This is a genomic window from Janthinobacterium sp. GW822-FHT07H11 (assembly GCF_058798615.1).
Genome location: NZ_CM179507.1, coordinates 57,672 through 172,232 on the forward strand (window position 1 = coordinate 57,672; position 114,561 = coordinate 172,232).

The 114,561-nt window shown below is 62.7% G+C and carries 99 protein-coding genes, 4 tRNA genes and 1 pseudogene (2 of these 104 running past the window's edge); 52 read left to right on the forward strand and 52 right to left on the reverse strand.

Features of this window, described 5'->3' with window-relative positions:
• Nucleotides 1-200 carry the 5' end (the start) of a hypothetical protein gene (locus AC3RCJ_RS00250; protein ID WP_492961285.1) on the reverse strand. It extends 205 nt beyond the left edge of the window, so 200 of the gene's 405 nt are visible here — the first part of the coding sequence; the start codon lies at nt 198-200; its stop codon lies beyond the left edge, outside the window.
• Nucleotides 201-370: 170 nt separating this feature from the next.
• On the opposite strand from AC3RCJ_RS00250, the gene AC3RCJ_RS00255 reads away from it, so the two are divergent.
• Nucleotides 371-1,201: an AraC family transcriptional regulator gene (locus AC3RCJ_RS00255; protein WP_492961287.1), complete on the forward strand. Its 831-nt coding sequence runs from the start codon at nt 371-373 to the stop codon at nt 1,199-1,201.
• Between the two features lie 45 nt (nt 1,202-1,246).
• Here AC3RCJ_RS00255 and folE read toward each other — a convergent pair whose 3' ends face one another.
• Nucleotides 1,247-1,813: a GTP cyclohydrolase I FolE gene (gene folE / locus AC3RCJ_RS00260; RefSeq protein WP_035822985.1), complete on the reverse strand. Its 567-nt coding sequence runs from the start codon at nt 1,811-1,813 to the stop codon at nt 1,247-1,249.
• Between the two features lie 80 nt (nt 1,814-1,893).
• Complete coding sequence (nudC, locus tag AC3RCJ_RS00265; protein ID WP_492961337.1) at nt 1,894-2,724, reverse strand: NAD(+) diphosphatase; 831 nt, start codon at nt 2,722-2,724, stop codon at nt 1,894-1,896.
• Between the two features lie 295 nt (nt 2,725-3,019).
• Here nudC and AC3RCJ_RS00270 point away from each other — a divergent pair, with 295 nt between their 5' ends.
• A complete protein-coding gene (locus tag AC3RCJ_RS00270; protein WP_492961289.1) occupies nt 3,020-5,350 on the forward strand; it encodes a catecholate siderophore receptor Fiu in 2,331 nt (776 codons plus the stop codon).
• 261 nt (nt 5,351-5,611) lie between these two features.
• Here AC3RCJ_RS00270 and AC3RCJ_RS00275 read toward each other — a convergent pair whose 3' ends face one another.
• Entirely contained in the window at nt 5,612-5,800 is a 189-nt protein-coding gene (locus tag AC3RCJ_RS00275) for a hypothetical protein (RefSeq protein ID WP_492961339.1), read from the reverse strand.
• Here AC3RCJ_RS00275 and AC3RCJ_RS00280 point away from each other — a divergent pair.
• From AC3RCJ_RS00280 to AC3RCJ_RS00295, 4 genes are all read left to right on the forward strand, one after another.
• Nucleotides 5,757-7,070, forward strand: a complete 1,314-nt coding sequence (locus AC3RCJ_RS00280; RefSeq protein WP_332862182.1) for a dicarboxylate/amino acid:cation symporter — start codon at nt 5,757-5,759, stop codon at nt 7,068-7,070. The genes AC3RCJ_RS00275 and AC3RCJ_RS00280 overlap by 44 nt on opposite strands.
• Before the next feature lie 108 nt (nt 7,071-7,178).
• Nucleotides 7,179-8,168, forward strand: a complete 990-nt coding sequence (locus tag AC3RCJ_RS00285; RefSeq protein WP_492961291.1) for a porin — start codon at nt 7,179-7,181, stop codon at nt 8,166-8,168.
• Between the two features lie 121 nt (nt 8,169-8,289).
• A complete protein-coding gene (locus tag AC3RCJ_RS00290) occupies nt 8,290-10,197 on the forward strand; it encodes a sensor histidine kinase (protein WP_492961293.1) in 1,908 nt (635 codons plus the stop codon).
• Nucleotides 10,190-11,533: a sigma-54-dependent transcriptional regulator gene (locus AC3RCJ_RS00295; protein ID WP_492961295.1), complete on the forward strand. Its 1,344-nt coding sequence runs from the start codon at nt 10,190-10,192 to the stop codon at nt 11,531-11,533. The genes AC3RCJ_RS00290 and AC3RCJ_RS00295 overlap by 8 nt, the downstream gene beginning before the upstream one ends.
• Here the strand turns inward: AC3RCJ_RS00295 and AC3RCJ_RS00300 are convergent, their stop codons facing one another.
• On the reverse strand, nt 11,534-12,271 hold the full coding sequence (locus AC3RCJ_RS00300) for a metallophosphoesterase family protein (protein ID WP_492961297.1): 738 nt from the start codon (nt 12,269-12,271) through the stop codon (nt 11,534-11,536). It abuts the gene before it with no gap.
• 249 nt (nt 12,272-12,520) lie between these two features.
• On the opposite strand from AC3RCJ_RS00300, the gene AC3RCJ_RS00305 reads away from it, so the two are divergent.
• Nucleotides 12,521-13,363, forward strand: a complete 843-nt coding sequence (locus AC3RCJ_RS00305; RefSeq protein WP_492961299.1) for a hypothetical protein — start codon at nt 12,521-12,523, stop codon at nt 13,361-13,363.
• Here the strand turns inward: AC3RCJ_RS00305 and AC3RCJ_RS00310 are convergent.
• On the reverse strand, nt 13,360-13,881 hold the full coding sequence (locus tag AC3RCJ_RS00310) for a hypothetical protein (protein WP_492961301.1): 522 nt from the start codon (nt 13,879-13,881) through the stop codon (nt 13,360-13,362). The two genes, AC3RCJ_RS00305 and AC3RCJ_RS00310, sit on opposite strands and share 4 nt — an antisense overlap.
• A gap of 252 nt (nt 13,882-14,133) precedes the next feature.
• Between AC3RCJ_RS00310 and AC3RCJ_RS00315 the strand changes: the two genes are divergently transcribed.
• Both AC3RCJ_RS00315 and AC3RCJ_RS00320 read left to right on the forward strand, forming a co-directional pair.
• Nucleotides 14,134-15,039: an ABC transporter ATP-binding protein gene (locus AC3RCJ_RS00315; protein ID WP_492961303.1), complete on the forward strand. Its 906-nt coding sequence runs from the start codon at nt 14,134-14,136 to the stop codon at nt 15,037-15,039.
• Nucleotides 15,040-15,049: 10 nt separating this feature from the next.
• On the forward strand, nt 15,050-18,631 hold the full coding sequence (locus AC3RCJ_RS00320) for a M1 family aminopeptidase (protein ID WP_492961305.1): 3,582 nt from the start codon (nt 15,050-15,052) through the stop codon (nt 18,629-18,631).
• A 73-nt stretch (nt 18,632-18,704) separates the two neighbouring features.
• Here AC3RCJ_RS00320 and AC3RCJ_RS00325 read toward each other — a convergent pair whose 3' ends face one another.
• Entirely contained in the window at nt 18,705-19,484 is a 780-nt protein-coding gene (locus tag AC3RCJ_RS00325; protein ID WP_492961307.1) for an acetoin reductase, read from the reverse strand.
• Between the two features lie 289 nt (nt 19,485-19,773).
• Between AC3RCJ_RS00325 and AC3RCJ_RS00330 the strand changes: the two genes are divergently transcribed.
• A complete protein-coding gene (locus AC3RCJ_RS00330) occupies nt 19,774-20,190 on the forward strand; it encodes a hypothetical protein (protein ID WP_492961309.1) in 417 nt (138 codons plus the stop codon).
• A 137-nt stretch (nt 20,191-20,327) separates the two neighbouring features.
• Here AC3RCJ_RS00330 and AC3RCJ_RS00335 read toward each other — a convergent pair whose 3' ends face one another.
• Entirely contained in the window at nt 20,328-21,800 is a 1,473-nt protein-coding gene (locus tag AC3RCJ_RS00335; RefSeq protein WP_492961310.1) for a hypothetical protein, read from the reverse strand.
• Nucleotides 21,784-22,542, reverse strand: coding sequence for an ABC transporter ATP-binding protein (locus tag AC3RCJ_RS00340; protein WP_492961312.1), 759 nt, complete (start codon nt 22,540-22,542; stop codon nt 21,784-21,786). Before AC3RCJ_RS00340 ends, AC3RCJ_RS00335 begins: the two co-directional genes overlap by 17 nt.
• Before the next feature lie 833 nt (nt 22,543-23,375).
• Between AC3RCJ_RS00340 and AC3RCJ_RS00345 the strand changes: the two genes are divergently transcribed.
• Complete coding sequence (locus AC3RCJ_RS00345; protein ID WP_492961314.1) at nt 23,376-23,591, forward strand: hypothetical protein; 216 nt, start codon at nt 23,376-23,378, stop codon at nt 23,589-23,591.
• 218 nt (nt 23,592-23,809) lie between these two features.
• On the opposite strand, the gene ssb is transcribed toward AC3RCJ_RS00345, so the two are convergent.
• Nucleotides 23,810-24,319, reverse strand: coding sequence for a single-stranded DNA-binding protein (gene ssb / locus AC3RCJ_RS00350; RefSeq protein ID WP_034781209.1), 510 nt, complete (start codon nt 24,317-24,319; stop codon nt 23,810-23,812).
• A gap of 381 nt (nt 24,320-24,700) precedes the next feature.
• Here ssb and uvrA point away from each other — a divergent pair, with 381 nt between their 5' ends.
• The gene (gene uvrA, locus AC3RCJ_RS00355) at nt 24,701-27,550 is read left to right on the forward strand and encodes an excinuclease ABC subunit UvrA (protein WP_492961316.1); all 2,850 of its coding nucleotides are present in this window, start codon (nt 24,701-24,703) and stop codon (nt 27,548-27,550) included.
• 206 nt (nt 27,551-27,756) lie between these two features.
• On the opposite strand, the gene AC3RCJ_RS00360 is transcribed toward uvrA, so the two are convergent.
• Nucleotides 27,757-29,628 (reverse strand): phosphoenolpyruvate carboxykinase (GTP), encoded by a 1,872-nt coding sequence (locus AC3RCJ_RS00360; RefSeq protein WP_492961318.1) that lies wholly within the window; start codon nt 29,626-29,628, stop codon nt 27,757-27,759.
• Between the two features lie 329 nt (nt 29,629-29,957).
• Between AC3RCJ_RS00360 and AC3RCJ_RS00365 the strand changes: the two genes are divergently transcribed.
• Nucleotides 29,958-30,971, forward strand: coding sequence for a D-2-hydroxyacid dehydrogenase family protein (locus AC3RCJ_RS00365; RefSeq protein WP_492961320.1), 1,014 nt, complete (start codon nt 29,958-29,960; stop codon nt 30,969-30,971).
• On the opposite strand, the gene AC3RCJ_RS00370 is transcribed toward AC3RCJ_RS00365, so the two are convergent.
• On the reverse strand, nt 30,959-31,732 hold the full coding sequence (locus tag AC3RCJ_RS00370; protein ID WP_492961322.1) for an L-asparaginase: 774 nt from the start codon (nt 31,730-31,732) through the stop codon (nt 30,959-30,961). The genes AC3RCJ_RS00365 and AC3RCJ_RS00370 overlap by 13 nt on opposite strands.
• A gap of 155 nt (nt 31,733-31,887) precedes the next feature.
• On the opposite strand from AC3RCJ_RS00370, the gene AC3RCJ_RS00375 reads away from it, so the two are divergent.
• The 3 genes from AC3RCJ_RS00375 to AC3RCJ_RS00385 all read left to right on the forward strand — a co-directional run bounded on the left by AC3RCJ_RS00375 (nt 31,888) and on the right by AC3RCJ_RS00385 (nt 36,452).
• Entirely contained in the window at nt 31,888-32,373 is a 486-nt protein-coding gene (locus tag AC3RCJ_RS00375; protein WP_492961324.1) for an asparaginase domain-containing protein, read from the forward strand.
• A gap of 201 nt (nt 32,374-32,574) precedes the next feature.
• Nucleotides 32,575-33,252, forward strand: a complete 678-nt coding sequence (locus AC3RCJ_RS00380; RefSeq protein ID WP_492961326.1) for a PEPxxWA-CTERM sorting domain-containing protein — start codon at nt 32,575-32,577, stop codon at nt 33,250-33,252.
• Nucleotides 33,253-33,743: 491 nt separating this feature from the next.
• Nucleotides 33,744-36,452 (forward strand): TonB-dependent receptor, encoded by a 2,709-nt coding sequence (locus tag AC3RCJ_RS00385; RefSeq protein ID WP_492961328.1) that lies wholly within the window; start codon nt 33,744-33,746, stop codon nt 36,450-36,452.
• A gap of 141 nt (nt 36,453-36,593) precedes the next feature.
• Here AC3RCJ_RS00385 and AC3RCJ_RS00390 read toward each other — a convergent pair whose 3' ends face one another.
• Together AC3RCJ_RS00390 and dinB are read right to left on the reverse strand one after the other, a co-directional pair.
• Complete coding sequence (locus tag AC3RCJ_RS00390; protein WP_076569354.1) at nt 36,594-37,490, reverse strand: recombination-associated protein RdgC; 897 nt, start codon at nt 37,488-37,490, stop codon at nt 36,594-36,596.
• Nucleotides 37,491-37,606: 116 nt separating this feature from the next.
• Entirely contained in the window at nt 37,607-38,788 is a 1,182-nt protein-coding gene (dinB, locus tag AC3RCJ_RS00395; protein ID WP_492961330.1) for a DNA polymerase IV, read from the reverse strand.
• Between the two features lie 142 nt (nt 38,789-38,930).
• Between dinB and AC3RCJ_RS00400 the strand changes: the two genes are divergently transcribed.
• The 8 genes from AC3RCJ_RS00400 to AC3RCJ_RS00435 all read left to right on the forward strand — a co-directional run bounded on the left by AC3RCJ_RS00400 (nt 38,931) and on the right by AC3RCJ_RS00435 (nt 44,124).
• Nucleotides 38,931-41,090, forward strand: a complete 2,160-nt coding sequence (locus tag AC3RCJ_RS00400; protein WP_492961332.1) for a S9 family peptidase — start codon at nt 38,931-38,933, stop codon at nt 41,088-41,090.
• A gap of 99 nt (nt 41,091-41,189) precedes the next feature.
• Nucleotides 41,190-41,265: transfer RNA gene (locus AC3RCJ_RS00405), tRNA-Val, on the forward strand.
• Between the two features lie 54 nt (nt 41,266-41,319).
• Nucleotides 41,320-41,396 (forward strand) — tRNA-Asp (locus AC3RCJ_RS00410).
• Nucleotides 41,397-41,614: 218 nt separating this feature from the next.
• Nucleotides 41,615-41,690 (forward strand) — tRNA-Val (locus tag AC3RCJ_RS00415).
• Nucleotides 41,691-41,743: 53 nt separating this feature from the next.
• Nucleotides 41,744-41,820: transfer RNA gene (locus tag AC3RCJ_RS00420), tRNA-Asp, on the forward strand.
• Nucleotides 41,821-41,926: 106 nt separating this feature from the next.
• Nucleotides 41,927-43,024: a hypothetical protein gene (locus AC3RCJ_RS00425; RefSeq protein ID WP_492962155.1), complete on the forward strand. Its 1,098-nt coding sequence runs from the start codon at nt 41,927-41,929 to the stop codon at nt 43,022-43,024.
• Entirely contained in the window at nt 43,015-43,641 is a 627-nt protein-coding gene (locus AC3RCJ_RS00430; RefSeq protein ID WP_492962153.1) for an ABC transporter ATP-binding protein, read from the forward strand. The genes AC3RCJ_RS00425 and AC3RCJ_RS00430 overlap by 10 nt, the downstream gene beginning before the upstream one ends.
• A gap of 135 nt (nt 43,642-43,776) precedes the next feature.
• Entirely contained in the window at nt 43,777-44,124 is a 348-nt protein-coding gene (locus tag AC3RCJ_RS00435) for a CzcE family metal-binding protein (RefSeq protein ID WP_492962151.1), read from the forward strand.
• Nucleotides 44,125-44,196: 72 nt separating this feature from the next.
• Here the strand turns inward: AC3RCJ_RS00435 and ahpF are convergent, their stop codons facing one another.
• The 15 genes from ahpF to AC3RCJ_RS00510 all read right to left on the reverse strand — a co-directional run bounded on the left by ahpF (nt 44,197) and on the right by AC3RCJ_RS00510 (nt 61,334).
• Nucleotides 44,197-45,792 carry an alkyl hydroperoxide reductase subunit F gene (gene ahpF / locus AC3RCJ_RS00440; RefSeq protein WP_492962149.1) on the reverse strand — a complete coding sequence of 532 codons (1,596 nt, stop codon included), beginning with the start codon at nt 45,790-45,792 and terminating at the stop codon, nt 44,197-44,199.
• Nucleotides 45,793-45,888: 96 nt separating this feature from the next.
• Complete coding sequence (gene ahpC, locus AC3RCJ_RS00445) at nt 45,889-46,452, reverse strand: alkyl hydroperoxide reductase subunit C (protein ID WP_071326099.1); 564 nt, start codon at nt 46,450-46,452, stop codon at nt 45,889-45,891.
• A 187-nt stretch (nt 46,453-46,639) separates the two neighbouring features.
• Nucleotides 46,640-47,038 carry a DUF3597 domain-containing protein gene (locus AC3RCJ_RS00450; RefSeq protein WP_492962147.1) on the reverse strand — a complete coding sequence of 133 codons (399 nt, stop codon included), beginning with the start codon at nt 47,036-47,038 and terminating at the stop codon, nt 46,640-46,642.
• 180 nt (nt 47,039-47,218) lie between these two features.
• A complete protein-coding gene (locus AC3RCJ_RS00455) occupies nt 47,219-49,984 on the reverse strand; it encodes an EAL domain-containing protein (protein WP_492962145.1) in 2,766 nt (921 codons plus the stop codon).
• Nucleotides 49,985-50,196: 212 nt separating this feature from the next.
• Nucleotides 50,197-50,589: a D-ribose pyranase gene (gene rbsD / locus AC3RCJ_RS00460; RefSeq protein ID WP_492962143.1), complete on the reverse strand. Its 393-nt coding sequence runs from the start codon at nt 50,587-50,589 to the stop codon at nt 50,197-50,199.
• A gap of 4 nt (nt 50,590-50,593) precedes the next feature.
• Nucleotides 50,594-51,502, reverse strand: a complete 909-nt coding sequence (gene rbsK / locus AC3RCJ_RS00465) for a ribokinase (protein ID WP_492962141.1) — start codon at nt 51,500-51,502, stop codon at nt 50,594-50,596.
• A complete protein-coding gene (locus AC3RCJ_RS00470) occupies nt 51,499-52,548 on the reverse strand; it encodes a LacI family DNA-binding transcriptional regulator (RefSeq protein ID WP_492962139.1) in 1,050 nt (349 codons plus the stop codon). The genes rbsK and AC3RCJ_RS00470 overlap by 4 nt, the downstream gene beginning before the upstream one ends.
• Nucleotides 52,549-52,557: 9 nt before the next feature.
• On the reverse strand, nt 52,558-53,529 hold the full coding sequence (locus AC3RCJ_RS00475; RefSeq protein ID WP_492962137.1) for an ABC transporter permease: 972 nt from the start codon (nt 53,527-53,529) through the stop codon (nt 52,558-52,560).
• Nucleotides 53,530-53,547: 18 nt separating this feature from the next.
• Nucleotides 53,548-55,101: a sugar ABC transporter ATP-binding protein gene (locus AC3RCJ_RS00480; RefSeq protein WP_492962135.1), complete on the reverse strand. Its 1,554-nt coding sequence runs from the start codon at nt 55,099-55,101 to the stop codon at nt 53,548-53,550.
• A gap of 89 nt (nt 55,102-55,190) precedes the next feature.
• Complete coding sequence (locus AC3RCJ_RS00485; protein WP_492962133.1) at nt 55,191-56,150, reverse strand: sugar ABC transporter substrate-binding protein; 960 nt, start codon at nt 56,148-56,150, stop codon at nt 55,191-55,193.
• A gap of 158 nt (nt 56,151-56,308) precedes the next feature.
• Nucleotides 56,309-57,241: a DMT family transporter gene (locus AC3RCJ_RS00490; RefSeq protein WP_492962131.1), complete on the reverse strand. Its 933-nt coding sequence runs from the start codon at nt 57,239-57,241 to the stop codon at nt 56,309-56,311.
• A gap of 79 nt (nt 57,242-57,320) precedes the next feature.
• On the reverse strand, nt 57,321-58,196 hold the full coding sequence (locus AC3RCJ_RS00495) for an EamA family transporter (protein ID WP_492962129.1): 876 nt from the start codon (nt 58,194-58,196) through the stop codon (nt 57,321-57,323).
• A 133-nt stretch (nt 58,197-58,329) separates the two neighbouring features.
• On the reverse strand, nt 58,330-60,585 hold the full coding sequence (locus AC3RCJ_RS00500) for a YgiQ family radical SAM protein (RefSeq protein ID WP_492962163.1): 2,256 nt from the start codon (nt 60,583-60,585) through the stop codon (nt 58,330-58,332).
• A 248-nt stretch (nt 60,586-60,833) separates the two neighbouring features.
• On the reverse strand, nt 60,834-61,112 hold the full coding sequence (locus tag AC3RCJ_RS00505; protein WP_076569388.1) for a DUF4404 family protein: 279 nt from the start codon (nt 61,110-61,112) through the stop codon (nt 60,834-60,836).
• Nucleotides 61,113-61,124: 12 nt separating this feature from the next.
• A complete protein-coding gene (locus tag AC3RCJ_RS00510; RefSeq protein WP_076569390.1) occupies nt 61,125-61,334 on the reverse strand; it encodes a VF530 family protein in 210 nt (69 codons plus the stop codon).
• Between the two features lie 151 nt (nt 61,335-61,485).
• Here AC3RCJ_RS00510 and AC3RCJ_RS00515 point away from each other — a divergent pair, with 151 nt between their 5' ends.
• The 6 genes from AC3RCJ_RS00515 to AC3RCJ_RS00540 all read left to right on the forward strand — a co-directional run bounded on the left by AC3RCJ_RS00515 (nt 61,486) and on the right by AC3RCJ_RS00540 (nt 66,892).
• Entirely contained in the window at nt 61,486-62,031 is a 546-nt protein-coding gene (locus AC3RCJ_RS00515; protein WP_492962127.1) for a PAAR domain-containing protein, read from the forward strand.
• Nucleotides 62,024-63,292 (forward strand): hypothetical protein, encoded by a 1,269-nt coding sequence (locus AC3RCJ_RS00520; RefSeq protein ID WP_492962125.1) that lies wholly within the window; start codon nt 62,024-62,026, stop codon nt 63,290-63,292. The genes AC3RCJ_RS00515 and AC3RCJ_RS00520 overlap by 8 nt, the downstream gene beginning before the upstream one ends.
• Entirely contained in the window at nt 63,289-64,164 is an 876-nt protein-coding gene (locus AC3RCJ_RS00525; protein WP_492962123.1) for a hypothetical protein, read from the forward strand. Before AC3RCJ_RS00520 ends, AC3RCJ_RS00525 begins: the two co-directional genes overlap by 4 nt.
• Nucleotides 64,165-64,224: 60 nt before the next feature.
• Entirely contained in the window at nt 64,225-64,866 is a 642-nt protein-coding gene (locus tag AC3RCJ_RS00530) for a hypothetical protein (protein ID WP_492962121.1), read from the forward strand.
• Nucleotides 64,867-65,041: 175 nt separating this feature from the next.
• Nucleotides 65,042-65,920: a hypothetical protein gene (locus AC3RCJ_RS00535; RefSeq protein ID WP_492962119.1), complete on the forward strand. Its 879-nt coding sequence runs from the start codon at nt 65,042-65,044 to the stop codon at nt 65,918-65,920.
• 60 nt (nt 65,921-65,980) lie between these two features.
• Entirely contained in the window at nt 65,981-66,892 is a 912-nt protein-coding gene (locus AC3RCJ_RS00540; protein WP_492962117.1) for a hypothetical protein, read from the forward strand.
• 15 nt (nt 66,893-66,907) lie between these two features.
• Here the strand turns inward: AC3RCJ_RS00540 and AC3RCJ_RS00545 are convergent, their stop codons facing one another.
• The gene (locus AC3RCJ_RS00545; protein ID WP_492962115.1) at nt 66,908-69,052 is read right to left on the reverse strand and encodes a M3 family metallopeptidase; all 2,145 of its coding nucleotides are present in this window, start codon (nt 69,050-69,052) and stop codon (nt 66,908-66,910) included.
• 223 nt (nt 69,053-69,275) lie between these two features.
• Entirely contained in the window at nt 69,276-71,405 is a 2,130-nt protein-coding gene (locus AC3RCJ_RS00550; protein ID WP_492962113.1) for a M3 family metallopeptidase, read from the reverse strand.
• 249 nt (nt 71,406-71,654) lie between these two features.
• On the opposite strand from AC3RCJ_RS00550, the gene AC3RCJ_RS00555 reads away from it, so the two are divergent.
• Nucleotides 71,655-72,047, forward strand: a complete 393-nt coding sequence (locus tag AC3RCJ_RS00555; RefSeq protein ID WP_492962111.1) for a DUF6404 family protein — start codon at nt 71,655-71,657, stop codon at nt 72,045-72,047.
• Here AC3RCJ_RS00555 and AC3RCJ_RS00560 read toward each other — a convergent pair.
• Nucleotides 72,044-72,262 (reverse strand): SlyX family protein, encoded by a 219-nt coding sequence (locus tag AC3RCJ_RS00560; protein WP_034753936.1) that lies wholly within the window; start codon nt 72,260-72,262, stop codon nt 72,044-72,046. The two genes, AC3RCJ_RS00555 and AC3RCJ_RS00560, sit on opposite strands and share 4 nt — an antisense overlap.
• Before the next feature lie 160 nt (nt 72,263-72,422).
• Between AC3RCJ_RS00560 and AC3RCJ_RS00565 the strand changes: the two genes are divergently transcribed.
• Together AC3RCJ_RS00565 and AC3RCJ_RS00570 are read left to right on the forward strand one after the other, a co-directional pair.
• On the forward strand, nt 72,423-72,830 hold the full coding sequence (locus AC3RCJ_RS00565) for a type II toxin-antitoxin system RelE/ParE family toxin (RefSeq protein WP_492962109.1): 408 nt from the start codon (nt 72,423-72,425) through the stop codon (nt 72,828-72,830).
• Complete coding sequence (locus AC3RCJ_RS00570) at nt 72,808-73,164, forward strand: addiction module antidote protein (RefSeq protein WP_492962107.1); 357 nt, start codon at nt 72,808-72,810, stop codon at nt 73,162-73,164. Before AC3RCJ_RS00565 ends, AC3RCJ_RS00570 begins: the two co-directional genes overlap by 23 nt.
• Before the next feature lie 7 nt (nt 73,165-73,171).
• Here AC3RCJ_RS00570 and AC3RCJ_RS00575 read toward each other — a convergent pair whose 3' ends face one another.
• Entirely contained in the window at nt 73,172-75,232 is a 2,061-nt protein-coding gene (locus AC3RCJ_RS00575; RefSeq protein ID WP_070219613.1) for a UvrD-helicase domain-containing protein, read from the reverse strand.
• 209 nt (nt 75,233-75,441) lie between these two features.
• Here AC3RCJ_RS00575 and AC3RCJ_RS00580 point away from each other — a divergent pair, with 209 nt between their 5' ends.
• A complete protein-coding gene (locus AC3RCJ_RS00580; RefSeq protein ID WP_492962105.1) occupies nt 75,442-75,927 on the forward strand; it encodes an SRPBCC family protein in 486 nt (161 codons plus the stop codon).
• Nucleotides 75,928-75,930: 3 nt separating this feature from the next.
• On the opposite strand, the pseudogene AC3RCJ_RS00585 reads toward AC3RCJ_RS00580, so the two are convergent.
• The 3 genes and pseudogenes from AC3RCJ_RS00585 to AC3RCJ_RS00595 form a co-directional block, all read right to left on the reverse strand.
• Nucleotides 75,931-76,296, reverse strand: a pseudogene (locus AC3RCJ_RS00585) (FxDxF family PEP-CTERM protein); the annotation flags it as partial.
• A 407-nt stretch (nt 76,297-76,703) separates the two neighbouring features.
• Entirely contained in the window at nt 76,704-77,825 is a 1,122-nt protein-coding gene (locus AC3RCJ_RS00590; protein ID WP_492962103.1) for an HD-GYP domain-containing protein, read from the reverse strand.
• Between the two features lie 167 nt (nt 77,826-77,992).
• Nucleotides 77,993-79,441 carry a dihydrolipoyl dehydrogenase gene (locus AC3RCJ_RS00595; protein ID WP_492962101.1) on the reverse strand — a complete coding sequence of 483 codons (1,449 nt, stop codon included), beginning with the start codon at nt 79,439-79,441 and terminating at the stop codon, nt 77,993-77,995.
• Nucleotides 79,442-79,570: 129 nt separating this feature from the next.
• Between AC3RCJ_RS00595 and AC3RCJ_RS00600 the strand changes: the two genes are divergently transcribed.
• A complete protein-coding gene (locus AC3RCJ_RS00600) occupies nt 79,571-80,461 on the forward strand; it encodes an ArgP/LysG family DNA-binding transcriptional regulator (protein ID WP_492962099.1) in 891 nt (296 codons plus the stop codon).
• On the opposite strand, the gene AC3RCJ_RS00605 is transcribed toward AC3RCJ_RS00600, so the two are convergent.
• Nucleotides 80,458-82,479: a primosomal protein N' gene (locus tag AC3RCJ_RS00605; RefSeq protein WP_492962097.1), complete on the reverse strand. Its 2,022-nt coding sequence runs from the start codon at nt 82,477-82,479 to the stop codon at nt 80,458-80,460. The genes AC3RCJ_RS00600 and AC3RCJ_RS00605 overlap by 4 nt on opposite strands.
• A gap of 388 nt (nt 82,480-82,867) precedes the next feature.
• Between AC3RCJ_RS00605 and AC3RCJ_RS00610 the strand changes: the two genes are divergently transcribed.
• The 12 genes from AC3RCJ_RS00610 (at nt 82,868) to AC3RCJ_RS00665 (ending at nt 92,968) form a co-directional block, all read left to right on the forward strand.
• A complete protein-coding gene (locus AC3RCJ_RS00610) occupies nt 82,868-83,047 on the forward strand; it encodes a Flp family type IVb pilin (protein WP_492962096.1) in 180 nt (59 codons plus the stop codon).
• Nucleotides 83,048-83,176: 129 nt separating this feature from the next.
• Nucleotides 83,177-83,725 carry an A24 family peptidase gene (locus tag AC3RCJ_RS00615; RefSeq protein ID WP_492962094.1) on the forward strand — a complete coding sequence of 183 codons (549 nt, stop codon included), beginning with the start codon at nt 83,177-83,179 and terminating at the stop codon, nt 83,723-83,725.
• Nucleotides 83,722-84,558: a Flp pilus assembly protein CpaB gene (gene cpaB / locus AC3RCJ_RS00620; RefSeq protein ID WP_492962092.1), complete on the forward strand. Its 837-nt coding sequence runs from the start codon at nt 83,722-83,724 to the stop codon at nt 84,556-84,558. Before AC3RCJ_RS00615 ends, cpaB begins: the two co-directional genes overlap by 4 nt.
• 55 nt (nt 84,559-84,613) lie before the next feature.
• Nucleotides 84,614-86,074: a type II and III secretion system protein family protein gene (locus AC3RCJ_RS00625; RefSeq protein ID WP_492962090.1), complete on the forward strand. Its 1,461-nt coding sequence runs from the start codon at nt 84,614-84,616 to the stop codon at nt 86,072-86,074.
• Nucleotides 86,067-86,354 (forward strand): hypothetical protein, encoded by a 288-nt coding sequence (locus AC3RCJ_RS00630; RefSeq protein WP_492962088.1) that lies wholly within the window; start codon nt 86,067-86,069, stop codon nt 86,352-86,354. Before AC3RCJ_RS00625 ends, AC3RCJ_RS00630 begins: the two co-directional genes overlap by 8 nt.
• 12 nt (nt 86,355-86,366) lie before the next feature.
• Entirely contained in the window at nt 86,367-87,524 is a 1,158-nt protein-coding gene (locus AC3RCJ_RS00635; RefSeq protein WP_492962086.1) for a CpaE/TadZ family protein, read from the forward strand.
• A gap of 25 nt (nt 87,525-87,549) precedes the next feature.
• Nucleotides 87,550-88,899 (forward strand): TadA family conjugal transfer-associated ATPase, encoded by a 1,350-nt coding sequence (locus tag AC3RCJ_RS00640; RefSeq protein ID WP_492962084.1) that lies wholly within the window; start codon nt 87,550-87,552, stop codon nt 88,897-88,899.
• Between the two features lies 1 nt (nt 88,900).
• Entirely contained in the window at nt 88,901-89,875 is a 975-nt protein-coding gene (locus tag AC3RCJ_RS00645; RefSeq protein ID WP_492962082.1) for a type II secretion system F family protein, read from the forward strand.
• Nucleotides 89,876-89,897: 22 nt separating this feature from the next.
• The gene (locus AC3RCJ_RS00650; RefSeq protein WP_492962080.1) at nt 89,898-90,842 is read left to right on the forward strand and encodes a type II secretion system F family protein; all 945 of its coding nucleotides are present in this window, start codon (nt 89,898-89,900) and stop codon (nt 90,840-90,842) included.
• Entirely contained in the window at nt 90,832-91,287 is a 456-nt protein-coding gene (locus tag AC3RCJ_RS00655) for a TadE/TadG family type IV pilus assembly protein (RefSeq protein ID WP_492962078.1), read from the forward strand. The genes AC3RCJ_RS00650 and AC3RCJ_RS00655 overlap by 11 nt, the downstream gene beginning before the upstream one ends.
• A 27-nt stretch (nt 91,288-91,314) precedes the next feature.
• Complete coding sequence (locus tag AC3RCJ_RS00660) at nt 91,315-91,719, forward strand: TadE/TadG family type IV pilus assembly protein (protein ID WP_492962076.1); 405 nt, start codon at nt 91,315-91,317, stop codon at nt 91,717-91,719.
• 31 nt (nt 91,720-91,750) lie between these two features.
• Nucleotides 91,751-92,968 carry a pilus assembly protein TadG-related protein gene (locus AC3RCJ_RS00665; protein ID WP_492962074.1) on the forward strand — a complete coding sequence of 406 codons (1,218 nt, stop codon included), beginning with the start codon at nt 91,751-91,753 and terminating at the stop codon, nt 92,966-92,968.
• 3 nt (nt 92,969-92,971) lie between these two features.
• Here the strand turns inward: AC3RCJ_RS00665 and AC3RCJ_RS00670 are convergent, their stop codons facing one another.
• The 3 genes from AC3RCJ_RS00670 to hemE all read right to left on the reverse strand — a co-directional run bounded on the left by AC3RCJ_RS00670 (nt 92,972) and on the right by hemE (nt 97,316).
• Entirely contained in the window at nt 92,972-93,664 is a 693-nt protein-coding gene (locus tag AC3RCJ_RS00670; RefSeq protein ID WP_492962072.1) for a response regulator, read from the reverse strand.
• Nucleotides 93,661-95,331, reverse strand: coding sequence for a sensor histidine kinase (locus tag AC3RCJ_RS00675; protein ID WP_492962070.1), 1,671 nt, complete (start codon nt 95,329-95,331; stop codon nt 93,661-93,663). Before AC3RCJ_RS00675 ends, AC3RCJ_RS00670 begins: the two co-directional genes overlap by 4 nt.
• Nucleotides 95,332-96,230: 899 nt before the next feature.
• Nucleotides 96,231-97,316 carry a uroporphyrinogen decarboxylase gene (hemE, locus tag AC3RCJ_RS00680; RefSeq protein WP_492962068.1) on the reverse strand — a complete coding sequence of 362 codons (1,086 nt, stop codon included), beginning with the start codon at nt 97,314-97,316 and terminating at the stop codon, nt 96,231-96,233.
• 200 nt (nt 97,317-97,516) lie between these two features.
• Here hemE and AC3RCJ_RS00685 point away from each other — a divergent pair, with 200 nt between their 5' ends.
• The 5 genes from AC3RCJ_RS00685 to AC3RCJ_RS00705 all read left to right on the forward strand — a co-directional run bounded on the left by AC3RCJ_RS00685 (nt 97,517) and on the right by AC3RCJ_RS00705 (nt 106,801).
• Nucleotides 97,517-99,466 (forward strand): dipeptidyl-peptidase 5, encoded by a 1,950-nt coding sequence (locus AC3RCJ_RS00685; RefSeq protein ID WP_492962066.1) that lies wholly within the window; start codon nt 97,517-97,519, stop codon nt 99,464-99,466.
• Nucleotides 99,463-103,644 carry a DEAD/DEAH box helicase gene (locus AC3RCJ_RS00690; protein WP_492962064.1) on the forward strand — a complete coding sequence of 1,394 codons (4,182 nt, stop codon included), beginning with the start codon at nt 99,463-99,465 and terminating at the stop codon, nt 103,642-103,644. Before AC3RCJ_RS00685 ends, AC3RCJ_RS00690 begins: the two co-directional genes overlap by 4 nt.
• 69 nt (nt 103,645-103,713) lie before the next feature.
• The gene (locus AC3RCJ_RS00695) at nt 103,714-104,202 is read left to right on the forward strand and encodes a hypothetical protein (RefSeq protein WP_492962062.1); all 489 of its coding nucleotides are present in this window, start codon (nt 103,714-103,716) and stop codon (nt 104,200-104,202) included.
• Nucleotides 104,203-104,367: 165 nt separating this feature from the next.
• On the forward strand, nt 104,368-106,227 hold the full coding sequence (locus AC3RCJ_RS00700; protein WP_492962161.1) for a DUF885 domain-containing protein: 1,860 nt from the start codon (nt 104,368-104,370) through the stop codon (nt 106,225-106,227).
• Between the two features lie 172 nt (nt 106,228-106,399).
• Nucleotides 106,400-106,801 (forward strand): hypothetical protein, encoded by a 402-nt coding sequence (locus tag AC3RCJ_RS00705; RefSeq protein WP_492962060.1) that lies wholly within the window; start codon nt 106,400-106,402, stop codon nt 106,799-106,801.
• Between the two features lie 75 nt (nt 106,802-106,876).
• Here AC3RCJ_RS00705 and tatC read toward each other — a convergent pair whose 3' ends face one another.
• The 12 genes from tatC to AC3RCJ_RS00765 form a co-directional block, all read right to left on the reverse strand.
• On the reverse strand, nt 106,877-107,632 hold the full coding sequence (gene tatC, locus AC3RCJ_RS00710) for a twin-arginine translocase subunit TatC (RefSeq protein WP_492962058.1): 756 nt from the start codon (nt 107,630-107,632) through the stop codon (nt 106,877-106,879).
• Nucleotides 107,629-108,162, reverse strand: coding sequence for a Sec-independent protein translocase protein TatB (gene tatB, locus AC3RCJ_RS00715; protein WP_492962056.1), 534 nt, complete (start codon nt 108,160-108,162; stop codon nt 107,629-107,631). The genes tatC and tatB overlap by 4 nt, the downstream gene beginning before the upstream one ends.
• Before the next feature lie 48 nt (nt 108,163-108,210).
• Nucleotides 108,211-108,447, reverse strand: a complete 237-nt coding sequence (gene tatA, locus AC3RCJ_RS00720; RefSeq protein ID WP_492962055.1) for a Sec-independent protein translocase subunit TatA — start codon at nt 108,445-108,447, stop codon at nt 108,211-108,213.
• A gap of 80 nt (nt 108,448-108,527) precedes the next feature.
• The gene (locus AC3RCJ_RS00725; protein ID WP_492962054.1) at nt 108,528-108,899 is read right to left on the reverse strand and encodes a histidine triad nucleotide-binding protein; all 372 of its coding nucleotides are present in this window, start codon (nt 108,897-108,899) and stop codon (nt 108,528-108,530) included.
• A 16-nt stretch (nt 108,900-108,915) separates the two neighbouring features.
• Nucleotides 108,916-109,287: a phosphoribosyl-ATP diphosphatase gene (locus AC3RCJ_RS00730; protein WP_076569447.1), complete on the reverse strand. Its 372-nt coding sequence runs from the start codon at nt 109,285-109,287 to the stop codon at nt 108,916-108,918.
• A complete protein-coding gene (gene hisI / locus AC3RCJ_RS00735) occupies nt 109,284-109,703 on the reverse strand; it encodes a phosphoribosyl-AMP cyclohydrolase (RefSeq protein ID WP_492962159.1) in 420 nt (139 codons plus the stop codon). The genes AC3RCJ_RS00730 and hisI overlap by 4 nt, the downstream gene beginning before the upstream one ends.
• Nucleotides 109,704-109,737: 34 nt before the next feature.
• Entirely contained in the window at nt 109,738-110,499 is a 762-nt protein-coding gene (gene hisF / locus AC3RCJ_RS00740; protein WP_492962052.1) for an imidazole glycerol phosphate synthase subunit HisF, read from the reverse strand.
• 58 nt (nt 110,500-110,557) lie between these two features.
• Nucleotides 110,558-111,331, reverse strand: a complete 774-nt coding sequence (hisA, locus tag AC3RCJ_RS00745; protein WP_492962050.1) for a 1-(5-phosphoribosyl)-5-[(5-phosphoribosylamino)methylideneamino]imidazole-4-carboxamide isomerase — start codon at nt 111,329-111,331, stop codon at nt 110,558-110,560.
• Nucleotides 111,332-111,386: 55 nt separating this feature from the next.
• On the reverse strand, nt 111,387-112,025 hold the full coding sequence (gene hisH, locus AC3RCJ_RS00750) for an imidazole glycerol phosphate synthase subunit HisH (RefSeq protein WP_492962048.1): 639 nt from the start codon (nt 112,023-112,025) through the stop codon (nt 111,387-111,389).
• A 38-nt stretch (nt 112,026-112,063) separates the two neighbouring features.
• Entirely contained in the window at nt 112,064-112,654 is a 591-nt protein-coding gene (hisB, locus tag AC3RCJ_RS00755) for an imidazoleglycerol-phosphate dehydratase HisB (protein ID WP_492962046.1), read from the reverse strand.
• Nucleotides 112,655-112,673: 19 nt separating this feature from the next.
• A complete protein-coding gene (gene hisC / locus AC3RCJ_RS00760) occupies nt 112,674-113,768 on the reverse strand; it encodes a histidinol-phosphate transaminase (RefSeq protein ID WP_492962044.1) in 1,095 nt (364 codons plus the stop codon).
• A gap of 33 nt (nt 113,769-113,801) precedes the next feature.
• Nucleotides 113,802-114,561, reverse strand: partial view of a DNA-methyltransferase gene (locus AC3RCJ_RS00765; RefSeq protein ID WP_492962157.1) — the 3' portion only. Its footprint extends 227 nt past the window's final position; the window shows 760 of its 987 coding nt (coding positions 228-987); its start codon lies off the right edge, out of view; its stop codon occupies nt 113,802-113,804.

The following is a 114,561-nucleotide window of genomic DNA, read 5'->3' on the forward strand; positions in this document are numbered from 1 at the left end:
TTCATCCAGAGCGCGGCCCGCTTGCGCTCTTCCTGCGGGTGTTCATGCCCGTCCTCGTCAAAGCCTTCCTCGCTGAGGATGACAAATGCCTGCCGGCGCGCCAGCAGGGCATCGAACTGGGCGAACAGGCTATCGGGCTGGACCGGCTCTGCCTCGCGGCGCATCCAGACGAGGGGAAAAGTGGATAAATCAAGGTGCATGGTGTGACTCCTTCAGGGGGTTGCCGTTCCTCCTCACCTTCATCAGAACACTGGCGGCGGCGGTTGCCGTTGAAGCGGGGCTGCGGATAGCCATACGATACCGATGGCGGCATCCGACGTCATTGCATAAAATAGCCACAATATTATTCAATCCAGCCAAGGCGCCGCCCATGTCCCGTCCATTGCTGCCCACCCAGCTGGGCCTGGAGGCCTCTGCCTCCCTCATCGATTTCGACGTCGATGGCGTGCTGCGTCCGCTGCTGGCCGTGGGCCTGGCCAGCGTGCGCGAGGACGAGGAACATGCGCCGCACCGGCACCGCAAGGGCCAGTTGCTGTACGCCACGCGCGGCGTCATACATTGTGAGGTGGAAAGCGGGGTGTGGATCGTGCCGCCCCAGTGCGCCGTGTGGATACCGGGCGGCTTGATGCACGCGGCACGCGGCGCGGGCGAGGCCGAGTGCTATTGCCTGTTTGTCGAGCCGGCCATGGCGCCGGCCTTGCCCGCCGTTTGCTGCACCGTGGCCGTCTCGCCCCTGCTGCGCGAACTGATCGCCAAGGCGGCCGGTTTTCCCACCCTGGCCGCGCTGCATGGCGCGCAGGAACGCCTGGTGGCCACCCTGCTCGATGAATTGGCGGCCGCGCCGGTGGAAGACCTGCATTTGCCGATGCCGCGCGATGCGCGCCTGCGCCGCCTGGCGGCCCTGCTGCTGGCGCAACCGGCCGATAAACGCACCCTGGCCGCCTGGGCCTGCCGCATCGGCATGAGCGAGCGCAGCATGACCCGCCTATCACTGGAAGAAATGGGCATGAGCGTGGGCCGCTGGCGCCGGCAACTGCACGTCATCCTGGCCCTGCAACGGCTGGCGCAAGGCCACAGCGTGAAAGCGGTGGCGCTGGAACTCGGCTATGAAAACACCAGCGGTTTTGTCACCATGTTCCGCAAGGCGACGGGCAAGCCGCCGGCGCGCTACCTGGCGGAACGGGAATCGGGACGCGCATGAAAAAAGGCGGCATATGCCGCCTTCGTCCCGCATCGTCGCCGAAAATCAGACTTCGCGCGCCAGGGCCAAAAATTCCGTGCGCAGCGCCAGGTTCGGCTGCATCTCGCCCAGCATGGCCGAGGTGATGGTTTCTTCGCCCGGCGTGCGGATGCCGCGGCTTTCCATGCACAGGTGGCGGCAGCGCACGACCACGCCCACCGACTTCGGTTCCAGCACTTCCATCAGCGCATTGGCGATCTGCATCGTCATGCGCTCCTGCACTTGCAGGCGCTTGGAAAAGCAATCGACGAGGCGCGTCAGTTTCGACAGGCCGACGATCTTGCCGTTCGGCACGTAACCGATGGTGGCCTTGCCGAAGAACGGCGCCAGGTGGTGTTCGCAATGGCTGTAGACGGGAATGCCGCGCACGACGATCAGCTCGTTGTACTGTTCCGCGCCATCTTCAAAGGCTTTCAGCAAGTCCACCGGGTCCTGACCATAGCCGGAAGTCCAGTGCTTCCAGGCTTTCGCCACGCGCGCCGGCGTTTCCAGCAAGCCAGGACGCTGCGGATCTTCGCCAAAGCTGCTGATCAGCCGGCGCCAGTCGTTTTCGGAGAATTCTTCTTGAGACATGCTAAACCACCCTAAAATTTGCAATTGCCGCCAGTATATAGAAAATGCGGCAGGCTGCCTGAGCAGCCCCTGCTTTCCGGCTACGCCGGCGGACGGTGGGCGCGCACCAGCAGCGCCGAAATCGACACGCTCGAACTCGCTTCCGGCCACGCATCGCCGGGGCCGAACCAGCGCGCCTCGGCAATCTCGTGCTCGTCCAGGCGGATCTCGCCATCGAGATAGTCGGCCGTAAACGCGATCATCAGCGAATGGGGAAACGGCCAGGACTGGCTCATGAAATATTGCAAGTTATGCACGCGCAAACCCACCTCTTCCATCACTTCGCGGTGCACGGCTTCCTCGATCGATTCGCCCGCTTCGAGGAAACCGGCCAGGGGACTGAAGCGCTGCGACGGCGAGTGCTTGTGCATGGCCAGCAGCACTTGCTCGCCCTTGCGGATGAGCACCATCATGGCCGGCGAAATGCGCGGATACGCGAGCATGCCGCAGGCGGCGCACGTAAAACAGCGCTCGCCGCGCTTGCGCTGCATGGGCGTGGCGCACACGCCGCAATGGCGGTGCGTGCGCGCCCACTCCGCCAGCTGCGCGGCGCGGCTGGCCAGGCCCAGGAAGCCATCGTCGACGGCGTTGAACAGCGAACGCATGCCATGATAGGCGAAGCTGGCATCCATCACGCGCTCATCATCGGTCCAGACAGTCTGGCAATAACGGCCCTGCCACAGGCCGACCGGTTGCGCGTGGGCCAGGTCGATGCCCAGCGCGGCCGCCTCCGCTTGCGTAGGCAAGGCCAGCTCTGCCGTGCGCAGCAGCAGGCGCCCGCAGTGAAAGACAAAGGTCAGCGTCCGGGCGGCGTCCGGAGCCGGCTCGGGCGCATCGATCAGGGGGACAAAGGCATCGGGAGTCTGCAGCATGCTTGGCGGAAATTTGTAAAGGTTGCTCATCATACTCCCGCTCCCGATCGCCTGCGCGAATAGCAGCCGGTGGCCAGCAAAGCAAGCATGCATGCGGGATGACGGTGTTTTTTTTGCGGCACGGGGGATTCGTTGCGTAAACGAGACTGATAACGATTCTCATTTACGGATTAGCGCCCAATTATTACAATGTCGCACACGAACCGTATCCATAGCCAGCCACATGCCCGCACGCAGACAGCGTGCCGTAGCGATGCCAGCCAGGACCTCCACCCGACCTTATCGAGAGAGCAAGATGGCAATCAAGAGCCGCAAACACGCCCCATCCCGTTTCAACCAGCACGTCGGCGCCGCCCTGGCCGTGATGCTGCTGCCCGTCGCCGCCCAGGCGGCCGACCCGGCAGGCCAGAGCGCGCCCGCATCGCAGCAAACCCTCAATGAGATCAAGGTCGTCAGTGCCAAGGAAAACGACTTCAAGGCCGAAAAAGCCTCGTCGCCGAAGTACACGGAAGAGCTGGTCAACACGGCGCAAACCATCGTCGTGATCAAGAAGGAATTGATCGAACAGCAAGGCGCGCTGACCCTGACGGATGCGCTGCGCAACACGCCGGGCGTCGGCACCTTCTTCCTCGGCGAGAATGGCAACACGAACACGGGCGACGCCGTCTACATGCGCGGCTTCGACGCCTCGGGCAGCATCTATGTCGATGGCGTGCGCGACGTCGGTTCCATCTCGCGCGACGTCTTCAACATCGAACAGATCGACGTATTGAAGGGCCCGGCGGGCACGGACAGCGGGCGCGGCTCGCCGACCGGGTCGATCAACCTGGTCAGCAAGACGGCGACCATGGAAAACAAGTTCAATTCCCTGCTGACGGCCGGCAGCGGCAAGCAGAAACGCGCCACGGCCGACTGGAACCGCATCCTCGACGCCGATTCCGGCACGGCCTTGCGCCTGAACCTGATGACGCAGGATAGCGGCAATCCGGCGCGCGATGAAGTCAAGAACAAGCGCTGGGCCTTCGCGCCCACCGTCACCTTCGGCATCGGCAAGCCGACGCGCGTCACGGCCAGCTACCTGCACGTGGATCAGGATAACGTGCCCGACGGCTTCGTGCCCACCATCGGCCTGCCAGGCTACAGCACGCCGGACAGCATCACGGCGACCAACAAGGTCATCCGCACCTTCCTGAATGGCGCCGCCAAGGTCGATCCGAAGAATTTCTACGGCTCCACCGCGGACCACGACAAGGTCAAGGCCGACATGGCTACCTTGCGCATCGATCATGATTTCTCGCCCAACGTGCAGATTCAGAACACCACGCGCTACGGCAAGACCAAGCAGGACTACCTGCTGACGGCCTTCATGGGCAGCACCGCCAACCTGAAAACGCCGGTCGCCACCGATCCATCGACCTGGACCCTGGCGCGCTCGCTGCGCACGGTGAAGGACCAGGAAAACACGATCTTGACCAACCAGACCGTCGTCAGCGCGCAATTCGACACGGGCGTGCTGAAGCACTCGGTGGTGACCGGCGCCGAATTCACCAGCGAAAAGCAGACCAACTACAGCTATGTGCCTGCCAGCCTGGGCACCATGCCGGACGCCAATCTCTACCACCCGAACCCGCGCGCGCCCGTCACCGGCTACCAGCCCGTGCGCAGCGGCGCCTACAGCCAAGGCGAAGTCAACACGCAAAGCGCGTATGTCTTCGACACCATCAAGTTCGGCGACAAATGGATCTTCAACGGCGGCGTGCGCTTCGACCATTTCAACACCAGCTATGACGCCGTCACCCTGCAAACGGCCGTCGCCGCGGGCCAAGTGCAAAAGTTGCCGGTTGGAACGCCCATTCCTGTCCACATCACCTTGAACGACACCTTCGCCAATGGCAAGATCTCGGCCCTGTACAAGCCGACGCCGGACAGCAGCGTGTATGCGCTGTGGGCCACATCGAAGGCGCCGCCAGGCACCAACTTCACGCTGAGCACCGGCGCCAGCAGCGCGCAAAACCCGATCTACGATCCGCAGGAAACCACCACCAAGGAAATCGGCACGAAGTGGGATTTCCTGAAACAAAAACTGTCGCTGTCGGCCGCCATCTACCAGACGGACGTGAAAAATGAAGTCGAGCAAGATCCCGTCGACCTGATCTACTATCAGAACGGCAAGAAGCGCGTACGGGGCATCGAGATCGGCATGGTCGGCGAAATCATGCCTAACTGGCTGGTCAGCGCCGGCTACACGCGCATGCATACCAGTGTCGAGGCGGGCAAGGTCGTCACGGCCAGCGGCATCAATAACCTCAGCTACACGCCAAAACAGGCGTTCACGGGCTGGACCTCGTACACCCTGCCCTTCGGCCTGAAAATCGGCGGCGGCGCGCGTTATGTGGGTGACATGCTGCGCGGCACCGATGGCGCTGTCGGCACGCCGGCACGCGTGGATGCCTACTGGGTCTTCGACGCCATGGCAACGTATCCCGTCAACAAGAACCTGGACTTGCAGCTGAACGCCTACAACCTGGCCGACAAAACCTATGTGGCAGCCATCAACAAGTCCGGCTTCCGCTACACGCCCGGCCAGCCCCGTTCGTTCAGCCTGACCGCGAATATCAAGTTCTAAGGTCAAGAAAACACGACCTTGCCGCCACCGCTTGCCGGAGGCCGACAGCAGCCCCTCTGCGCAAGAGGGGCTTTTTTATTGTCCTGATAATCTTGTCTTTTTATCGTCCGCACGGCAAGCCTGGCTTGCGTATGAAAAGTCATACAGCGATCCCCTGCCCCGTCCAATATTTCGCGCACGGGCGCCAAAGTTGCTACATCTTTGCAACAAAAAAGGTTCTTCAAATCAACAACTTAAGAAGTTCCGCACCAAACGCCGATTTCAGGCATATCCTTTGCTATGTACAGGTTTTGCTGCAAATAATCGCTGGCATGCAAGGGCTTGTTTTTGAGAAATATTGACTCCAAGCTTGAGTTGCTCGCTATCAATAATCCGCTCACAGCGGCGTTTCACCGGAGGAGTCAAAATGAAAAAGAAACGGCCATTAACCCTGTACATACTGATTGCCATGATCCTCGGCATTGCCGTAGGTTATGGATGCCATTCCGCTTTCCCCGATGCGGACATGAGCAAGCAAATCGCTGGCAATATTTCCATCGTCACCGACGTCTTCCTGCGCCTGATCAAGATGATCATTGCGCTGCTGGTGTTCTCCACCCTGACGGTCGGCATCGCCCACATGGGCGACGGCAAGACGGCGGGCCGTATCGGCCTGAAAGCCATGTGCTGGTTCGTCGTCGCCTCGCTGGTCTCGCTGGCGCTGGGCATGGTGCTGTCGAACCTGATGCAGCTGGGTACCAACCTGGGCTTGCCATTGCCGGACGTACACGCGTCGACCAATTTGAAAACGGCCGCCTTCACCTTGAAAGATTTCTTCACCCACCTGGTGCCGAAATCGCCGATCGAGGCCATGGCCAACAATGAAATCCTGCAAGTGCTGGTGTTTTCCATCTTCTTCGGCGGCGCGCTGGCCGGCCTGGGCGAATCGGGCAAGACCCTGACGGCCGTCGTCGACCAGCTGGCGCAAGTCATGCTGCGCATCACCGGCACCATCATGAACCTGGCGCCACTGGCCGTGTTTGCCGCCATGGCTTCCGTCATCACCACCCACGGCCTGGGCGTGCTGGTCACGTTTGCCAAGTTCATGGGCGGTTTCTACCTGGGCTTGCTGTGCCTGTGGGCACTGCTGATCGGTGCCGGCTTCGTCGTCATCGGCCCGCGCATCTTCAAGCTCGTCGGCCTGATCCGCGAACCATTCCTGTTGGCATTCTCGACGGCCAGCTCGGAAGCGGCCTATCCAAAACTGCTGACGGCGCTCGACCAGTTCGGCGTGGACCGCAAGATTTCCAGTTTTGTGTTGCCAATGGGCTACTCCTTCAACCTCGACGGCTCGATGATGTACTGCACCTTTGCCGTGCTGTTCATTGCGCAAGCCTACGGCATCGACCTGTCGATCGGCACGCAGATCACCATGCTGCTGTTGCTGATGCTGACCTCGAAAGGCATGGCCGGCGTGCCGCGCGCCTCGCTGGTGGTGATTGCCGCGACCCTGAACCAGTTCAATATCCCGGAAGCGGGCCTGCTGCTGCTGATGGGCGTCGACCAATTCCTCGACATGGGCCGTTCGGCCACCAACGCGGTCGGCAATGCCGTCGCCACGGCCGTCGTCGCCAAGTGGGAAGGTGGCCTGGCCACCGAGGAAGAAGCGGCCGCGGCCAACGCGGCCAACCAGAACACGGAAAGCCATTGGGGCGAAGCGGATCACGCTAGCAAAGCCTGATAGCGCCATGGCCCGCCACAAGCGGGCCATTTATTTGTTGTCCATGTTGAGTAACAAGCAGTCAGGTAGTGCGATCAGTAGTCATTCCAACTTATTAGAGAGATTTTCATGAAAAAAGTCCTGTTTACCCTGCTGACCCTTGGCGCAGCCTCCACCGGCGCCATGGCCCAATCGAGCGTGACCATGTATGGCGTGGCTGACGCCGGCCTGGTGTTCGACAAGGATGCGGCTGGAGACCGCCTGAACCGCGTCGCTTCCGGCGTCGCTTCCGGCTCGCGCATCGGCTTCAAGGGCAAGGAAGACCTGGGTGGTGGCCTGGCCGCCATTTTCGTGCTGGAAAGCGGTTTCAACATCGATACCGGCACCTCGGGCCAGGGCAACCGGCTGTTCGGCCGCCAGTCGTACGTCGGCCTGACCGGCAACGCCGGTGCCGTCACCCTGGGCCGCCAATATACGCCGTACTACCTGGCCCTGCGCGACGTGGCCGATCCGTTCGTCATCGGCCTGGCCGGCACGGCATCGAACATTATGGCGACGAATTACCGCGTCGATAATATGGTGCAATACAGCACGCCGACCTGGAGCAAGCTGTCGGCCGACCTGGCGTACGGCTTCGGCGAAGTGGCCGGCGACAATGCGAAAAACCGCAGCATGGGCGGTGCCGTGCACTACATCGACGGCCCGCTGAACGTGACCCTGACGCACCACCGCATGGAAGATTTGCAGGCGAAGCAAATGCGCAACACCCTGCTGGCCACGCGCTACGACTTTGGCGTCGTGCAAGGCAACTTCGGCTATGCCGACAACCGCGCCTTCAACGACAGCAAGAGCAACGACATCCTGGTCGGCTTCAGCGCCCCGTTCGGCGCCACCAAGCTGGTCGCGTCGTACATCCGCCATAACGACAAGAGCAACGCCAACCGTGACGCCCAGCAGTGGGCCATTGGCGCCTTCTATGCGCTGTCCAAGCGCAGCGACCTGTACACAGGTTACGGCCACATCAGCAACAAGAACGGCGCTCCCTACAAGGTTGGCAATGCCACCGACGATGGCACCGGCACCAGCGGCTTTAACCTGGGCATGCGCCACACGTTCTAAGGACGTCGAGCTGTCCGTGACATAAAAGCGTGAGCCGCCGGATGCATATCCGGCGGCTTTTTCTTTTTACGCAATATTTAAATGCGATACTGTGGGTTCTTGCAAGTTGGCAGCTGATTTTATGAATAGCAGTAGTAAACCCTCCCTTTCCTGGCGCCAGCGCCTGGCGCAACGGTCAGGCCGCGAAACGCTGGCCTGGGGCGTGGTGCTGGCCGCCTGCCTGGCGACCGTCTGGCTCGTGTATTTCTGGACCGAACGCATCGCCATCGGCAAGCTGCAGGCCAGCGGCGCGCAGCGCCTCGAGGTATATGTGAGCAGCCTGGAAAACGCGCTGGAAAAGTATGACTTCCTGCCCAAGACCCTGGAGCTGAACCGCGACGTTATCCGTTTGCTGCAGCACCCGGAAGACCCGGTATTGGTCGATACCGTCAACCATTACCTGGAGCAGATGAACGCCCAGGCGAAATCGTCGACCATTTTCATCAGCAACCTCGACGGCAACACGCGGGCCGCCAGCAACTGGCGGGGACCCGACAGCTTTATTGGCGACAATATCTCGTTCCGCCCCTATGCCCAGGATGCGCTGCGCGGCACGCCGGGCCGCTTCTATGGCGTGGGCACGACGCGGCTGGAGCCCGGCTACTTCTTTGCCCACGGCATCTACCAGAATGGCCACATGCTGGGCCTGGCAACGGTGAAGGTGAACCTGGAGTCCCTCGAAAAACGCTGGGTGCAAGGCGCCGACAAGGTCATGCTGGCCGACGAGCACGGCGTGATCTTCCTCAGTTCCATGGCGGACTGGAAATACAAGACCCTGGCGCCGCTGTCGGCCGAGATCACCGCCCTGCTCAACCGCACGCGCCAGTACTACTCCAAGCAGCTGGAACCCATCCCCTTCGTCTCTGACCGCCAGCTGGGCAATGGCGCGCGCGTGATCAGCGTGCGCGAGCACGAGCATGCCGATACGCCCCCGAAGATCAGCTCCAGCGTGATGACGCAGATCAAGCTCAAGTCGCCGCAAGGCTGGACTTTTATTTACCTGTCCGACCTGGCCCAGGCCAAGGCCAGCGCGCGCGCGGCCGCCGCCTTCTCTTGCGTGCTGATGGGCTTTTTCATGCTGCTGTTTTTCTACCTGCGCCAGCGCCGCGCCGCCGTGGCGCAAAAACTGCGCGCGCGCGAGGATCTGCAGCACGCCTACGACAACCTGGAAGCCATGGTCGAGGAACGCACCTCGGAACTCAATGCCATGACGCAAAGCCTGAGCCAGGAAATCGAGGTGCGCAGCAAGGCCGAGCAGAAACTCCACATCACGCAGAATGAACTGTTCCAGGCCGGCAAGATGGCCGTGCTGGGCCAGATGTCGGCCAGCATCACGCATGAACTGAACCAGCCGCTGACGGCGCTGCGCACCATGTCCGACAATGCCGTCATCCTGCTCGAGCGCGGGCGGCTCGACGATGCGCGGCGCAACCTGGCGAAGATCTCGCAAATTGCCGCCAGGATGGGGACCATTACCGGGCAATTGAAGATTTTTGCGCGCAAGTCGACCACCAGCCTGACCTCCGTCTCGATTCCCACGGCGATCAGCAACGCGCTGTTCCTCGTCGAGCGCCGGCTGCAGGTGGAAAATGTGCGTTTTACTTTGCAATTGCCGCCCGAAGACATTTTCGCCATGTGCGAAAGCAACCGCCTGGAACAGGTACTGGTGAACCTGTACGCCAATGCGCTCGACGCCATGAACGGCAGCGACGTGCGCAGCCTGCGCGTGTCCGTCGAATGCACGCCGGAGCACGTGCTGATCCACGTGGCCGACACCGGCCCCGGCCTGTCGACGGAAGTGTGCGAACACCTGTTCGAACCGTTCTTCACGACCAAGCCGCAGGGCCTGGGGCTGGGCCTGGGCCTGGCCATTTCCGAACAGATCACGCGCCAGTTCGGCGGCGTGCTGCGCGCCGAAAACGCCCCGGGCGGCGGCGCCGTCTTCACCATCGAACTACAGATTGCAACGCAGGAGGAAAAACATGTTTGACGGCTTGAAGGTCTTGCTGGTCGAGGACGACCCCACCGTACGCGAGGGCAGCGAGCAGGCATTGCAGCTGGCCGGCCTGGACGTGCTGGCCTTTCACTCGGCCGAGCTGGCCTATAAACTGCTGGCACCGGACTTTCCCGGCATCATCGTCAGCGACGTGCGCCTGCCCGGCATGAGCGGCCTGGAACTGCTGCAGGCGGTAAAGGAACTCGATCCCAACCTGCCCGTGATCCTCGTCACGGGCCACGGCGACATCACCATGGCCGTGCATGCGATGCGCACGGGCGCCTACGATTTCATCGAAAAACCGTATTCTTCCGACCAGCTGGTCGATGTCATCCTGCGCGCGCTGGAAACGCGCAGACTCATGCTGGAAGTGCACAGCCTGCGCCGCCAGCTCGAGGACGGCGGCGGCATCGAATCTCGCCTGCTGGGAAATTCCGCGGCGATGCGCGACATACGGCGCTTGATACTCGACGTTGCCGACGAACCGGCCGACGTGCTGATTTATGGTGACACGGGCACGGGCAAGGAAATGGTGGCGCGCTGCCTGCATGACTTCAGCCACCGCCGCAAGCACAACTTTGTCGCCGTCAACTGTGGCGCGATTCCCGAAAGCATCTTCGAGAGCGAAGTCTTCGGCCACGAACCGGGCGCATTCACGGGCGCGGCCAAGCGCCAGGTGGGCAAGATCGAGCATGCCGACCACGGCACTTTCTTCCTCGATGAAATCGAAAGCCTGCCCCTGTCGCTGCAAGTCAAGCTGCTGCGCGTGCTGCAGGAGCGCTATATCGAACGGCTGGGCTCCAACGTGGCCACGCCCGTCGACGTGCGCGTCATCGCGGCCGCCAAGCTGGACCTGGAAGAGCTGTCGCAGCAGCAGAAGTTCCGCAGCGACCTGTACTACCGCCTGAACCTGATCGTGCTGCACCTGCCGCCGCTGCGCGAACGGCGCGAAGACATTCCCATCCTGTTCGAGCATTTCGTGCTGGCCGCCGCCGCCCGCTACAACCGCGCCGCACCCATCGTCTCGAGCGCGCAGATGCGCATGCTGATGGCCCATTCCTGGCCCGGCAACGTGCGCGAACTGCGCAATATCGCCGACCGCTTCGTGCTCGGCATCGCCGGCGGCGCCTCGAGCCTGCTGGCGGGTGGCCAGGCCAGCCCCTTGTCGCTGGCGGAGCAGGTGAACGGCTTCGAACGCGCGCTGATCGAACAGGAACTGCGTGCATATGCGGGCAACGTCAGCGAAGTAAGTGCCGTGCTGGGTTTGCCGAAACAGACGCTGTATCACAAGATGCAGAAGTACAACCTGGTGGCCGAAGAGTTCCGCTAGTCAGGCTACCCGGCCCGTGCGCAGCGGCGTAACCCAGTCGGGCCGGCCGTTGGCCAGCGCCAGCCGCGCCGCCTTGTCCCAGTCATACTCCACTTCATGGAACTGCGCCGTCCAGGCGCCGTCCGTGCCCTGCTCGACGAGGGCATAGCGCGCGTGCGGCGTGCCGTTTTCCATCAGGTGCGGATAGCCGTGAGCGTCGTCATAGGCTTGCAAGCCCACGCTGCCCGGATTGACGACCAGTCGGCCATCGGCCAGGCGCACCTGGCGCGGCATGTGCGTGTGGCCGCACAGGATCAGGGCGGCGTCCGTCGTCCCTGCCCGTTCTGCCACTTCCTGCGGCGTGGCGGCGCGGCTGCCTTGCGGCGTGACGCTGTCGAGAAAATACACGAGGTCACTTTGCGGCGTGCCATGCACGAGCAGCACGTCCTTGCGCAAGCGCAAGGTGGCGGGCAGCGCCGCGATCCAGTCCAGTTGCTCGGGTAACAGTTGCGCGCGCGCAAAGGCGTCCGACGCGCCCATGCGGGCCGGATCGCCGAACAGCTGGCGTTCGTGGTTGCCGCGGATGGTGGGCAAGTCCAGCGCCATCAGGCGCGCCGCCGTTTCCCGCGGCTGCAGATGGCCCGAGACGATGTCGCCGAGGTTGACGAGCGCATCCGCGCCGCGCCGCGCGATGTCGGCCAGGACGGCCTCGAGCGCGTCGAGGTTGCCGTGGATGTCGGAAATGGCGGCGATTCTCATGCGGTGTCTCCTCCTCTTGCCCGCCATTCTGCGCGCGTCAGCCGATACAGGCAATGCGCGCACATGGATGGCGTGTTTTCTCCGCTGGCCACTGCTGACATCGGGTAGGACAAGTCCGACGGCAACTTGCGCCGTGCGGCTACGTACGCCAAAAGTAACAATTGCTACCATTTCCTCATTGCATAGCCGCATGACGCAAGCCGCCCCGACGTCGCGGCAGTTTCCATTTTTTTCTTGAGGAGTTACCCCATGTTTGCCATGTCCGTCCCCGCCCGCCTGTCCCCGCCACGGTTGCGCCACCTCGCCTTGCGCAGCGCCATGATGCTGGGCATATTGGGTGTGGCCGCCGCCACGGCGCGGGCCGAGCCGTCGCCGGCGCTGGACCGTGTCAGCGTTTCCGTGGGCGCGTTTTCCGCCGACCCGCGCATCAACATCGGCGCCGATACGCAATTTGGCCGCATCGATGCGCCGGAGTCGAAGCAAAGCCACACCACCATTCCCCGCGTCAAGGCGGACTTGCTGATCGGCGACCGCCATGGCCTGGCATTCGACTACTACCGTTACGACAAATCCTACACGCCTACCCTCAGCGGCGAAACCACCATCAATGGCCAGCCCGTCACGGGCACGGCCACGGCAAATGCCGACCTGCAACTGGACCTGGCCAAGCTGGCCTACAAATGGTGGCTGGGCAGCGGCAATGACACCTTCGGCATCGGCCTGGGCGCCGCCTACTATCACGCCAACCTGGAAGGCACGGCCACCGGCCTCGTCAACGGCGAGACGGCCAGCGCGCGCGATTCATTCAGCGAGCACGCCTTCGCGCCGCTGCTGGAAGTGGGCTGGCGCCACGCCTTCACGCCGGACTTGCGCATGTATGCGGAAGCGTCGGGCATCAAGAAAAATGGCGGCCGCATCAACGGCCACATCTATGGCGGCAATATCGGCGTCGAATGGTTTCCCTTCAAAAATGTCGGCTTTGTCGCGGACTATGGCATCTCGAAGATCAAGCTGCGCCGCGACAGCGAACGCACGGCCGACTTGAACGTGCGCCTGACGGGACCGTCCGCCTATGTGAAAGTGCGCTTTTAAGCGGATGCCGCGGCCGCCGGCTTCAGCAGATACAGCTGGAACTGCGGCAAGTCCGCATCGTCCCACGCCGCGACGCCAGCGAAAGGCAGGCGCGCAAACGCCTGCCGCCAGAAGGCCGTCGCCGCGGCATCGTCGCGGAACATCGCCACCATCCACGTCTGCGCGCTGCCCAGCAGCACCCTGCGCACCACTTCCAGCGCCACGCCCCGGCGCCGGTATTTCTTCAAGATAAAGAAGTCGCTGAACTCCTGCACCGGCACCGTCCCCGCCATGGTCGGTTCCGTGATGTAAAACCCCGCCAGTTCGCCATCGACCTCGATCCAGTGCGCCGTGTGCCCGGCCGCGTGCACATACGTGGCCAGCGAGGCGTCGCACACGTCATAGCGGCCATCGGCCGGCAGCGCCTCGCCACTCCAGCCGGAATTGTCATAGCAATACAACTGGAACAGCCGCGCCAGGGCCGTTTCCTCCCCCGCAACGATGGGGCGCAATGTGATGTTTCCGTCGGCTGCATGCATGGCTGGCTTTCACGCGCGATGGCGTTGTCAAGATTGGCGATCGTATCACGGTCGCTCATACCCGCGTGGCGGCATTTCATGCCGGCCTTTTCGCCGCTGGTCGCAAAAATATTAATTTCCTTCCAATTGGCTATATATTATTGTTTTTAAGTAACATCCGCCACGGCGGTTGCCATACGGCGATCCCCTTGTACAGACCGGCAGACAGGTATCTGCCGGCTTTTCATTCCCAAGCTCAGGAGAGTGCTGCCCATGCTATCGATCAAACAGCTGAACAAGACCTATGCCAATGGCGTCAAGGCCATCAATAACGTCAGCCTGGAGATCCCCAACGGGATGTTCGGCTTGCTGGGGCCGAATGGCGCGGGCAAGTCCTCGCTGATGCGCACGATTGCGACCTTGCAAGACCCCGATAGCGGCAGCATCGATTTTGACGGTCTCGACGTTCTCAGGGACAAGGAAGGCTTGCGCCGCCAGCTCGGCTATCTGCCGCAGGATTTCGGCGTGTACCCGAAAGTCAGCGCGGAAACCCTGCTCAACCACTTTGCCGTCTTGAAAGGCCTGACGGAGAAGGGGCCGCGCAAGGAAGCCGTGGAAGCCTTGCTGCAGCAGACCAATCTATGGGAAGCGCGCAAGCGCAACCTGGGCACGTATTCGGGCGGCATGCGCCAGCGCTTCGGCATCGCCCAGGCGCTGCTGGGCGCACCGCGCCTGGTGATCGTCGACGAACCGACGGCGGGCCTGGACCCGGACGAGCGCAACCGCTTCCTGAACCTGCTGGCGAAGATCGGCGAGCAGGTGGTGGTGATCCTGTCGACCCACATCGTCGACGACGTGACGGACCTGTGCCCGCGCATGGCCATGATCGTCAAGGGCGAGGTGCTGGTGCAGGGCGAACCGCAGGCGGCCATCGACACCCTGCTCGGCAAGGTCTGGCGCCGCAGCGTCAGCATGGACGAGCTGGCGCAGTACCAGCAGTCGCACAATGTGCTGTCGACGCGCCTGGTGGGTGGCAAGCCGCAAATCAATGTGTATGCCGACAGCCAGCCCGACAGCTGCTTCGTGCAGATCGCGCCCGACCTGGAAGACGTGTACTTCCTGCATGTGCGCAACGCCGCCCGCCATGGCGCCGCGGCACCGCTTGCCGTTGCAGCGTAAGGGGCACGCCATGTGGAAGGAGTTCTTCAAGTTTGACGTGGTCTACCAGCTGAAACAGCCGCTGCTGTGGGTATTCGCCATCATCATGGCCCTGATGGCCTTTGGCGCCACCACCAGCGATTCCGTGCAGATCGGCGGCGCCATCGGCAACATCAACCGCAATGCGCCCACCGTGGTGGCGCAGATGCTGGGCATCTTCAGCCTGCTGTCGATGTTTCTCGTCACCGTCTTCATCGCCGGCGCCGTGCTGCGCGACAGCGAATTCGGCATGGCCGACATGCTGTTCGCCACCCCCATGCGCAAGCGCGATTACCTGTTCGGGCGCTTCGCCGCCGGCTTCATCGCCTGCCTGGCGATCTTTGCCTGCATCGCCCTTGGCACCATGCTCGGCCCCATCATGCCGTGGGTCGATGCGCAGCGCGTGGGACCGTTTTCGCTGCACACCTATGCGTGGAGCTTCGCCGTCATGGTGATCCCCAACATGCTCTTCATCGGCGCCCTGCTGATGCTGCTGGCGGCCACCACGCGCTCGATGATGCTCGTGTACGTCGGCGTGCTGGGTTTCTTCCTGCTGTGGGCCATGGCCGGCGTGTTTACGCGCGACATCAACAATGAATGGGTGGCCGTGCTGCTCGACCCCTTCGGCGTGCGCGCGTTTGGCCGCATGACGCGTTATTTCACATCCGTCGAAGCGAATGCCAGCCTGCCGCCATTGTCCGGCTTCCTGCTGGCCAACCGCCTGTTATGGCTGGGCATCACGGCGCTGCTGTTCGCCGCCACCGTCATCCTGTTCAAGCCGCAACGCACGGGCACGGGCAAGCGCCTGTTCGGCAAGAACAAGGTGCAGGCATCCGCCCCCGCCGTCATGGCGCCGCTGCAACTGCCGCGCCGCGTTCCCGCTTTTACGCCGGCAACCGCCTGGCGCCAATGCTGGCAGATCCTGCGCTTCGATGCCGCCAGCGTCTTCAGGAGCGTGCCGTTCATGGTGATGCTGCTGTTCGGCATGATGAACCTGGTCGCCGGCGCCAGCGTGGCCGACAAGATGTTCGGCACGGCCGTGTATCCGGTGACGCACCTGATGCTGCAGCACATCAGCAACAGCTTCAGCTTCCTGCTGATTATCATCGTGACGTTTTATGCGGGCGAACTGATCTTCAAGGAGCGGCAAGTCAAGATCGCCGATGTCAGCGATGCCATGCCCGTGCCGGACTGGGTTCCCCTGCTGGCCAAGTGCACGGCCCTGGTCGGCGTGATCGCCGGCTACCTGCTGGCGGGCGTCCTCACGGCCATCGGTTTCCAGCTGTTCAAGGGAGGCGCGCCGGTGGAACTGGCGCTGTACCTGCAGGGCAGCTTGCTGGGCGCCCTCTTCTTCGTGCTGATGGGCTTGTGCGCGCTCACCCTGCAAGTGCTGTCGAACAATAAATTCATCGGCTACCTGCTGGTGATCGTGCTGATGGTGGCGCAGGGCGTGCTCGGCATGCTGGACTTCGAGCATAGGCTGTACAACTTCGCCAGCATGCCGACCATCCAGTATTCGGACATGAACGGTTATGGCCACTTCCTGACGGGCTGGTCCTGGTATGCGCTGTACTGGAGCCTGTTTACCGTGGCGCTGGTGATGCTGGCGCGCGCTTTCTGGGTACGCGGCCTGTGCGCCGACTGGCGCGCGCGCCTGCGCTTGGCGGGCCAGCGCCTGCAAGGCAGCGCGGGCGCCGCGCTGGCCGTGGTCCTGCTGGGCTGGATGGGCACGGGCGGCTGGATCTTCTACAACACGAATGTGCTGAACCGGTACGAAACCTCGGACGCGGGCATGGACAAGCAGGCGCGATACGAAAAACAGTATCGCCAGTACCAGAACTTGCCACAGTTGAAGATCACCGACATCCAGGCCAATGTGGATATTTATCCTGAGCAAAGGAAGGTGTTGATCAAAGGCCACTATGTGCTGCAAAACAAGACCACGCAAGCGCTCGACACCCTGCGCATCCAGCTCGACCCCGAGCTGGAGACGCACTGGTTGAACTTGCCGGCGCACAAGGTCGAACTGGACGACAAGGAACTCGGCTTCAGCATCCTCAAGCTGGCCCAGCCCCTGGCGCCGGGCGCTACCTTGCCGCTGGACTTCACGGTGGCCGTCACGCATGCGGGCTTTAGCAACAGCGGCAAGCCTGACCAGGTCAACCTGAACGGCAGCTTCTTCAACAACCATGCCTTCTTCCCCCACTTCGGCTATGCGAAGGAGATGGAGTTGCTGGACCGCAATGAGCGCCGCAAGCGGGGCCTGGGCGAACCGCAGCGCATGGCCAAGCGGGAAGACACCGCCGCCTATGGCAACACCGTCTTTGGCGCGGAGGCGGACTGGATCAATTTCGACACCACCGTTTCCACCAGTGGCGGGCAGATCGCCCTGGCGCCCGGCTACCTGCAGAAAAGCTGGGAACACGATGGCCGCCGCTATTACCGCTACAAGATGGACCAGCCGATGATGCCGTTCTTCGCCTACCTGTCGGCCCGCTGGGAAGTGAAGAAGGGCGAATGGCACGGCGTGCCGATCGAGATCTATTTCGACAGGAAGCACGGCTACAACACGGATCGCATGATTACCTCCGTGCAAAAATCGCTCGACTATTACACCACGCAATTCACGCCCTACCAGCACAAGCAGGTGCGCATCCTGGAATTCCCCGCCTACGCCAGCTTTGCCCAGTCGTTCGCCAATACCATTCCGTATTCGGAAGGCATAGGCTTCATCGCCGACCTGCGCGACAAGGAAGACATCGATTACGTGTTTTACGTCACGGCGCATGAAATGGCGCACCAGTGGTGGGGCCACCAGGTGATCGGCGCCAACGTGCAGGGCGCCACCATGCTGATGGAGTCGCTGTCGCAATACTCGGCCCTGATGGTGATGGAAAAAGCGTATGGCCGCGACAAGATGCGCCGCTTCCTGCGCTATGAACTGGACCGCTACCTGAGCGGGCGCGGCGGTGAAGCCATCGAGGAACTGCCGCTGGCGCGCGTGGAAGGACAGCAATACATCCACTACCGCAAGGGCAGCCTGGTGTTCTACCGCCTGCGCGACGAGATCGGCGAGGAAGCGCTGAACCGTGCCCTGAAACGCTATCTGCAGGACAAGGGCTACCAGCAGGCGCCGTTCACCACCACGCTTGAATTGCTGGCGTATATCCGCGCCGAAGCGCCGCAGGACAAGCAGGCCCTGATCACGGACCTGTTCGAGAAGATCGTCTTCTACGACAACCGCGTGACGCAAGCGTCGGCCGTCAAGCGCCCGGATGGCCAGTGGGATGTCAGCATGACATTGCACCTGGCCAAGCTGGAGTCCGACGGCAAGGGCAAGGAAAGCGCGCGCGTCTATGACGAGCCGGTGGAAATCGCCATCTTCGCGCGTGCCCCGGGGGCCAAGGAAAAGGACGAGAAAGTCTTGTTCACGGACAAGCGCGTCCTGTCCGGCAGCGACCCGGTCATCACGATCACGGTGAAGGAAAAACCATTTGAAGTGGGCGTCGATCCCTACAACAAGATGATCGACCGGGTCTCGCGCGACAACCGCAAGGAAGTCAGCTTCAATTAAACCTTGATCCAACGCAAACAGGCCGCGCTATCACCGATGGCGCGGCCTGTTTTTTTTATGCCCGATCAATCCCTCAACGGTACACGAGCCCACCATCGATCAGCGGCGCCTGGCCCGTCATATAGTCCGCGTCCGGCCCCGCCAGGAAAGAGACCAGCCCCGCCACGTCTTCCGGCGTCTCGGCGCGTCCCAGCGCGATGCCATCCACGTATTTTTGATACGTCGCGCCCAGCTCGGCGCCAGTCAGTTCAGCCATGCGCTTGTCGATCTCGACCCACATGTCGGTACCGACGACACCGGGGCAATACGCGTTGACCGTGATGCCATCGGCCGCCAGTTCCTTGGCCGCCGCCTGCGTCAGCGCGCGTACGGCAAACTTGGTGGCCGAATACACGCCCAGCAGGGCGAAGCCGTCATGCCCGGCGATGGAACAGGCATTGATGATCTTGCCCTTCTGCCGGCGCGCCTTGAACATCTTGGCGGCCGCCTGGATGCCCCACAAGGTACCCTGCACATTGATGCGCATGATGCGGTCGACCTCGTCTGGCGTCACCTCGAGCAGCGGCTGCACTTGCGCGATGCCGGCATTGTTGACGATGATGTCGAAGCCATTCAATTCCTTTTCGGCAAATGCCACCGCCGCGCTGACCTGCTCCAGCTGCGACACGTCGGCGATGAAGGTGACGGCGCGGCGGCCCAGCGCGCGCACTTCGGCGGCCGCCGCGTCCAGCTTGTCCTGGTTCAGATCGACCAGCGCGATATCGGCGCCATCCTTGGCCAGGCGCAAGGCGATGGCCTTGCCGATGCCTTGCGCGGCACCCGTGACCAGCGCGACTTTTCCGGAAATACCCATTCTGCGTTCCTTTCAGTACAGGGAGAAGAGCTGCAAAACCGGCGGGGCGCAACGGCGCCCGCGGCCGGTTCCACATCGAAGAGACGCTTCAGCCTACCTGAAAATGCGATTTCGCCGCATCATGAAGCGTGCGCACCCCGCAAAAAGCACGCAGGTCAAGAAAAATCAAGGAAGCCGCCCGGACGAGGCGCCGGCAGCCCGGGCGTACGGGCAAAACGCGGCGACTGGCGTAAGATGCAAGGCATTGCCATCGGCCATATTTGATTCAAGCGTCAGGAGGAAACACCGCATGCCACCTTATCCACTACCCATCCGCGCCAGCCTGCTGCTGGCGGCGCTCGTCTTCACCACGCCCGCCTGGAGTACTGACGCTGTCCACAAAGAAAGCGTGCAACTGGCGGCGGGCAGCACCGCGCGCAGCGTGAAAGGCAAGATCAAGGGCTATGCCACGGCCGAATACACGCTGACGGGCAAGGCCGGCCAGAACCTCAGCGTCAAGCTGAAGAGCAAGCAGCCATCAAATTACTTCAACATCCGCCAGGCAGGCCAGGAAGAAGCGCTGTTCGTCGGCTCGTCTGGCGGCAACAGCTACCAGGCAAGACTGCCGGCCGATGGCGAGTACACGGTGCAGGTCTACCTGATGCGCAACGCGGCGCGCAGGAATGCGGTGGCCAGCTACACGCTCGATATCGGCCTGCGCGATTAGCTGCGGCCAGCGCGTGCGGAAGCAAGGTGGCAGGCGACGGTGTGGCCGCCGCCTGCGCTGTGCCGGAAAATAGTCGGGCATGCGGATGCTGGCAAGTGCCCCCTGTCGGCATGACAGCATGTGACAAGGGTCCTGGATCATCCAAGGATCGCATGGGCGATCACCAGCAGGAGCACCCACACGGCGTTGCTCAGCACTTCCCACAGTGAAGTCACCATTGGCGGGGCCGAAGCGCGGTCCTGCCTGTTTGAGGCCATTGCGCGCGTTCGGTTGAGACGGTTGGCAGAGCCGCATGCGCCGGCCACGGCGATGGCTGTCAATATCCCCAGCGTCGGATCGGCGGTGCCCAGCCACAGCGCTGCAGGCATGCTCAGTAACAACGCCGGTAGCAGGGCCGCCCGGCGCTTGGCAGCACCGATCATGGCTGGCGCCGTCGGCGACGATGCGAGCACATCCCACGCCTGTTCGCCGGACTCAATCAGGCGCGTCAGGGTGCCGGCCAATGCCGCAGTGGCATACACAATGAGGGCGGCAATCACGACGGGGCGAAGGCTGTCGGTGCCGGCCGCCACAAAGACCACGACCAGCCAGGCTGACTTGGCGGCTAGTTGGCTCCACAACATGGGCTGGCGCAAAATAAGCAGCCACTCTTTGCACAACAACAACTTGCCCGTGCTGTGGCCGAAGCGCAGGCTGATCCCGAACCCGAGGCCGGGCCTTCGGCGCGACGCACTGCGTCCCCGCTGCAGGGTGTGCAGGAAGCGGTGCTGGAGCAGCATGGTGGCAACATGTGCCAGCCCGAGCGCGGCAAGACAAAACAGCATCAGGGCGAGCGGGCTGCCCTGCAGCGCTTGCACTGGCAGCCAGAGCGGGCTGGACGCTCCAAGCATGGCGCCGTCCTCCAGCAGCTTGCCTAACGTGGTCTCGATGCCGGCGGGGATAACATCCTGTAATTTGGGCATCAGATACAGTCCCACCACCACGACAGTACCCGGTACCTGCGCAACAATGGCGGTGCGGCGTGGCCCGATCAGTCGGGCGAGCTCGATGGTGATCATCATGCCGCAACTAGCTGCGATAGTGGCCATCGCAAGCAGTGCCGGATACAGTGCCAGCAAGCGTGGCCGCCCAGTCAACAGACCGATATGAATTATCGGGCTCACCAGGAACAGTACCAGCAGCAGCGTGCCCAGGACCACGCCGCCCAGGCGCGCGCGCAGGAGGGTGACGCCAGGCACGGGAGCGCACAGCAGGAGATCAAGGTCATTGCGGGCATACATCACATGTACGCAACGTATCATCGCGGCCGACAGCATCAGGATGAACAGCACGGCAGCGGCTGCACCGTCGAGATGAAGTTGTCCGATACTCTCCGTTGGGCGCCAGTATGGCAGGCTCGGTAGCGCGCTCCATGCAACCACATGCAGTACCAGGTACACCGTTGCCAGCCACCCCAGAATGGCCACAGGCAGCGCACGCCGCTCGGGGGCGCGTTGCAGGGCGCGGCCGACGGCCGTAGCCGAGTCAGCGACAAACAAGCGCAGTTCGTGTCGCATCAGCCAGGGCGCCCCTCCCGGGCGCAGCGAGCATACCTCAGACGGCGGTTTCATGACTGCTCTCCGTCAGGCGCAGGAACACATCTTCTAGCGAGGCATCGTGCTGCTGCGCCTGGGTCCGCAATTGCTCAAGACTGCCCTCGCCGATAAGGCGACCGTGTTGCAGAATGCCGATACGGTCGGCCATGCGCTCCGCCACCTCGAGAATATGCGTGGTCATGACGACGGTGCCGCCGCTCGCGGTATGGCGCTGTAACAGGTCCTTGACCTGGCGCGCGGCGTGGGCATCGAGTCCGGTGAGCGGCTCGTCCAGAACAATCAGCTCGGGTTGGTGAATCAGCGCGCCGGCGAGCGCCAATTTCTGTTTCATGCCGCGGGAATAGCTTTCAGTCAACTCGTGTGCGTGGGGGGCGAGCCCAAGCAGAGCCAATAAACCATCCGCAGCAGCGGCCGCGGGGGCGGCGGGCATATGCCATAGACCAGCCATAAAGACCAGATATTCCAGCGCGGTGAGCTTGCCATACAGCAAAGGTTCATCGGGCAAATAGGCCAGCGGCCGTTTCGCCGCCTCTGGCTGGGCGTGCAAATCGACCCCGAAGATATGCACACTGCCGGCATCGGGCATTAGCAGTCCGGTGGCCATGCGCAGGGTGGTGGTCTTGCCTGCGCCGTTAGCGCCCAGCAGCGCGTAGATTTCCCCGCGCCGCACGTCAAGATCCAGCGCATCCACTACGGGCCGATCAAATCTTTTGCTGAGCCCGCGCAATGCGAGGGCATGGCTACTAAAGGCGGACATATTTTTCTCCAGAAAAGGACGTTCTTATTCGTGCGGGAAGCTTGGGTGCAGCCGTCATCCCGGACTTCGGCAGTTAACGGCATCAGCATCACCCTGTTTGCGGACCATGTTTTTGATAGGGATAGGCATCGTGATGCAGCCTGATGCGTTGACCGCAGGCAAGGCTGCCGCCGTCATGAGCGGGACAAGACATGAGCACTGCGTTCGCCAGGCCGGACGCTGGCGTTCCAGTGATGCCGGCGGCCGCAACATTGCTAGCGACAGTGGCGTAGGCGACAAGCAACAATAGCGCCTGTGCCATGCCCGTGCTGGCAACGCTGATCGCCCGGCCTGATATGGCATGCCATACGCGATTCACCAAGTCGCCGGCGCCATTCCCCGACTAGACTTCAGCGTAAAAAGGGTTTTCCGTGACGGCTGCCATTTTTAAAACTGCTTATTATTACTTTGCGCCTGTCGCGGCATAAAGTACCTGAATGGCTTGCTATCCAATAATGCTTCCAGCCTTCAATGAAAGTCGCGCCGCTTAATCAGCAAGCCGGATGAGCAGTCATAAAAAAGTGAAGTTTTTTGATATTATTTACGCCAACTGTTGATTGTATATTAATGGCATTTCCATACAGTAACAAGTAAGTTTTTTTAATAACGATATGACTTTTTTACCTTGTTCTTTCGATTCAATGCGCGAACTGCAGCCTTGATGCTGCCATCGATAGAATGGCGGTTTTCCGGCCATTGAATTCATGCGCTGTTTTTATCCACATCTACAGTATTGGCGCAGGGATTTTCTATGGAGTGTGCGGCAATACCGGCAAGCAGCCGCGGCGCCTGCAATGCTGTCAGGCCATTGCGCCATCGCAGGTGGAGAATGGAGGGTGAATACCTTTTATCGCGCCGATTATCTTTGTCGTAACCATGCGGCGCTCTTTTCTGTTGTCTGCCAATCGCAGCAGATCAACATCATGTCCCGACTTCGTTTCACGTCACATGGCATGGGGCTGTGCTCGTTCCGCAAGGCAGATACCGTCATCAGCGAACATGGCGAATAAAAACCGACGAGCTCTCATCGCCGGATCGGGAACAGATGCTTTGTCTGCCTTTGAGCGCATCCATTGTTGACGCATGATTACGCAGGAAAATATCAGCTTGTATATATCAGCTTGTATGCATGCTCGGGCAGTTGTCAAAAAATGGGGCAAACAACAAAAAAGCCCTGCTAGATCAATGATCTACAGGGCTTAGTTTACACATTAGCGACTACTCGATCTCAGAACGGAATATCGTCATCCATGTCCGAGAAGTTCGGTGCTGGCTTCGGTGCCGGGCGTGGTGCCGGTGCCGGAGCTGGACGCGGGGCCGGTGCCTGGCGCGGGGCCGGGGCTTCGTAGCCGCCACCGCCACCGTAGCTGTCATCGCCACCGCCGGCGTCGCCGCCCATGCCGGAACGGCCGCCCAGCATTTGCATCTGTTCCGCGATGATGTCGGTGGCATACTTCTCGACGCCGTCCTTGTCCGTGTATTTACGGGTTTGCAGACGGCCTTCGACGTAGACCGACGAACCTTTTTTCAGGTATTGACCGACGATTTCGGCCAGGCGGCCGAAGAACGAAATGCGGTGCCACTCTGTCAATTCTTTTTGCTCGCCCGTGTTGCGGTCCTTCGATTTGTACGAAGTGGCCACGGCGATGTTGGCGATCGCGTCGCCGCTAGGCATGTAGCGGATTTCCGGGTCACGGCCCAGATTGCCGACGATGATGACTTTGTTGACTGATGCCATGAATAACTCCTGATGAACGGCTGCGGGAGCCGGAACTCGCGCGCATGAGATTTTTTACCAAACGAGGATTATAAGCGACCAGGCGGTGCAAAGCATCCGCTTTCTGGCCGACGCCATCTACCGTGCGGCACCCTGTTTTTTTCACGGCAGGTGAAAACAAGAAACTTGAATACTGGTATTATATACAGTGTCTAAACTTCTGCACGCATCTGTATCAAGCTTTGTCAGGGCACGCCCGCCTGGCGGTGCCATCCGCCCTCGGCCGCCACAGGCATGCAGATCCAAACCCGGCTATAGTAACAGGTTGACCCGTCGTGGCTGCCCATCCGCGCTCAGCCGCAATGCGCCGGCCGCACCACTCACTGAAAGCAAGGCAATCACATGGAACAGATCCGCATTCGCGGCGCTCGCACGCATAACCTCAAGAATATCAATCTCGATTTGCCGCGCAATAAGCTGATCGTGATTACCGGCCTGTCCGGCTCCGGCAAGTCCTCGCTGGCCTTCGACACCCTGTACGCGGAAGGCCAGCGCCGCTATGTCGAATCGCTGTCGGCCTACGCGCGCCAGTTCCTGCAACTGATGGAAAAGCCGGACGTCGACCTGATCGAAGGCTTATCGCCGGCCATCTCCATCGAACAGAAGGCAACCTCGCACAACCCGCGCTCGACCGTGGGCACCGTAACGGAAATCCACGACTACCTGCGCCTGCTGTATGCGCGCGTGGGCACGCCCTACTGCCCCGACCACCCGGAAAACGCTCTGGCCGCCCAGTCCGTGTCACAAATGGTCGATGCCGTGCTGGCCATGCCGGAAGACACCAAGCTGATGATACTGGCGCCCGTCGTCGCCAACCGCAAGGGCGAACACGTGGACCTGTTCGAGCAGATGCAGGCGCAGGGCTTCGTGCGCTTTCGCGTGCAGAGTGGCACGCATGCGGCCAAGATCTATGAAGTCGATGACCTCCCGAAATTAAAGAAAACGGAAAAGCACACGATCGACGTCGTCATCGACCGGGTCAAGGTGAACCAGGAGATCAAGCAGCGCCTGGCGGAAAGTTTCGAGACGGCCCTGCGCCTGGCCGACGGCCGCGCCATCGCCTACGAAATGGATACCGCCCAGGAACATGTGTACTCCAACAAGTTCGCCTGCAATGTGTGTGGCTATTCCCTGCAGGAACTGGAACCGCGTCTGTTCTCGTTCAACAACCCCATGGGCGCCTGCCCGGAATGCGACGGCCTCGGACACATTGAATTCTTTGACCCGAAACGCATCGTCGCGTTCCCGAACCTGTCGCTGGCCTCGGGTGCCGTCAAGGGCTGGGACCGCCGCAACCAGTTTTACTTCCAGATGCTGTCGAATTTGGCCGCCTACTACGAGTTCGACCTGGACATGCCGTTCGAACAGCTGGCACTGAATGCCCAGCAAGCCGTGCTGTACGGTTCCGGCAAGCAAGTGATTCCGTTCAGCTATGTCAATGAGCGGGGCCGCACCGTCATCAAGGAACACACGTTCGAAGGCGTGGTCAACAATCTGCAGCGCCGCTACCGCGAGACGGACTCGATGGCCGTCAAGGAAGAACTGGCCAAGTTCATCAATGAAAAATGCTGCCCGTCCTGCGATGGCGCGCGCCTGCGCGTGGAAGCGCGCTTCGTCAAGGTGGGCACCGGCAAGCAGCAGCGCGCCATCTATGAAGTGGCGGGCAAACCGCTGCGCGAGACGCTGGAATTCTTTGAAAAGCTGAAACTGACGGGCGCCAAGAAAGAGATCGCCGACAGGGTCGTCAAGGAAATCATTTCGCGCCTGAAATTCCTCAACAATGTGGGCCTCGACTACCTGTCGCTGGACCGCAGCGCCGACACCCTGTCCGGCGGCGAAGCACAGCGCATCCGGCTGGCGTCGCAAATCGGTTCCGGTTTGACGGGCGTCATGTATGTGCTCGATGAACCGTCGATCGGCTTGCATCAGCGCGATAATGACCGCCTGATCGAAACCTTGAAACACTTGCGCGACATCGGCAACAGCGTGCTGGTGGTCGAGCATGATGAAGACGCGATCCGCACGGCCGACTACATTGTCGACATGGGCATCGGCGCGGGCGTGCACGGTGGCGAAATCATCGCCGAAGGCACCTTGTCCGACATTCTCAAGAACAAGAAATCGCTGACGGCGCAATACCTGAACGGCAAGCTGAAGATCGCCGTGCCGGCCAAGCGCCACGCCAGCAATCCGGAAAAGCAGCTGGTGATTACTGGCGCGACGGGCAACAACCTGAAAAAGGTATCGCTGAGCTTGCCGGTGGGCCTGATGACCTGCGTCACTGGCGTATCCGGCTCGGGCAAATCGTCGCTGGTCAACGATACTTTATATCCTGCCCTGTCGCGCCATCTGTACGGCTCGCAGACGGAACCGGCGCCGCACGAATCGATCAGCGGCCTGGAACATTTCGACAAGGTCATTTCCGTCGATCAGGCGCCGATCGGCCGCACGCCGCGCTCGAATCCCGCCACGTACACGGGCTTGTTTACGCCGATCCGCGACCTGTTCTCCACCGTGCCGACGGCCAAGGAGCGCGGTTACAGCGCGGGCCGCTTCTCGTTCAACGTCAAGGGCGGCCGCTGCGAAGCGTGCCAGGGCGATGGCGTGATCAAGGTCGAGATGCATTTCCTGCCCGACGTCTACGTGCCGTGCGACGTGTGCCACGGCAAGCGCTACAACCGCGAAACGCTGGAAGTGCAATACAAGGGCAAGAACATCACGGAAGTGCTGGGCATGACGGTGGAAGAGGCGCATGTATTCTTCAAGCCCGTGCCCTTGATCGCGCGCAAGCTGCAAACCCTGCTCGACGTGGGCCTCGGCTACATCAAGCTGGGCCAGAGCGCCACCACCTTGTCCGGCGGCGAAGCGCAGCGCGTAAAACTGTCGCTGGAACTGTCCAAGCGCGACACGGGCCGCACCCTGTACATCCTCGATGAACCGACGACGGGCTTGCACTTCCACGACATCGACTTGCTGCTGAAAGTCATGCACCGCCTGCGCGACCAGGGCAACACCCTCGTCATCATCGAGCACAACCTGGACGTCATCAAGACGGCCGACTGGATCGTCGACCTGGGTCCGGAAGGGGGCGCCGGCGGCGGCCAGATCATCGCCACGGGCACGCCGGAAGACGTGGCCATCAACCCTGCCAGCGTGACGGGGAAATACCTGGGGCCGTTGCTCAAGCAGTAACAATAGCAGCGCAATAAAAAACGGCGCGGATTGCTCATGCAATCCGCGCCGTTTCTCTTCTTGCTAGCACCCCAGTCATTGCCGGCGTGTCATTTATCGCACGCCAGTCTTCGCCGGCGTGTTTCTCCCCCACTACAACTCTCGACACCTGACAAGCTACTGCGCGGCGCGCCACGCTGGCCAGGTGCCGCTTTACGCTAACTTATTTACGCACTCAGCCGCGTTTCCAGCGCCGCCTTGTGATCTGCCAATTCTTGCGGCAGATGATACGCGAGTTTTTCAAACAACTCCGTATGCAATTTCAATTCTTCCACCCACGCGGCCTTGTCGATCGAGGTGATGGTGTCGAACTGTGCTTGCGTGAATGGCAAGCCATCCCAGTTCAGGTCGCCATACTGCGGCGTCGTGCCGAACAGGTTTTCCACGCCGCCCGCCTTGCCTTCGATACGCTCCAGCATCCACTTGAGCACGCGCATATTGTCGCCAAAGCCAGGCCAGACGAACTTGCCTGCCTCGTCCGTGCGGAACCAGTTGACGCAATAGATCTTCGGCAGGGCCGCCGGGTTGACCTTGCCCACCTTGACGCCCATGTCCAGCCAGTGCTGGAAGTAATCGCTCATGTTATAGCCGATAAACGGCAACATGGCAAATGGATCGCGGCGCACGACGCCCATCTGGCCCACGGCCGCGGCCGTCGTTTCCGAACCCATGGTGGCAGCCATGTACACGCCCTCGACCCAGTTGCGCGCTTCCGTCACCAGCGGCACGGTGGTGGAGCGGCGGCCACCGAAGATGAAGGCCGAGATCGGCACGCCGGCCGGATCGTCCCAGGCAGCGTCGATCACGGGGTTTTGCGTAGCAGCAACAGTGAAGCGCGCATTCGGATGCGCCGCCTTGGTGCCGGACGCCGGCGTCCAGTCCTTGCCCTGCCAGTCGATCAGGTGGCTTGGTGCCTCTTTCGTCAAACCTTCCCACCAGACATCGCCATCGTCCGTCAGCGCCACGTTGGTGAAGATCGTGTTGTCACGCATCGACGCCATACAGTTGTAATTGGTTTTTTCGTTGGTGCCTGGCGCCACGCCGAAGTAGCCGGCTTCCGGATTGATGGCGTACAAACGGCCATCGGCACCGGGCTTGATCCAGGCGATATCGTCGCCGATGGTGGTCACTTTCCAGCCATTGAAACTTGCCGGCGGGATCAGCATGGCAAAGTTGGTCTTGCCGCAAGCCGAGGGGAACGCCGCCGCCACGTAATGCTTCTTGCCTTCCGGCGATTCCACGCCGAGGATCAGCATGTGTTCGGCCAGCCAGCCCGGATTGCTGTCGGACGCTTGCGCTTCCTGGTAACCCATGTTCGAGGCGATGCGCAGGGCGAAGCATTTCTTGCCCAGCAGGGCGTTGCCGCCGTAGCCAGAACCGAAGGACCAGATTTCGCGCGTTTCCGGGAAATGCACGATGTACTTGGTGCTGTTGCACGGCCATTTCACGTCTTGCTGGCCGGCCGCCAGCGGCGCGCCCACGCTGTGCACGCACGGCACGAACTCGCCATCCGTGCCCAGCACGTCGTACACGGCACGGCCCATGCGGGTCATGATCTTCATGTTGACGGCGACATACGGCGAATCGGACAGTTCCACGCCGATGTGGGCGATCGGCGAACCGAGCGGACCCATCGAGAATGGCACGACATACATGGTACGGCCGCGCATGCAGCCGTCGAACAGGCCGTTCAGGGTGTGGCGCATTTCACCAGGTTCGGTCCAGTTATTCGTCGGGCCGGCCGCTTCTTTCGTTGCCGAGCAGATATACGTGCGGTCTTCGACGCGGGCCACGTCGCTCGGGTCGGAGCAGGCCAGGTAGGAATTCGGGCGCTTTTCGGCGTTGAGTTTTTTCATGGTGCCGCTGGCAACCATCTCGGCACACAGGCGCTCGTACTCTTCCTGCGAGCCATCGCACCAATAGATACGCTCAGGCTTGGTCAGCGCGGCAATATCGGCCACCCAGTTGATCAGTTTCTGTTGTTTAATATAAGCTGGGACGTTGAGTGCGGCGACGCCACCCATGACGGGCTGATTCATATTACCTCCAATACCAATAAAAGAAATTCTGGTCATTCCGGCAAGACAGGCAGCATCGTTGAGAGGTGGCTGCGGCTCACTGCGCGCGGGGTGCTCACGCGGGCAGGGCTCTGAGGGTCATTTACCTGGATCATGCACCCAGGCTGCAAGAACAGTTTGCGCTATAACGATAATCAGGAAGCTTCAAAAGTGCCGGCGATTGTACACCCGCAAAACAGCTATTCTCGCAAAAATGTAGGAGAATAGCTTGACTAATGTAGTAGGCTATTCAGCATTTCCCGTATCCTGTTATTTCCCTACCAAATCCTCACTAAAATCGCTGATCCACCATGAAAATTGCCATACTCGATGATTATCAGGATGCCGTGCGCACCCTCGACTGTTTCAAATTGCTCGATGGCCACGAGGTCAAAGTATTCAGCAACACGGCACGGGGACTGGGCCAGCTGGCCATCCGCCTGGCGCCGTTCGACGCGCTGGTGCTGATCCGCGAACGCAGCAGTTTCAACCGCGCGCTGCTGTCGAAACTGCCGAACCTGAAACTGCTTTCGCAAACGGGCAAGGTCAGCGGACACATCGACGTGGCGGCCGCCACCGAGCTGGGCATCGCCATCGCGGAAGGCATCGGCTCGCCCACGGCGCCGGCCGAACTGACGTGGGCGCTGATCATGGCGGCGCAGCGCAAGATCGTGCCGTACGCGCAACATTTACAGGAAGGGCTGTGGCAGACCTCGTCGCTGGAACCACAGCGCAACACGCTCGGCACGGTATTGAAGGGGCGCACCCTGGCGATCTGGGGCTACGGCAAGATCGGCCAATTGATTGCCGGCTATGGCCGTGCCTTCGGCATGACCATCCTCGTGTGGGGCAGCGAAGCGAGCCGCGCGGCGGCCGTGGCGGCCGGCGATACGGCGGCGGCATCGCGTGCCGCCTTCTTCGAGCAGGCCGACGTCTTGAGCCTGCACCTGCGCCTGTCCGACACGACGCGCGGCCTGGTCACAAGCGAGGACCTGGCGCGCATGAAGCCGACGTCCCTGTTCGTCAACACCAGCCGCGCCGAGCTGGTGGCCGAGGGCGCGCTGGAAGCGGCGCTGCAGCAGGGGCGCCCGGGCGCGGCCGCGCTGGACGTGTTTACGGATGAACCCTTGCCGCCCGGCTCGCCATTGCTGCGGCTGCCGAACGTGCTGGCCACGCCACACCTGGGCTACGTCGAGCGTGACAGCTACGAGCTGTATTTCCGCTATGCCTTGCAAAACATCGTCGACTTTGCGCAGGGTCAATGCACGCGCCTGCTCAATCCGGAAGTGCTGGCGCACGCGCGGCAAGCCCCTCAGGAGCGCTGAAAGCCCTTCAACAAGTCCGGCTCGCCCGTGAGGCGGATGGCGGGCGCGGGCAGCACGTGCGTCCCCCGCCACAGGCCGGCCCAGCCGGGCGGCCAGGCGATTTGCCGGCCGGTGTACGGCGCCACGCCGGCGCGCACGCCGATGACGGGCACGGGCGGCATGTCGGCCAAGGGCGCACCATCGGCGCGCTGCATGTCCAGGCTGTACATATAGTTCGGCAGCAAGGCGTCGCAGACGTGCGCGAACCAGGCCGCGTGGTCCTCGTCGCAGCCCAGCGCCTGCGCCAGTCCCTGCGGGTCGAAACGGGCCAGCGCGTCGATCAGCTCGCCGGTAGAGGCGCCCGGCGTATCGCCCCAGCCCATCACAGGATTGACGTTGTAATCGGCGCCCGAGCCATACCAGCCTTCGCGCCACGGCCGCTGCATCCAGTCGCGCGGCCCCGTGAACAGATGCCAGCGCCAGTGCAGGCCCGACGGTTTCGGCCACGAATACAGATACAGTTTTTGATAGCCGGCCTGGTGCAGCTCGCGCACCATGGCCATCAGGCGCGCATGCGGCATGCGGTCGGGCGGCGCGCGGCGAAACAGGATCGCCTCGCCATCGGCAAACTGCACGTCATCGGTCGACAGATTCAAGTCCAGCGTGCGCGCCTCGCTGCCGAAACGCGCCGCGATCCAGCCCGTCAGCAGATTGACGGCCGTGATCACGCCATAACCACGGTGGCGGTGAAAGATGACGGTGCCGGGAGCGAGCGCTTTCATGCGGAATAAGTCGGGCCGGTGGGCGAACAAAGTAACAAGTGTACTCACAGATGGCCGAATTTTCCAGGTGCGATCCGCACCGGCCCGCCATTCACGCAAAGGACACAATCCACGCTATCATGCGCGTCATTCTCCACTGACATCGTGACCACATCATGACTTTGCGCATACTCGCCACCGGCGGCACTTTCGACAAGCACTACAACGAATTGAACGGGACCCTGGGCTTTTCCGATAGTCATTTGCCGGCGGCGATCGCACGCGCGCGCATGACGGCACCCGTGGCACTGGAGCAATTGCCCCTGCTCGACTCGCTCGACATGCAGGATGCCGACCGCCAGCGCGTGCTGGCCTCGTGCCGCGCGGCCCAGGAAAAAGCCATCGTCATCATCCACGGCACCGACACCATGCGTGAAACGGCGCAGGTGCTGGGCGCGGCGCAATTGCAGCAGACCATCATCCTGACCGGCGCCATGATCCCCTACGAGATCGACAATTCCGACGCCCTGTTCAACCTGGGCTTCGCCTGCGGCGTGGCGCAAACCTTGCCCGCAGGCGTATATGTGGCGATGAATGGCCAGATCTTTGCCTGGGACAATGTACAAAAGAACCGCGCGGCGGGCGTGTTCCAGCCCTTGTAAGAAAATTGCGCTGCGACAACGTCGCAGCGCAACAACAAAATGACAGTGCAATATTTCTACGAGTATAAGGAATACCCCTATTAATTCCCGCACAGAAATATTGCAAGCAAAAAAGCAATATATTTGTTCATAATTGCAATTATTTCTCCTGCTTCAATGCTATATTTGCCTCATCGACTAACCCCTTTTTGGGAATCCATCATGAGCAAGCGCAAATCGGCCACACAACTGTTCCAACTGGGCGCCATCGCCGCCGCGTTTGCGCTGAGCGGCGCCGCGCACGCGACGACCAACCTCACCAATGAATACACGGTAAGCGCATCGGCCACCGCCGCCGGCGCGAATACCTGGACCTTCGATTACAGTGTCCTGAACAATAACCAGGGCATCGGCGGCCAGACCGGCCTGGACGGCTTCACGATTTTCGTCCCTGTCTCGGCCATCCTGGTCGGCTCCACGGCCCCTGCCCCCTTGAACGGCGCGCCTGGCTTCTGGTCGCAAGGCAGCAGCAGCCAGCTCGACCTGGGCGGCAACGGCTCGCAAAACCTGGTCGCGCCAGCGGGCTACGCGGCCTACACCTGGTGGGGCCAATATACGCAAGCCGTGTACACGCCAGGCTCGACCGCGAATTTCAGCATTACCTTGAGCAATGTTGCCGTTGGCGCCAACACCGTTGGCATCAGCACCTACTTCGGCTACGGCGCCGCGACCGCACAATCTGCCAGCAACCAATATGGCAATTACTCTACCTTTACCGGTACTTTCGCTTCACCGGTGGCCGCAGTGCCTGAACCGGAAACATACGCCATGATGCTCGCCGGCCTCGGCCTCGTTGGTTTCATGGCACGCCGCAGAAAAGCAGGCAAGCACACCGCCTGATTTCCACTCTGCAGCACCTCGACAAGCCCGCTTCCAGCGGGCTTTTTTTCGTCCATCGAAAATTCTCCTATGCAACATCATGGAGAAAATTATTATTGGTCAAACATCAAATTGCCAAGATAATAATTATGTGTTGTAAAAAAACGCCATTCATCATTTTTAAAAACGTTGATATTGTAAAATATAAAACTGTATATTTTACATATTATTAAATATTCTTCAGTATGTTCAATTTCTTGCCAAATTCAACACGGCGAAAGTCCTTTTTTCCTTGCTGAGACGACATAATGTTTGCCTCGACAAGCTAAAAGTGCATTTATAACAATATTGCACGAAGTAGTCTTCCATGCCCGCCCGGGCATGTGTCCGCCTACCGTACACGCCATCGCAGGCCATCTATCCGATGGCCATGCCGGTGCTCGCGTACCGCTTGTCGTTATTAAAACTACTACGGAGTAATTGTTACAATGGCATTAAAAGAAAAAATTGGCGTGCGCAGCGTACGCCTGGCCCTGACCGTACTGGCAGGTAGCGTCTTGTTCTCCGGCCAATCCATGGCGGAAGAAGCAATTCAAAAAGTTGAAATTACCGGTTCGAGCATCAAGCGCATCGCCGTCGAAGGCGCACTGCCCGTGCAGCGCCTGACGCAGGAAGCGATCGCCAAAACGGGCGCCACCACGGTTGCCGACCTGGTCCAGGCCCTGCCCGCCATGCAAGGCTTTACCGTCGGCGCCGCCGCGGCAGGCACCAACTCCGGTGGCCGCACCAGCGCCTCGATCCATGACATCGGCGAAGATTACACCCTGGTCCTGCTGAACGGCCGCCGCATCGCGCCACAAGGCTCGGGCACGTCCGTCAACCTGAACGCCATTCCGATGAGCGCGGTTGAACGTGTCGAAGTGCTGACCGACGGCGCCTCGGCCCTGTACGGTTCCGATGCCATTGCCGGCGTGATTAACTTCATTCTCAAGAAGAACCAGCAAGGCGGCTCGCTGGAAGCCACCTACGGCGGTCCGGAAGACAAGGGCGGCAACGCCTGGAATACCAATATCACCTACGGTTTCGGCGACATCGACGAAGACCGTTTCAACGTCCTGCTGTCGTACCGCCATGACGAGCAATCGAACTTGCGCGCTACCGACCGCTCGTTCGCCCGTTCGTCGCGTATTCCAGTGAGCCATAACGGCAAACAATACGTCTACGACAAGACCGCCACGAGTACGGCACCAGCCAACGCCACCGTGTCCGTCAAGGACAAAGCCGACTACCTCTTCAATCCATACCTGGCGAAGAACAAGAATTGTGGCGCCCAGACCAATGCGCCTCTGGCAGCCAACCAGCTCGCTTGCGGCTTCGATGGCGGTTCCACCGTGGAAATCGTGCCGGAATCGAAGCGCGACAGCCTGTTCACCCGCGCCACCTATAAAATCAACGACTCGCTGAACGCGTTTGCCGAAGTCGCCTACTCGCACTATGACCTGACCGCGCGCATCTCGGCCAACCCGGTGCAAATCCCGATTGCCATTGACGGTGCGCAGTACAACAAGTTTGTCCTGCCTTACCTGACGCCGGAGCAAGTCAAGGACATCACGTCCGTGACGGCCAACTACCGCATGAGCGACTGGGGCAACCGCACCACCAACACCGTCACCGAGACCAAGCACTTCGTCATCGGCGTCGAAGGCGAAATTGGCGCGTGGAACATCGATGCAGGCCTGACCTGGTCGCAAAATGCCATCAACGAACATTACATCGGTGGCTATGCGAAAACGGCCGATATGAAGGCCCTGCTGAAGAATCCGGCGTTCAATCCCTTCATGCCTGCCGGCACGCCCTCGCCGGAAATGCAAGCGCTGATCAACAAATCGCAATTCAACGGCTCGATCCGCACCGCATCGACCACCATGCGCGGCATCGATGCGCACGGTTCGCGCGAACTGTTCACCTTGCCAGGCGGCAAAGCCAACATCGGTATTGGCGCCGACTACCGCGAGTACAACTACGGCCAGACGCCGGATGCGGGCGCAAGCACCAGCACCATCTATGGCTTCAACACCTCGCCACGCTACGACCTGAGCCGCTCGACCTACGGCGTCTTCGCCGAGTTGCTGGCACCGATCACCAAGACGGTGGAAGTGAGCCTGGCCGGCCGCTATGATTCCGTGTCGGCGATCGACAATGGCGTGATTAACAAGACCATCGGCAAAGACGCCAACGCCAATACCTACAAGGTCACGGCGCGCTGGCAGCCAGTGCAGCAACTGTTGCTGCGCGGCTCCTACGGCACGGGCTTCAAGGCTCCGGACATGCTGAGCATTGGCCAACCCCTGGTCAACAACGGCTTTACCGGTGCGAACTGGAATTGCCCGTTCCCTGGCGACGCGCTGTGCCGTGCCCCTAACAGCCAATACAATAAAATGGCTGGTGGTAATGAAAACCTGAAGCCGGAAAAATCGAAACAGTTCACCGTCGGTTTCCGTGTCGAACCTAGCTCGGCATTCTCGTTCGGCGCCGACCTGTGGGACGTCAAAATCACTGACGCGGTCTCGGCCGTGAGCGAAGCGCAGGCGTTCAACAATCCAGCCATGTACCGCGACCTGTTCGGCACCTACCTCGAACCGACGACCGGCAAGTCGTACTATGCGTTCAAGTCGCTGTCGATGAACATCGGCCAGACGCATAACCGCGGTATCGACTGGGACATGACGGCACGTAAGAAGTTTGATATCGGTAACTTCACGGCTAACCTGAGCGGCACCCACATGCTCAAGGCCGACTACACCGTGCCAGGTACAAAGAATCAGTGGACCAACAACATGAACTACTACGGCATTTCCGATGCCGTCACGTTCCGTAACCTGATGAAGCTCAACATGAGCCTGGAATCGGGCAAGCTGACCAACACGGTCATCGTCAGCTACCGCAACGGCTACACCGACGCTTCGGCCGAAGTGATGGACCTGGCCACCAGCAAGCTGGAAAAAATCCGCCTGCACGTGCCTTCGTACACGACGGTTGACTTCCAGGGCCGCTACGCGTTCAGCAAGTCGACGACCTTGCGCGCTGGCATCAAAAACCTGTTCGACCGCGCTCCGCCACTGTCGCTGCGCAGCTCGAACGGTCACCAGGTTGGCTACGATCCACGCTACGCCGATCCAATGATGCGTTCGTTCTACTTCACGGCCCAGTACAAGTTCTAAGTTGACCGTGTCAACCTAGGCTGAGCCGACCAAGGGCCTTGCACACGCAAGGCCCTTTTTTTTCGTCCAAAGAACGGCATGCCAGGCGAGGGACGAAAAAAAAGGAGCCGCAGCTCCTTTTTCGTACCGATATAACTGCTTTTACGCAGTCGCCTCGCCGCCCAGCGCTTCGACCACGTCGGCCATCAGCTTGGAGAGCTCGCCCGTCATCAGCATCAGGTCGCCATCGAAACGCTCGTCGTCGTTCTTCGTGCTCGATTCCGTTTCCTTGATCACGTCCAGCGGCTTGACGCTCTTGATGGCCAGGGACTCCGTCAGCACGAACGAGATCTTGTCGTTCCACGTCATGGCCAGGCGCGTGCACTGCTTGCCGGCCGCGATGTGGCGGCGCACGTCGTCCGCTTCCAGCGTGTGGCGCACATAGCGCACGGTGGCCTTGCTCTCGCCCGTGGCGCGCAATTCCGTATCCATGTCGACCGTGAAGCCGGCCGGCGCATCGTCGGCCTGCAGCCATTCCGTCATCACCGCGACCGGCGAGCGCTGCACGCGCAGGCTTTCCAGCGGCAATTTATCCACGGCTTTGAGCAGCAGCTTGATGACTTCGTCGGCCTTCGCCGGGCTGGCCGCATCGATCACCAGCCAGCCATTGACGGGGTCGATCCACGTCCAGACGTTGCTGCGGATGCTGAAGGCGCGCGGCAGCAGCTCGTCGGCCACGCGTTCCTTCAATTCCTTCATGGCCTTCTTGCCGGGGGCAAAGCCTTGCGCTTCTTCCATCTCGGCGGCGCGGGCCTTGGCCACCTGGTTGATGACGGTGGCCGGCAGCAGTTTCTTTTCCGTGCCCAGCAGGATCAGCATCTGCTTGTTGACCACGTGCACCAAACCGCCATTCGGGCGTGGCGTGTCCCAGCCCTGGCGCATCAGATCCATGCTGGTCGCCGGCGTAAATTTGTTCGAGGACAAGGCCTCTTCCAGTTGTTCTGGCGTATAAGCCCATGGTGCGGGCAGGCGGTAAATCTGAAGATTCTTGAACCACATAGTTTTTGTCTTCCGTTTGTTTCAGTAGTGCCAGGGGAACGCCATTCTACACTTTCGACGTGAAAATACCGTCAAAAGCGCGGTCTGGCGCGGTGTTTGTCTTCCAGCGGGCGCCGCTACAGGGCGGGGAACAGCTCGGCCTGGGCCGGCGCCTGCCGCGTCACGAGGGCCGGATCGGACAAGGCCGAGATGCGCACGCCCAGCAGGCGGATTTTCTTGTCGAACGGCACGCGCCGCAGGCAGTCGCGGCTGGCGCGCAGGATGGCGGCGGCGTCCGCCGTGGCGCTGGCCAGGGTGATGTCGCGCGTGACGGTGCTGAAATCCTCGAAGCGCAGCTTGATGCCCACCGTGCGCCCCGCCAGCGACTGTTTATCGAGGTCGCCCGCCACGCGCGTGCACAGGCTTTCCAGCTTTTCCGACAGGATGGCCCGGTCGCGCACCACTTGCAGGTCGCGCTCGAACGTCGTTTCGCGGCTGACGGACTTGGTTTCCCGGCTCGTCTGCACGGGACGCTCGTCGATGCCCAGCGCCGCCTGGCGCAGCCAGCCCGTGTACAGGTCGCCGAACTGCGTGCGCAGCATGGCCATGTCGGCGCGCGCCAGCTCGCCGATGGTGATAATGCCCAAGGCTTCCAGCTTGGCCGTGGCCTTTGGGCCGATGCCATTGATCTTCTTTGCCGGCAAGGGCCACACGCGCGTCTCGACATCCTCGGGCGCCAATATGGTGAGGCCGTCGGGTTTTTCCAGGTCGGAACAGATTTTTGCCAGCAATTTGTTCGGCGCCAGGCCGATCGAGCACGACAGGCCCGTCGCCTCGAACACGGCCGCCTTCAGGCGCGCCGCCATGGCCGGCGCCTGCTCGCCGTATTCGGTCAGGTCGACATAGATTTCATCGATGCCCACGTTCTGGATAATGGGGGCAAGATTGGCCACGGCTTGCTTGAAGCGGGCCGAATACTCGCGGTAAGCCTCGAAATCGGCCGGCAGCAGGATGCTGTCGGGCGCCAGTTTCGCCGCCTTCATGATGCCCATGGCGGAAAACACGCCAAACGCGCGCGCCGCATAGGTCGACGTCGTGACGACGCCGCGTCCCACATAGTCGCGCATGCGCGCAAACTGCCGCGTGCCGTCTTCCTGCAGCACGGGCTGCTGCAGCCGGCCGCCGCCGATCACCACCGGCTCGCCACGCAATTCCGGATATTTCAACAGTTCCACGGAGGCAAAGAAAGCGTCCATGTCCAGGTGGGCTATCCAGCGGCGGGCGGGCGGCTCGAGAAGTGGGCAGGCAGATGTGGTCAAGTACACCTCGCGGCAAGATACTGTAGTTATATACAGTATCGCTGGAAATGCCCGTGGATGCAAGTTGAAACGCACGGGCAACGTAGTTGCTTTTCTCAATGGCAAGATTACAATCCTGACACAACTATTCAAAGGAGTCGCCTTGTCCATCCCCCGTCACGCCTTGCACCGCATTGCCGCCTGCTCATCCATCCTGCCGGCCCTGCTGCTGTCCACGCTGGCGCCATCCGCGCTGGCCGCCGACGCCACCGCCGCCACCGCGCCCGTGGCCGCCAAGACCGCCTGGCAGGAAACGCGCCATGGCACCGTCGTCACGGACGACTACCGCTGGCTGCAAAAGAAGACCGATCCTGCCGTGATCGACTACCTGCATGCGGAAAACGCCTACACGGCCGCCGTCACGGCCCCTATCCAGCCGCTGGCCGACAAGCTGACTGCGGAAATCAAGGGCCGCATGCAGGAAGTGGACCTGTCCGTGCCCGCGCGCCAGGGCAATTTCTACTATTACACGCGCACGGAAGCGGGCAAGCAATATCCTGTCCACTGCCGCCGCCCTGTCGGTGCCGGCGGCGCCTACGATGCGCAGGCGGCCGAGGAAGTCCTGCTTGACCAGAATCAATTGGCCGAAGGCCACAAATTTTTTGCCGTGCGCGCCTTTGCCGTCAGCCCGAACGAGCAGTTGCTGGCCTACACCACCGACACGACGGGTTTCCGCCAGTACGAGCTGCACGTCAAGGATTTGAAGACGGGCAAGCTGCTGGCCGATGCCATGCCGCGCGTCACCTCGCTGGCCTGGGCGGCAGACAACGCCACGCTGATGCTGGCCCAGGAAGACGCCACCACCAAGCGGTCGGACCGTTTGTTCCGCCTGACCCTGGGTAGCGCGCCGCAGCAGGTCTACCACGAGCCGGTGGAACAATTCGCCATCCAGGTGGGCCGCACACGCGACAAGCAGTTCTTTGTGCTGACCTCGGGCAGCACGGACACCAGCGACGTGCTGCTGCTGCCAACGAGCAAGCCGGAAGGCAGTTTCCACAGCGTGCTGCAACGCGAGAAGGGCCACCGCTACAACGTCGAACACCGCGACGGCCAGCTGTATATTCTGACCAACAAGGATGCGAAGAATTTCCGCGTCGTCAGCGCGCCCTTGTCCGCGCCGCAGCCGAAGCACTGGAAGAGCGTCGTGCCGCACAACAAGGATGCCGTGATCCAGTCCATCGATGTGTTCCAGGGCTACCTGGTGGTGATGGAAAAGGCGCGCGCCCTGAACCGCGCGCGCATCTTTGATTTTGCGCACAAGAACTGGAAAACCGTGCAGTTCGACGACCCCGTCTACCTGGCCACGGCGGCCGGCACGCCGGAGTTTTCTGCCACGCAATTTCGCATGTCGTACCAGTCGCCCGTCACGCCGCCCACCGTCATCGACGTCAACATGCAAGATGGCAAGCGCACGGTGCTGAAACAGCAGGAAATCGTCGGCGGCTTTGACGGCAGCCGCTACACGACGCAGCGCCTGTGGGTGAAGGCGCGCGACGGCGTGCAAGTGCCGCTGTGGATCGTCTACAAGAAGGGCGTCAAGCTCGACGGTTCCGCCCCGCTGCTGCTGTATTCGTATGGTTCCTACGGCATCTCGACGGAAGCCAGCTTTGCCATCAGCCGCATCAGCCTGCTGGAGCGCGGCGTCATCTATGCGCAGGCGCATATCCGCGGCGGCACCGACATGGGCGAAGCCTGGCATGAAGACGGCATGCTGATGAAGAAGAAAAACACCTTCAACGACTTCATCGACAGCGCCGACTACCTGGTGCGCGAAAAATGGACGAGCCCGAACCGCCTCATCATCCAGGGCGGCAGCGCGGGCGGCTTGCTGATGGGCGCCGTCGTCAACATGCGCCCCGAGCTGTTCCACGCCGTGCACGCGGCCGTGCCGTTTGTCGACGTGATGAACACCATGATGGACGCCAGCCTGCCGCTGACGACGGGAGAGTACCTGGAATGGGGCGACCCGAACCAGAAGGCGGCCTACGACTACATGCTCAGCTACTCGCCCTACGACAACATCGCGCGCAAGAATTACCCTGCCATGCTGGTGACGACGGGCCTGAACGACAGCCAAGTCATGTACTGGGAGCCGGCGAAGTACGTGGCCAAGCTGCGCGCGTACAAGACGGACAGCAATCCCTTGCTGCTGAAAACGAATATGGGCGCCGGCCACGGCGGCGCGTCGGGCCGCTACAACGCCATCGCCGAAAATGCGTTCAATATGGCGTGGATGCTGTCACAGTGGAATATCACCGAGTAATGTGAAAAAAGCGCTTGCAGAAGGATTTTAGCCGTCCTATAATAGCGCCTCTTCCAGACGTGGTGACAAACGTCGGGATGGTTTTCTGAGACAAGCAACGGGTGCTTAGCTCAGTTGGTAGAGCGGCGCCCTTACAAGGCGTAGGTCGGGAGTTCGAGCCTCTCAGCACCCACCAAATCAGAAAACTGTCCAGTGCTTCATGGATCAGCAACACAGATCATACGAGCTTGGAGTGGTAGTTCAGTTGGTTAGAATACCGGCCTGTCACGTCGGGGGTCGCGGGTTCGAGTCCCGTCCGCTCCGCCAATAAAAGAAAAGCCCTTTGGTTCTCTGAACCGAAGGGCTTTTCCCATTTCAGCAGCAGAAACCACGCCCGCACGCCCTCCTGTGAACATTTTTGCGCTTTTCAGCAAAAAAACTGCTGTTATCCCCCAAGAATAGTTGCACAAGCACCAGAGCGCCCCCTATAATAGTGCCTCTTCCAGACGTGGTGACAAACGTCGGGATAGTTTTCTGGGATATGCGGGTGCTTAGCTCAGTTGGTAGAGCGGCGCCCTTACAAGGCGTAGGTCGGGAGTTCGAGCCTCTCAGCACCCACCAAACAGAAAATTATCCAGTGCTTCATGGATCAGCAACACAGATCATACGAGCTTGGAGTGGTAGTTCAGTTGGTTAGAATACCGGCCTGTCACGTCGGGGGTCGCGGGTTCGAGTCCCGTCCGCTCCGCCAATAAAAGAAAAGCCCTTTGGTTCTCTGAACCGAAGGGCTTTTCCCATTCTGGAACAGCAAATGCACTAGAATCAGCTACCCCGACTCCGCCCCTGCCCGCATGCGCTTGCCCCGTAGCACTCATCCCTATCTTGCCCTGCGGCTGCGCCTGGCCCATCATGCTTTGCTGCAATTTGCCGCCAGCGTGGCCAGTTCCGTGGAAATCTTCTTTTTCCTGGCCGGCCCCGTGCTGCTGGGCCTGCTCAGCGTCATCGCCCTGCCCGGCTTTCTCGCCATGAGCCAGCCCTGGCCCGCCGCGCTGGCCATCGTCGGCACGCAAGCCCTGCTCACTTGCCTGCCCGCCTGGCTGCTGCGCAAGCGGTTGTTGCCGGCGCATACCGCCGCCTGGCTGCGCCAGCTGCCCTTGCCGCTGCGCCTGCGCTGGCAAGCCGATATCGCCGTGGCCGGCCTGCTGATGCTGCCGCTGGGCCTCGCCTATGCCGTTTCCACCACCATCTGGCTGCTGCAGTCGCCGCCGTGGCTGCGCCCCGTTGCCGCGCCCGGCACTGTGGCCACGGTCGGCGCCTGGCTGCTGGCCTGGCTGCTGACGACGCGCATCGTGGCGCGGCGCCTGCGCGCGCCACGCCCCGCACAAAAGGCGCGCCCGCCCACGATGACGGCCTATGTGCCGCGCCAGCCCCGCTGGTCCACCCTGTTCCTGTGGCGCCAGCTGTTCTGGCTGCCGTTCTGGCGCAACGAGAATGTGATCGGCATCCAGCAAAGCGTGCTGCTGGCCACGGCCGGCGCCAGCATGCTGGCCTGGCTGCTGCGCGTGCCCCTCGTGCCCGCACCGCTGTTCGGTCTGCTGGCCAGCGCCAGCCTGGTCATCGTGACGGACCGCAGCGACAAGGCCGTGCGCGAGCAGATCGCCGTGCTGCGCCCCGCGCTGAATGCCTGGCCCCTGGCCAGCGCCACCTTGCTGCGCCTGGCTTGCGCGGCCAGCCTGCTGCCGGCGCTTGCCGTGCTGCTGGGCGCGGGCGCCTTGCTGTATGCCACCGATCCCGCCGCCCTGCAGCAGCGCGTCACCACGGTGTATGCCGTCACGGCCGGCGTGGCCCTGCTGGCCATCGTCGGCCTGCCCCGCCTGACGGCGCGGGGACGAGTCGCCCTGGTCGTCCTGTCCATCCTTGCCTTGAGCGCCATCGGAAGCGAATTATGGAATTGAATGTGTCTTCTCCCGTGCTGCACATCGCGCAGCTCGATTTTCACTTTGCCACGCACAGCGTGTTTCAAGGTTTTAACAAGCAATTCGGTCCCGGCGTCACCTGGCTGCGCGGCGCAAACGGCGCCGGCAAGACGACCCTGCTGAAACTGGCGGGCGGCGCCCTGCTGCCCGCGCGCGGCGCCATCCGCCTGGACGATATCGACAGCGCTCACCTGCCGCTGGCCTACCGCGCGCGCACGTTCTATTGCGGCGGCGATGCCCCCGCCCTGCCCTGGCTGCAGGTGCACGAGTTTCTCGACCTGCACCTGGCCCTGTACCCGGGCAGCGACCGGGCCCTGCTGAACGACGAGCTGGGCGCGTTTGCCCTGCTGCCGACCTTGCAGCAGAGCATCAACGCCCTCTCGCTGGGCCAGCATAAAAAATTGCAACTGGCACTGGCACTGGCCTTGCCCGTGCGCCTGCTGCTGATCGACGAACCGTTCAACGGCCTCGACGCGGCCGCCATGGCGTACTTGCGCACGCGCCTGTCCGAGCCGGCGCGCCTGGCGCGCCAGTGCATCGTGCTGACCAGCCACCTGGCGCCGGACGTGCCGCTGGCGGCCACGGTGGAAATATAGACAGGAAATACAGCTTTGCAGATCGGCCAAGGACAGCTTACGATGCCGTGTTGCAAAAACCGGCGATCCCGGTGCAGCCACGACGACAACATGGCGCGGTTACTCGCCGCGCCAGGCTTATTCTTGGAGATTACTATGTTGAACACCCACCGCAGCGCCCTGGCCATCCTGTGCGCCGCTATCACCACCTGTGCCGCATCGGCCCTCGCCGCCAGTCCCACGGGCACGGCCGCCGACTATGGCAGCGCCGCCCCGCACGGGGCCGCCCAGCGCAGCATCGAACTGCAGCCCGACACGCGCCACATCAACGTCACGCGCGGCGAAACCGTCACCATCGCGCGCGCCGGCCAGCGTTTTACCTGGCACGTGCAAACTTTTAACCATCAAACGACATTCGCCCTGGCCGAGATCGCGCCGAAGGACATGCCCGTCGATGGCGTGCAGGTGTATGTCGCCGCCAACCCGCTGTACGCGGGCAGCTAAGTTTCCTGCGCGCATAAAAAAACCGGAACCGCCTTGCGGCAGTTCCGGTTTTTTCTTGATACGACTCAATAGTTAGGCGGTCAGCGCTTCTTTCGCTGCGGACTCGTCGACCACTTCCTCGTCATCCGAGCGGATCAGGTGGTCAAAGGCGGACAAAGCTGCCTTGGCGCCTTCGCCGGTGGCGATGATGATCTGCTTGTACGGCACCGTGGTGACGTCGCCGGCCGCAAACACGCCGGGGATCGAGGTCTGGCCGCGGGCATCGACTTCGATTTCGCCGTGGCGCGACAGTGCCACTGTCCCCTTGAGCCACTCCGTGTTCGGCACCAGGCCGATTTGCACGAAGACGCCTTCCAGCTCGACCTTGTTCGACGCGCCGCTGATGCGGTCCGTGTAGCTGAGGCCATTGACGATCTTGCCGTCGCCGTGGATCTCGGTGGTTTGCGCCGACGTAATCACGGTCACGTTAGGCAGGCTGTGCAGCTTGCGTTGCAGCACCGCATCGGCGCGCAGTTCCGCGCCAAACTCGATCAGGGTCACGTGTTTGACGAGGCCGGCCAGGTCGATCGCCGCTTCCACGCCCGAGTTGCCGCCGCCGATCACGGCCACGCGCTTGCCCTTGAACAAGGGACCGTCGCAGTGCGGACAGTAGGCGACACCGTGGTTGCGGTATTCCTTCTCGCCCGGCACGTTGATTTCGCGCCAGCGGGCGCCGGTGGCCAGGATGACGGTCTTGGCTTTGAGCACGGCGCCATTCGCCGTTTCAATCTCGATCAGCTTGCCCGGCGTCAACTTGGCGGCGCGCTGCGTGTTCATGATGTCGACGTCGTATTCCTTGACGTGCTGTTCCAGCGCCACGGCGAACTTCGGACCATCGGTTTCCTTGACGGAAATAAAATTCTCGATGGCCAGGGTATCGAGCACCTGGCCGCCGAAACGCTCGGCCAGCACACCCGTGTTGATGCCCTTGCGGGCCGCGTAGATGGCCGCTGCCGCGCCGGCTGGGCCGCCGCCGACGATCAGCACATCAAACACGTCTTTCTTGTTCAACGCTGCCGCCTGGCGGGCGCCGGCGTTGGTGTCGAGCTTGGCGAGGATTTCCTCGACATTCGTGCGTCCCTGGCCGAAGTGCTGGCCATTGAGGAACATCATCGGCACGGCCATGATCTGGCGCTCTTCCACTTCCTTCGGGAACACGCCGCCATCGATGGTGGTGACCTTGATGCGCGGGTTGATCACGGCCATGGCATTCAAGGCCTGCACCACTTCCGGGCAGTTATGGCAGGAGAGCGAAATAAATGTTTCAAACTCGTAATCGCCGTCGAGGTTGCGGATCTGCTCGATCACGGCGTCGTCGAACTTGATGGTGTGGCCGCCCACTTGCAGCAGCGCCAGCACCAGCGACGTGAATTCGTGGCCCAGCGGCACACCGGCGAAACGCACGCCGATGTCGGAGCCGGTACGGTTGATGCTGAACGACGGAACCCGTACGCCAGCGTCCAGGCGCTCGACCAGCGTGATCTTGTCGCTCAACAGGACTATTTCCTGGAGCAATTCCTTCATCTCGCGGGCTTTTGCGCTGTCATCGAGAGAAGCGACCAGCTCAAGCGGATACACCACTTTTTCCAGGTAGGATTTCAGTTGGGTTTTGAGGGTTGCGTCTAACATGCTTTTCTTCCTTTACAAATATTTAGGCGTATGCCGGGCCGGACGCCCGGTCCGGCATCGCGGTAACTACTTGTTTGCTACGTCGTGCATCGAGACTTAGATCTTGCCGACCAGGTCCAGCGATGGGGTCAGCGTGGCTGCGCCTTCCGTCCATTTTGCCGGGCATACTTCGCCTGGGTGGGAAGCCACGTACTGGGCGGCTTTGACTTTGCGCAACAGTTCTGCGGCGTCACGGCCGATGCCGTTGTCATGCACTTCCAGCACTTTGATGAAGCCGTCCGGATTGATGACGAAGGTACCGCGCAGTGCCAGGCCTTCTTCTTCGATCATGACTTCGAAGTTGCGCGACAGGGCGCCGGTCGGGTCGCCGATCAGTGCGTATTGCACTTTCTTGATGGCGTCCGAGGTGTCGTGCCATGCCTTGTGCGCGAAGTGGGTATCGGTCGAGATACCGTACACGTCAACGCCCAGTTTCTGGAATTCTGCGTGGTGATCGGCCAGGTCTTCCAGCTCGGTTGGGCAAACGAAGGTGAAGTCGGCTGGGTAGAACACGAATACCGACCACTTGCCTTTCAGGGACGCTTCCGTCAGGTCGACGAATTTGCCATTGTGGTATGCGGTTGCCTTGAATGGTTTAACTTGGGTATTGATGAGCGACATTTCATTTCCTCTCGTGTGGTGAATCAGTAAGACTCTAGTGTAAGGGGTTTTAACCCATATGCAAAATTGATTGTCACAATAGTTTCAATTGGTTTTAGCTATCGTGACGCCATGGGAACTCCATGATAGGCAGTTCCCACGCGATTGAACAGCGACAACAAGTTATCCCCTTGCTGCCGCCGGGTCTTTAATTTTTCAACTCTTCCGGTACTTTGCCGCCATTTTCCGCCAGCTTGATCATCACCTGGCGGTGCAGCCAGATATTCATGCTGGCCGAATCGTTGGTGTCGCCCGTGAAATGCAGTTCCTGCGCCAGTTCCTTGCGCGAAGCCAGGCTGCTGTCGAGTTGAAGCAGTTTCATCAGGTCGACGATGGACGTGCGCCAATTGAGTTTTTCCGCGTTCTTGCTGGCCAGGTCGACCAGCACCACTTCCACATCGACGACCGGCACGGCTGCGGCCGGTGCAGGCGCTGCCGCAGGGGCGGCGGCGGCCGGTGCTTCGGTGGCGGCGGCCGGCGTGGCGGCCGGGGCGGCGTCGGAGGAATGATGGAAGATCTTGTTGTAGATATTGCTGAAAATGCCCATGAGGTCACCTCGAGTTAGAGTGAATGGAAGAAGAGTTGCCTGCGCGCCCGGTTTACACAAGATGAACCGGTGACAGCTGGAGCCGGGCGCAGGCGCCAGCCCATCGAGTATAAGCCCGCTCAGGCCGGAAGCCCTGTCCCGCAGGCTTGCATCAAGATCTGGTGGCAGGCTACGTCCGTTTCAAGGGTGCAAGGGCCGCTGGGCGCGCAGCAGCGCATCGAACGCTTCGATGGCCAGCGGCGGCGCAAACAGATAGCCCTGCGCCTGGTCGCAGCCGATCTCGCGCAGCAGCGCGCGCTGGGCCGCCGTTTCCACCCCTTCGGCGATCACCCGCATGCCCAGCTTGTGCGCCACGGTGACGATGGCTTCGCACAGGGCCAATTCGCTGGCGCCGGGCGCCAGCTTGCGCACGAAGGCGCCGTCGATCTTCAGGTAATCGATGCCGCACTGCTGCAATTGCGTCAGCGAGGCATGGCCGCTGCCGAAATCGTCGAGGGCGATCTGCAGCCCGCCGTCGCGCAGGTGCTGCAGCCGCTGCGCCACGCCATGGCCGGTGGCCAGCAGCAAGTCTTCGCGGATATCGAGCACGATGGCCGAGGCGGGCACGTCCAGCCCCTGCAGCAGGCGCAGCCAGGTGCCGGGCGCATCGGCCTCGCGCTGCAACTCCAGCGGCGACATATTGATGCATAGCTGCAAGTCCGGCCCGATGGCGTGGCCGGCGGCGCGCCAGCGCAGCAGCTGCGCGGCAGCCGCCTGCAGCACCCAGTCGCCGATCTCCACGATCAGGCCGCTGCTTTCGGCCAGCGCGAGAAAATCGGGCGGCGCCACGAGGCCGCGCTGCGGATGCTGCCAGCGCAGCAAGGCTTCCGCCTTGACGATGCGTCCGCCAGGCAATTCGACGATGGGCTGGTAGAGCAGCCGCAGCTGCTGCTCGCGCAGGGCCGTGCGCAAGTCCGCCCCCAGGCGCATGCGGTTGACGGCCGCCACCTGCAGCGCGGGCGTAAAGTAACTGTAGCGGTTGCGCCCCGCCCCTTTCGACACATACATGGCCTGGTCCGCATGCTTGAGCAAGTCTTCGATATTGGCCGCGTCATCGGGATACAGGGTGATGCCGATCGAGGCCGACACGAACGCCTGCTCCTGGCCCAGCACGAACGGCGCCAGCAAGCCGTCGAGGATTTGCCGCGCGATGCGGTCGACCTGCTGCAAGTCGTCGAGGTCGGACAGGATCACCGTGAATTCGTCGCCGCCCAGGCGCGCCACCGTATCCGTCTCGCGCACGCCCACGCGGATGCGCCGCGCCGCCTCGATCAGCAGGATGTCGCCCTGGTGGTGTCCCAGCGTATCGTTGACTTCCTTGAAATGGTCGAGATCGATGAACAGGATGGCCACGCGGCTCGCGTCGCGGCGGGCCTGGGCCAGCGCCAGGCGCAGCCGCTCGTGGAACATGCGCCGGTTCGGCAATTGCGTCAGTGCATCGAAATTGGCTTGCTGCCAGATCAGCGCTTCCGACTGGCGCTTGTCCGTCACGTCCTCCAGCATGCACAGGTGATGCGGGCCGCCATGGCGCACCGTCTCGATGGCCGTCACCGAGGCGTCGACCCACACCACGCCGCCATCGGGACGCACGATGCGCTTGGCCTGGCGGAAACCGGCGATGCGGTGCGCCAGCAACTGCGCCACCTGTTCCTGTTCGCTGGCCACATCGTCGGGATGGCTGATCTCCATCCAGCTGCTCTGCTTCATGTGCTCCAGGCTGCGCCCGGCGATGGCCAGGTAGCGCGGATTGATGTCGCGGAAGCGGCCGCTCAGGGTATCGATCAGGGCGATGCCCATGGGTGCTTCCTCGAACATGGTGCGAAAGCGCAATTCGCCCTGGCGGATGGTTTCCTCCGTGCGGCGGCGTTCGCGCGACAGGCTGCTGAAGTGAAATGCGGCCCCCACCGCCAGCAGGCTGCCCGCCACGCCCAGCGACAGGTACAGCCAGCCGAGATCCGCGCCCGGCACAGGGTGGTACAGGAAACCCTGGTAGGCGCGGCTGTCCGTGGCATTGCGCGGCAGCACGCCCATGGTGGCATAGGTGTCGGCGATGTGCTGCCAGCGCTGCGGATTCATGTAGCCGAGCTCCACCAGCACGGGCTGCAGCAGCAATTCCATCTGCTGCGCCTCGTACAGCAGGTGATCGTGGTCGTGGCGCTGGCTGTACTTGACGTGGATCAGTTGCGCCATTTCCTCGCGGTGCGCCATCGCGTATTGCCAGCCGCGCAGGCTGGCGGCGCGGAACGCTTTCACGCGCTCGGGATGGCGGCGCAGTTCGTGCTCGCTGGTAAACAGGTTGTCGCCGTAGAAATCGATGCCGGCCGTGCGCGGCGTAAACTGGTAATAGGGAAATCCCGCCCGGTCCAGGTAGTCCGGTTCGTTGGTGGAATACGCGGCAATCGCCTCGACCTTGCCGTCGATCAAGTCCTCGATCCGGTGCGTGGGCGGCAAGCGCCGCAGGCTGGCCCCGTCGACACCCATTTTCCGCAGGAAGAGCGAGACTTCATCGGAAGCGGCCGGCACATCCGCAGGCGAACCGAGCATCACGGCGGCACCGGCCAGCCGGTGCACGTCCGGCGCGCCGCCGTGCTGGCGCATCAACAGCACGCCGGGCGAATGCTGGAACACGACGGCCAGCACCACCAGCGGCTTGCCGGCCATGCGGCTCAGCAAGAGACTGCTGTTGCCCACGCCATACTCGGCCTGTCCCGACAGCACGGCCGCTTCGGCCCGCTTGCCGTCGCCGCCCTCGCGCAGCTGGACGTCCAGGCCCGCGTCGCGGTAATAGCCTTGCTCGATGGCCGCGTAATAGCCGGCAAACTGGAATTGGTGGCTAAAGCTCAGCTGCAGGACGACGCGCTCCAGCGCCCGGGCCGGTGTAACCCAGCAGCATAGCAGCGCCAGCAAGACGCACCCGGCGAGTCCGCGCCTGCCTGTGCGCGGCGGCAAGGGGGCACGAACAGCGCGCAATGCTTGCATCGGCATGGCAGGAAACCATCAGGTAACTGCCGGGCCGGCAGGATACAGCTATTGTAGCCGTCCATTTTGCCAATGGACAATTATTTCACTGAGAGCAATGTCGTTGATGTTTTTGCCAAACAATCGCGTCATTCTTTGCGCTAGAACACGACGCCAGCGACCAAAATGATGTTGGCATACGGACTGCACTCGCCCGTGCGCACGATGGCGCGCGCGCCCTTGCTCAATTGCTTGAACTCCTCGTGCGTCACCTGGCGCGCATCGGGCAAGGCCAGGGCCGCCACCTGGGCCGCCATGGCCGGATTATGCTGCGGCAATTCGCTGGCGAGCACATGGTATTCCACCTGCATTTCGCTGAGCACGGTATTCACGGTATCGATGAAGCCGGGAATGCCGCGCGTCAGGGCCAGGTCGATCAGGGGCACGCCCGGCTGCGACGGCAAGCCCGCGTCGCCGATGACGAGCATGTCGCCATGACCGAGCGAGGCGATCAGTTGCGACAGCGCAATATTGAGCAGCGGAGTCTTTTTCATGATCTCAGAACAGCTCGTGCAAGTGGGGGATCGAGGTTTGCGCACCGGGCTTGGTGACGCTCCAGGCCGCAGCGCGCTGGCCTTGCTGAATCGCTTCCGCCTCGTCCATGCCGGACGCCAGGCCCGCCACAAAACCGCCGATGAAGGTGTCGCCGGCCGCCGTCGTGTCGACCGCTTGCACCGCTTCGGCCGGGAACGTGTAATCGCCGCCATACAGGGCCGCGTGCACGCCCTTGGCGCCGAGGGTGATGATGACGTTGTCGCTGCCCAGCTTTTGCAGCGCAGCCGCCAGCGCCTGGGCATCCGCGCCTTCCGGGCTGACGCCGGCCAGCATGGCCGCTTCGATTTCATTCGGAATCAGGTAGTCGACCAGTTCCAGCACGCCCTCGGGCAGGCTGGCCGCCGGGGCCGGGTTCAGCACCACGGTCTTGCCCAGCGAGCGGGCCAGCTTGATGGCGTGCACGACAGTGGCCATCGGCGTTTCCAGCTGCAGCACGACGATGTCGGCCTGTTCGATCAGCGCTTTCGCAGCGTCGATGTGCGCGGGGCTCAACAGATCGTTGGCGCCGCCGGCAATCACGATGCTGTTCTGGCCATTGTCGTCGACGAGGATGGAAGCGATGCCGGACGCCACGCCCGGCAAGGTCGTGACGTGGCTGTCGATGATGCCGTCGCCCACGAGGGCCGCACGCAGGGTCGCGCCAAACGCGTCGTCGCCCACGCAGCCGACCATGGCCACTTGCTGGGCGCCTGCCACCTTGCCGCTCAGGCGCGCGCAGGCCACGGCCTGGTTGGCGCCCTTGCCGCCAGGAATGGTTCTAAATGCGCCGCCCGTCAGGGTTTCGCCGGGCAGGGGCATGCGCGGCACGCGCAAGACCAGGTCCATATTGATGCTGCCGATAACCACGATCATGATGTCATTCCCATCAGTTCAGTTGCAGGAGAAGTAAAAGGTACAGGCGCGGCGGCCACGCTGGAGCCGCGCACGTGCAGTGCGGGCGCGATGCTGCGCTGCTGGCGCGGCAAGGCGGGGTCGGCGATGCGCGCCAGCAGCACGCGCGCCGTGATGCGGCCCAGTTCGCGCGTATTTTGCGCCACGCTGCTCAAGGGCGGATGCACGAAGCTGGCCAGGTCGATATCGTCGAAGCCGACGACGGCCAGGTCCACGGGCACCTGGACACCCCGTTCGGCGGCCGCGCGCAGGGCGCCAAAGGCCATCAGGTCATTGCAGCAGAACAGGGCGTCGGGACGCTGGCCTGGCGGCAGCGCCAGCAAGTCCAGCGCGGCCGCATAGCCGCCCGCGCTGGTGAAATCGCCATGTACGCACAGGGCGTCGGCCAGGACCACGCCCGCGTCCGCCATGACGGCGCGCACGCCATCGATACGGTCGTTGGAAATGCTCACTTCGCGGGGACCGGCAATGCAGGCGATGCGGCGGCGTCCCTGGCCCAGCAGGTGGCGCGCGGCGAGAAAACCGCCGGCGCGGTTATCGACGGCCACGGCATCGATGGACAGGTCGCAAGGCGCGCGGTCCAGCAGCACGGCCGGCACCTTCATCTTGCGCAGCAATTCGCCATCGCTGTCGGCCAGCGCGGACAAAATCAGACCGTCGCAGCGCTTGGTCAGCAGCACATTCAGGTACTCGCGCTGCTTGACGGGATCGTCATCGGAATTGCACAAAATCACGCTGTAGCCGGCCGCGTAGCAGCTGTCTTCGATGCCGCGCGCCACTTCCGAGAAATACGGATTCGTATTGTTCGGAATGATCAGGCCGATGGTGCCCGTGCTGCGGCTGCGCAGGGAGCGCGCCAGCGCGCTGGGCACGTAATGCAATTGTTCCACGGCCGCCAGCACGGCGCGGCGCGCCTCGTCGCTGACGGGGCGCGTGTTGTTGAGGACGTGGGACACGGTGGTAAACGACACCCCCGCTGCCTGCGCCACTTGTTTGATGGTTGCCATGGGCCAGTATTATGAACGCTCGCCGCGGCGGCGGTAAGTGTCGAGCACGACGGCGGCGACGATCACCAGGCCCGTGACGATGCGTTTCACGGGTTCCGACACGCCCACCTGCGCCAGGCCCGCTTCCAGCACGGAAATGATCAGCACGCCGATAAAGGTGCTGATGACGGAACCGCGTCCGCCCATCAGGCTCGTGCCGCCGATCACGACGGCGGCGATCACCTGCAATTCCATGCCCACGCCGCCGTTCGGGTCGGCCGCTTCCAGGCGCGACACCTGGAACAGCGCGCCCACGCCGGCGAGAAAGCCCATCAGGGCAAACACCAGCACCTTCGACGGTTTTGTATTGATGCCGGACAAACGCACGGCTTCTTCATTCGTGCCGATGCCGATCCAGTGGCGTCCCAGCACCGTGCGCGTGAGCACCAGGTGGCCGATGACGACGATGGCGATGGCAGCGATGAAGGCGGGCGACAGGCCGAAGACGATGGGCGAGCTGATGCCATCGACGGCGCTGCCGATGTATTCCGTGCGCGAGTTCGTCACTTGATAGGCCAGGCCGCGTGCCATTTCCAGCACGCCCAGGGACACAATGAACGAGGGGATGCGCCAGCCGACGGAAATCAGGCCCGTCGTGGCCCCGCACAGGGCGGCGACGAACATGCCCAGCAGGGCCGCGCTCCAGACGGGCCAGCCCCAGTGTACGGTGGCCAAGGACAGCACGGACGCGGCCAGCGCCATCACGGAACCGACCGACAGGTCGATGCCGCCGATGATCAGCACAAACGTCATGCCGACGGCCATCACGACCAGGGTCGGGATGTTGTTCGACAGGGTACTCAAGGTCGCCAGGGTAAAGAAGTTTTCGCTGGCAAACGAGAACAGCACGCACATGGCCAGCAGGGCGCCGATCAGGCCCGCATAGTTTTTCAGGTCGGCCAGGCTGCGCTGCAGATACGAAGGAGAGGAATGGGTGGTCATGGGAATCTTTCCGGCGGATCAGGCCGCAGCTGGGGTGGAATTGGGGGTCAAATAGCCGGAGAAGGCGGCCGACAGCAGCGCGTCCTGGCTCCAGGCGCCGCGCTCGAAGGTGTCGACGATGCTGCCCGCGCTCATGACGGCGATGCGGTCGCAGATCAGCATCAGTTCGCGCAAGTCGCTCGACACGATGACGAGGCCCTTGCCCTGGCGCGCCTGCTCGGCCAGCACCTGATAAATATCAAACTTGGCGCCGATATCGATGCCGCGCGTGGGCTCGTCGAACAGCATCACGGGGCAGTCGCGGTACAGCCAGCGGGCGATCACCACCTTTTGCTGGTTGCCGCCAGAGAGCTCGGCCACCGTTTGCGCGCTGTTGCGCGAGCGGATGCCCAGGCGCTGAATATAGTCGTCGGCCACCGACGTTTCGGCCGCGTCGTTGAGCCAGCCAGCGCCACTGACGGTATCGAGCGAGGCCAGGGTGGTGTTGATGGCGATGGACTGGCGCAGCAACAAACCTTGGCCCTTGCGGTCTTCCGTGATCATGGCGATGCCGGCTTTTACGGCTGCCTGCGGCGAGTGCAAGGCGGCGGGAATTTCGCTGTCGCCGAGGAACACCTCGCCGGCGTCGGCGCGGTCGGCGCCAAAGATCAGGCGCAGCAATTCCGTGCGGCCCGAGCCGATCAGGCCGGCGATGCCGAGGATTTCGCCGGCGCGCAAGTCGAACGACGTCGGGTGGACCACCTTGCCGCGCGCCAGGCCGCGCACGCGCAGCAGCGGCGCGCCGATGGTGCGCCCGCTCAGGTCGACGGCATCGTCGGCCGAGCGGCCCACCATCAGGCTGACCAGGTCGGCGGCGGAATGGCCGGCAATGTCGTCGTCGCACACGAGCTGGCCGTCGCGCAGCACGGCGATGCGGTCGGCCACGCGCTTGAGTTCTTCCAGGCGGTGGGAAATATAGATGATGCACACGCCTTCGGCCTTCAGGCGTTCGATCTGCAGGAACAGCAATTCCACTTCGCGGTGCGTCAGCATGGCCGTCGGCTCATCCAACACCAGCAAACGGCAGGAACCAATTAAATTGCGCGCGATTTCGATCATTTGCTGGTGGCCGATGCCCAGCTCGCCGACCAGGGTCCACGGGTCGAGGCCGCCCAGGCCGACTTGCTCCATCTGTACGCGCGCGTCGCGCTCCAGGCGGTTGCGGTCGATGAAGCCGAAACGCTGCGGCAGGTTTTTCAGGTACAGGTTTTCCGCGATCGACAGGGTGGGAATCAAATTGAGTTCCTGCATCACCATGCGGATGCCCAGCGCCTCGGCGGCGCCGCGCGAGGCGGGCTGGTAAGGCTTGCCGTCGAGCAGCATCGTGCCCGTCGTGGCTTGCTCCAGGCCGCAGATGATCTTCGACAGGGTGCTCTTGCCCGCGCCGTTCTCGCCCGTCAGCGCCAGCACCTGGCCCGGGGCGAAGCGCAAGCCCACGCCGCCCAGCACGGGGCCGACATAGGACTTGCCGATGTTGTCCAGGGTCAATAGAGGGATGGCGGCTGAGGGCGCCGGGGGGATGTCGGTAGGCATGCGTGTAAACTCCGCGAAAAAATGGCAGCGGGGCCGGCGCCGCGCGCTCGGACAGAGACGCGGGCGCTGGCCCCGGCGGGATCAGACGATCAGGACTTGGCGCCCTTGGCGACCAGTTCGACCTTGGTTTCGATGGTGCCGCCCAGCTCGGACTGTTTCTTCTTCTGCGCCAGCGCTTTCAGCACGGCTTCGATGCCGAACACGGCTTGCTGCGAACCGAACTGGTCGGCGGTAGCCAGCACGCGGCCATCGGCCAGCATCGGCTTGATGGCGTTGATGTTGTCGTAGCCGACGACCAGGACTTTGCCCGTCTTGCCGGCCGCCTTGATGGCGGAAATGGCGCCGATGGCCATGTTGTCATTACCGCACAGCAAAGCCTTGATATTCGGATTGGCGTTCAGCATGGCGGCGGCCACCGTGTTGGCGGGGGCGATTTCCCACTGGCCCGACTGCACGCTGACGACTTTCGCACCGGCCGCGTTCATGGCGTCCTGGAAACCCAGGGTGCGCTGCTGTGCGTTATAGGTGGTGGACACGCCTTCGATGATGCCGACCGGGTCGCCTTTTTTAATTTGCTTGGCCAGGTAGTCGCCGACCACCTTGGCGCCCTTGCGGTTGTCCGGGCCGACGAACGGCACGGTGATGCCCTTCTCTTTCAGGGCGCCATCGTCGAGCTTGTTGTCGATATTAACGACGATGATGCCCGCGTCGATGGCTTTTTTCAGCACCGGCACCAGCGCCTTCGAGTCGGCCGGCGCGATCACCAGCGCGTTGACGCGCGAGACGATCATCTGCTCGACCAGCTTGATCTGGCTCGACGTATCCGTTTCATCCTTGATGCCGTTCGACAGCAGGTCGTACTTGGCGGCATTGGCCTTCTGGTGCGCCTTGGCGCCATTTTCCATGGTCAGGAAAAATTCATTGGCGAGCGACTTCATCACCAGTGCAACCTTCGGCTTCGCTGCCGTCTGCGCCATCGCCGGCAAGGCAGGCAGGGCGCACACGAGGGCAGCGGCGGCAATCATTTTCAGGCGAATACGGGATGTCATGAGCGTCTCCAGAGTTTGTTGGGCAAGCATGTCTACACCATGCTTTTTTGGAATTTCACGGTGCGCAAACGTTTGCGCGAAGCGAATAGTGCCTCAATGCCCTATTCCAGTGCAAGCAAAACAGTATGTGCGGTGCAGCAAAAAAGCGCGGCCAGGGGCTAGGACGGCAATCTGATCCGGTTCACCAGCAGGAGGGAAGTACAGATCAACACGGCACCGCAGCCCTGCCACCACGTCAGCCGCGTCCCGAGGATGCAATACGACAACCCCACCGTAAACAGCGGCGCGAGGAACAGGAAACTGCTGGTGCGGCTGGCGCCGCCGCGCTTCAGGGCCACGAACCACAGGCCGAAGGAGCCGGTCGAGGCGGGAATGGCCAGCCACAGGAAGCAGGCCCACTGGCTGGCGCTGGTGTGCGCGGGCCAGCGCTGGCCCAGGCCGTAGGCGATGGCCAGCAAGGCCAGCGCCCCCGTCAGCATTTGCGCAAAGCTCAGCGGCCAGCTGGCCACGGGCAGGTTGGCCCGCTTGTTGACGATGGTGGCCAGGGCCCAGCAAAAGGCCGCCAGCAGGCCGATCGCTTCGCCCTGCCATTGCCCGGCGCCGCCGTCCGCATGACTGTGCCAGCCCACGGACAGGGCCACGCCCGCGATGCCCAGCAGCAGGCCCACGACGCGGCTAGCATGCAGCTGCTCGCCCAGGAACAGGCGTCCCAGCAGCGCCACCCACAGCGGATTGGTAAACAGCAAGATGGCGGCCGTGGCGGCCGAGATGGTGCGCATGGAGAGAAACAGCAAGCCCATCACGGCAGCCGTTTGCAGCAGGCCGATCAGCACGACGATGGCCGCGCCCCGCGCATCGAGGTCGCGCAGGCGCACCAGCCCCGGCACCGGTTTGCTCTGCAGCCAGAGCAGGGGCAAGGTGGCCAGCGCGGCAAGCAGGAAGCGCCAGCCCACCAGCAGCAGGGCGGGATAGCCATCGGCCAGCAGGATCTTGCCGGCGATAAAGCTCGATCCCATCAGGAATGTCGCCAGCACGAGGATGGCATACAGGCTACCCTGTTGCGCGGCAGCCTGGCGATGGCGGGTCGTCATGCGTCTGTCCCCCTGTTGTTTGGGACATTATTGCCTGAAACACCGGCGCACGCCCGCCACAGGACGCGGAAACAACAAGCTAGGCTGCCGGCCTGGCGCTGGCCCACTGCACGGCCAGCACGCTGGCCAGCACCATCAGCAAGCCCAGCGTGGACAACCCCGTCATGGCTTGCCCCAGCAGGGCCCAGCCCAGCACCACCGCCATCAGCGGACTGAGCAGCCCCAGCGAGGAGACGGCCACGGGCGACAGCCTGGCGATGCCGCGGAACCACAAGGCGTAGGCCAGCAGCGCGCCGGCCAGGCACAGGTAGGCGTAAGCCAATACTTGCTGCAGCGACAGCGGCGGCAACGGGGCATCCGCCAGCCAAGCGACGGGCGCCAGCATCAGGCCGCCCAGCAGCAATTGCCAGCCCGTCAGCGCCAGCACGGGCAAGTCCGGCTTCCAGCGCCGTGTCAGGTAGGTGCCGGCCGCCATGCAGGCCGTGCCGCCGAGCGCGGCGGCGATGCCGACGGGTTCCCACACGGTGCGCGGCGACAGCAGCAGCACGCCCATGCCGGCCACGCCCAGCACGCTGGCCAGCAAGGCCAGGCGGCCCGGACGGCGCCCTTCCACGCCCCAGGCCAGGCCCATCACCAGCAGCGGCTGGATGGCGCCCACCACGGCCGCCAGGCCGCCGGGCAAGCGGTAGGCGGCCACGAACAGCAGCGCCTGGAACACGCCGATATTCAAGGCGGACAGGATCAGCACGCGGCCCCAGTCGCGCCGCGCGGGCAGGCGCCGCATGAGCAGCAGCAACAGCAGGCCGGCCGGCAGCACGCGGATCAGCGCTGCCGTGAAGGGCCGGTGCGGCGGCAGCAGTTCGGACGTGACGATATACGTGGAACCCCAGATCAGGGGCGCCAGCGCCGTGAGCACGATATCGCCCCGGGCGGGGCGGGCAGCAGAGGTGGACATGAACTATCTCGACGTTAAGATAAATTCAGTGTGGACGCATACTATCTTGATGTCAAGATAAATGCGTGGGCAAGGCTGCCGGGCATAAAAAAACCCGGCGCGCAGGCCGGGTTCTGGTTGCAACGGTGAAAACTCAGCGGCGCCCGCTGCGGACCGGCGTGCCGCCCTTGGCGGCCGGCTTGGCGCCACGGCCCACCGGCACGGCGGCCGGCTTGGCCTTCGTCTTGATGGTCGACAAGATCGACGGACGCACTTTCGACTCGACGGCCGTCGCCTTGGGCGCCGCCGCCGTGCCGCCCAGGGCGATGCGGTTCTTGCCCGGCGTGACCTTGAACTTGTCCGGCGTGCCGGCGCCATGCGTCTGGCGGCTGCGTTCGCCCGCGGCCAGGCCGCCCGATTCCGACGAGGTCCAGGCCGGTATCAGATGCTTGTCGCCATTGCCGATCAAGTCGCCACGGCCCATGTTGACCAGCGCCTCGCGCAGGATCGGCCAGTTGGCCGGGTCCTGGTAGCGCAGGAACGCTTTATGGGTGCGGCGGATCTTGCCGCTGCGGGCCGTTTCCACCACTTCCGAATCCGCCGTGACCTTGCGCAAGGGATTCTTGCGCGTGTGATACATGGTCGTCGCCATGGCCATCGGCGTGGGCATGAAGGTTTGCACCTGGTCCAGCTTGAAATTGTTTTTCTTCAGCCACAGGGCCAGGTTCAGCATGTCCGTATCCGTCGTGCCCGGATGGGCGGCGATGAAGTAGGGAATCAGATACTGCTTCTTGCCCGCTTCCAGGGAGAAACGGTCGAACATTTCCTTGAATTCATCGTAGGCGCCGATACCGGGCTTCATCATCTTCGACAGGGTGCCCTCTTCCGTGTGCTCGGGCGCGATCTTCAGCAAGCCGCCGACGTGGTGTGTCACCAGCTCTTTGACGTACTCGGGCGAACGCACGGCCAGGTCATAGCGCAAGCCCGAGCTGATCAGCACTTTCTTGATGCCGGGAATGGCGCGCGCCTTGCGGTACAGCGAGATCAGCTTGCTGTGGTCCGTGCCCAGGTTGACGCAGATGGACGGGTACACGCAGGACAGGCGGCGGCACGACACTTCGATCTCTTTTTCCTTGCAGGCGAGGCGGTACATATTCGCCGTCGGGCCACCCATATCGGAAATGGTGCCCGTAAAGCCCTTGGTTTTATCGCGGATATGCTCGATTTCGCGCAGGATCGACGGTTCCGAACGGCTCTGGATGATGCGGCCTTCATGCTCCGTGATCGAGCAGAAGGTGCAGCCGCCGAAGCAGCCGCGCATGATGTTGACGGAAAAGCGGATCATTTCCCAGGCGGGGATGTGCGCCTTGCCATAGCTCGGGTGCGGTGCGCGCGCGTAGTTCATGTCGTACACGCCATCCATCTCGTCCATGGCCAGCGGCAGCGGCGGCGGGTTGAGCCACACGTCGCGTTCGCCGTGCGCCTGCACCATGGCGCGCGCATTGCCGGGATTCGATTCCAGGTGGAACACGCGCGAGGCGTGCGCATACATCACGGGGTCATCCTTGACGACGTCGTAGGCAGGCAGGCGCACCACGGTCTTGTCGTGCTTTTCCTTGGCCATGGCCAGGCGCTCTTCGCGGCTCATGATGCGGATGGGCTTGATGACTTCGGCCGATTTCGACGCATTTTCCGTGGCGCAGGCGGTCTTGTCTTCCTGCACCATCTCATAGGGGCTGTAGTGCGGATCGATCTTGCCGGGCACGTCGACGCGGGTGGAATTGTGCACGCCCCAGTCGTCGCCGGGCAGCCAGCCAGACGGCACCATGAAGGCCGTGCCGCGCAAGTCGCGGATATCCTTGATCGCTTCGCCGGCGGCCAGGCGGTGCGTCAGGTCGACCAGCGCCCGTTCGGCATTACCAAAGATCAACAAATCGGCCTTGGAATCGGGCAAGACGGAACGGCGGACCTTGTCCGACCAGTAATCGTAATGGGCGATGCGGCGCAAGGACGCCTCGATGCTGCCGATGACGATGGGCACGTCGGAATACGCTTCGCGCGCGCGCTGGGCGTAGACGGTGACGGCGCGGTCCGGGCGTTTGTTCGGTTCGGCATTCGCCGTGTAGGCGTCGTCGGAGCGGATCTTGCGGTCGGCCGTGTACTGGTTGACCATGGAATCCATGTTGCCGGCCGTAATGCCGTAGTACAAACGCGGCTTGCCGAGGATGCGGAAGGCGTCCGCCGACAGCCAGTCCGGCTGGCTGATGATGCCGACGCGGTAACCCTGCGCTTCGAGCAGGCGGCCGACCAGGGCCATGCCGAAACTCGGATGGTCGATGTAGGCGTCGCCCGTGACGAGGATGACGTCGCACTGGTCCCAGCCCAGCGCGTCCATCTCGGTACGCGACATCGGCAGGAAAGGCGCCACGGCAGCGCGGGCAGACCGCTTGGGAACGGTCGCAAATAAATTGGTAGGGGAGCTCATAGGGTACGGATTGTACCGGAATTGGCCATTTCCAACCTGACGGCCTGCTTTTTACTGTTGGATTTCAGTACAAAAAACGTTTATTTTTCAATTACTTGGGAGAAACGGGGCGGACCCGTCGGGGCAATGCGGCCCAGTGGGGCGCATTGCGATCGCGTAGCGACTGGCCCCGGTCAAATCCCCATATTGGCGAGAATCTCGCCCAATTCCCGCAGCGCCGGCTCCAGTTTCGGATGCTTGACGGCGAATTTGGCCGACAGTTCCTGGCTGCGCTCGGCCAGTCCATACGTGGTCGACTCTTCTTCCTGTTCCTGCGCGGCGCGCTTTTCCAGCAGCAACTGGATGTCGCCATCGAGTTTTTGCAGCAAACCATGCAGTTCTTCATCCACAGGATCGCCAGATGCGATGGTCGATTGCAGCTGTTGCAGCGATTCCTTGAGTTTGCTATCCATATCTTTTTCCTGTCAGTCAGTAAATTGCGTGTCCAGGTACAGCTGTTCCACCTTGCTCCTGGCCCACGGGGTCTTGCGCAAAAACTTCAGGCTCGACTTGATGCTGGGATCGCTGATGAAGCAATTGATATCGATATGCTTGCTCAGACCATCCCAGCCGTAATGGCATTGTAGACGCGTCAGGATGGTTTCCAGCGTGAGACCCTGCAGTTCCTTGCTCATGGCTTTATCTTACTCGTAAAAGTTGGCAGGCACGATTCTGCCATAAATCCTCTTGCCCATCCGCTCCCGCAAGGCATGTCACTTGCGCCAGATCAGATTGCCAATTCCCCAGCCCGTTACATTGAAACTTTTGTTTCTGCAGGAGAAGCAAATGATGCGCGCCGTCATCTGCAAGGGCGATCCCACCAGCCACGGCGGTAAAGTGCTGGAAGGCAATGCCAACGTGACCACCAACGGGCGCCAGGTGGCGCGGCGGGGTCACATGACCTTCTGCCCCAAATGCAAGGGCAACTTTCCCATCGCCGAAGGCCTGGATTTTCATACGTATGCCGGCATCGGCACCGCCGTCGATGGCATGCGCACGGCATGCGGCGCCAAGCTGATGGCGACCCAGCATACGATGCAGATCGACGATGCGCCAGCGGCTGCATCGGCAACAGTAGCGGCCACCATGGCGCCCGCTGCCGCCGCGGGCAACTACAGCGCGGCCTTCCGCGCGCTCGATGAAGCGTCGGGCGCACCGGTGGCGGGCCTGCCGTACCGCATGCTGTTGCCTGATGGACGCATGGTACGCGGCGTGACCGACAGCGACGGCCGTACCGGGACGGTCAGCGGCCACGACCCGGCCAGCGTCCAGTTATTCTGGGAAAGCGAAGCAGCGGTCCCGGCAACGGAGCCTGGCGGCGAGCATGACTGAAGCGACACCCGCCGCGACCGGCACGCTGGCGGCAAGCACTTCCTTGACGACGGTCAATGTCAGCGCCCGGCGCAAGGTGCGCTACGTCTTCGATACGAGCGCGACGAAACGCGACCTTGCGCTGCCGTATCGCGTATCGATCGATGGCAAGGTGCAGGAAGCCGAAGCCAGACTGTGCAAGCTGAGCGGCAGCAAGCGCAGCATCGAGTTGCTGGTGGCACCGGGGGCGCGCGTCGCCTTGTTTCTCAACAGCGATGTGCACCCCGATTTTCGGCGAGAACCCGTGTATGCGCTGCAAGTGGGCGAGCATGACGCCGAGGTCCTCATCACGGAAAAGCAAGGCCGCATCGGCCATGCGCGCGCCGTGGTGGGCACATCGCTCACGCGCCAGGCGGGCAAGCCCGGCGAGCGCGCCGTCGATTGCTACAAGGCCCTGCTGACGGGTGACATCTGGATGCAGATTTCGCATCTGTATACCGCGGCGCAAGCCGACGCCATCCTGCCGCCAGAAACTCCGCCCGCCGTGCGCGTCGCCGTGCGCGCCATCTACAGCGGCCTGCCCGCCGCGCAACTGCTGGTCCAGTTTCCCGCCAGCGACACGACCCCGGCGCATGCCTTGCGCGTCGCCTTCGCCGACTCCGAGAATGCGCGCGCCAACATCACCTACTGCTCCCTGCTCAAGGACGTGCTGCCGCGCACCCACCCGGCCGCCTTCGCCGCCCTGCTCAGCGAAGCGCACAAGGCCGACGTCACCGAAGTGCATGTGACTTCGTGCTGGCGGCCCATGCTCGGTTCAATCGCCCACCGCGCCGGCCTGGGGCTCGATATCGTCTACATCGCCAACGCCAGTCAAGCAGTGCACATCAACCGCGTCGGGCTGACTGGCGCGGGGGGCAGGAATCCGAATGTCGGTGAATTGGAGAAACAGCTATATCACGAATACATAGTTGCAGAACAGCAAGCACATGAAGATCATAAAATCACAACATCCAGAAGCAGGGGCACCGATAACACTGACAGAGTCAGTGAAGCAAAAGGTAAATGGGACAAGGAGCGAGAGCAGCACGAGCCAAAGCTCCTGAATGCCATGCGTGATCGATTAGAAAAAAATCCATCAATAACACAGGTCTTCGATCCTTGGTACATGGAATCCAATACTGGCGATCAGCACCCAAAAATAGCAAACAAACAACGCAGCGATAACGAAAAAACGCATGCGCATCATCTTCATATCACTGTGAAAGAGTCAAAAATTTTATGAAATCTTCTTTTCCCTTTCTCTTGCTTGTGACCGTGTTCTCTATGGCAAGCGCCCACGCAACATCCCCGGCAAAAGAACGAGACCCATCCAGAGAGTGGCGCGACGTACCATGGACAATGCGCTATATCTTGTTCCTGAATGCAAATAAACACATGAAAGAAAATATTGTTTTCGGCAAGAAAGTTAACGCAGCAGACAGCATCCAAAACGGATCCCGTCTTTATCTTAGCGTCTATGAACTCTTTGCAGAATCTACGCATGTTATTAATGCGAAGTCGAGAGATATGGCTACCTCCCTTTTCCTATTTGATCAAGACGGACACGTTGTGAACAGCAGCAGTTTACTGTCGCAATTCACCGGAAAGCTGTCACGAATCAACAGTTTGGTCTTGATCCGTACCCACGACTCCACCGAAAAACCATATAAGATTGCTGATTGGAACCAAGGCATCCCCGGCGATACCAGCTTTTCTCCGGCCGTGTGCACCACCTTGGACTCCTTCAGATATTACGCTTATTGGCAAGCACGGGATCCTCGCGGCCATGTCGGCTGCCGCGAATGGACCGCCCAGTTGTACGACCCCGGACGGCCGTATATCGACGTCACCACCTACAGCAAGCGCGGCAACTTCATTGGCGAACTGGTGGGCTGGTCACGCTTTGAAGACCCGCCCAAACCCGTCATCGGCATGCAGGGCAAGCAGTGGCTATGCCTGCACGAATGCCCGGCCGGCGAGCAGCCCGGCGTGATTGCCGACCTGCGCGCCTGGACGCGCAAGCACGGCTACCCCATGCCGGAACGCCCGCCGCGCCAGCCGCTCTATCCCGATTCGGAATATCAGGATGACCTCAACGAATTCTGGAATTACTGAAGGAAATCACGATCATCGAGGCAGGCAGGTGTTTGCCGTCCGAACGAAACACTGCGAATCATGCCTTTACCCAACGATCAATACAATGGAAACATGATGAGCCATCGCTTCTTTTGTGCCGTAATTGCTTTAATGTACGCGGTTAGCGGCGTGCACGCCTCCCCAGCCACAGTGGAACGTGATCCTTCGCGGGAATGGTTAGATGTTCCTTGGAAAATACGTTATGTGCTTTTGATCGATACTGCCGCAGGCATGAAAGCAGAGTTCAAGTCAGCCAATAAATTCAATCGCTCAGACGGTAAAAATGGGGAAAACTTGCTTTATCTTGATGCCATCGCACTATTTTCATCCACGGCTAGCATCATTGCATCAAAGACGGTAGCAATTTCAACGCTCTCTATCTCGTTCGATGAGCATGGCCGTGTGCTCAATACCGATCCCTTTCTGTCCCAGTTCAACGCCAGGCGCTCCATTATTGAAAGTCTGGTCCTGATCCGCACCAGCGATCCGACCAGCAAACCATACGCATTTGCCGATTGGGACCAAGGCATTCCTGGTGATGTCAGCTTTTCGCCAGCCGTGTGCACCACCCTGGACTCTCATCGCTACGGTGCTTATTGGCAATCAGACGCCCCTCGCGGCCATGCCTGTACAGTCGTAAATGGGACAAGGAGCGAGAGCAGCACGAGCCAAAGCTCCTGAATGCCATGCGGGATCGATTAGAAAAAAATCCATCAATAACACAGGTCTTCGATCCTTGGTACATGGAGCCGGATACTGGCGACCTGCACCCCCAAGTAGCAAACGAGCAGCGCAACGACAACGAGAAAACACACGCACATCATCTGCACATCACTGTGAAAGAGCCGAATATTTTATGAACGTCACTTTCTTCTTCCGCGTGCTTGCAGCACTGATCTTTGCAGCCAGCGCCACTCACGCAGCATCCCCGACAAAAAAACGTGATCCATCCAGAGAGTGGCTCGATAAGCGCTGGGAAATTCGCTACGTCTTGTTCATGGATGCGCAAAAGTACATGAGGCGGAGTGTTCAATTTGCAAAAAAACGTAATGCCTTGGACGGTAAACAATCAGAACCCTATGTTTACCTGAACGCCAAAGAGCTCTTTACGCAATCGACGCAAGTTATCACTTCGAAGACCGCGCATACTGCCACCGTGCTGATCTCGTTTGATCGCAATGGCCGCGTTATAAACAACGATCCTGTGTTGTCGCAATATACCGGCAAGATATCCCTCATCCGCAGCCTCGTCCTTACCCGCAACAACGAACCCTATGAAAAGCCTTACAAGATTGCAAATTGGGATCAGGGCATACCTGGCGACATATCATTTTCACCTGCCGTCTGTACCACTCTCGATGCCTTTCGCTATGAGATTAACTGGAAAAAGGACGACCCTAGCGGCCATGTCGGCTGCCGCGAATGGACCGCCCAGCTGTACGACCCCGGGCAACCGTATATCGACGTCACCACCTACAGCAAGCGCGGCAACTTCATTGGCGAGCTGGTGGGCTGGGCGCGCTTTGAAGACCCGCCCAAACCCGTCATCGGCATGCAGGGCAAGCAGTGGCTATGCCTGCACGAATGCCCGGCCGGCGAACGGCCCGGCGTGATTGCCGACCTGCGCGCCTGGACGCGCAAGCACGGCTACCCCATGCCAGAACGCCCGCCGCGCCAGCCGCTCTATCCCGATTCGGAATATCAGGATGACCTCAACGAATTCTGGAATTACTGAAGGAAATCACGATCATCGAGGCAGGCAGGTGTTTGCCGTCCGAACGAAACACTGCGAATCATGCCTTTACCCAACGATCAATACAATGGAAACATGATGAGCCATCGCTTCTTTTGTGCCGTGATTGCCTTAATGTACGCGGTTAGCGGCGTGCACGCCTCCCCAGCCACAGTGGAACGTGATCCTTCGCGGGAATGGTTAGATGTTCCTTGGAAAATACGTTATGTGCTTTTGATCGATACGGCCGCAGGCATGAAAGCAGAGTTCAAGTCAGCCGAAAAATTCAATCGCTCAGACGGCAAAAATGGGAAAAGCTTGCTTTATCTTGATGCCATCGCACTATTTTCATCCACGGCTAGCATCATTGCATCAAAGACGGTAGCAATTTCAACGCTCTCTATCTCGTTCGATGAGCATGGCCGTGTGCTCAATACCGATCCCTTCCTGTCCCAGTTCAACGCCAGGCGCTCCATTATTGAAAGTCTGGTCCTGATCCGCACTAGCGATCCGGCCAGCAAGCCATACGCATTTGCCGATTGGGACCAAGGCATTCCTGGGGATGTCAGCTTTTCGCCAGCCGTGTGCACCACCCTGGACTCTCATCGCTATGGTGCTTATTGGCAATCAGACGACTTCCGCGGCCATGTCGGCTGCCGCGAATGGACCGCCCAGCTGTACGACCCCGGGCAACCGTATATCGACGTCACCACCTACAGCAAGCGCGGCAACTTCATTGGCGAACTGGTGGGCTGGTCTCGCTTTGAAGACCCGCCCAAACCCGTCATCGGCATGCAGGGCAAGCAGTGGCTATGCCTGCACGAATGCCCGGCCGGCGAGCGGCCCGGCGTGATTGCCGACCTGCGCGCCTGGACGCGCAAGCACGGCTACCCCATGCCGGAACGCCCGCCGCGCCAGCCGCTCTATCCCGATTCGGAATATCAGGATGACCTCAACGAATTCTGGAATTATTGAGGCCCACGAGCTTGCTTACTTCGCGTTCAAGCCGCGGCGTTCCAGCAGCGGTTCCACGGTGGCGTCGCGGCCGCGGAAGTCACGGAACAGCTGCAGCGCATCGACGCTGCCGCCGCGCGACAGCAATTTGCTGCGGAACCAGTCGCCATTCTTGCGCGTCAGGCCGCCGTTTTCCTTGAACCAGTTGACCGATTCCGCATCCAGCTTTTCCGACCACAGGTAGGCATAGTATGCCGCCGAGTAGCCGCCCGAGAAACTGTGCGAGAAGTACGTGGTGCGGTAGCGCGGCGGCACGGGTGCGTAGTCGACACCCGCGTCTTTCAGCGATGCCGCCTCGAATGCCAGCACGTCGGTCGGGATCTGGCTCGGCGCCAGCTGGTGCCAGCGCTGGTCCAGCAAGGCCGCCGACAGGTACTCGGTGGTCATGAAACCCTGGTTGAATTTCTTCGCCGCCGTGACCTTGTCGAGCAATGCCTGCGGCATGGCCGCGCCGCTCTGGTAGTGCTTGGCGTAGTTTTGCAGCACTTCCGGCCAGATCGCCCACATTTCATTGACTTGCGACGGGTACTCGACGAAGTCGCTCGGCACGCTGGTGCCGGCAAAGCGCGGGTATTTCACGTTCGAGAACATGCCGTGCAGCGCATGGCCGAATTCGTGGAACATAGTCGTCACTTCATCGAACGTCAAGAGTGTCGGCTGGCCGGCGGGCGGCTTGGGAATGTTCAACTGGTTGGCGATGACAGGATGCGTGCCCATCAAGGACGATTGCGACACGTATTCATTCATCCACGCGCCGCCATGCTTGTTGCCGCGCGCATAGAAGTCGGCGATGAACAGGGCCAGCGGCTTGCCGTTGGCATCCAGAACGTCGTAGACGCGCACGTCCGGGTTGTACACCGGCAGATCCTTGCGTTCCTTGAAACTGATGCCGTACAACTTGTTCGCGGCAAAGAAGACGCCGTTGTTCAGCACGCTGTTGAGTTCCAGGTACGGCTTCAGCTCGTTTTCATCAAAATTGAAACGTTGCTTGCGCAGCTTGTCCGTGTAGATGGCCCAGTCGGCCGCTGCCACCTGGAAACCGCCCTTTTCCGCATCGACGATGTGCTGCAGGTCGGCCGCTTCGCGGCGCGCATTGGCGACGGCCGGTTTGGCCAGTTCCGACAGCAGGGTATTGACGGCCGTCGTGGTCTTGGCCGTCTGGTCTTCCAGCGCATAGGCGGCGTAGTTGGCGTAACCGAGCAAAGTGGCCCGTTCGGCGCGCAATTTGGCCAGCTTCAACACGATGGCGCGGTTGTCGAACTCGCCGCCCTGGCTGCCCCGGTTCAGCGAGGCGTCCGTCAGGCGCTGACGCGTCTTGCGATCCGTCAATACGGCCAGCGGCGGCTGGCCGCTGGTGTTGACCAGGGCGATGACGAACTTGCCGTTCAAGCCCCGTTCCTTGGCGGCCGCGGCGGCCGTATCGATATCGCTGTCCGTCATGCCCGCCAGCTCGGCGCGCGTGTCGACGACGATGCTCTTCGCATTCGTTTCCTTCAGCACGTTTTGCGCGAAGGCCGTTTCCAGGCCCGCCTGCTCGGCGTTATAGGCTTTCAGTTTTTCCTTGTCCGCATCGGACAGCTTGGCGCCGGCGCGCACGAAATCCGTGTGATAGCGCTCGAGCAGGCGCAAGGATTCGGCATCGAGGCCCAGCTTGTCGCGCTTGGCGTACAGGGTGTCGATGCGGGCAAACAGTTTCGGATTCAGGGTGATGGCGTCGCCATGTGCGGCCAGCTTGGGCGACACGTCCACTTCCACCGCTTCCAGCACGGCATTGGTATTGGTCGAGGTCATGTTGCTGAAGATGCTCTGCACGCGGTGCAGCAGCTGTCCCGTGCGCTCCAGGGCCACGATGGTGTTCTCGAACGTGGCCGGCTGGCGGTTGCTGGCGATCGCATGGACTTCGGCCAGCTGGCGTTTCATGCCTTCGGCAAACGCCGGCGCATAGTGACCATCCTTGATCAGGCCGAACTGCGGCATCTGGAACGGCAGCGGGCTGACTTTCAACAGGGGATTCTGGGCGCTGATGGCGGCGGCGGGTGCGGCAGCGGCGGCCAGGGCGGAAGGAGCGGCGTGGGCCAGCATGACGCTGGCGGCGATGACGAGCAGTTGTGGACGGATCATGACATCTTTCAGGAAGCGCGGAGAAGAACCGCGATCGCATCGCGGGCCAGTGGCAGATCATAGCAGCCTGTCACACGGGCGTCATCCAACATGGGCGATCCTGTGGCGCATCCCGCCAACTGCGCGGTTTACCACGGTTTACAAACGGAATTGCCAAATAAAAATGGCTGCCAATTGCTTGGCAGCCATTTATATACATCACCGGCCAAGCCGGTAAAGGCGTTTATTTACCGTTCAAGCCACGGCGCTCCAGCAGCGGCTCGATCTTCGCATCGCGGCCGCGGAAGTTGCGGTAGATGTCGAGTGCATCGGCGCTGCCGCCGCGCGACAGCAATTTACTACGGAACCAGTCGCCGTTCTTGCGCGTCAGGCCGCCGTTTTCCTTGAACCATTCGACCGTGTCGGCATCGAGCTTTTCCGACCACAGGTAGGCGTAGTAGCCGGCCGAATAGCCGCCCGCGAAGGCGTGCGAGAAGTAGGTGGTGCGGTAACGCGGTGGCGCCGGAGCGAAGTCGACGCCCGCCTCCGTCAAGGCGGCCTTTTCAAACGCTAGCACGTCGGTCGGGATCTGTGCCGGGGTCAGCTGGTGCCAGCGCTGGTCCAGCAGGGCCGACGCCAGGTATTCCGTGGTCTTGTAGCCCTGGTTGAAATTGTCGGCGGCCGTCACTTTCGCCAGCAGTTCGGCCGGAATGGCCGCGCCCGTCTGGTAGTGCTTGGCGTAGTTTTGCAGCACTTCCGGCCACAGCGCCCACATTTCATTGACTTGCGACGGGTATTCGACGAAGTCGCGCGGCACGCTGGTGCCGGCGAAGCGCGGGTATTTCACGTTCGAAAACATGCCGTGCAGCGCATGGCCGAATTCGTGGAACATGGTGTTGACTTCGTCAAACGTCATCAGGGTCGGCTGGCCCGCTTCCGGCTTTGGAATGTTGAGGTTATTCGCGATCACCGGCTTGCGGTTCAGCAAGGTCGACTGGCCCACGTAGGCATTCGCCCAGGCACCGCCGCGCTTGTTGCTGCGCGCGTAAGGGTCGAGCGTAAAGATGGCCAGCTGGGTGCCGTCTTCATTGAAGACGTCGTACACCAGCATGTCGGCCGTGTAGACGGGCAAGTCGGTGCGCTGCTTGAAGGTCAAACCGTACAACTTGCCGGCGGCAAAGAACACGCCACGGGTCAATACGCTGTGCATCTCAAAGTACGGTTTCAACTGCGTCTCATCGAAGTTGTAGCGTTCGGCGCGCACCTTGTCGCTATAGAAGGCCCAGTCGGCGGCGCCCACCTTGAAGCCGCCCTTGCCTGCATCGATGACCTTCTGGATATCGTCCGCTTCGCGGCGCGCATTGACGACGGCCGGCTTCGCCAATTCGCCCAGCAGGGCGTTCACGGCCGTGGTGTCGTGCGCCGTCTGGTCTTCCAGCGAGTAGGCCGCGTAATTCGGATAGCCCATCAGCGCGGCACGTTCGGCGCGCAGCTTTGCCAGTGCCAGCACTTCCTCGGTGTTGTCGAACTCGCCGCCGCGGCTGCCGCGCGCTTGCGAAGCGGCCATGATGCGTTCGCGCACGGCGCGGTTGGTCAGCAGCGACAGCGGCGCCTGGCCCGTCGTGTTGACGAGGGCGATCACGTATTTGCCATCGAGGCCGCGCTTCTTGGCCAGGCCGGCGGCCACTTCGATGGCGGCCGGCGACAGGCCGTCCAGTTCTTCGCGCGTATCGACGACGACGGCCGAGGCGTTCAATTCCTTCAGTACATTTTGCGCGAACTTGGTCGACAGGGCAGCCAGCTGGCCGTTGTAGGCGCGCAGCTTTTCCTTGTCCGCCGCCGACAGCTTGGCGCCGGCGCGCACAAAATCCGTGTGATAGCGCTCGAGCAGGCGTTTCGATTCGGCATCGAGGCCCAGCTTGTCGCGCTTGGCGTACAGGCTGTCGATGCGCTTGAAGAGCTTGTCGTTGAGCATGATCGCGTCGCTGTGGGCCGCCATCTTTGGCGCCAGTTCGCGTTCCAGGCCCTGGATCGTCTCATTCGTGTTGGAGCCGGACATCACGGAAAACACGGTGCGCACGCGACTCAGCAACTGGCCCGAGCGTTCCATGGCGACGATGGTGTTGTCGAAGGTGGCCGCTTTCGGATTATTCGCAATCGCGTTGATTTCCGCCAGGTTGGCGGCCATGCCTGCCGTAAAGGCGGGCGCGTAGTCGGCATCCCCCACCTTGTCGAACGGCGGATACTGGAATGGCAGGCTGCTGGCTTGCGCAAACGGGTTCGAGGCGGGCAAGGCCGCGGTAGCGGCAAAAGCGGCGGCGGCTGGCGCCAGCATCAGGCTGGCGGCGATGACAAGCATTGTTGGACGGGTCATGTCTTCTTTCAAGAAACGCAAGAGAGCCGCGATTGTGTCGCGGGCCAGCCTGAAATAATAACAGCATGAAACACTTGCGTCACCAGCAAAACCGATGGTAGCGATACGCCCGTATAGCAAAGGTTTTCATGCCCGACTCTCCGGACATGCACGCCGATACGGCAGCGCCCCGCCCCAATGAAAAATATCAATGCCCAGCTGACCTGTATCGTATATAGTATCCATTAGGCAACAATAGACGGAGAATCCATGAGCTTTGAGCACCGCAAGACACGCGCCCTGGAAGTGTTGAGCAAAACGGGCATGACCCGCAGCCACTATGCCCCGCCGCTGATACGCCTGTTGTGGAAGGCCGGCGTGCAGGTTCCGCCGCCGCATTTCCTGCCCTTCCTGCGTACCGCGCTCGGCACGGGACTCTGGTTCGGCATGTTCTGGGGCCTGATCATGTGGATCTTTTTCTGGTCGCGGCCCGATGCCGCCACCCCCTTATCGCCCCTGGCGGCACTGGTGGCGGCCTGCGCGGCAGGCAGCCTGTTTGGCATCGCCATGGCCAGCGTCTATGCCCGCGACCGGCGCAAGCACCAGTTGCCGGCATGGACCGCGCTGGACGAGCAACGGTCCCCAGGCGGTGCCCTTGATTAATAGTGCGGCGGACGCTCGTTGACCAGTCCGCCATTTGCCTGCTGCGCCCCGTCGCGCACATGCTCGCCCAGCTTGTGCAGCATCGCTTCCAATTGATCGATGCGCTTGCCCTGCTGGTACACCATCTGGTTCAGCGACTCGACCAGGTCTTCCTGCTGCGCCAGCTTGATTTCGATATCGACGAAACGTACTTCCATCTGTTCTGCATTGTCCATGGTGCTCCCGGTGATTCCTGACTGAAAGCGGCATTCTACCGCCGCAGCGGCGTGCGCCAGGACAAACAAACGGCATTCTTCCCGGTGCGGCGCCGATTCCTGCCTATTCTCTCCGTATAGCTGGATCAAACCGCTTGACGAATGAGAACAAACGATTACAATGGTTGAACCAACACCAACACCAACCGAGCCACTGCTGATCGACACGCGCAAGACGGCTGAATACCGGCGCTGGGAAGACTCCCTGCATGACGTGGCCGCCGCCGCCATCGATGCACGCATCAAGCATTTGCAACATGGTAAAAAGGGCGACTGGCGGCCAGTGGGCGAAGGCGTGTGCGAACTGCGCTTTTTACAGACGGGGCCGGGCTGGCGCGTGTATTTTCACGAGACCAATCGAGGCACCCTGATCTTGCTGCTGCTGGGTGGCAATAAATCGAGCCAGCAACGCGACATCAGGCAGGCGCAAGCGATACTCAAGGACTTGAAAGCCCGGCAGGCGGCCCTGAAGAAAGCGGCGGCGGCATCCACAGGAGCACGAAAAAATGAACCAATATATCGACCATGACACCTTCGACCTCGACGACCTGGAAGCCTTAGGCCTGAGCAAATTTGACCCGATGCAACACCTGACCAGCAAGGCCGCCGTGGCCGCCTACATGAGCGAAATCGTCGCCACCGGCAACGCCGAACTGTTTCAGTCCGCCATGAACGACGTGGTGCGCGCCTATGGCATGGGCAAGGTGGCGGCCCGGGCCGACATCACGCGCGAAGGTGCGTATAAAGCCTTGCGCGAAGGCAGCAAGCCGCGCTTCGAAACCATTTTGAAGATGCTCGATGCGCTGGGCATGCAACTGGCCATCGTGCCGAAAACCACGCCCGACGGCGCCGTGGAAGCGTGAACGCTGCTTAAGCCTTCGGCGCGGCCAGCAAGGCCTTCATGCGCGCCAGGCGTTCTTTCGGCGAAATCACTTCCGCTTCCGTCGGCACGGCGTCGCCCACGTCGAGTTGCATTTCCTTGATGAAGCGCGACGGGTCACAATGGACTTGCTCGCCCGCCCGCTTGCGCTTCTTGCACCAGGTGACGTGCAAGGTCCGCTGGGCGCGCGTAATGCCCACATACATCAGGCGGCGCTCTTCCTGGATGCGCGCGGCAATGGTTTCGGCCGGCGCGTCGGGGTCGCCCTTGTGCGGCAAGATGCCCTCTTCCACACCGACCAGGAATACGTGCGGAAACTCCAGCCCCTTTGATGCATGCAAGGTAGACATGCGCACGGCGTCCTGCTCCTCGTCCTTGCCTTCGAGCATGGTCATCAGGGCCACCATCTGCGTCAGTTCCAGCACGTTCTTTTCTTCGCCATCGCGGTCCTTGCCGCCCCGGCCCCGTTCCTTGAGCCAGTTGACGAATTCGAGCACGTTCTGCCACTTGCTTTGCGCTTGCCGTTCCTCGAAGGCATCGTACAGATACGATTCGTAGTGAATTTCCTTCATCATGTCGTCGAGCACTTCGGCCGCGTTGTCGCCGCTGCCGGCCGCGCCGGGGCGGCTGGCGCGCGATTCGAGGTCGTTGATGAAGTTGCAAAAGTCGCGCAGCGGTCCCAGCTGGCGGTCCGTCAGCTTGGCCTCGATGCCGCCTTTAAAGACGGCCTGGAACAGCGAGCACTGCCACTGCCCCGAGAACGCGCCCAGCACCTCCAGCGTCGACTGCCCCACGCCACGGCGCGGCGTCGTCACGGCGCGGATGAAGGCCGGATCGTCGTCTTCGTTGGCCAGCAAACGCAGGTAGCTGATGATGTCCTTGATCTCGGCCTTGTCGAAGAAGCTCTGGCCGCCCGAGATCGTGTACGGGATGCGCTCCTTGCGCAGACACTGCTCGATGATGCGCGCCTGGTGGTTGCCGCGGTACAAAATCGCGTAATCGGAAAATTTGTTTTTTCTCTCGAAATGGTCGGCCGAGATCATGATGGCGACCTGCTCCGCCTCCTGCTCGTCCGTCTGCATACCCAGCACCTTGATCGGCTCGCCCAGGCCATGTTCCGACCACAGCGACTTTTCAAACAGTTTCGGGTTGTTGCCGATGACGGCATTGGCCGCGTTGAGCACGCGCATGGTGGAGCGGTAATTCTGTTCGAGCTTGATCACGCGCAAATCGGGGAAATCCGTCTCCAGCGTCTTTAAATTTTCCACGGTGGCGCCGCGCCACGCATAGATCGCCTGGTCGTCGTCGCCCACGGCCGTAAACATCGGCTTCTTGCCGATGCCCGTCACCATCAATTTCACCAGTTCGTACTGGCAGGTATTCGTGTCCTGGTACTCGTCGACCAGCAGGTAGCGCAAACGGCGCTGCCACTTGTCGCGCACGGGGCCGTTGTTGCGGAACAATTCCACGGGCAAGCGGATCAGATCGTCGAAATCGACAGCCTGGTAGGCGGAGAGCGTTGCCACATAGCTGCGGTAGATGCGCGCCGCGTTGGCCTCGTCTTCATCCTTGGCTTGCGCCAGCGCCATGTCCGGATCGATCAGGCCATTTTTCCACAGGGACATGGCGTTCTGGATGCCGCGGATCACCTGTTTATCGGTGGTAATGGCGAGGTCTTGCACGAGGGAAAAACAGTCGTCGCTGTCCATGATGGAAAAACGGTCCTTCAGCCCCACGCCATTGGCTTCCTGGCGCAGGATTTTCACGCCCAGCGAATGGAAGGTCGACACCGTCAACTGCTTGGCCTGGCGCGGCTGTTTCAATAACTTGGCGATGCGTTCCTGCATTTCCAGCGCCGCCTTGTTGGTAAAGGTCAGGGCGGCGATGGTGCGCGGGTCGTAGCCCCGGTCTTCGATCAGGTGGGCGATCTTTTGCGTGATCACGCGCGTCTTGCCCGAGCCGGCACCGGCCAGCACCAGGCAGGGGCCGTCGAGGTAGGTGACCGCTTCGCTTTGGGGAGCATTCAGACCGAATTGTGGCGCTTTGGACATCAGGGTATTTCCGCAGGGAACAGCAGCCCATTGTAACAGCGTCGCGCCGGCCATTTGCACGACGAGATCTGCATCAAAAACAGGCAATGGCATTGATATATCGCCATCTGGCGCCATCTTGGCCCATGCCAAGCGTGCGGCGATGCCTGGCCTGGAGTACCATTCCGCCTATATCGCCCGTGCGCGCCCACTTACCGAATGACAGTCCCATGAAATTTGAACACCTGATTGAAATCAACGATCCGCTCAACCCGCTGATCGATACCCTGAGCCTGGAGCAAGTCTGGCGCGGCCTGGTCTTGCGCGCCGAATCGCCCAAGCTGTTCGTGCCGCACCTCGATGCATGCCAGATCAGCGAACGCAGCGATGCCGGTTTCGCGCGCAGCCTGCGCTACGGCGAACTCGTCATCAAGGATCGGGTGGTGCTGGTGCCGCAGATGCAGGTGCGCTACGAAGTGGCGGCGCAGATGGACATCAGCGCGTCCTCGCTGGTGATGACCATCGAGATGCCCGACGAAGCGAGCCTGTGGGTGCGCTTCCAGTACGACGACGGCCACGACGCGGCCACCGATGCGGCCAACGCCCTGTACGACGACTTCCGCCGCTCCGCCTACAAGGAGTCCGACATCGACACGGTGCGCGTCATGCGCGAACTGGCGGCCGAGGGCCGCCTCGATGCCGGTCTGCTGAATTGACCGTTACGCGGATTTTTTCACGGCCTTGCGACGCGTCATGCAGCCCAACAGGCCCAGGCCGGCCAGCAGCATGGCATAGGTTTCCGGCTCCGGCACGGCCGAGACGCTCACGGCATTGATGCCCCAGCCTTCATCGCCCAGGCCCTGGGCCTCGCCCGCATAGGAAAACTTGATCGTGTTGCTGCCGCCCAGCAAGGCGATAGGGATTTCCACGCTGGCCTTGCCACCGCCAAAGTAACTGGTGGCATGGGCATTGACGATGGCATTGTTCGGATTGAAGTACAGCACATTGGCGCCGCCGCCGCCCAGGTCCCAGCTCCCCGTCAACACCGTGGTGCCATTGACGGTCAGGCTGAAGGTATCCGTATAACCGTTGTTGGCGCCATCGAGACTGAGGTAGCCCTGCAGTTCGAAATTGAGCACGGCGGCACCGGCCGAGGCGTTGAAAGTATCGCTGAGTTGACCCGGGCTGGCGATCGGGCCCAGGCCACTGTGATCAGCGGAATACACGGTGCCAGCATGTGCGTTGGACAACAGGGCGGTTGCGGACAAGGCCATCAGGCAAATCAGTTTTTTCATCACGGGGCTCCGGGGAAAGATGAAGGTCAGCTGACGTCTGACGCCAGAGCTCGGCGAACTCCCGCGGACATCGGCCACCAATGTCGTGCTAACCATTGGAAAACCGATAGTAATAATTCCCCGCATTAATTGCAATTTAATAATTACTATTATTGCAAATGAAGTGATATAGATAAAGCACTGGACGGCCCCATGCTTCATGCCCTGGCGCTGCGGCCCCATAGCTGGTCGGGGCGAAACTGCAGCCCCGCCTGCTCCGCGCTCAGCACTTCGCGGATGGCGTGCAGGTCCACGCGCGTGTCGCGGCGCAGCGGCACATCCAGGCGCGCGCCGCGCGGCCCCACCAGCGACTGCACGTGCGGCGTGGTGGCATTCAAGCCCTTGCGCGTGACGACGCCGATTTCGCCGTTCAGCAGCTTGACGAAGGTGCCGACCGGGTAGATGCCCAGTTCGCGCACCAGCAGCGAAGCGAGTGGCGCATCCAGCGTGTCCCTGTCCGCCGACAGCATGTCGCGCAAGGCCGCGTTGGGCAATAGCGACTTGCGGTAGCTGCGCGCGGAGACCCGGGCGCAATAGCGGTCGGCCAGCATGATCAGCCTGGCGCCCAGGCCGATCTCGTCGCCCCGGATGCCCAGCGGGTAGCCGCTGCCATCGAGATTTTCATGGTGCTGCAGCACGGCCTGCAGCCAGGCGGCATCCGTCACGCCGGCCGCGCGCAGCATGTGGACGCCCGCTTGCGGATGGGCGCGGATGTAGGCGCGTTCTGCCGCATCGAGCGGGCCGGCCTTGTGCTGGAAATGCGCATGGCGCTCCAGCATGCCCACGTTCATGCTCAGCGCGGCCAGCACCATGCTGCGCACGGCCGCATCGTCCTGTTTCAGCGCGCGGGCCAGCAGGGTGACGATGACGGCCGTGTCGACGCTGTGGCGCACGGCAAGGTCGCCCGTGCCCTGCTTGTGCAGGATGCAGGCCAGCGCCACGTCGGCGTCGAGGGCCACCGCGTCTTCCACCGTTTGCGCCAGCGGCGCCAGTTGTTCTTGCGCGACAACTTGTCTGGCGGCGATGGCCGGCAAGACCAGTGCCAATCCCGTGGCGGCCTGGTTCAGCATGCGCAGGGCCGATGGCGCTTCCCCGGCCGTGCGCGGCACGTCCTCGCTGGTGTCGGCGATGACGCCGCGCGCCAGCAGCAATTCGATCTGGTTCTCGCTCGTGATGACATGGCCCAGCCTGGCCAGCAAGCCGCCCGTTGCGCCATGCACATCCCAGGGCAGGGCCAGGCCCAGCGCCAGTTCTCCCGCGTAAATACGCCGAATCTTCACATCGTCTCCGTGTCATCGCTTGCCACTGCCTGTTTTTACCATTCAGGCACCATGGGCATGAACCATTTGAAATGTTTTTTGCTTTTAATCAATATTTCAATGTGGCAGCGATGATCGCGCAATCATGTGAGCTTGTCTACAAAATTGTATAAACCTTAAACTTTCATTCAGACACCGGGCGAGCAGTCGGCGCAGCCGGGTGCGTGTTCCGGGTCCTTTTCCAGGTGCTGCGCCAGCTCGCGCAGGGCCGTGCGCACGCCTTCCTCGATGACGGGGTGGTAGAACGGCATGTCGAGCATGGCCGCCACCGTCAGCTGCGCCTGGCAAGCCCAGGCCAGCAGGTGGGCCAGGTGTTCCGCCCGTGGGCCGATCAGCTCGGCGCCGAGAAAACGCTTGCTGCCGAATTCCGCATACACGCGCAGCAAGCCCTGGTTTTGCAGCATGACGCGGCTGCGGCCCTGGTTGCCGAACGATACGGCGCCCACGGCAAAGCGCCCCGCGTGGCTCACGCACAGCTGCTGGTAGGTGGCGCCCAGGGTGGCGATCTGCGGCTCCGTGAAGGCGATCGTCAATGGCGTGCGGCGCAGTCCCGGCTTCACCAGGGGATAACGCGCCGCGTTGTCGCCCGCGATGCGGCCCTGGTCGGCGGCCTCGGGCAGCAGCGGCAATTCATTGTCGGCATCGCCCGCGATAAAGACCGCGCTTTTTCCGCACTGCATGGTGTGCCTGTCGTACAGGGGAATGCCGTGGCGGTCGAGTTCGAGTTGCGCCGTCTCCAGGCCGATTTGATCCACGTTGGGACGGCGGCCGATGGCGGCCAGCACATACTCGAACTGCTCGGTTTTTTCCACGCCCCCGTCATCGCTACTGGTGAGCGCGATGCCGCTGCCGTCCGGCGTTGTTGCCATGTGGGCGACCTTGGTCATGAAACGGATATCGAGTTCGCGCGCCAGCACGGCGCCGGCCTCCCGCAGCACCAGCGGGTCCGTCAGCTGCGCGACTTTATTGCCGCGCGCAAACAAGGTCACGCGCACGCCCAGCCGCGCCAGCGCCTGGCCCAGTTCCAGGCCGATGACGCCGCTGCCGACCACGGCAACCGATTGCGGCAAGTCCGTCCACTCGAACACGGCGTCGCTGGTGATGACGCGCTCGCCCGCCGCCCGCCACTCGGACGGCACGACGGGCGTGGAGCCGGTGGCGATGACCACGCTGGCCGCTTCAACGATCGTATGTTCGTCCACCTGCAATGTGCCGGGGGAAATAAAACGCGCGTGGCCGCGCAGTTTTTCGTCGTCGGGAATCGCGTTGACGCCGTCGAGCACGAAGCCGACAAAACGGTCGCGCTCGCTGCGCACCCTGGCCATCACTTGCCGGCCGTCGATGCGCACGGGGCCCGGATGCACGCCGAAGCCGGGCGCGGCAGCCACCGCATGGGCCGCCTCGGCCGCCGCGATCAGGAGCTTGCTGGGCATGCAGCCGACCCTGGCGCAGGTCGTGCCATACGGCCCGCTCTCTATCATCAGCACGCGCTTGCCGTCCATGCGTGCCGCCCTGTGCGCCGTCATGCCGGCCGTGCCGCTGCCGATCACGGCCACATCCACTCGTATCGTCTTCATGGTGCTGTCCATCCCACTGAGGTTGCTCACAGCGGTCGATACTACCCGTTTGCTGAAAATAAGGTTTTACTTTGCAGCAATATATGCATTAGTATAACTAATCATTTCTAAAATTTATAAGCTGAGCTAATGGGATCACTCGATTATCGCGCGCTGGCCGTGCTGGACGCCGTGGCCAGCCATGGCAGTTTCGACAAGGCCGCCCTGGCCCTGGGCATCACCCAGTCGGCCGTCTCGCAGCGCATCAAGGCGCTGGAAGACGCCAGCGGGCGCCTCTTGATCATCCGTGGCCAGCCGGCCGTGCCGACGGGACTGGGCCAGCGATTGATCGTGCATCACCGCAACGTCAAACTGATGGAAGCGTCGCTCGACATCGACCTGGGCAACAGCGTCAGCATGCCGGAAATCGCCATCGCCATCGATGCCGACAGCCTGGCCACGTGGTTCCCCGACACCTTGTCCGCCCTGCTGGCGCCGCCCCGCTGCCAGCTCGACGTGCGCCTGGCCGACAGCGATGCGGCCCTGCAGATGGTGCGCGACGGCTCCGTGTTCGGCTGCGTAGCGGCCGAGTCCGGCACGGCGATCGACGCGGCGGCGGCCACCAGCGTCACGCCGCTGGGCACTTTGCGCTATGTCTGCGTGGCCACGCCCGTGTTTGCGGGTCACTGGTTCGGCGATGGCTTTATGGCCGAGGCGGTGCAGCTGGCGCCGGCCGTCGTGGGCCAGCATGGCTTGCTGGCGCGTTTCCTGGCAGAACAATTGAGCCTGCGCGAAGCGTTTCCGCACCACACCTTGCCGGTGGAAGCGGCGCGCCGCGCCTGCGTGCTCGATGGCCTGGCCTACGGCCTGATGCCGCAGCGCCTGGCCGCGCCGGCGCTGGCGACGGAACGCCTCGTCGATCTGCTGCCGGGCCGCACCCTGGACGTGCCGCTGAGCTGGCACGCGTGGACCTTGGACACGCCGTTTACCAAGCTGCTGTCGGAGCAGCTCATCCGGGCCGGCCGCGCTTACCTGGCTTAGATATCGAGCGGGTCCACTTCCAGCGACCATTTCACGCGCGTCTTCATGGCGCGCAATTCACTTAACCATTCTTTCAAAAATGCCTGCAAGGCCGGCCGCGAGGCCGATTCCAGCAACAGCTGGGCGCGGTCCACGTTATAGACGCGCGTCATGCTCATCGGAATCGGGTCGTTGATGGTCACTTGCGGGTGTTCCATGCATTCCTTGGCCGCCTGCAGGAATGCGATGGCCGTCGCCAGCTCGGGCGCCTCGGCGCGCAGCAGGGCCTGGAACAGGTAGGGCGGCAGCGCCGCCTGGGCCCGCTCTTCCAGCAGGGTGGTGGCGAAATGGTCGTAATCGTGGTTGACGACGGCGTCGTACAGCGGATGGCGCGCATAGCGCGTCTGGATCAGCACTTCACTGACGCTGCCGCCTTCCGTCTGCGCGGCGCGTCCGGCGCGGCCCGCCACCTGCATTAATTGCGCGAACAGGCGCTCGCTGGCGCGGTAATCCTGCGAAAACAGGGCCGTGTCCGGATTCAAAATGCCGACCAGGGTCAGCTTTTTGAAGTCGTGGCCCTTGGCCACCATCTGCGTGCCGATCAGAATGTCCACTTCGCCCCGGTGCACGGTGTCGAACGCTTCCTGCGCGCTGCCCTTCTTGCGCGTGGAATCGGCGTCGATGCGCAAGATGCGCGCCTCGGGAAACAGTTGCTGCAAGCCCTCTTCCACCCGCTGCGTGCCGCGTCCCAGCGGCTGCAGGTCGACGTTGCCGCACGTGGGGCAATGGCGGGGAATGCGCAATTCCAGGCTGCAATGGTGGCAACGCAGCCGGTGTTCGGGCTTGTGCAGCACCATGAACGAGGTGCAGCGCGTGCAATTGCTGATCCAGCCGCACGATTCGCAGCAGATGACGGGCGAATAGCCGCGCCGGTTCAAAAACAGCAGCGACTGCTCGCCGCGCTCCATGCGCAGTTTTAATGCCGCCACCAGGTGCGACGTCAGGCCATCCTTCGGCTTGTCGCGCTCCATGTCCAAAATCTTAACGCGCGGCAAGACCGCATTTTTCACGGCCCGCTCGCGCAACTCCAGCTTGCCGTAGCGCCCCGTCTGCGCGTGGTGCCAGCTTTCCAGCGAGGGCGTGGCCGAACCGAGCACGATGGGTATCTGCAATTGCCAGGCGCGCCACACGGCCAGGTCGCGCGCCGAATAGCGCAAGCCTTCCTGCTGCTTGTAGGAAGGATCGTGTTCCTCGTCGATGACGATCAGTTTGAGTTTCGGCAAGGACGCCAGGATGGCCAAGCGCGTGCCGAGCACGATGCGCGCCTGGCCCTGGTGCGCGGCCAGCCAGTGCAGCATGCGCTCGCCTTCGGACAGGCTGCTGTGCAGGGTCGCCAGCATGACGCCGGGAAAGCGCGCGCGGATATTGCCTTCCAGCTGGGGCGTGAGGTTGATTTCCGGCACTAAAATCAGGATTTGTGCATCGTCCTCGCGCGCCAGCACCTGGGCGCAGGCTTGCAGATACACTTCCGTCTTGCCGCTGCCCGTCACGCCGTACAGCAGGGTCGGCTTGAACCCCTGGGCGCCGCCGATGGCGTCGGCCGCTTCCTGCTGGGCGGGGTTGAGCGCCGGCATGTTCAGCGGCGTGCCATCGTGCGCGTCGGCCAGCTTGGCCAGCTTCTTGATGGCGCGGTCCAGCGCCACGGTGGTCAGCACGCGCAGATTCTTCGGCAAGCCCGGCAGCGCCACTTCACCGAGCGGACGCTGGTAGTAATCGGCGGCAAAGGCGGCCAGCGCCAGCCATTGCTCCGACAGCGGCGCCAGCTGGCTGCGCACGGCCAGCACGTCCTTCATCTTCGCGTCGGGCACGTCGGTGCTGTCGGACACGCCGACGATCAGTCCCATCACTTCGCGCCGGCCGAACGGCACCAGCGCCAGCTGTCCCACCTGCGGCAACGCTGCCTCGTCGCCGTTCCAGCGGTAGTCGAACAGGGCGTTCAACGGTGTGTCGAGCGCGATTTTCAGGATGCACTGCGCCATGAGTGGGATTGCCTATGTAGAGAAGGGTGAAGGCATGCGAGCCAGCCGGCCATGATACTTGGTCTGTCCGGCAAACACCTAGCCGCAGGCTGGAAGTTATCTGAATTATCACCAAAAATAACATCGTTATGGGAAAGCCGGCACGGCTGCGGCCCCTGGTACGAATGTCCTGTGCCCGCCCGGCAAAAAGGGGCCGAATGTACCAGGCCAAAAGTGACCTTTGTGTGATGCCCGTCAAGACGAGCGCGACTATAGTGAGCGCTTCGGCAATTTTGTAGCAATAAAAGCAATGCCAGCCTGCCGAAACCGCTCACGCGCGCAGCCTGTCTGCCCCGCGTTTTTGGCTGGCAACGACGACCTACCCCACCACCTCAACAAGGGAAACATCATGCAAGCCATCAAAAATTTCATTCGTAACGAAGACGGTGTCACGGCTATTGAATATGCACTGATCGCCGCGCTGATCGCTGCGGCGCTGGTCATTGGCGTGCAGGCGCTCGGCGGCAGCATCCGCACCGCGTTCACCAGCATCGGCACCAACCTGACGAGCCCGCCAGTAGCCCCGTAATTTTCCCGTTCGCCAGCACGCAGCGAACGATACCGATGATGCCCGCCCGTCCATCCGGGCAGGCATCGCCACCCGCACTTTCCCAGCGCCACACGCCACCGGGCTTCACCGCCCCTCCACCGCATACCGATGACTTCCCTGCTCACCATCACCCTGCCTGCATTGCTGCTGTGTTCCCTATTGGCCTGCGCCGTCTGGCATGACATGCGCAGCCGCCGCATCCCGAACGCCCTGGTCTTTGGCGGCGCGCTGGCGGCCCTGCTGCTGCATGCCGTGCTCACGCCTGCCGCCGGCGGCCTGGGCCTGCCGGCCGCGCTGGGCGGCCTGGCGCTGGGGCTGGCCCTGCTGCTGCCCATGTACATGCTGCGCGCGCTCGGTGCCGGCGACGTCAAGCTGATGGCCATGGTGGGCGCCTTTATCGGGCCGCAGCAAGTGCTGACGGCTACCTTGCTGACCCTGCTGGCGGGCGGCGTGCTGTCCCTGCTGGTGGCCGCCTGCACGGGCGTGCTGCGCCAGGTTCTCGGCAATAGCTACCGCATGCTGTTCTACAGCCTGCTGCGCGGCGCCAGCGGCGGCAATGCCCGGCTCGATGCGCCCCAGGCCGCCAGCGGCAGGCTGCCGTACGCGATCGCCATTGCGGCCGGCACCGCCCTGTCCTTTTTCTGGAGCTTTTCATGAGACATACCCGCGCCATCGCGCTGATCGTGCTGGCCTTCGTCGTGGCCCTGGCCGCCGTCCTGGTAGCGTTGCGCTGGATCAATGCACAAGCGGCGCCCAACAGCAGCAAGGTGGCCGTCGCCAGCGCCGACATCAACCTGGGCGCGCGCCTGGCGCCCGAGATGATCACGCTGGTCGACTGGCCGGCCGGCGCCTTGCCGCCCGGCGCCATCGGCGACGCCAAGCTGCTGGAGGCCAGGGTTGCGCGCAGCAATATCGGCCGCGGCGAACCTGTTCTGGAAAGCAAACTCGCCCCCGTCGGCACGGTCGGTGGCCTGTCCGCCGCCCTGGGCGACGGCAAGCGCGCCATGACGGTGCGCGTCAACGACGTGGTGGGCGTGGCCGGCTTCGCCCTGCCCGGCAACTTCGTCGACGTGCTGGTCAATACCCAGGACGAAGCGGAAAAGAAACGCACGCAGGCCAGCGATGCGGCCATCTCCAAGATCGTGCTCGAACGCATACTCGTGCTGGCCATCGCCCAGGAATCGAGCCGCGACGACACCAAGCCCAAGGTGGTCAACGCCGTCACGCTGGAACTGACGCCGGAGCAGGCGGAAAAACTCGACCTGGCGCGCAGCGTGGGCACCCTGTCGCTGGTGCTGCGCAACCAGATCGAAGACACGCCCGTCAATACGGATGGCGCCACCCGCGCCACCCTGCTCGACCTGAAGCCGCCCGCCAAGGCACCCGTGGCCGCCGTCAGGCGCGCGGCCGCGCCCGTGCCGCCGGCGCGCGCGGCCGGCGAACGCATCGAAGTCATCAAGGGGCTGGAGCGTAGCGCCCAGCAACTCTGATGATCACTCCACAGACGAATTCCAGTACAGATTGGGGAAGCAATTGAGACACATCATGAAACGCCCGGCCCTGCTGCTGGCCCTGGCGGCCAGCTTGCTGCAGGGCCAGGCAGCCGCCGCCAAGACGGCCAAGGCGCAGCCCGGCGCGGCCGTGCAGCCGGCAGCACCATCCGCCACCACCCTGCCCCGCCTGGTGTCCCTGTCGGCCGGCAAATCGCAGCTGCTGCGCCTGCCGTTCGCGGCCAGCCGCCTGGCCGTGGGCGACACCGCCATCGCCGACGTGATCCTGCTCAATGCCAGTGAAGTCTATCTGCTGGGCAAGCGCCCCGGCACCACCAACCTGATCCTGTGGGACCGCGCGAAACAAGCCACCATCATCGACCTCGGTGTGGCCATCGACACGGGCGCGCTGCGCCTGCAGCTGCAGCAACTGTTCCCCGACGAGACGCAGATCGCCCTGCATGCGGCGGCCGACACCCTGGTCCTGTCGGGCACCGTGGCCGACGCCGTCAAGGCCAGCCAGATCATGGCCCTGGCGCAATCGTATGCGGAGCGCGCCAGCGGCGCCGGCGTCTCGGGCGCGGCGGCCGGCAATGGGGCGGCCCCGGCCGCGCCTGCCGCCAGCGGCGCCGGCATCAAGGTGATCAATATGCTGGCCATCGCCGCGCCCCAGCAAGTGATGCTGGAAGTGAAGATCGCCGAAGTGTCGAAGAGCCTGGTGGACCAGCTGGGCGCCAGCCTGGGCGTCAATGTGCAAGTCGGCAACTGGACGCACTCCCTGCTGTCGAACCTGCTCAGCGGCAACCGCAGCCTGATCGAGGCATTCAACAAGAAGAACGGCAACTTCGTCAGCATCGACGCGCAGAAACGCGACGGCCTCGTGAAGATCCTGGCCGAGCCGACCATCATGGCCATCAGCGGCCAGGAGGCCAGTTTCCTGGCCGGCGGCAAGGTCTTCATTCCCGTCAGCCAGAACAACAATGGCGGCACGCCCACCATCACCCTGGAAGAGAAGGAGTACGGCGTGGCCGTCAAATTCACGCCCACCGTGCTCGACGGCGGACGCATCAACCTGAAGGTGGCGCCGGAGGTGTCCGAACTGAACAAGGACGGCATCGGCCTGAGCGCGGGCGGCACGAATGCCACCGCCCTGCTGCCCTCGTTCACCACGCGGCGTGCGGCCACCACGGTGCAACTGTTCGACGGCCAGAGCTTCGCCATCGGCGGCTTGATCAAGAACAATGTGACGACGAATATCAAGGCCCTGCCCATGCTGGGCGAGATTCCCGTGCTGGGCGCGCTGTTCCGCAGCAGCGACTTCCAGAGCGACCGCAGCGAGCTGGTCTTCATTGTCACGCCGCACCTGGTGAAACCGCTGCCGGCCGTGCCGCCGCTGCCGACGGATGGCTATGTGGAACCGTCGCGGGCCGACTTTTTCATACGCGGAAAGATGGAAGGAACGGCGCCGCCCGCCACGGCAGCGGCCGCAACACAACCGGAGCAGCAACATGATTGATTTCCCCCGCCTTCTTTCCCTGCTGGCCGCCACCGCGGCGCTGGGCGGCTGCGTGCAGCAGACACCACGGCTCGACAGCCAGTTTGGCGACAGCGTGCGGCAGGCACAGGCGCTGCAAGTGCTGCAGCCCGATGCGGCCGCGCGCCAGCAAGTCCGCCTGGCCGCCAGCGGCGGCATCGATGGCCGCGCCGGCGTGGCCGCCTACCAGCGCTACCAGGAATCGTTCCAGACCCCGCCGGCACCGACGCAGGCCCTGACCATCGGCGTCAGCAAGCGCTAGGGAGGGCTTACCGTGAAAATCACCGTCATCTCGAGAGATGAAAAAAGCCTGGCCGGCATCGCCGCGCTATTGCGCAACCGCAATCCGGCGCACCAGGTCGACACCCTGGCCGGCGCGCTGAAACGATTGCCCACGTCCAGCTCGCCGGACGTGGTGATCGTCGACCAGCCGAATATCGAAGCCGGCGACCTCGACAGCCTGGAACGGCTGGGCAACCAATACCCGCGCATCGCCTTCATCCTGCTGTGCCGCCATCACACGCCGGACTTCCTGCTGCAAGCCATGCGCGCCGGCGTGCGCGAAGTGATCGATTATCCGGCCCCGCCCGGCTGCCTGTACCAGGCCATCGAGCGCATCGAGGAAAAATTGCAGCGGCGCAGCGACGCCAACGGCAAGCTGCTGGCCTTTATCTCGTGCAAGGGCGGCAGCGGCGCCACCTTCCTGGCCACCAACCTGGCCTATGCGCTGGCGGCGCAAGGCGACAGCCGCGTGGCCCTGATCGACATGAACCTGCAGTTCGGCGACGCCTCGCTGTTTGTCTCGGACCAGAAACCGCTGGCCACGCTGGCCGACGTGGCGCAGCAGATCCACCGCCTCGATCCCTCGTTCCTGGCCTCGAGCATGCTCAACGTCCTGCCCAATTACGGCGTGCTGGCCGCGCCCGACGACCCCACGCTGGCCAACGACGTGAAACCGGAACACGTGGATGCCATCCTCAAGCTGGCACGCCAGCACTACGACTTCATCGTGCTCGACATCGGCCGCAGTCTCGACGCGATCAGCATCCGCGCGCTGGACCAGGCCGACATGATTTTTCCCGTGCTGCAAACCACCTTGCCCTACATCCGCGACGGCAAGCGCCTGCTCGAGGTCTTTCACTCGCTCGACTATCCGATGGAAAAGATCCACCTGGTCGTCAACCGCCACGACAAGGGCAGCGAGATCAGCGTGTACGACCTGGTGACGGCCTACGGCAGCGATGTCTACATGACCGTGCCGAATCACTATGAAGCGGCGGCCGCCTCGGTCAACCAGGGCATCCCCGTGCTGCAGCTGGCCCCCGCCAGCCCCATCACGCGGGCGCTGCAGGAATTCGCGCGGCGCCTGGGCGGCGCGGCCCCCGTCGCCGCGCAGGACGGCTGGCTGGGCCGGCTGCTGCGCCGCGCCTGAGACGCCATCTGCAAAGGAAGACACCATGAACGCAGTCACCATCCCTATCCGCGAACGGCTGGGCCAGTTGCACACGCGCCAGCGCGCGGGCTCCATCGACAACGGCGCCTACCAGCTGCTCAGGCAGCGCATCCACGCCATCCTGCTCGACCGCGTGGACCTGGAAAACCTGCAGCGCCTCTCGCCCGAGCAGGTGCGCGAACAGCTGCGCCTGCTGGTCGAGCGCCTGCTGGAAGAAGAGGCCGTGGTCATCAACGACCTCGAACGCAAGAACCTGACGCGCGACATCCAGCACGAAATGCTGGGCTTCGGGCCGCTGGAACTGCTGCTGGCCGACCCCACCGTGTCGGACATCCTCGTCAACACCCACAAGCGCGTGTACGTGGAACGGCGCGGCAAGCTGGAACTGACGGACGTGTGCTTCAGCGACGACGCGCATTTGATGAAGATCATCGACAAGATCGTCTCGCGCGTGGGCCGCCGCATCGACGAATCGAGCCCCATGGTCGATGCGCGCCTGCCGGACGGCTCGCGCGTCAACGCCATCATCCCGCCGCTGGCCATCGACGGCCCCGTGATGTCGATCCGGCGCTTCTCGGCCGACCCGCTGCGCCTGGCCGACCTGGTGGCCTACGACAGCATGACGGCGGGCATGGCGGAAATCCTGCAGGGCCTGGGCAAGGCGAAGATCAATATCCTGATCTCGGGCGGCACCGGCAGCGGCAAGACCACCATGCTCAACGTCATTTCCGGCTTCATCGGCGCCACCGAGCGCATCGTCACGGTGGAAGACGCGGCCGAGCTGCAGCTGCAGCAGCCGCACGTGGTGCGCCTGGAGACGCGCCCGCCCAACATCGAGGGCAAGGGCGAGGTGACGCAGCGCGCGCTGGTGCGCAATGCGCTGCGCATGCGCCCCGACCGCATCATCCTGGGCGAGGTGCGCGGCGGCGAGGCGCTCGACATGCTGGGCGCCATGAACACGGGCCACGAAGGCTCGATGGCCACCATCCACGCCAATACCCCGCGCGACGCCATCACGCGGCTGGAAAACATGATCAGCATGGCGGCCGCCAGCCTGCCCAGCAAGGCCATGCGTCAGCAGATCAGCTCGGCAGTCAGCGTGGTGGTGCAGGTGTCGCGCCTGACGGACGGCAAGCGCAAGGTCACCTCGATCCAGGAAATCACGGGCATGGAAGGCGACATGATCACCATGCAGGAAATCTTCAGCTTCCGCCAGACGGGCATCGGCGACGGCGGCACCGTGCTCGGGCATTTTTCCTCGACGGGCATCCGTCCGCGCTTTCTCGAGCGCCTGCACACGTTTGGCATCACGGTGCCGGCCCAGCTGTTCGAACCGACCCGGCAGGGGCTCTGAGATGGCCTCCCTGTTCCTCTTCGGCGCCCTGGTGTTCGGCGCCGCGCTGCTGCTGACCAGCGGCGCCTACCTGGCCTGGCGCGGCATGCGCAACCGCGCGCCCGGGCGCGTGGCGCAGCGCGTGCGCAATGCCAGCAGGGGCAGCGCCGAGCACCGTCCCGCCCTGTCGATCAGCAAGCAACGCCTGCTGGCACGCCATCCGCTGTTGCAGCGCGTGCTGCAGGCGCTGCCGCCGGCGGCCGTGCTGGACCGCCTGCTGCTGCAGGCGGGACGCCAGCAGACGGTGGCGCAGTTGCTGGGCTGGTGCCTGGCGACCCTGCTGGGCGGCCTGCTGCTGGGCGCGCTGCTGGGACTGTCCCTGTCCTTGCTGGCGGGCCTGGGGGCGCTGGCGGCCGCGCTGCCCCTGCTGCACTTGCGCCGCGCGCAGCAGCAGCGGCTCAAGCGCATCGAACAGCAATTGCCCGATGCGCTGGACCTGATGGGGCGGGCCATGCGCGCCGGCCACGCCTTTCCCACGGCGCTGAAAATGGTCGGCGATGAAATGCCGGCGCCGCTGGGCAGCGAATTTCGCGCCGTCTTCGACGAAGTCAATTTCGGCGTGGCCATGAGCGATGCGCTGGGCAACCTGGCCAGCCGCGTGCCCAGCACCGACTTGCGCTACTTTGTCGTGGCCGTACTGATCCAGCGCGAGACGGGCGGCAACCTGGCGGAGCTGCTGGGCAGCATCAGCGCCATCATCCGCGACCGCCTGAAGCTGCTGGGACAAATCCGCGTACTGTCGGCCGAGGGCCGCATGTCGGCCTGGATTTTGGGGCTGATGCCGTTTGCCGTGGCGCTGATGATGCAGCTGACCAGTCCCGATTTCCTGAGCGTGCTGTACCTGGACAGCGGCGGACGCAAGATGCTGGTCACGGCCGGCGTGATGATGGTGCTGGGCATTTTGATAATCCGCAAGGTAACGCGCATTCGCATCTGAGATTTTTCCCGAGAGGATGGTCATGAGTTTTCTGCAATTGCTGTTCCTGGCGCTGACCTTTTGCGCCGCCTTCGGCGCCATGCTGTTGCTGCTGCGCCCCTTCGCTTCGCCTACGCTGCAATCGCGCCTGGCGGCGCTGGCCGAGCCGCATGCGCCTGGCCGCAAGGCCGGCGGCCGGCGTTGGCTGGCGCGCCTGCTGCGCCTGGCCGTACCGCTGGGCAAATTGTCCTCGCCCGCCGAAAACTGGGAAGGCTCGCCGCTGCGCAGCCGTTTCATGCATGCGGGCCTGCGTTCGAACGCCGCGCCGCTGCTGTTCTTCGCCGCCAAGACGACCCTGGCGCTGGCGCTGCCGGCCGCCGTGTTCTTCCTGCTGCACCAGTCCTTCCCCAAGCTTGGCGGCAGCACGCTGGTACTGTGCCTGCTCATCGCCATGGCCCTCGGCTACTACCTGCCCAACGCGGTGCTGGCGCACCGGGTCAAGCAGCGCCAGCGCGACATTTTCGAAAACTTTCCCGATGCGCTGGACCTGATGACGGTATGCGTCGAAGCGGGCCTGGGCATGGATGCGGCACTGGCCCGCGTGGCGGCGGAAATCGTGCTGAAAAGCGCCGTGCTGAGCGAGGAGCTGACCCTCGTCACGCTGGAACTGCGCGCCGGCAGCAACAAGGAAAAAGCCTTGCGCAACCTGGCCCTGCGCACGGGCGTGGAAGACGTCGACACCTTGGTCACCATGCTGATCCAGGCCGAGCGCTTCGGCACCGGCATCGGCGCCTCGCTGCGCGTGCAGTCCGCACAGCTGCGCACCAAGCGGCGCCAGGGCGCGGAAGAACAGGCGGCGAAGATCGCGCTGAAACTGCTGTTTCCACTGATTTTCTTTATCTTTCCCTCGCTGCTGGTGGTGCTGATGGGACCGGCCTTCCTGCAAATCTACCGCCTGCTGCTGCCGGCCTTGCGCAATGCCAGCTAAAACCCGCGCACCGGCCCGCCAGGAGGGCGTGGCAGCCGTCGAACTGGCCTTGCTGCTGCCCGTGCTGCTGCTGATTTTCCTCGGCATCGCAGGCATGAGCCGGCTGTACTACCTGCAGATGGCCCTGGTCAGCGCGGCACGCGCGGGGGTGCAGTTCGCGCAGGCCGGCCAGACGCAGGACACGGCACGCATCGCCGCCGCCGCCCGCCGCGACGCCCTGCACGACGCGCCCGGCATGGCCATGCCCGAAGTGACGATACGCCAGCGCTGCGCCGACGGCAGCCCGTATGCGGGCAACGGTAAATGTCCCGGCTATGCCAGCGCGCCGTGGACCTATGTCGAAGTACGCACCAGCTATGTGCTGGCCGATGCCGGCTATCCGCTGCTGCCCGCGTTCGCGGCGCCGCTGCGGCTGCAGCAGAGCGCCACGGCGCGCCTGCGCTAGGCCCCCTACCGAAGGAAAAACTCACCCATGCCTCCCCTGCGCCAGCGCGGCTCCTTTGCCGTCGAATTCGCCATCACCTTGTCCCTGCTGCTGTTGCTCATCTTTGCCATCGTCAATCTGGCATTGGCGGCATGGAACTACAACACCCTGTCGCAGGCCAGCCGCGAAGGCGCGCGCTACGGCAGCGTCCTGGGCAACACCGATGGCCGCTATAGCCGCGCGCGCGCGCGCGAGCTGATACAGCGGCGGGTGGAAGCCTACGCCGTCGGCCTGCGCTTCGACACGGTCGAGGTCAGCTGGGATGGCGGCGACAACGCGCCCGGCAGCATCGTCACCGTCAGCGCCAGCTACCGCTTCCATCCCGTCAGCGCCATGCTCGGCCCGCTCAGCATTCCGCTGCGCAGTTCGGCCAGCATGATGATTTCCCAATGACACTATTCCATCCGCCGAACCGAGGTATCCCATGCGCCTGTCCCCTTCCCTGCGTTCCCGCCGCCAGCGCGGCAGCATTCCCGTCGCCACGGCGCTGCTGCTGCCGTTGCTGATCGGCTTTGCCGGCCTGGCCGGCGACAGCGGCACGCTGTATCTCGTCAAGCGGCGCATGCAGACGGCCGCCGACGCGGGCGCCGTCTCCGCCGCCCTGGAAATGCAGCGCCAGGCCGGCCTGGCCGACATCGTCGCGGCGGGCAAGCAGGATGCGGCCCTGAACGGTTTTCCGCCCGGCGGCACCAGCGTGCACCTGCCGCCCCTGGCCGGCGCGCATGCGGCGCGCCCCGGCTATGTGGAAGTGCAACTGGCGCAAGCCGTGCCCACGCATTTCATGGGCCTGTTCGGCTTCCGCACGGTCGAGGTCAGGGCGCGCGCGGTGGCCGGCGCGCGGCCCGACGCCACCTGTTTCCTGGCCCTCAACGGCAAGAACGTCAGCGAGGCGATGACGGTCACGGGCGCCGGTGAAATCGCGGGCGAACACTGCTCGATCTTCGTCAACGGCAGCACGCCCAACACCCTGACAGCCAGCGGCGCCATGACCGTGCGCGCCGACAGCATCGGCGTGCAGGCGCCCGGCTACCGGCATGACGGCGGCAGCACCTTCCTGCCCACGCCGCAGGTGGGCCAGGCGGCACGCCAGGACCCGCTGGCGCGCCTGCAGCCGCCTGCGGGCGGCGCCACGCGGACGAACGGCAAGCTGACGGGCACGGGCACGCACGCCCTGCAACCGGGCGTGTATCCCGACGGAATCAACCTGTCCGGTGGCATGAACGTCAATTTTGCGCCGGGGATCTATGTGCTCAAGGGCGGCTTCACGGTCGACGGCGCCGTCAACCTGCATGGCGACGGCGTGGCCTTCTATACGCAAGGGCCCGTGAACATCCGCGGCAGCGGCGTGCTCAAGCTGGCGGCGCCCGAAACGGGCCCGATGGCCGGCATCCTCTTCTATGGCGACCGCGACAAGGTCACCGGCAAGAACGAGATCACGGGCGGCGTCAGCGGCGAACTGGCCGGCACCCTGTATTTCCCGTCCTCGGCGCTGAACCTGGTGGGCAGCGGCGGGCTCAAGGGCAAGCCCTATCTGATGCTGATCGCCGATACGATGGCGTTTACGGGCGGCATGCTGTCGGAATTTAGCAAGCCCGTGTATAACGAGGCCTACCAGGGCTCGCACGTGGCCATCGCGGAGTAGCGCTCAACCCAGTTTGTGGCGCGTGGCGTACACGTACAGCTCCAGGCGGTTGCCGACGCCAAGCTTGTGATAAATCGAGCTCAGGTGGTTGCGCAAGGTGTGTTCGGCGATGAAGGCGCGCTGCGCCAGGTCCTTGTTCAGCGCGCCATTGCCATCGACGATCATGCCGACGATCTTGCGTTCCTTGGCCGTCAGGCTGGCGATGCGCTCGGCTTCGGGATTGCGCGGCGGCGGCGCCTTGGGCGCCAGCAACTCGCCGAGCAGGGAGCCGAGCAGGGTCTGCTCCAGCCACAGCTCGCCCTGGTGCACCTTGCGGATCACATGCAGCAGCAGCTCGGCCGGCGCTTCCTTGCCCAGCGCGCCGCGCGCGCCCGCGCGCACGGCCTTGCCCAGCAATTCCTGGCTGCGCGTGCCGCTCAGCACCAGCGCGCGCGTGCCGCCATCGGCCAGCAGCTGCGGCAGGATATCGGTCGAGCACGAACCGCCCAGGTCCAGGTCCAGCACGATGACGTGCGGCCGCTGCGCAGCGGCCATCGCCAGTGCCGTCTCGGCATCGCCGGCCGACCCCACCAGCGACATTTCCGGCGTGCCTTCGATCAGCTTTTCCAGTCCCCACAGCATGGTCTTGTGGTCGTCGACCAGCATCACGCGGATCGCCTGCCCGGCGCACGCGGGCGCGCTCGCTTGCGGCATCATAGGGGAATCGCAATCTGCAGCGAGGTACCGCCATCGCCGGGGCGCTTGACCAGCAGGCGCCCGCCCAGCGCCGCCGTGCGCGTGGCGATCGACGAGGGCGTGAAGAGCGTGGCCGGTGCGCCATCGCCCTCGTTTTCAATCAGGATCTGCAACCAGCCATTGCTGCAATCGACTTCGATCGCGCCATGCCGCGCGCGCGTATGCTTGCGGATATTGCTGATGCCTTCGCTGACGATCTGGAATACCTCGGCCGCCAGGCGGTCGCTCACTTCGATGGCGGGCGAGACGCGCAGCGCGATGTCGATGTCATAGAACTGGCGCACCTGTTCCGCCTGGCGGCGCAAGGCCAGCAGCAATTCGGGTTCCTTGCGCAATTGCCCGCTGTTCAGGTTTTTGACGAAGTGGCGCATGTCGCCCACCACTTCCGTGGCCATCGCCAGCAGCTTGTCCAGATCGTCGATCAGGGGATTGTCGGGCGCGGCCGCCTGGCGCACGGCACTGATGCCGTGGCGCAAGCCGATATACGGCTGCAAGGTGCTGTCATGCAAGTCGCAGGCAATTTTCTGCCGTTCGCGCTGGCCCGCTTCCGATGCCAGGCGGTCCAGCAATTCGATGTTTTCCATCATGGGAAACACTTGCGCCACGATATGCTTGAGAAACAGCGCATCGGCCTTGCTGAAGCCATGCCGTGCCGACATCAGGTACACGCGTCCCTGCCCCTTGCGCAAACGCAAGGATGCACTGATGAAGGCGCGCGCTTCGAGCAGCTCGACCAGGCGCTCGCCCGCATCGCCGCCGAAGCGCCGCCACTTGCTGCAGCCGCGGCCCAGCACGCGCGTGCCGCCCATCCAGGGCCACCACTTCAGGCGCGGGCGCGCATGCAGCACGCTGTGCTCGGGGGCGAAGGCCAGCAGGGCCGGCATGGCGCTCGCGCACAGGCGCACCGGTTCGATCGAGGTGCCCGCATTGGCCGCCGTCGCCGTGCGCAGCAGCCACTTGTCGGAGTCGCCATCCTGCAGCACCAGGATGCAGCTGCTGGCGCGAAAGAAGACGCGGTTTTTTTCCAGGACGGACGACAGCGAGTGGTTGATGCCAAAGCGGGGATTGGACAGGCGGCTGACGTCGCGCAAAAGGGCTAGGCGGCGTTTTTGCTGCAAGCCCATGCCGCCCCAGTAGGCGATCAGGTGGCCCAGCGCCAGCAGGAAGCTGGTACACCACAGCAAATGCCAGCGCTGCTCGGGCGTTTCCGCCAGCAGGGCCACCAGCATCAGCGCGGCGGCCGACATCAGCGTCACGCGCGAGCCTTCGCGAAAGCCGAATTGAAACGAGGCGGCCAGGATGGCGAAAAAGAACAGCAGGAACACATAGCCATTGCTGCTGCCGCTGTAATAGACGATCAGGCCGAACCAGGCCACGTCATACCAGTAGATGGCCTTGCCCGGCATGCTGGACAGGCGAATTTGCATGAGGGCAAACAGGGCGGCGCTGTGCAGCGCATACGCGCCGCACACCACCGTGGCCAGGTCGCTCAGGCGCGCATCGCCGCCCGGATTGACGACGCAGATGACGACGGCAAACACGGCCAGCAAGAGGCGGATACCGCACACCATGGCAGCGTCGGCGGTATCGCTCGTCAACTGCACGCTGAATGCGTTTTCGTCCTTCACCGCACCTCCGCACTGTGGGATTTCATCAAGACAGGGCAAACCGTTACGCTTGCCACTGTGCACAATTCTACAAAATTGCTTTCTTTGCAATCGGCGAGTGTACGCAGGGAACTAGTGTTTGTCTACAGGAAAATATGCAGTCCTTTACCCAGGCAAAAACAGCGCATGATCCTGAAGATAATTCTGTGGATAACTTTGTGGACAAAGCAAAATTAACTCCCTGAATAATGTGGATAGAAAATTTTGACCGTCGTCAAGGGGGCACGGAAGAAAAATAAGTCATTTAAAATCAATGACTTGAAAATCGCTGCCCGGGAGAGGGAAAAACGCGAGACTTTCCGCCTGTCTGTGCATAACTGAGCTATTCATGAATTTTTTGCACCGCCATAGACGCCATTTGTATGACGTAAATCAATGCCTTTCTTGCCACGCGAGAACAAAATACACGTTTGCCGGGCCAGCCTGCCGCAAGCAGGCGATCGATTGTAAAAAATTGTATAAATATCATGCAGCGCAACATGAACTTCAGGTAACACCTGAACTTTCACGCTAAGCCCTCGTTAACAAATTACTTTTCAGTTTTATCCACAGAATCTGTTGATAACTTTGTGGACAATGAACTGATAAGCCTGTCGGGCACGAGAACAACCTTGCCAATTGCGGCAAGCAGCGTCATCGCATGCATTTTTTAGTACTTAAGAATCAAATACTTGCACACACTCCCCGGGCAAGCCATTTGTGCTGCCTAATATTTCCGCAGCAAAAAAAATTGTGCATAAGTCGGTATGCCGTGCTGCAAGGCGTCAAAAGAAAAAGGCAGGCTTCCTGTGGAAAACCTGCCTTTCAGCCCGCGCCAGCGGCGCGGAGCGACGTCTGGCGTGGATATTCTTTGTGGATAATTACTGGCCGCTGCGCATGGCGCGGCTCATGCTGTGCACGGCTTCCACCATCGCTGCCACCGATTCCGGCGGCGTGAACTGAGAAATGCCATGGCCCAGGTTGAACACGTGGCCCGTGCCGGCCGATGGCGCGCCAAAGGCGTTGAGCACTTTCGCCACTTCGGCGCGGATCTGATCCGGGCTGGCAAACAGGATGGCCGGGTCGAGATTGCCCTGCAAGCCCACCTTATGGCCCACCAGCTGGCGCGCGCGCGTCAGGTTGACGGTCCAGTCCAGGCCCACGGCATCGGCGCCGATGTCGGCGATCTGCTCGATCCACTGCCCGCCGCCCTTGGTAAACACGATGGCGGGGATCTTGACGCCATCCTTGTCGCGCTTCAATTGCGCCACCACTTGCTGCATGTAGGCCAGCGAGAATTCCTGGTAGGCGCCATCGGCCAGGGCACCGCCCCACGAGTCGAAGATCATCACGGCTTGCGCGCCGGCATCAATTTGCGCATTCAGGTACTGCGCCACGGAGGTGGCGTTGATCGCCAGGATGTGGTGCATCAGGTCCGGGCGGTTGTACAGCATCTTCTTGATGGTGTGGAACTCCTTCGAGCCGCCGCCTTCCACCATGTAGCAGGCCAGAGTCCACGGGCTGCCGGAAAAACCGATCAGCGGCACGCGGCCATTGAGTTCCGTGCGGATCTGCGTGACGGCCTTGAAGACGTAGTCGAGCGACGCCAGGTCCGGCACCTGCAGCGCCATCACGTCCTGTTCCGTGCGCAGCGGGCGCTCGAACTTCGGCCCTTCGCCATCGGCGAAATACAGGCCCAGGCCCATCGCGTCGGGCACCGTCAGGATGTCGGAAAACAAAATCGCCGCGTCCAGCGGGAAGCGCTCCAGGGGCTGCAGGGTCACTTCGGTGGCGTAATCGGGATTCTTCGCCAGGCCCAGGAAGGAGCCGGCCCGCTCGCGCGTGGCGCGGTATTCGGGCAGGTAGCGGCCCGCCTGGCGCATCAGCCAGACAGGGGTGTGCTCGGTCGGCTGGCGCAGCAGGGCGCGCAGGAAAGTGTCATTCTGGAGCGGAGCAAATTGTGGCATGGAAGGCAATCAATAGCTGGGAGAAGCGGTATTATCGCATCCAATCGCCGCCAAATCATTGATTCCGGTGCCGCTTTGCAGCATTTGCCGCGCACAGCGACGACTTTCGTTGTGCCGGTCCTTCCATTATGATGATGCACGCCACCGCGCTGCCTGACGCCGCCTGGAGGCCCCTCTTCCCACCACGACACGGAGCCCGCATGACCTCGACCTCATCCCGCACGATTGCCCCCCATGGCACCTGGCCCTCGCCGATCAGCGCCGCGCTGGTTGCCGCCGGCGCCTCGCCGCTGACGCAGCTGGCCCTGGGCGGCGCCGATGGCGGCGACGTGTTCTGGCTGGCCGGGCGCGCCAGCGAGGCGGGCCGCAACACCCTGCTGCGCCAGCGCGGCGCGCGGGTCGATGAACTGACGCCGGCACCGTTCAATGTGCGCAGCCGCGTGCATGAATACGGCGGCGGCGCGTATGCCGTGGCCGGCGAGAGCGTGTATTTCTCGCATTTTGCCGACAACCGCCTGTACCGCGTGGCCGGCGACGGCGCGCCCGAAGCGTTCACCACGGGCGGCAACACGCGCCACGCGGATTTCGTCGTCGATGCGGCCCGTTCCCGCCTGATCGCCGTGCGCGAGCAGCACCCGGATGACGGCCACGCGCATCCCGAGAACAGCCTGGCCGCTGTCGGCTTCGACGGGCGCGAAACGGTGCTGGCGCGCGGCCACGATTTTTATGCGGCGCCGCGCCTGTCGCCGGACGGCAGCCAGCTGGCCTGGATCAGCTGGGACCACCCGCGCCTGCCATGGCAGGGCACGGAACTGTGGCTGGCCGACGTGCACGCGGACGGCACGCTGGGTTCGCCGCGCCTGATCGCCGGCGGCGCGCGCGAGTCGATTTGCCAGCCGGAATGGTCGCCGAACGGCTTGCTGCACTTCGTTTCCGACAGCAGCGGCTGGTGGAACCTGTACCGCCTGCACGGCGCCGACATCGAGGCGCTGTGCCCGATGGAGGCGGAATTTGCCACGCCGCACTGGACCTTTGGCGCCAGCATGTACGGTTTTCTTTCCGACGACGAGATCGTCTGCACATACATCCAGGCCGGCATCAGCTACCTGGCGCAATTGAACGTGGCGGCGGCCAAGCTCGAGCCGATCCCGCACCCGTACCAGGAAATCCGCGAACTGCGCGTGGGCCCCGGCTTCGTCGCGTTGCTGGGCGGCAGCCCCACGATTGCGCTGGAACTGGCGCGCATCGACCTGTCCAACCACGAACTGGAAGTGCTGGCGCAGTCGATCAAAAGCCTGCCCGCGCTGGCCTACCTGTCCGTGCCGCGCAGCTTGAGCTTTCCTAGCAGCAATGGCCGCACGGCCCACGCCTTCTTTTATCCGCCGAAAAATGACGACGTACAGGCGCCTGCGGGAACCTTGCCACCCGTCATCGTCATCAGCCACGGCGGCCCCACCAGCATGGCCAGCAATACCTTGAAACTGGCGACGCAGTACTGGACCAGCCGCGGCATCGGCGTGCTGGACGTCAATTACGGCGGCAGCAGCGGCTTCGGCCGCGAATACCGCGACGCGCTGCGCGGGCAATGGGGCATCGTCGACGTGGAAGACTGCATCGCTGGCGCCCGCTACCTGGCCGCCAGCGGCCTGGCCGACCCCGAGCGCCTGATCGTGCGCGGCGGCAGCGCGGGCGGCCTGACGACCCTGTGCGCCTTGACCTTCCACGACGTCTTCAAGGCCGGCGCCAGCTACTATGGCGTGTCCGACCTGAAAGGCCTGGACGACGATTCGCACAAGTTCGAATCGCGCTACACCGACTACCTGATCGCCCCGCAGCCGCAAGCCGAGGCGCTGTACCGCGAGCGCTCGCCCATCCACCACACGGATAAACTGTCGCGCCCGATGATCTTCTTCCAGGGCCTCGATGACAAGGTGGTGCCGCCGCAGCAGTCGCAGCAGATGGTCGACGCCCTGCAGGCGCGCGGCGTGCCCGTCGCGTATGTACCGCTCGAAGGCGAGGGCCACGGCTTCCGCAAGGCGGAAAACATCGTGCGCACGCTGGAAGCGGAACTGTATTTCTACCAGCGCGTGTTCGGCCTGCCCGTGGCGGCCGGCGAACCGCCCGTGCATATCGCCAACTTGCCCGCATGACCGATCCGCATGCAGACCAGCGCTTGCTGGACGAATTCGCCGCCCTGGAACAGCACGAACAGATGATCCTGGCCTTGCTGGCCATCGCGGGCGAACCGGTGGGCAAGCATGCCGTGTATGAACACTTGCAGCGCGCCAATATCGTCGAGCCGGACGGCACGCCGTTTTCCCTGCTGGTGGTGACCAATATGTTGCAACGGCTGACGCGTCTGGCGCTGGCCAGCGAGGTGGTGGGACGGGGCTTTGCCTGCGAAGCCAGGCTGCGCTGGCCCGCCATGCGCGCCGCCATCGAGCACCTGGCGTTCCGCGACCTGTGCCAGGCCATCGAAACCATCAACCCCGTGCGGCGCAACTGGGATGGCTATGTGGAGCTGCGCAGCTACCGCCAGGGCGTGGCGCGCCTGCGCATCGCCCTCTTGCGCAACGATGAGGTGCGCCAGGTGGCCGCCATCCTGGCCGCCTGCATGGCCTGCTATGAAGCGCAGCAGCTGCATCCGCTGATCGAGATCTTCGGCCGCCCGTTCGAGCCGGAAATGTTGTCTTTCGTCATGCCGCAGCTGCAGGATGACATCCTCGCCGTGCTGCTGGGCAACGCCCCGCGCGAGCCGGCCACGGCGCAAGCCATCCGCGCCTATGCGCGCGCGCACCACGCGCGCCAGGCGGCGGCCGGCGACCATATCGGCGCCGCCCTGCCGCTGGCCCTGGCCGAGGATGCGCTGCTGTGCGGTGAACTCGACGCGGCCGCGCGCTACCTGGCGGGCCAGCAGGGGCCGCAGGCGCTGTTTGTCGACAGCAGCATCGCCCTCTTGCGCGGCGAACATGCGCACGCCGTGGCGGGCTTCGAGACGGCCCTGAAGGGGCTGCGCAAGGAGGCGGGCAAGCGCAAGCTGTGCTTTACGGGCATCGGCGGCCACCTGTATGTGCTGGCCCTGCTGCGCGGCAACGACGCCAAGCTGCTGAAAACGGCGGAAACCTATCTCGACATCGCGCTGCACGCGCAGCCCAACCACGACAGCATCGTCTACCAGCAGTTGAACATGCTGCGCATGGTGCGCGCCGGCGTGCTGCAAGCCGATGCGATCCCCACGCGCAGCTGGGAAACGGGCTTGCAGGCGCAGCTGTTCCAGGCCTTGCTGTACTACTGGCTGGCGCTGCCGCAATTGAGCGAACGCAAGGATCAATTGCGCTTGCTGGTGCAGCAAGCGGACGCGGCCGGCTACGACCTGATCGCGGCGCAGGCGGCCGGCTTGCTGGGCTTGCTGGGCGAGCCGCAGCAGGAGCGCTATGCCACCTCAAAACGGGCGCAGCACGGCTTGACGGACATGGCGCCGTGGTTCGAGCGCCAGGAAGCGTGGCAGCGCCAGCTGAGCGCCCTGATCAACCTGCAGCAGAACGCGCCGGCCGAAGCGCTGGGCGGCGTCTCGCGCCTGGTGTGGCTGGTGGCGTTCGACCCGCGTTTCGGCTTGACGGCCGTGGAAGTGCGCGAGCAGAAACGCGATGCGCGCGGCGGCTGGAGCAAGGGCCGCGCCATGGGCCTCAAACGCCTGGCCGAAGAGGCGGGCGACATCGATTTCCTCACGCCGCAGGATGCGCGCGCGGCGGGCAGCATCGCGCCGTTCAAGCAGTACTATTCATCGGCGCCGCGCTATGAGATCGAGCTCGACAAGGCTGCCGTGCTGCTGGTGGGCCACCCGCTCGTGTTCTGGCTCGACCATCCCGACACGCGCGTGGAACTGATCGCCGGCGCACCCGAGCTGCTGATCAAGTCGCACGAGGGGCAGCTGTGGCTGGGCATGCAGCCGCCCTTGCCCGACAACGGCGGCAATGTCGTGGTGCAGCGCGAAACGCCGACGCGCCTGCGCGTGGTGCACATCCTCGACGAGCACCGGCGCATCGGCGCCATCGTGGGCCTGGGCCTGTCCGTGCCCCTGCATGCGGAAAAGCAAGTCATGCAGGCCATCGGCGCCATTTCGTCCATGGTCACCGTGCAATCGGACATCGGCGGCGGCGCCGGCGACGCGGAAGTCATCACGGCCGACCACCGCCTGCACGTGCATTTGCTGCCCTACCAGCAGGGATTGAAAATGCAGATCTTGGTCCGCCCCCTGCTCGACAACGGCGCCTATTACGCGCCGGGCAGCGGCGCCGAAAGCGTGTTTGCCGACGTGGCGGGCCGGGCCGTGCAAGCGCGGCGCGACCTGAACGCGGAACGCGAAGCGCAGCGCCAGCTGATCGGACGCTGCCTGGTGCTGGAAGAGGCGGAAGAAGAGCATGGCGAGTGGCTGCTGGGCCAGCCCGCGCTGGGCCTGCAATTGCTGGTGGAGCTGCAGGCGCTCGATCCCGCTGGCATGGTATTGGCGTGGCCCGAAGGCGAAACCATGCGCGTGTCGAAACGCATCGACAGCGGCCAGATGCGCCTGAACATCAAGAGCGAAAAGGACTGGTTTGCCGCCAGCGGCGAAGTGCAGATCGATGAAGACAAGGTGATGGATTTGCGCGCCCTGCTCGATTTGATGCAGAACAATAAAAGCCGCTTCGTGGCCCTGGGCGACAACCAGTTCCTCGCCCTCAGCGACGAGCTGCACCGCCGCCTGTCGGAACTGGCCGCGTATGGCGAGGCGCATGCCGACGGCGTGCACATCCACCCGCTGGCCGCGTTTGCGCTGGAAGAGCTGGCCAACGATGCGGGCGGCGTGCAGGCCGACAAACTGTGGCGCGAACACCTGCTGCGCCTGCGCGCCCTCGACGACTATCAGCCGCAGCTGCCCAGCACCCTGCAGGCCGACCTGCGCGACTACCAGCTGGCCGGCTACGAGTGGCTGGCGCGCTTGGCGCACTGGGGCGTGGGCGCCTGCCTGGCCGACGACATGGGCTTAGGAAAAACCTTGCAGGCGCTGGCGCTGATCCTGGCGCGCGCGCCCAACGGCCCCACCTTGGTCGTCGCCCCCACGTCCGTGTGCATGAACTGGATCAGCGAGGCGCAGCGTTTCGCGCCGACCTTGAAGGTGAAACTGTTCGGCAGCGGCGACCGCGCCGACATGCTCGACACCTTGCAGCCGTTCGACGTGGTGGTGGCCAGCTATGGCTTGCTGCAGCAGGAAGCAGCGCTGTTTGCCGGCGTGCGCTGGCATACCATCGTGCTCGACGAAGCGCAGGCGATCAAGAATGGCGCCACCAAGCGCTCGCAAGCCGTGATGGCCTTGCAAGGCGATTTCCGCATGGTGGCCAGCGGCACGCCGCTGGAAAACCACCTGGGCGAACTGTGGAATCTGTTCCGTTTTATTAACCCGGGCTTGCTGGGCACCCTCGACCAGTTCAATTTGCGCTTTGCCGGACCGATCGAAAAGGATCAGGACAAGCGGGCGGCGGCCGGCGCGCGCTTGCGCCTGCGCCGCCTGATCGCGCCGTTCATCCTGCGCCGGACAAAAACGCAAGTGCTGTCAGAATTGCCTTCGCGCACGGAAATCGTGCTGGAAGTGCAACTGTCGCCGCAGGAAACGGCGCTGTACGAATCCTTGCGCCGCGAAGCGCTGGAAAAGCTGGCCATGGTGGAAGGGCCGGCCTCGAAAAAAGCCATCCAGATCCTGGCCGAGATCATGAAGCTGCGCCGCGCCTGCTGCAATCCGCAGCTGGTGGCGCCCGAGCTGGGCCTGGCCAGCAGCAAGCTGGCCGCCTTCGCCGAACTGCTGTCGGGCTTGCTGGAAAACCGCCACAAGGTGCTCGTCTTCAGCCAGTTCGTCGACCATTTGACCCTCATCCGCAAGCACCTGGAGCAGCATGGCGTCAGTTACCAGTATCTCGATGGCAGCACGCCCATGCAGGAGCGCAAGCGCCGCGTGGACGCCTTCCAGGCGGGCGACGGCGACGTCTTCCTGATCAGCCTGAAGGCGGGCGGCATGGGCATCAACCTGACGGCGGCCGACTACGTGATCCACATGGACCCGTGGTGGAACCCGGCCGTGGAAGACCAGGCCTCGGACCGCGCCCACCGCATGGGGCAATTGCGTCCCGTCACCATTTACCGGCTGGTGGCCAAGCACACGATCGAGGAAGGCATCGTCGAATTGCACCAGCACAAGCGCGACCTGGCCGACAGTTTATTGGAAGGCAGCGACGCGGCCGCGCGCATGTCGGCGGGCGACATGCTGGGCATGCTGCAGGAGGGCTTGAAGCGATGAGATTGAAAAAATGAGCGGCGCCACCGCGTTCCATGCGATGATCGTTTTTCCCTGTTTTGATGCCACTTCATGACCGACCATATCGCCACCAGCGCCGGCCAGCGCGCCACCTTTTTGTGCGGCAAATCCTGGACCGCCTACGTCAGCACTTTCCTCATCGCCGTGCTGCTGTTCTTTGCCGCCCTGCCGCTGGCCTTCAAGTACAACGCGCGCGCCGCCTTCGTGGTGCTGATCGGCTCGGCGCTGATCGTCGGCTACCGCCTGCTGACCATCCGCAGCGTACAGCTGTATTACGACGAGGCGGGCGTGTGGCTGGCCGCCGGCATCTTGCCGTGGAAAAAGAAACTGACGGGCGTGAAATGGCGCGACATGGATGAAGCCGTCTATGAAACAAACTTCTGGAGCTGGCTGTTCCAGTCCTATACGGTGCGCGTCAACCAGCGCTATACGCAAGAGACGGAAATCCTCGCCAGCGGCATGGCGCGCGGCAAGGATGCCGTGGCCAGCCTGAATGCGCGCCACCAGGAGCTGCTGCGCGGCAGCGCCATCGTCGTCTAGGCAGGGCCGCCGCGCAAAAAACTGCGCAAGCGCGGCGATTGATGCTAATCTTTGGGCCGCCCAGGCAAGCAATCCCAACCTTTCAATAGTTGTTTGTTACTTATATTATCAGTTTATTATTAACTGATTTTTACAAATAACCAAATAATCAAGAGATCAATCATGCTGATAAGAAATAAAGTTGCGCTCGCCGCATTGATGATGGCCTTTACCCTGACACCTGCCAGCGCCGCCAAGAAGCCGCACAAGCAAGGCAAGGCAACGAGCAGCAGCAGCAAGAAGAAAGCCGTCGTCCAGAAAGCGGCCGTCGTCGGAGCGGCCACGGCCGCCACGGCCGCCGCCGTCGCCGGCGAAAACAGCCGCGACCGCGCGATGAATAACCTGAGCGGCCAGTTCCTGACGGCCCTGTGGCGCCTGGACCCGGAAAGCGCTATTGCTGCTGGCAAATACGACGGCGCCGCCAACCTGAGCATTCCCGATGCCGCCAGCCGCCAGAAGCAGCTCGCCTTCATCGAAGAATGGCTGGGCAAATTCGGCAAGCTCGATGCGAGCAAAATGTCGGACAAGCAACGTACCGACCTGGCCCTGCTGATGAACAAGCTGCAATCGGACCGCTGGTACCTGACCACCTTCCGCGAATTCGAATGGAATCCCGCCCAGTACAACGTGGCCGGCTCCATCGATTTCATCCTCAATACGGAATACGCCTCGCAGCCGCAGCGCCTGCGCACCCTGCTCAAGCGCATCGCCACCGTGCCGCAATACTATGCGGCCGCGCGCGCCAGCATCCACCAACCGACGCGCGAACACACGCAGCTGGCCATCGCCCAGAGCACCGGCGTGCTCAGCGTGCTGGACGACCTGAACAAGGCGGCGCAAGCCTCCATCCTGACGCCGACGGAAAAGCAGTTGTACAACACCCGCGTCACGGCCGCCCGCACGGCCGTGCAAGGCTACGCCGCCTGGCTGGGCGAGCAGGATGCGGCGCTGGCGCAGAACGGCAATGCGCGCTCCTTCCGCATCGGCAAGGAGTTGTATGAGCAAAAGTTTGCCTACGATATACAGGCCAGCGTCAGTGCCGAGCAGATGTACCAGAAGGCCCTGGCCGCGCGCGAAAAGCTGCTCGAGCATATGGACAGCCTGTCCGACGAGCTGTGGGTAAAAACCATGGGCAATACGGCCAAGCCGGCGGACCGCACGGCGAAGATCGGCATGGTGATCGACAAGCTCTCCAGCAAGCACGTGGCGGCCGCCGATTTCGTGCCGGAAATCCGCCGCCAGATCCCGGAACTGCAGGAATGGGTGACCAGCCACAACCTGCTGACCATGGACCCGAAAAAGCTGCTGGTCGTGCGTGAAACCCCCGCTTACCAGCGCGGCGTGGCCGGCGCCAGCATCGAGGCGCCCGGTCCCTACCGTCCGCAGGACCGCACCTATTACAACGTGACGCCGCTCGATGGCGAAACGCCGGAACAGGCGGAAAGCAGCTTGCGCGAATACAACCACTGGATCTTGCAGATCCTGAATATCCACGAAGCCATCCCCGGCCATTACACGCAGCTCGTGTATGCCAACAAGTCACCGTCGCTGGTCAAGTCCATCTTCGGCAATGGCGCCATGATCGAAGGCTGGGCCGTGTATGGCGAGCGCATGATGCTCGAATCGGGCTATGGCAACAACGCGCCGGAAATGTGGCTGATGTATTCGAAGTGGAACTTGCGCAGCGTCACCAACACCATCCTCGATTACAGCGTGCACGTGCTGGGCATGACGGAAGCACAGGCGCTGGACCTGCTGACGCGCCAGGCCTTCCAGACCAAGCGCGAAGCAACGGAAAAATGGCGCCGCGTGCAGCTGAGTTCGGTACAGCTGACCAGCTATTTCAGCGGCTACAGCGAAATCATGGACTTGCGCGAGCAGCGCAAGCAAGCCTTGGGCAGCAAGTTCGTGCTGAAGGATTTCCATGAGCAATTCCTCAGTTATGGCAGCGCGCCCGTGAAAGTCATCAAGGAGTTGATGAATTAACTGGCGCTCGCCATCCACTTGCACAGGGCGCCGCGGCGCCCTTTTTGCATGCGTTTGCGCCGCCGCAAACCAAGGGCATCCAGGCCCATTAAGCTGACGGGAAGGCAGGCGCCACCGCACTCCCCACTGGCAATTGCCGATTTTTCTGCTACGGTGATAGTCAGGAGCGTCCATGCATATGCCGATCCAGTTCGACACCCTCGATTACGCCAAACGCCTCGCCTCGGCAGGCGTGCCCACGCAGCAGGCAGAAGCCCATGCGGCGGCCTTGGGCGAGGTGCTGGGGTCGGCCGTCGTCGTGCATGGCGAACTGGCGGCGCTGGAGCGCACTCTGCTGGGGGAAATCAAGCTGGTGTCGCAGAACGTCGAGACCAAGGGAGGCGCCCTGGAGATGAAGATCGATGCGCTGGAACTCAGGCTCGACACCAAAATAGATGCGCTGGAGCAAAAATTCGACGCCCGCCTGGAGCGCCTGGACTTGCGCCAGGGCGCGGACATGAAACACGTGTACTGGATGATGAGCACCTTGATCCTGCTCAACCTGGGCATCCTCAGCAAACTGATGCTGCAGTAAGCGCCCGCCCACAATGCAAAAGCCGCTGCTCCCGGGGGAGATCAGCGGCTTTTGCTTGTGAGCAGAGCAGAGCGTCTAGGACGCCTCTTCCGGCGCCTGCGTGGCCTTGACGAAGATGGGCGCCACCAGCAGGCCCAGTTCGAACAGCAGGCACATGGGGATGGCCAGCGAGAACTGGCTGACCACGTCCGGCGGCGTGACGATGGCGGCGACGACGAAGGCGCCGACGATCACGTAGGGGCGGATTTCCTTGAGTTTCGCGATGGAAACCAGCCCCATGCGCACGAGGATCACCACCACCACGGGCACTTCGAAGGTGGCACCGAAGGCCAGGCACATCGACATGACGAAATCGAGGTAGTTTTCGATATCCGGGGTCACCGCGATCGACGATGGCGAAAAGTCGCTGATGAAGTGGAACACGCGGCCAAACACAAAGAAATAACAGAAGGCCACGCCGGCCATGAACAGCAGCGACGAGGAAATGACCAGCGGCGCGATCAAACGCTTTTCATGCGTGTACAGGCCGGGCGCGATGAAGGCCCACATCTGGTACAGCACCCAGGGCAAGGCGACGATGAAGGCGATCACCAGGGTGACCTTCATCGGCACCAGGAAGGGCGAAATGACGCCGGTGGCGATCATTTTCGAGCCGGCCGGCAGCGAGGCGATCATCGGCGCGGCGATAAAATCGTAGATATGCGAAGGGCCGGGCCAATAGAACAGCACGGCGCAAACGACGGCGATGCCGATCGAGGCCTTGACCAGGCGGTTGCGCAGCTCGACCAGATGCGAGATAAAAGTTTCTTCCACCGGGGATTTGCTACTCATGAGTAAAAGGAGGAGGAACTGGCGCGCGGACGGAAGCGCGCCACGCGGGCGGCGGCCGACTGCACGTGCATCTTGCCGCCATGGCGCTGCTTGTACCAGCCAGGGACGGCCGCATTGCGCACCAGCTTCTTGCGGCGGAATTCGCGCGCCTTGCGGGCCAGGTCATCGTTGGTGGCGCGCAGCATGGCTTCATGGGCATCGTGATGCCCCTCATACGCACTGGAATCGCCGCGCCAGGCGTTTTCCACCTCGGCCAGGTTGCCGGCGATCGAATTTTCCACGCCATGCATGGATTTCTCCACGCTTTGCTTGACGGAATGGGCCGCATCCTGCACTTCCTTCTGCAGGTTCTTCAGCTCTTCCAGCTCGATTTCGCGCGAGACTTCGGATTTCACCTGGTTCAGGTAGCGTTGCGCGCGGCCATACAGGGTACCGGCCATGCGCGCCACTCTCGGCAGCTTTTCCGGGCCGATGACTATCAGTGCAACCACGCCGATGATGGCGATTTTAGAGAGACCGAGATCGATCATAAGCGTACAAGTGCGTCTACCGGGCGGGCCAGGGGCGCCGCCACGCTATCAGAACTTGCTTTTCTCTTTCGTGTCGACGTCGATCGTGCTTTTATCGGCCACTTGCGATGGCGCGGCAGGAGGGGTATTGGCTGCCGGCGCATCATCTTCGCCCTTGACGCCATCCTTGAAGCCTTTGACGGCCTTGCCGATATCACCGCCGATATTGCCCAGTTTCTTGGTGCCGAAGACCAGCATCACAATGACCAGAACGATCAGCCAGTGCCAAATACTCAATGAACCCATCACATTCTCCTTGCGGGACGGTGCCCGAATAGCGTCAACCAATGCGGCTAGTATACACGCGAACCCGGCGCACGGCGAAATCAGTGCTGGCCGCGCCAGGGGCGGGGGCCGCCATACACGTGCATGTGCAGGTGATATACCTCTTGCCCGCCGTTCGGGCCGCTGTTGATCATGGTCTTGAAGCCGCCGGCAGGCGTGCCATCGGCGTCATAGCTGACGGCGCAGCCGAACTCGGCAGCTAACTTCGGCGCCAGGCGCAGCAGCTTGCCCAGCACTTCCGTATGGCTGTCGTCGCAGTCGGACAGGCTGGCCACGTGGCGCTTCGGGATCAACAGCAGGTGCACGGGCGCGGCCGGGTTGATGTCCTTGAAGGCCAGCAAGTCCTCGTCTTCATAGACTATGCTCGAAGGAATTTGTTTTGCAGCAATCTTGCAGAAAATACAGTTATCCATGCAGGCTCCAGTCAAGTCAGTGTTTGTCCGCTTCGCCGGCGTCGCGCAGCTCGTCCTTGCGCGCCGCCTTTTCCTCGAGGCCGGACAGGCCTTCGCGGCGCGCCAGCTCGTCGAGCACCTGCTGCGGCGTCAGGTCGAACTGCGCCAGCATCACCAGCGAATGGAACCACAGGTCGGCGCACTCGTACAGCACCTTCGACGGGTCGTTGTCGCGGCGCGCATCCTTGGCGGCCATCACCGTTTCCGTCGCTTCCTCGCCGATTTTTTTCAAAATGGCATCATCGCCCTTGGCAAACAGGCGCGCCACATACGAGGTGGCGGGATCGCCGCCGTTGGCCAGCTTGCGTGATTCGATCACGGCGGCCAGGCGCTTCAAGGTTTCACTCATTTGTTCTTGGTTTCCGCATAAATCGTTTCAGGGTCCTTCAGCACCGGCTCGGTGACTTGCCACTCGCCTGTTTTCTCGTCGCCTTCGAACTTCTGGAAGAAGCACGAATGGCGGCCCGTATGGCAGGCGATGCCGCCGGCCTGCTCGATTTTCAGCAAGACCACGTCTTCGTCGCAGTCGAGGCGAATTTCCAGCACCTTTTGCGTGTGGCCCGACTCTTCGCCCTTGTGCCAGAGTTTCTTGCGCGAACGGCTCCAGTACACGGCTTCGCCCAGTTCCACCGTGCGCGCCAGCGCGTCGCGGTTCATCCAGGCGAACATCAGCACGTCGTTGCTGCCCGCTTCCTGCGCGATCACGGGCACCAGGCCGTGCTCGTCCCACTTGACCTTTTTCAGCCACTTTGCATTGCTTGCCACGATAGTTCCGTTCTGCATGTTATTCCTATCCTCGTCAGGCCAGGCGCATGGGGATGCCCTGCCGCGCCATGAACTGCTTGGCTTCCTGCACCGTATGCTGGCCATAATGGAAGATGCTGGCGGCCAGCACCGCATCGGCCTTGCCGATCTTGATGCCGTCGGCCAGGTCCTGCAAGCCGCCCACGCCGCCCGAGGCGATCACGGGTATGCCGACCGCATCGGACACGCCGCGCGTCAGGCCCAGGTCGAAGCCCACCTTGGTGCCATCGCGGTCCATGCTGGTGAGCAAGATTTCACCGGCGCCCAGGCTTTCCATTTTACGCGCCCATGCGAAGGCGTCCAGGCCCGTGGCGTTGCGCCCGCCATGGGTAAACACTTCCCACTTGCCGGGCGAGACCTGCTTGGCGTCGATGGCCACGACGATGCATTGCGAGCCGTGTTTTTGCGATGCCTCAAACACCAGCTGGGGATTCGTCACGGCCGAAGTATTGATGCTGACCTTGTCGGCGCCCGCATTGAGCAGGCGGCGCACGTCTTCCACCACGCGCACGCCGCCGCCCACGGTCAACGGGATGAACACTTGCGAGGCCACCGCTTCGATGATGTCGAAGATCAAGCCGCGATTGTCGCTCGAGGCGGTAATATCGAGGAAGGTGATTTCATCGGCGCCCTGCTCGTCATAGCGGCGGGCGATCTCGACCGGGTCGCCCGCGTCGCGCAATTGCGTGAAATTGACGCCTTTGACGACGCGGCCATTGGTCACGTCGAGGCAGGGGATGATTCGTTTTGCAAGCATGATGGTATCCAGATTGTCGCCGGGCCGGGGCACGCAGGCGCGCCCCGGCCGGGCTGGCTTAATTGGCGGCGTCGGTCAGCTCGTCGGCGCGTTCCTGCGCCTGCGCCAGGTCGATCGTGCCTTCATAGATGGAACGGCCGCAGATCACGCCTTCGATGCCTTCGGCCTGGACCGCGCACAGCGCTTCCACGTCGCCGATATTGTGCAGGCCGCCCGAGGCGATGACGGGAATCTTGACGGCTTGCGCCAGCTTGACGGTGGCGTCGATATTGATGCCGCCCATCATGCCGTCGCGGCCGATATCCGTGTAGATGATCGATTCAACGCCATAGGCCTCGAATTTCTTGGCCAGGTCGATCACTTCATGGCCCGACATCTTGCTCCAGCCATCGGTTGCCACTTTGCCATCTTTCGCATCGAGACCGACGATGATGTGGCCCGGGAAGGCGCCGCAGGCATCGTGCAGGAAGCCGGGGCTTTTCACGGCCGCCGTGCCGATGATGATGTAGGTGATGCCGGCGTCCAGGTAGCGCTCGATGGTGTCGAGGTCGCGGATGCCGCCGCCCAGTTGCACGGGGATTTCCTCGATGTCGTTTTCCAGTGCGAAATCCTGCACGGCCTTCAGGATGGCCTTCACGGCGCCTTCGTTCTTCGGCTTGCCGGCAAAGGCGCCGTTCAGGTCGACCAGGTGCAGCCGCCGCGCGCCTTGCATCAGCCAATGGCGGGCCATTTCAGCGGGGTCTTCGGAAAATACGGTGGCAAGTTCCATATCACCTTGTTTCAGGCGTACGCAGTGACCGTCTTTCAGGTCGATGGCGGGAATGAGCAGCATGGTCAGTGTGGTTTAAAAGTGAGTGAGAAGCGGAAAAAAAGCCGGAGAGTCAACGTCAAGGTTGCCAGTGAACGAAGTTCTTGTACAGCTGCAAACCAGCGGCAGCGCTTTTTTCAGGATGGAACTGTGTCGCGAAAATATTATCACGCGCGACGGCACAGGCGAAGGGCGCGCCATAGACAGTCTCGCCGACCGTGTGCGCGGCCACTTGAGGTTGAGCAAAATAGCTGTGCACAAAGTAAAAATAGGCGTTGTCGGCAATGCCATCCCACATGGCATGGGACGCCGTCTGCCGCACTTGGTTCCAGCCCATTTGCGGCACCTTGAAGCGCGAACCGTCTTCCTGCACCTGGCCGTCGAGCTGGAAACGCACGACTTTGCCTGGCAGCAAGCCCAAGCCGGCCGCATCGCCCTCTTCGCTGCCGTCGAACAGCATCTGCTCGCCGATGCACACGCCCAGCACGGGCTTGCTGTCAGCGGCGCGCAGCAGCGCCTCCAATACGCCCGATTCGCGCAGGCTGCGCATGCAGTCCGGCATGGCGCCCTGGCCCGGCAAGACGATGCGGTCGGCGCTGTCGATGTCTTGCGCCAATCCGGAAATGCGCACATCGGCTTCCGGCGCGACGGCACGCAGCGCTTGCGCCACCGAGCGCAAATTGCCCATGCCGTAATCCACCACCACAATTTTATTCATGTTTGATCTCGGAATCTACAATGTATCCAGCCGGCGCCTTACAGGCTGCCCTTGGTCGATGGAATGATGCCGGCCGCCCGCTCGTCGAGCTCGGCAGCCATGCGCAGCGCGCGGCCAAAGGCCTTGAACACGGTTTCGCACTGGTGGTGGGCATTCGTGCCGCGCAAGTTGTCGATATGCAATGTCACGCCCGCATGGTTGACGAAGCCGCGGAAAAATTCCAGCGTCAGGTCGACGTCGAAGCCGGCGATCATGGCGCGCGTAAACGGGATGTGGTATTCGATGCCAGGGCGGCCCGAGAAATCGAGCACCACGCGCGACAGCGCCTCGTCCAGCGGCACGTAGGCGTGGCCATAGCGGCGGATGCCCTTCTTGTCGCCGATGGCCTTGGCCACGGCCATGCCCAGGGTGATGCCCACGTCTTCCACCGTATGGTGGTTGTCGATATGCACGTCGCCCGTCGCTTCGATATCGAGGTCGATCAAGCCGTGGCGGGCGATCTGGTCCAGCATATGGTCGAGGAAGGGCACGCCGGTGTTCAGCGTTTGCTGGCCGGTGCCGTCCAGGTTGAGGGCGACGCGAACTTGCGTCTCGTTGGTGTTACGCGTGATTTCTGCGGTGCGGTTCATGGGAGGCTCTGGCGATAGGCTAAACGAGGGATGCCTTGAAGGCATCGTAAAAAAGGGAATTCTCTTCCGGAGTGCTGACGCTGATGCGCAGGCAATTGGCCAGCACAGCATGCATTTTACTCATATTTTTAATTAAAACCCTGTGGGAAAGCAGTTTTGCATAAACATCGTCGGAATCAGCCACACGAATCAAGAGAAAATTCGCCTTCGAGGGAAAGACCGTCACCCCCGGCAGTTCCGCCAGGCGCAGCGCCAGTTCGTCGCGCGCGCTGTTGAGCAAGTCCGCCTGCGCATTGAGCACGTCGAGGTGCTCGAGCGCGAATTCGGCCGCCGCCTGCGTCAGCACATTCACGTTATACGGCGGACGCACTTTCTCGAACTGCGCCAGCAGGGCCGGCGCGGCCGACATGTAGCCGAGGCGGATGCCGGCCAGGCCCAGTTTCGACACGGTACGCATCACCACCAGGTTCCCGAATTCGGGCAGGCGGCCCATGAAGCTGCGCTGCGCGAACGGCTCGTACGCCTCGTCGACGACGGCGATGCCCGTGTCGCCCAGGGCGGCGAGGATGCGCTCGATGTCGGCGCTGGCAAACAGGTTGCCCGTCGGGTTGTTCGGATAGGCGAGGAAGACCAGCGCCGGGCGGTGCTGTTCAATCGCCGCCAGCATGGCCGGCATGTCCAGCGTGAAATCGGCATTCAAGGGCACGCCGACGAAGTCCATGCCGGCAAACTGCGCCGAACGCGCATACATGACGAAGGCCGGCACGGGCGCCAGCAGCACGGCGCGCTGGCCCGGCTCCTGGCGGGCGCAGGCCATGGCCAGGATGGAGATCAGCTCATCGGAGCCGTTGCCCAGCATGACGTCATAGCCGGCCGGCACGCCCAGTTTGGCACAGATGGCCGCCTTCAGGCTGGCGTACGACGGCGGATAGCGGTTCAGCGCCACGCCGGCCAGGCGCGCGCCCAGTTCCTCGCGCAGCTGCGGCGGCAGCGGATACGGGTTTTCCATCGCATCGAGCTTGATGTAGCCGCTGGCATCGGGCACATGGTAGCCGTTGATGTCACGCACGTCGGGCCGCACGGTATTGCTGATTAACTGGTCGAGGAAAGACATGCTGCAAACACTCCTGATGAAATTTAATGGAGACTAAACGACGACGTCTTCCGGCACGCTAGCGCTGCGCGCCTTGCGAACCGGCGCTTTTTTCACGGCGGGCGGCTTTTTCGCCGTTGCCGGCTTCTTCACCGCCGCCGGCTTCTTGCTGGCCGCCTTGGCGGCCTTTGGCGCGGCGCTGGTCGCGGCGGCACGGCGCTTGGCCGGCGCCTTCTTTTCCGCCTTCGGCGCGGCCGGTGCGGCCAGCTCCTGCGCCAGCGCAGCCAGGCGCTGCTCGATGATGGCGCAATAGTCGGGGTTCAGTTCGAAACCGACGAAATCGCGCCCGCAGCGCTTCGCCGCCAGGGCCGTGGTGCCGCTGCCCATGAACAGGTCGAGCACCACGCCGCCGGGCGGGCACGAGGCCTTGAGCATGCGCTCGATGATTTCGAGCGGCTTCTGGGTCGGGTGGTCGGCCCGTTCCGGGTGTTCCTTGTGCAGGCGCGACACGCTCCACAAGTCTTTCGGGTTGTAGCCCACTTCCAGCCATTTGGCGCCGATGAAGATCGAGCGCGAACGGGCTTTCTTGGTGGCCGCGTCGTAGGCGATGCGCACCGCGTCGAGGTCGAAGTAGTAATCCTTGCGCTTGACGAAGAAGCCGATGGTATCGTGCACCGATGAAAAGCTGCGCACGCTGCCGCCCATGGACGGCACGCGGCGGTCCCAGATGATTTCATTCATCATCGCCATGCGCTGTTTCAGCATGACGAAGATCTCCGGCGAATAGCGCCAGGTGAGAAAGATATACAGGCTG

Excerpts from the sequence above, each read along its gene's own strand:
- AC3RCJ_RS00595 (WP_492962101.1), bottom strand. The coding sequence starts at position 79,441 with ATGAAGACGATACGAGTGGATGTGGCCGTGATCGGCAGCGGCACGGCC.
- AC3RCJ_RS00470 (WP_492962139.1), bottom strand. The coding sequence starts at position 52,548 with ATGGCAACCATCAAACAAGTGGCGCAGGCAGCGGGGGTGTCGTTTACC.
- AC3RCJ_RS00285 (WP_492961291.1), top strand. The coding sequence starts at position 7,179 with ATGAAAAAAGTCCTGTTTACCCTGCTGACCCTTGGCGCAGCCTCCACC.
- AC3RCJ_RS00255 (WP_492961287.1), top strand. The coding sequence starts at position 371 with ATGTCCCGTCCATTGCTGCCCACCCAGCTGGGCCTGGAGGCCTCTGCC.
- AC3RCJ_RS00375 (WP_492961324.1), top strand. The coding sequence starts at position 31,888 with ATGACTTTGCGCATACTCGCCACCGGCGGCACTTTCGACAAGCACTAC.
- ahpF (WP_492962149.1), bottom strand. The coding sequence starts at position 45,792 with ATGTTAGACGCAACCCTCAAAACCCAACTGAAATCCTACCTGGAAAAA.
- AC3RCJ_RS00630 (WP_492962088.1), top strand. The coding sequence starts at position 86,067 with ATGATTGATTTCCCCCGCCTTCTTTCCCTGCTGGCCGCCACCGCGGCG.
- AC3RCJ_RS00300 (WP_492961297.1), bottom strand. The coding sequence starts at position 12,271 with ATGAGAATCGCCGCCATTTCCGACATCCACGGCAACCTCGACGCGCTC.
- hisF (WP_492962052.1), bottom strand. The coding sequence starts at position 110,499 with ATGCTTGCAAAACGAATCATCCCCTGCCTCGACGTGACCAATGGCCGC.
- rbsK (WP_492962141.1), bottom strand. The coding sequence starts at position 51,502 with ATGATCGTGGTTATCGGCAGCATCAATATGGACCTGGTCTTGCGCGTG.
- AC3RCJ_RS00655 (WP_492962078.1), top strand. The coding sequence starts at position 90,832 with ATGCCAGCTAAAACCCGCGCACCGGCCCGCCAGGAGGGCGTGGCAGCC.
- AC3RCJ_RS00725 (WP_492962054.1), bottom strand. The coding sequence starts at position 108,899 with ATGGATAACTGTATTTTCTGCAAGATTGCTGCAAAACAAATTCCTTCG.
- AC3RCJ_RS00540 (WP_492962117.1), top strand. The coding sequence starts at position 65,981 with ATGCCTTTACCCAACGATCAATACAATGGAAACATGATGAGCCATCGC.
- AC3RCJ_RS00535 (WP_492962119.1), top strand. The coding sequence starts at position 65,042 with ATGAACGTCACTTTCTTCTTCCGCGTGCTTGCAGCACTGATCTTTGCA.
- AC3RCJ_RS00625 (WP_492962090.1), top strand. The coding sequence starts at position 84,614 with ATGAAACGCCCGGCCCTGCTGCTGGCCCTGGCGGCCAGCTTGCTGCAG.
- AC3RCJ_RS00430 (WP_492962153.1), top strand. The coding sequence starts at position 43,015 with ATGGAATTGAATGTGTCTTCTCCCGTGCTGCACATCGCGCAGCTCGAT.
- AC3RCJ_RS00550 (WP_492962113.1), bottom strand. The coding sequence starts at position 71,405 with ATGACCCGTCCAACAATGCTTGTCATCGCCGCCAGCCTGATGCTGGCG.
- AC3RCJ_RS00685 (WP_492962066.1), top strand. The coding sequence starts at position 97,517 with ATGACCTCGACCTCATCCCGCACGATTGCCCCCCATGGCACCTGGCCC.
- AC3RCJ_RS00660 (WP_492962076.1), top strand. The coding sequence starts at position 91,315 with ATGCCTCCCCTGCGCCAGCGCGGCTCCTTTGCCGTCGAATTCGCCATC.
- AC3RCJ_RS00295 (WP_492961295.1), top strand. The coding sequence starts at position 10,190 with ATGTTTGACGGCTTGAAGGTCTTGCTGGTCGAGGACGACCCCACCGTA.
- AC3RCJ_RS00600 (WP_492962099.1), top strand. The coding sequence starts at position 79,571 with ATGGGATCACTCGATTATCGCGCGCTGGCCGTGCTGGACGCCGTGGCC.
- AC3RCJ_RS00325 (WP_492961307.1), bottom strand. The coding sequence starts at position 19,484 with ATGGGTATTTCCGGAAAAGTCGCGCTGGTCACGGGTGCCGCGCAAGGC.
- AC3RCJ_RS00670 (WP_492962072.1), bottom strand. The coding sequence starts at position 93,664 with ATGATGCCGCAAGCGAGCGCGCCCGCGTGCGCCGGGCAGGCGATCCGC.
- uvrA (WP_492961316.1), top strand. The coding sequence starts at position 24,701 with ATGGAACAGATCCGCATTCGCGGCGCTCGCACGCATAACCTCAAGAAT.
- AC3RCJ_RS00695 (WP_492962062.1), top strand. The coding sequence starts at position 103,714 with ATGACCGACCATATCGCCACCAGCGCCGGCCAGCGCGCCACCTTTTTG.
- ssb (WP_034781209.1), bottom strand. The coding sequence starts at position 24,319 with ATGGCATCAGTCAACAAAGTCATCATCGTCGGCAATCTGGGCCGTGAC.
- AC3RCJ_RS00515 (WP_492962127.1), top strand. The coding sequence starts at position 61,486 with ATGATGCGCGCCGTCATCTGCAAGGGCGATCCCACCAGCCACGGCGGT.
- AC3RCJ_RS00480 (WP_492962135.1), bottom strand. The coding sequence starts at position 55,101 with ATGCCTACCGACATCCCCCCGGCGCCCTCAGCCGCCATCCCTCTATTG.
- ahpC (WP_071326099.1), bottom strand. The coding sequence starts at position 46,452 with ATGTCGCTCATCAATACCCAAGTTAAACCATTCAAGGCAACCGCATAC.
- AC3RCJ_RS00345 (WP_492961314.1), top strand. The coding sequence starts at position 23,376 with ATGCTGTCAGGCCATTGCGCCATCGCAGGTGGAGAATGGAGGGTGAAT.
- AC3RCJ_RS00330 (WP_492961309.1), top strand. The coding sequence starts at position 19,774 with ATGCCACCTTATCCACTACCCATCCGCGCCAGCCTGCTGCTGGCGGCG.
- AC3RCJ_RS00320 (WP_492961305.1), top strand. The coding sequence starts at position 15,050 with ATGTGGAAGGAGTTCTTCAAGTTTGACGTGGTCTACCAGCTGAAACAG.
- AC3RCJ_RS00365 (WP_492961320.1), top strand. The coding sequence starts at position 29,958 with ATGAAAATTGCCATACTCGATGATTATCAGGATGCCGTGCGCACCCTC.
- AC3RCJ_RS00605 (WP_492962097.1), bottom strand. The coding sequence starts at position 82,479 with ATGGCGCAGTGCATCCTGAAAATCGCGCTCGACACACCGTTGAACGCC.
- hisH (WP_492962048.1), bottom strand. The coding sequence starts at position 112,025 with ATGAATAAAATTGTGGTGGTGGATTACGGCATGGGCAATTTGCGCTCG.
- AC3RCJ_RS00305 (WP_492961299.1), top strand. The coding sequence starts at position 12,521 with ATGTTTGCCATGTCCGTCCCCGCCCGCCTGTCCCCGCCACGGTTGCGC.
- AC3RCJ_RS00565 (WP_492962109.1), top strand. The coding sequence starts at position 72,423 with ATGGTTGAACCAACACCAACACCAACCGAGCCACTGCTGATCGACACG.
- AC3RCJ_RS00580 (WP_492962105.1), top strand. The coding sequence starts at position 75,442 with ATGAAATTTGAACACCTGATTGAAATCAACGATCCGCTCAACCCGCTG.
- AC3RCJ_RS00370 (WP_492961322.1), bottom strand. The coding sequence starts at position 31,732 with ATGAAAGCGCTCGCTCCCGGCACCGTCATCTTTCACCGCCACCGTGGT.
- AC3RCJ_RS00340 (WP_492961312.1), bottom strand. The coding sequence starts at position 22,542 with ATGTCCGCCTTTAGTAGCCATGCCCTCGCATTGCGCGGGCTCAGCAAA.
- AC3RCJ_RS00545 (WP_492962115.1), bottom strand. The coding sequence starts at position 69,052 with ATGATCCGTCCACAACTGCTCGTCATCGCCGCCAGCGTCATGCTGGCC.
- AC3RCJ_RS00520 (WP_492962125.1), top strand. The coding sequence starts at position 62,024 with ATGACTGAAGCGACACCCGCCGCGACCGGCACGCTGGCGGCAAGCACT.
- AC3RCJ_RS00615 (WP_492962094.1), top strand. The coding sequence starts at position 83,177 with ATGACTTCCCTGCTCACCATCACCCTGCCTGCATTGCTGCTGTGTTCC.
- AC3RCJ_RS00270 (WP_492961289.1), top strand. The coding sequence starts at position 3,020 with ATGGCAATCAAGAGCCGCAAACACGCCCCATCCCGTTTCAACCAGCAC.
- hemE (WP_492962068.1), bottom strand. The coding sequence starts at position 97,316 with ATGCCACAATTTGCTCCGCTCCAGAATGACACTTTCCTGCGCGCCCTG.
- AC3RCJ_RS00705 (WP_492962060.1), top strand. The coding sequence starts at position 106,400 with ATGCATATGCCGATCCAGTTCGACACCCTCGATTACGCCAAACGCCTC.
- tatA (WP_492962055.1), bottom strand. The coding sequence starts at position 108,447 with ATGGGTTCATTGAGTATTTGGCACTGGCTGATCGTTCTGGTCATTGTG.
- AC3RCJ_RS00575 (WP_070219613.1), bottom strand. The coding sequence starts at position 75,232 with ATGTCCAAAGCGCCACAATTCGGTCTGAATGCTCCCCAAAGCGAAGCG.
- AC3RCJ_RS00510 (WP_076569390.1), bottom strand. The coding sequence starts at position 61,334 with ATGAGCAAGGAACTGCAGGGTCTCACGCTGGAAACCATCCTGACGCGT.
- AC3RCJ_RS00650 (WP_492962080.1), top strand. The coding sequence starts at position 89,898 with ATGAGTTTTCTGCAATTGCTGTTCCTGGCGCTGACCTTTTGCGCCGCC.
- AC3RCJ_RS00290 (WP_492961293.1), top strand. The coding sequence starts at position 8,290 with ATGAATAGCAGTAGTAAACCCTCCCTTTCCTGGCGCCAGCGCCTGGCG.
- AC3RCJ_RS00690 (WP_492962064.1), top strand. The coding sequence starts at position 99,463 with ATGACCGATCCGCATGCAGACCAGCGCTTGCTGGACGAATTCGCCGCC.
- AC3RCJ_RS00315 (WP_492961303.1), top strand. The coding sequence starts at position 14,134 with ATGCTATCGATCAAACAGCTGAACAAGACCTATGCCAATGGCGTCAAG.
- hisB (WP_492962046.1), bottom strand. The coding sequence starts at position 112,654 with ATGAACCGCACCGCAGAAATCACGCGTAACACCAACGAGACGCAAGTT.
- hisC (WP_492962044.1), bottom strand. The coding sequence starts at position 113,768 with ATGTCTTTCCTCGACCAGTTAATCAGCAATACCGTGCGGCCCGACGTG.
- AC3RCJ_RS00560 (WP_034753936.1), bottom strand. The coding sequence starts at position 72,262 with ATGGACAATGCAGAACAGATGGAAGTACGTTTCGTCGATATCGAAATC.
- AC3RCJ_RS00645 (WP_492962082.1), top strand. The coding sequence starts at position 88,901 with ATGGCCTCCCTGTTCCTCTTCGGCGCCCTGGTGTTCGGCGCCGCGCTG.
- AC3RCJ_RS00275 (WP_492961339.1), bottom strand. The coding sequence starts at position 5,800 with ATGGCAATCAGTATGTACAGGGTTAATGGCCGTTTCTTTTTCATTTTG.
- AC3RCJ_RS00390 (WP_076569354.1), bottom strand. The coding sequence starts at position 37,490 with ATGTGGTTCAAGAATCTTCAGATTTACCGCCTGCCCGCACCATGGGCT.
- hisA (WP_492962050.1), bottom strand. The coding sequence starts at position 111,331 with ATGCTGCTCATTCCCGCCATCGACCTGAAAGACGGTCACTGCGTACGC.
- AC3RCJ_RS00335 (WP_492961310.1), bottom strand. The coding sequence starts at position 21,800 with ATGAAACCGCCGTCTGAGGTATGCTCGCTGCGCCCGGGAGGGGCGCCC.
- AC3RCJ_RS00570 (WP_492962107.1), top strand. The coding sequence starts at position 72,808 with ATGAACCAATATATCGACCATGACACCTTCGACCTCGACGACCTGGAA.
- nudC (WP_492961337.1), bottom strand. The coding sequence starts at position 2,724 with ATGCTGCAGACTCCCGATGCCTTTGTCCCCCTGATCGATGCGCCCGAG.
- AC3RCJ_RS00280 (WP_332862182.1), top strand. The coding sequence starts at position 5,757 with ATGAAAAAGAAACGGCCATTAACCCTGTACATACTGATTGCCATGATC.
- folE (WP_035822985.1), bottom strand. The coding sequence starts at position 1,813 with ATGTCTCAAGAAGAATTCTCCGAAAACGACTGGCGCCGGCTGATCAGC.
- AC3RCJ_RS00525 (WP_492962123.1), top strand. The coding sequence starts at position 63,289 with ATGAAATCTTCTTTTCCCTTTCTCTTGCTTGTGACCGTGTTCTCTATG.
- AC3RCJ_RS00610 (WP_492962096.1), top strand. The coding sequence starts at position 82,868 with ATGCAAGCCATCAAAAATTTCATTCGTAACGAAGACGGTGTCACGGCT.
- tatC (WP_492962058.1), bottom strand. The coding sequence starts at position 107,632 with ATGAGTAGCAAATCCCCGGTGGAAGAAACTTTTATCTCGCATCTGGTC.
- AC3RCJ_RS00380 (WP_492961326.1), top strand. The coding sequence starts at position 32,575 with ATGAGCAAGCGCAAATCGGCCACACAACTGTTCCAACTGGGCGCCATC.
- AC3RCJ_RS00640 (WP_492962084.1), top strand. The coding sequence starts at position 87,550 with ATGAACGCAGTCACCATCCCTATCCGCGAACGGCTGGGCCAGTTGCAC.
- AC3RCJ_RS00505 (WP_076569388.1), bottom strand. The coding sequence starts at position 61,112 with ATGGATAGCAAACTCAAGGAATCGCTGCAACAGCTGCAATCGACCATC.
- AC3RCJ_RS00495 (WP_492962129.1), bottom strand. The coding sequence starts at position 58,196 with ATGTCCACCTCTGCTGCCCGCCCCGCCCGGGGCGATATCGTGCTCACG.
- AC3RCJ_RS00500 (WP_492962163.1), bottom strand. The coding sequence starts at position 60,585 with ATGTCGCGTACCGAGATGGACGCGCTGGGCTGGGACCAGTGCGACGTC.
- AC3RCJ_RS00360 (WP_492961318.1), bottom strand. The coding sequence starts at position 29,628 with ATGAATCAGCCCGTCATGGGTGGCGTCGCCGCACTCAACGTCCCAGCT.
- AC3RCJ_RS00435 (WP_492962151.1), top strand. The coding sequence starts at position 43,777 with ATGTTGAACACCCACCGCAGCGCCCTGGCCATCCTGTGCGCCGCTATC.
- AC3RCJ_RS00530 (WP_492962121.1), top strand. The coding sequence starts at position 64,225 with ATGCCTTTACCCAACGATCAATACAATGGAAACATGATGAGCCATCGC.
- AC3RCJ_RS00475 (WP_492962137.1), bottom strand. The coding sequence starts at position 53,529 with ATGACCACCCATTCCTCTCCTTCGTATCTGCAGCGCAGCCTGGCCGAC.
- AC3RCJ_RS00310 (WP_492961301.1), bottom strand. The coding sequence starts at position 13,881 with ATGCATGCAGCCGACGGAAACATCACATTGCGCCCCATCGTTGCGGGG.
- rbsD (WP_492962143.1), bottom strand. The coding sequence starts at position 50,589 with ATGAAAAAGACTCCGCTGCTCAATATTGCGCTGTCGCAACTGATCGCC.
- AC3RCJ_RS00450 (WP_492962147.1), bottom strand. The coding sequence starts at position 47,038 with ATGGGCATTTTCAGCAATATCTACAACAAGATCTTCCATCATTCCTCC.
- AC3RCJ_RS00730 (WP_076569447.1), bottom strand. The coding sequence starts at position 109,287 with ATGAGTGAAACCTTGAAGCGCCTGGCCGCCGTGATCGAATCACGCAAG.
- AC3RCJ_RS00490 (WP_492962131.1), bottom strand. The coding sequence starts at position 57,241 with ATGACGACCCGCCATCGCCAGGCTGCCGCGCAACAGGGTAGCCTGTAT.
- AC3RCJ_RS00665 (WP_492962074.1), top strand. The coding sequence starts at position 91,751 with ATGCGCCTGTCCCCTTCCCTGCGTTCCCGCCGCCAGCGCGGCAGCATT.
- AC3RCJ_RS00555 (WP_492962111.1), top strand. The coding sequence starts at position 71,655 with ATGAGCTTTGAGCACCGCAAGACACGCGCCCTGGAAGTGTTGAGCAAA.
- tatB (WP_492962056.1), bottom strand. The coding sequence starts at position 108,162 with ATGATCGATCTCGGTCTCTCTAAAATCGCCATCATCGGCGTGGTTGCA.
- cpaB (WP_492962092.1), top strand. The coding sequence starts at position 83,722 with ATGAGACATACCCGCGCCATCGCGCTGATCGTGCTGGCCTTCGTCGTG.
- AC3RCJ_RS00485 (WP_492962133.1), bottom strand. The coding sequence starts at position 56,150 with ATGACATCCCGTATTCGCCTGAAAATGATTGCCGCCGCTGCCCTCGTG.